Below are 115,343 nucleotides of genomic sequence, written 5' to 3'. Positions count from 1 at the left end.
GATAGTTGCAGTATACCTGGTACTGATGTTTGGCTTGTCGCTGTGGCACCGGCGATTTGCATCGGCCAATCTCGAAAACTTTTTTCTGGGCGGGCGAAAGATCCCCGGCTGGTTGAACGGGATATCTTATACCGCAGCCCTGGTTAGCCCTGATGCAGCAACAGGTTATGGTGGTTTGGCTTTGGTAACAGGATCCTTTATATCCTGGTGGTATTTAAGCCGGTTTGGTTTGGCCTTGTTCATTGGAGGTGTGCTGTTTGCGGTTTTCTGGCGACGCCTAAACTTGTTTACCTCTCTGGAGTTTTATGGATTAAGATTTCCAGCCCGCGCGGCGTCAGCTATGCGGATATGGATAGCAATACGTACATCATTAATAGCAATGCCTGCCTGGACAGGGATCACATTATTGGCGGCATTTAAGATCATGGGGCCGGCATTTGGGTTAACTAAAGTAGAGACATTATACTTGGTAGTTCCGGTTTCATTTCTCTTTGTTTTCTTTTCTGGCTATAAGGGTGTGGTAATCTCCAATCTGATCCAGATGAGCATTTTCTTTATCGGAACCATTACGCTGGCCGGCCTCACGCTGGCACATTTTGGCGGACCTGTAGCTATGACGACGGCTATTGCCCATATGTTTGGTTCAACCCACCCCGAAATGTTACAGATGATACCGCCTGTTAAGCATGATGTGTTTCCGCTGGCGGCTGCCATGGCCTGGATGTTTGGTCAAAGTATAGGCTACGGCGGCGATGCCGCGCCTATGGGAGGGGCAATGGAAGGGCAGCGAATACTCTCAACCCGAACACCGGCAGAAGCACTAACCATGTACGTAGTAGCGGCTATCACCATGTTTATTTTATTGCTGCTGGTTACACTGCCCAGTATCTCGGCCGCTGTGATCTGGCCGGAACTGCGCAATCCGGGTGCCGACCGTGAACTGGTTTATGGCCGGTTAATGAAAGAAATGCTGCCACATGGAGCCATGGGCCTGTTGGTAGCGGCTATGATGGCCGCCACGATGTCGGTAGTAGGCGATAATCTGAATTTTGGCAGTCAGGTGCTGGTAAGCGACATTTACCGTAAATGGTTTGTACGCTCGGCCAGCGAAAAACACTATATGCTGATGGGGAAAGTAGGAATGGCTATCATTATATCACTGGCTATTGCCGTGGTATTTAATGTGAGTATTATAACCGATGTAGCCATATTTATGCTGCAGCTCAGCGCTGCCGAGCTACCCGCCAATTGGGCACAATGGTGGTGGTGGCGGTTCAATGGACCGGCACGGGTAGCGGCATCATTTGGTGGGGCGATCATCTTTTGCGTTGTGGTGCTGGGGCCTAAACTGCTGTTATGGCTGGGAATTAATCAGGCACAAAAGCTGGTGTTATCCTGGTATTGGTCAACCCTGCTGGTGATGGCGTTAACTACCGTTTTGTGGGTAACCGTAGCCCTGTTTACCAAACCAGATCCGGATAAATTATTGGATGATTTTTACCAACGAGTGCATCCTTTAGGTTTTTGGAAACCATTCCGTGTAAAACACGGCTCAAAACCGCTGACCAATATTGTTAAACCCATATATCGCGGCTTGGGTATCGCGGTTATTGGCTTTGCAGCTACATCATTACTCATACAAGGACTAACAGAGGCATGGTTTGGGAATTACTACAGAAGCCTGGCAGAGCTGATAGTATCTGCCGTGTTATTCATCATATTTAAACAGACAGCCAAAGCGTATCTGGCTTATTTAACCATTCGTACGGCAGAAAATACCGAAATACAAAAAACTGTCATGACCATAATTGAATAAAATCTTTAAAAAATTAATAATCAATAGGCTATAAATTTATGAGAGCAAAAAAAGAGTTCAGATCAAAAGATGAACATGTGCTATATCTTGGCGACTGGGTATTCCACGTTGGCCCTACATTTATCGAAACCCCCTTTGGAACAGAAACAAAAGACGCCGACCTGCATTTCTACGGTGAACGCCTTACCGAAGCCCTGGAGCATCACGTTGATGTTACCCCTTTGGCCAATTGGGAACTATATCGCCTGGAACCCGGTAAGCTGGAGGAATATCTGGAGCAATCCGTTTCCCTAATCATTAGCGATGTTGAGGCCAAATGTTTCCATCTGTATCCAAGTTTTTTTGACCGTGCCAGGCGTGAAAACAAAGTAGTGACTTTTCCGGATAGGTTGACTGTGATCAAAGAGTGGATCGGTGATGGTGGCGGCATGATGATGCTGGGCGGCTGGTTATCATTCAGTGGTGTGCAGGCCAAATCGGGCTGGGGCAGGAGTACTTTGAAAGATGCTTTACCGGTTGATTGTTTGCTGATCGAGGATCTGGTGGAGTCATCAGCGGGGTTTACAGCCGAGGTTCTGGTACCCGATCATCCGGCAGTAAAAGGCTTGGCATGGGACAAATTTCCACCCATATTTGGTTATAACGAAGTAAACGAAAAACCTGAGGGACAAGTACTGGTAAGGGTAAAAGAAACCGGCCATCCGCTGGTAGTGGTGGGCGAATATGGCAAAGGCCGGGTATTAACCTATATGTCTGATCCGGCCCCGCACTGGGGGATCAATTTTGAACTGTGGGCTGATTACGACAAGTTCTGGCAGCAATCCTTAAACTGGGTTAAAAAGAAAAATAAATGACCTTATCTCCATTACTTGTCGGAACTTCGGTTACTGATATAACCCCGCCGCTTGAGGTTGGGTTGTTAACCTCCTCAGTGAACGGCACTTATGAACCATTCGAGTCTGTAAGATTGCCATTAAAGGCCCGGGTGCTAGTATTTCGTTCCGGGGCGGAATTGCTTGCTCTTATATCCGCAGATCTGCTTGCTTTAAATGATACCGCAGTTGAGGGATGGGATAATTTTAAGCAGGGTATGACAGATATTATCGATCCCGGTAAGATAATTTTCACTTATACCCATACGCACAATGCGCCCGAATCGGTAGCCTTGTCAAACTTATATCAAACAGAGATCTACCAGTTTTGGCTGGCAAAGGTTCAGTTCAGGATCAGGGAAGCCATAAAGAGCGCCTTGGTAGCCATGCAGCCATGTACACTGTCTGTTTTTTATGATGAGCTGAATGATTTTTCCATGCAACGCCGTATTAAAACGGCCGGAGGGATCGTGATGTCTGATAGCCTCCAACCCATAGCCCCGGAATTGCTTGATTTGCTTCCCGTTGATCGCCGGGTTAAAACTATTCGGTTTTATAACGAAAAAAAAGAAAGCGTAGCAACTGTGGTTCAAGCTATATGCCATCCGGTACATGAAATGTGTATGAAACATATTTCGGCCGAATTTCCTGGCGAAATGTGTAGAGAAATGGAACGTTCGACCCAAAACGGTATGCCTATGTTTTTAAATGGAGCGGCGGGTGATATTAATCCTCCATCGGTTTCTATGGGGCCAGGTTATGCCCGGGAACATGGTATCGCCCTGGCCAAAGTAGCCCAAAATGATCAAAAACTGTTGAGAATAGATAGTTCCCTTTTCGCATTTACCAATAGTAAGCTACAGCTTCCCATCAGGCCGGGTTGTGGGATAACTAATGGACGGGATGCCCTGGCCCGTTTTAGTGCTATCAGGATAGGAGAGTTAGCCATAGTTTTTTTGCCAGGTGAACCCTTTGTGGAAACGGCTCAGGATATTGAGGATGGATCCCCTTTTACCTACACCATAATCGTGGCCTATGCCGAAAACAATATCGGCTATATTCCTACGGCAGAAGCGTTTCAACTGGGTGGTTATGAGGCAGGTCCGGGTAAATGGTCATACATGGAAGCAGGAACCGACAAGGTGGTCAGTAAGGAGGCTTTACGTTTATTAAATGAATTGTATAACAAATAAATATCGGCAATAGCTGATTGAAATTGTAATGATAAAAAGCATGAAAATAAATACAACCATAAAAAGCATTATTTGGATAGGCATCCTGCTCAATGCTGCTGTTATCCAGTGTTTTGCAAAAGGTAAGGATCTGTATTTCTATTGCAACGAAAAAAATGATCTCTTTCAATTGCTGAAGCGCGAAGGCTTCAACGTAAAGAAGTACAATACACCACAAGCTGCTGTAAATGCAGCTACCCGTGAATCAGGAGTATTTATTATTGCCGATGCCTATCCCAAAACAGACCCCGTTAACCTGATCAATCAGCAGCTGATTGATCAGGCCCAAAAAAAAGAACTTAAATTATATGTGGAATATCCCTCTGCGTTTCCTGGTTTAACTATACCTGCACAACCTGTTGAAACTCATTTGGAACGTGCCGTTGTAACTGAAGATGTTTTTGGTGAAAATTTAAAACCAATGGCGTTGTTTGCTGTACAAAACAGCTATATTTTACCCGTTGAAATAAACAACCCCCTCATTGTTTTAGCCAAAGTAGTAGGTTTTGATAAAGCCGAATACGGATTAAAAGATACCAAAACTTATCCATTGCTTTTTGAGCGAAATGGTGTGTTGGTAAGTATGACAGGCCTCAGCAATTTTGAAACAGGCCGCTACGGCCCACAGAAAGCTGTAAAAACAGTTTGGAGATACATACTTGCCCATACAATTGGTAAGCAGAATGTTAACCTGGACAAATGGCTGGAAGATGTAAAACCCATGTTTGATCGTGAAGACCGGTTACCTGCAGACGCTCGTTTAACCTCTATAAAAAAAGGCGCACAGTGGTTTAATAATGGCCGTTTTTTTATCGACCAAAGCTGGAAGGCGGATTGGTTGAAACATGATGGGACCAATAATACAGTACCTATTGGTCCACCGGTGAATCAAAGCAAACTAAGTGGTGATGGAAGCCTGGGCATTATCGAGGGGCATACATCTACTATTTACTATGATGGCAGCCAGCAATACCGTTACTGGATGCGCGCTGATGTACAGGGTGAGGTAAGTATGGCTATGGCTGCCGCAGGTAATTTGCTGAACAATAACGAATATCAAACCAAATCTGCCAATCTGGTAAACTATCTGTTCAAAACCTCCAACCTGCGTGGAGGAAATAAGAATGATCCAAACAGTCCGGCTTTTGGTCTCTTAGGCTGGTCGACTCCCAATGCCACAACTTTTTATGGCGATGATAATTCCCGGGCCATCCTGGGCGCTATAGCTGCGGCATCATATCTGCATACCGATAAATGGGATAAAGAATTGACCGAGGCTATTATAGGAAATTTCAGAACGACGGGTAAACAAGGTTTCAGGGGAGAGCGGCTTGAAGAAGCGGACATTATTAAAAACGGTTGGCAATACTATTACAATCGCGATCTGGTGCATGAGTCGCCTCATTTTGAATCATGGATGTGGGCTTGTTATTTATGGTTGTATAGTAAAACAAAATATGAACCATTACTGGCTCGCACTAAAGAAGCCATTAAAATTACCATGGATGGTTATCCTGATAAATGGAAATGGGGCAGTAGTATGCAAACCCAGCGTGCCCGTATGATACTGCCGCTGGCATGGCTGGTACGTATAGAAGACACCCCCGAACACCGCCAATGGCTGGATAAAATGGTGAACGAGATACTGAAATACCAGGACGACAGCGGTGCCATACAGGAAGAATTGGGAAAAGGTAAAGGCATGTTCAAAGCCCTGAATAGTAATGCAGATTATGGAACAGATGAAGGCTCCCTTATATTTCGTAATGGCGAGAAGGCATCCTGTATGTTGTATACCTGCAACTTCGCCTTGTTTAGTTTAAACGAAGCAGCCCAGGCCACTGGTAATAAAAAATATAAAGATGCGGTTGATAAACTGTCGGATTTTTTAACCCGCATACAGGTACATAGTACCAAACATCACGATCTGGATGGTGCCTGGATGCGCGCCTTTGACTATGGCAGATGGGATTACTGGGCTTCCAACTCTGACGCAGGCTGGGGCGCCTGGTGTACATTAACTGGCTGGATCCAAAGCTGGATAGTAACCTCGCAAATACAGATTGAACAAAAAAACAGCTTTTGGGACGTAACAAAGAATTCTATCATTAAAGCCCAGGCAGATCCGGTCATTAAGCACATGTTAAAGCAATAATATCATCGTGAAAAAAAACATTTTTACTATTTTTCTCTCCATCGCATTCATTAATACTGCTGTGAATGCTCAAATTCTCAATAACGATCTGTCGGCATTGTCTCAAATACAGCAGGGTGTAACCTCAAAACGAATTAGTAGCTATGATCGCAGTGGTGGCGGTGATGATTTTATCCGGATAGCAAAGGATGAAAAAAAGACCATATTTGAAGTTAAGGGCGCTGGTATTATTAATCATATCTGGATCACCATGGCGCCCGACCCTGGCACCCTGAGCCGTAATGATGTGATCATTAAAATGTATTGGGATGGTAAGGAATATCCATCGGTATGGTCGCCCATCGGCCCGTTTTTTGGACAGGGCTGGCAGGAGTCCTACAATTACAGTGCTTTGCCGCTTTCTGCAAGCCCGGTTGAAGGGCGGGGGATGGTATGCTATTTTACCATGCCCTTTAATAATGGCGCACGGATCGAGATAGATAATCAGTCTGGGCGCAACATTGATCATTTTTACTACAGTATTGATTATGCTGCGATGGATAAACTACCTGCCAATACCGGGCGTTTTCATAGCTGGTATAATAAGCAGTTAACAGGTGCCTCCAAAACTGAAGGGGAGAATGAATGGGGTATTCTGGGTAAGCCCGGCAATAATCTCCGTGGTGAGGATAATTATGTGATTGCCGATATTAAAGGTAAGGGGCACTTTGTTGGGGTAAACTATTATGTTAATTCACCCACGCCGATGTGGTATGGCGAGGGTGACGAAATGATATTTATCGATGACCCGAAGCTACCCGCGTTAAATGGTACGGGAACTGAAGATTATTTCAATACCGCCTGGTGCCCAAAGGATATTTTCTCACATCCATATTATGGCTATCCCCGGGTAAATAATGATATAGGGTGGTTGGGACGTACCCATCTGTATCGGTTTCATATTACCGATCCACTGTATTTTAATAAGTCGTTTAAGTTCACTATTGAACATGGGCATAATAATGTACTCACGTTAGATCTGGCGAGTGTAGCCTATTGGTATCAAACTGAAGCTACTGCTGTGCCAGCCATTCCGGATGCTGCGGCCCGAAAGCCAATGCCGCTCATCAATATAGGTGACATACATCGCTGGCGTAATGAATGGCGCAAGAGTAAAGGTAATGATCCACTTTTATGGGGCAATTAAACTTATAGGTATGGAATCATTAAAATACGTTGTCGTTGCATTGCTTTTGGCCTGTGTCTCGCGGTTGCACGCTCAGGAAATGACAGATTTGACACAGATCAGACATGATGTGAGATCAAAACGTGTAAGTAGTTACGACCAGAGCGGTGATAATCACGACAATCTGCAAAATATTAAGCCCGGCGAAAAGCGGACGATATTTAATGTACAGGGTACGGGTGTCATCAATCACATCTGGATCACAATGGCACCTGAACCCCGGTTTTTGAGCCGCAACGATATTATCATCCGCATGTATTGGGACGGGAACGATTACCCTTCTGTTGAATCACCCATCGGCCCATTCTTTGGGCAGGGTTGGCAGGAATCATATCTGTTCACTTCGACGCCGTTACTGGCAACACCGATGAACGGGAATGGCCTGGTAAGTTATTTCGCGATGCCTTTTGCTAAGGGGGCGCGGATCGAGATCGAAAACCAATCGGGACAAGATATTAAGGCGTTTTATTTTTATGTGGATTACGTGGAAATGAAAAAGCTGCCTGCCAATACCGGCCGGTTCCATGCCTGGTATAACAAACAGCTTACGGGTCCGGCAGATAGTGTGGAAGACGAACACTGGATGTTTGGCCCCAACAAGCCCAACAAAACCGGAAAGGATAATTACATAATTGCCGATATTAAGGGCAAAGGGCATTTTGTTGGTGTCAATTATTACGTGCATTCGCCCACGCCTTACTGGTATGGCGAAGGAGATGATATGATTTTTATTGATGGTGATGATAAACCAACTTTAAATGGAACAGGCACCGAAGATTACTTTAATACCTCCTGGGGGGCGCCTAAAACGCCTTACAGCACACCGTATTTTGGTTACGCTAAAGTCAATAACGATATCGGCTTCCTGGGCAAGACACATATTTACCGCTTTAACATTGCCGACCCGATTTATTTTGACCGGTCGTTAAAATTCACTATTGAACACGGCAGCTCAAATGTGATGACACTTGATTTGGCCAGTGTGGCTTATTGGTATCAGGACAAAGCTGAGCGAATACCTTCCATACCCGGTGCTGCCGCACGTAAACCCATGCCTATGATCAGTCCTGTTGATATACACCGCTGGCGCAACGAATGGCGCAAAAGTAAAGGCAATGATCCAAAGCTGTGGGGTTATTAAACAGCGATCATTTTTATTCACCATACAACCTATCGATGAAAAAACAAATTAAAAGCAGGATCATACAAACCGTTAAGAATAATAGCTTACTGAAGCTGGCATTATTGGCCATATCGCTCATCATTATTTTATCCTGCACCAAAAAAAATGTTTCAAACACAACGCTCCCGTCTGGGGCGGCGGCTAAGGTAAGCACATTTAAAAATCCTTTAGTTAGTAGCGGTGCCGATCCCTGGGTAATTAAAAGCGGTAGCGTATTTTACTACATGAGCACCCAGGTATCCAATATTTCCATTACCAAAACAGCTGCAATTTCCGAATTGAGTAATGCCAGTTCAACAGTAGTATGGACCCCTCCTTCAACCGGGCCCAACTCCCGGAACATATGGGCGCCGGAACTTCATTACCTGCAGGGAAAATGGTATTTGTATTATACAGCAGGGGCATCGTCAGATCTGGGTACGCAACGTTGTTTTGTGCTCGAAAATTCATCCCCGGAACCCTTAAATGGCACATGGGCCGATAAAGGCAGACTTTTTGATCCTAATGGCGATTTTTTCGCTATTGATGGTACAGTGCTGGAATATAAAAGCAAGCTATACTTTATCTGGAGCGGGCAAATCTCTAAACAGGATATCACCCAGCGTATTTACATTGCCGAAATGGCCAATCCCTGGACACTGAAAACCGCTAAAGTACAGATCTGCATGCCCGAATACGATTGGGAGAAAAAGGGATCGGCGGTCAATGAAGGTCCTGAGGTATTACAAAACACGGCAGGGCGGGTATTCCTTGTCTACTCTGGCAGCAGTTGTAATACCGATGATTATGGACTGGGTATGCTTAGCCTCAAAGCAGATGGCGACCCTTTAAATCCGGCTGACTGGGTTAAAAGCCCGGTCCCTGTATTTAGTAAAAATATCGACAATAATGTATTTGGTCCTGGTCATAATGGCTTCTTTAAATCAAAGGATAACAAAGAAGATTGGATCATTTACCACGCCAATGCACAAAGTGGCCTGGGCTGTGGTGGATCAAGGAGCCCGAGGATACAAAAATTTACCTGGAACGCTGATGGTACTCCAGATTTTGGCATACCTGTAAGCACATTGCAAAACTTAAAAAAACCTTCGGGAGAATAATAACAAAATAATATATAACATAACCATGGCAGAGGTTTTAAAAAGTGGAAGAAACGCGTTGGAAATTAAAGACGCGGATACCAGGGTGAAAGAGACCGTAGAAAAAATAATCAGTGATATTGAAAATCGTGGTGATAGTGCTGTGCTGCAATACTCGGAAATGTTTGACCATTGGTCGCCCACATCGTTTAAACTCAGCGAGCAGCATATCAAAGAAATTGTCGATAATACCCCTCAACAGGTCATAGACGATATCAGGTTTGCCCAAAAGCAGATCAGGTTTTTTGCCGAGCAACAGCGGGCCTCTATTTCGGATATTGAGATCGAAACGTTACCGGGAGTATTTCTGGGGCATAAAAATATACCCGTTAACAGTGTAGGTTGCTATATCCCTGGAGGAAGGTATCCTATGGTGGCATCGGCCCATATGAGTGTATTAACAGCAAAAGTAGCTGGCGTAAAACGAGTGATTGCCTGCACACCGCCGATTAATGGCAAAATCCCCCAGGCAACGGTATGTGCGATGTACATGGCCGGCGCAGACGAGATCTATATTATTGGAGGTGTGCAGGCACTGGTAACCATGGCAATTGGTACCGATACTATAGAGCCTGTGGATATGATAGTTGGACCCGGTAATGCTTATGTGGCCGAGGCAAAACGTCAGTTATACGGGCGAGTGGGTATTGATCTGTTTGCAGGACCAACAGAAGTGTTGATCATTGCTGACGATACTGCCGATGCAGAGATGGTAGCTTGTGACCTTTTAGGTCAGGCTGAACATGGGCCAACTTCACCTGCAGCATTGATCACTACCTCTGCGAGCCTGGCAAGGGAAACGGTAATTGAAATTGAACGCCAACTGGCAAAATTACCAACAGCGGATATTGCTCGTGTGGCCTGGGAGAATAATGGCCTTATTATTTTGGTGGCTGATGAAGACGAGGCCATTCTGGAGGCCGATAAGTTGGCTTACGAGCACGTGGAAGTACTCACCAGGGATCCTCGGTTTTTCCTGGACAAGCTGACTAACTATGGTGCACTGTTCCTGGGCCCCGAAACAAATGTGGCCTATGGCGATAAAGTTATAGGAACCAATCATACCTTGCCCACCATGAAAGCGGCTAAATATACAGGTGGGCTTTGGGTAGGTAAATTCCTGAAGAACTGTACCTATCAACGCTGTACCGAAGAAGCAAGTGCCATGATTGGTGAGTACGCTATGCGCTTATGTGAATTGGAGGGTTTTGCAGCGCATAAGGAGCAAGCCGCATTACGGGTAAGGCGCTATGGCCACTTATTGAATGAAGTAAAATAAAACGAATGAATAAGGTGATCATCAGGTATTGGATCCGTGTGCTTTGTTTACTGTTGAGCACATCGATAGCACAAGCTCAGTCACGGTACAAAAAAGCAGGTGATATAGCGTACAGACCTATTCCAGTAGGTGATGATGCTTATCTCCGCTGGGATCTGTTACCAATGCAGCGCATTGGTGTAAGGGCTTATATGCGAAGTACCTATGATCGGGGTGGGGGCGGTTATGATGCTTCCCACTTCTTATTTATGAATAAAGAAGACGAAAATGTTACCCTGGATGTGAAGGGCAAGGGGATATTGTATTTTTTCAGGGCTAACCACTGGCACGGTAGTCCATGGCATTTTACTATAGATGGTACGGACAATATAGTAAAGGAAACGGCCACAGCTGCTCCCTTAAATGCCGATAAGGTATTTAAACAAACTGAGTTTATACCGGTCAGGGCTTTTCCTGAACCATTGGCATATACCTGGGCCACTACCAAAGGTGCCGATCTGATCTGGACACCGATACCTTTCCGTGATTCCTTGCGGATAGCTTATGCACGCACCATTTATGGTACAGGTTATTATATCTATCATTTATACGCTGATGACACCCGGCTTTCTCGATCCATCAGTTCATGGAACATGGCCAAAGCGCCAAGTCTGGATGTAATAAAGCTGCTTAATAGCGCGGGTACTGATATCGCCCCTCAAAACATTAAGGTTTTGAGGGGTAATATCAAGCTTAACCGCGATAGCATCGTAGTGGCAGATATCCGGACAACTAATTCAACCATCAGGGCGTTGAAATTTAGTTTACCGCTTGATAAAGCTATTGAGCTGGAACGTGTCAGACTGAAAGTAACCTGGGATGATGCCAAATATCCGTCGATAGATGCACCCCTTTGTTTGTTTTTTGGCGCAGGTACTTTTTATAACCGGGAGAATAAGGCCGATTTTGTAAAAGGACTGCCTATCAATATTCATTTTGATTATATCAACAAAAAGGTTGAACTGGCCTGTTATTACCCAATGCCCTTTTTCAGATCAGCAAAATTGGAATTGACTGCAATGTCATCACAGGAAACGAAGCTGGATTATGAAATAAGATACGAACCTGCTAAGATTACACAGAACCGAAGTAGTTATTTTCATGCAACTTATAAAGACCTCCCAAAGCCTGAGCTGGGCCTGGATATGACCTGGCTGGATACGCGCGGCATAGAAGGGCACCGGGATTGGTCGGGCAGCTTTATGGGGACATCTTTTATATTTTCGCATAACGCCAATCTGAGTACTTTGGAGGGTGACCCACGTTTCTTTTTTGACGATAGTCAAACTCCGCAGGCTTACGGCACGGGTACCGAAGAATGGGCAGGGGGTGGCGACTATTGGGGGGGTGAAAATATGACGCTTCCGCTGGCAGGGCATCCCTGCGGATCAACAGAAAAGAAGACCGCAGTTAATGAAAAAGATCTGATCCAGTCGGCATATCGTTTTCTTGTGGCCGATATGATGCCTTTCGGTAACCGCGCCGTTATCCGTTTTGAACATAATGAAAATGTATCGCAGGAACATTATGAAGCTGTTACCTATTGGTATGGCCTGCCGACGCCATCGCTCGTTAAAACCGATTCTTTAAATATCGGGCAGATCAAAAGTGAACAGCAGCACGCTTATTATTCGCCGGATGCATCGGCGGTGCAGACAATAAACTCCCGTTATGAATGGGGGCCAGACCATTACCCGACTGGCGCATGGGGGTATGATCTGAATAAAAAAACGGGCTATAAAGAGTTTATGGGTAAAGAGATCTACCCGTCGCACCAGGAAGATGGCCGTTACACCCGCGGTGCATCGGAGTTTACCGTAACGCTTGCCCGCCATAATTTAGGTGCCTTACTGCGGCGTACACTGGATTATAGCTTCCCAAATCAAACCGCCGAGGTTTATGTAGCCCGGGTTATTAAAGGGCAGAATGAAGGAAAAGTAAATTGGCAAAAGGCGGGCACATGGTATCTTGCCGGGGCCAACACCTGTGTTGTTTCTCGCCCGCCGGGTGAGTTAAGCAAACGGGTTTATAACATACAAACATCCAACCGCCGTTTCAGGGATGATGAATTCCTGATACCTGCCAGGTTAACCAGAGGACTTTCGGCTATAAAAGTTAAATTAAAATTCATACCCAACGGTCAGCAATTATATCCTGGTAAGCCTTTTCCTGAACCAAGTGCCTGGAGTGAATTGGCCTATCAGGTTTACAGTTATGTTAGTCCTGATTACCATATTGGCAATTAATGTATACCATGAAAAATAGTAATAACAAAAAGGGATTTATAAAAACGGCGTGTATGGTCGTGATGATTTGCGCGGGTGCTTTTGTTCGTGCAGATATTCGTTTACCGGCTGTTTTGAGCAATAACATGGTTTTGCAGCAGCAGAGCCGCATAAAGCTCTGGGGCTGGGGCGAACCTTACGAAAAAATCACGGTTACCACTTCATGGGACAATAAAACTTACCCGGAAACCAAACCTAATGGTAACGCTAACTGGGCGCTTGATATCAATACCCCAGTTGCAGGTGGGCCTTATACCATTGCTATCAAGGCACGTAACACCATCGTTTTAAGTAATATAATGATAGGAGAGGTTTGGGTATGTTCGGGACAAAGCAATATGGAAATGAGCGGTAACTGGGGTTTACAGGATATTAAAGAGGCCTATAAAATAGCAGGCAATACCAACATCCGCTTTTTTCACATTCCCAAGGCTACAGCCAGGGTGCCACAAGATGACTGTCATGCGCAATGGGCTGTTTGTGATAGTAATTCCCTGAGATCATTCAGTGCCGTAGCTTACTTTTTTGGGCGCAATTTAAATAGCAAGCTGAATGTGCCCATTGGCTTGGTAGAAGCCGCCTGGTCGGGCTCGTCGGCTGAAGTGTGGACGCCTGATAGCGTAATAAATAATGATAACGTATTAAAACAGGCTGCCACCAAAATAGTGGCCAATGATCAATGCCCTAATGTTGCCGGTTATGCGTATAATGCAATGATAGCTCCCGTAAAAGACTTCAACGTAGCAGGCGTAATCTGGTATCAGGGCGAAAATAATACCATCAATGCGGGTACTTATCAGCATTTGTTTACCGCTATGATCGATGCCTGGCGGCGGGCGTTCAGTAAAAATATTCCCTTTTATTTTGTACAGGTAGCGCCTTTTAAATATCAATTGAGCAATGTGGGCGCATTGATGCGGGAATCCCAAACCGAAAGCATGAAACATCCAAATACCGGGATGGTGGTTATAACCGATCTGGTGGCGGATGTGAATAATGTACACCCCGTTAATAAGCACGATGTTGGTCTTAGGCTGGCCAATTGGGCTCTTGCCGAAACCTATCACCAGCCAAATATCCACTATAAAAGCCCGATATTTAAAAGTATAAATATCCATAAAGACAAGGCTATTATAAGTTTTGATGACACAGGGCGCGGTTTAACAATAAAAGGCGACTCCCTTACCGAAATAGCTATTGCCGGACGTGACCGGGTATTTTATCCTGCAAAGGCATTAGTGAAAAAAAATACATTGATAGTTTGGAACACCATGGTACTACAACCGTTAGCTGTACGCTATGGATTTAGCAATACGGCTATTGGTAACCTTTTTAGTAAAGATGGCCTGCCCGTTGGCCCCTTCCGTACAGATAACTGGCCGATAGATATAAAATGATCATATAAACCTAACTTCTATGATAATGAAAGAAAATAATAACAGGCGTAAGTTCCTTAAGAACCTGGGTGTGGGTGCACTGGGCGTGGCAGCTATTCCGGCTGATCTGTTTGCTGATACTAAACCCACAACGCCTAATCTGCAACCGCAGTTGTGCCATGATATGATCCCCGCTGCACGTGTATACAATGAAACATATACGGATGCTTATTTAAATCGTGTTGCCTTTCCCTTGGGCGGTATGGGGGCAGGTATGTTTTGTATCGAGGGAACCGGTGCCATATCACATATGTCGGTACGCAATAACCCCGAGATCTTTAATGAGCCCTGTATGTTCGCGGCCATCTCGATAAAGGGAATGGAGAAGGGTGCAAGGGTGCTGGAAGGCCCGGTGCCTGCCTGGAAAAAATTCGGACAGCATGATTCTGGTTTAGGTGGGGGAGGAGAAACATGGGGCCTGCCACGTTTTAAAGATGTACAGTTTACCGCCCGCTTTCCTTTTGCCGCCATAAAACTGGAAGACAGTTCAATGCCATTGAAAGTAAATATTAATGCCTGGAGCCCATTTATACCAACTGACGCGGATAACTCCAGTTTACCGGTAGCCGCTTTGGAATACGAGTTTGAAAATGTCAGCAGCAAGACTATTGAGGTGGTTTTCTCATATAACAGCCGTAATTTTATGCAGCAAAGAGATGCCAGGAATTCGGTTAAACCTATTACGAATGGCTTTATATTATCGCAGGATGGAACAGAGAAAGCTCCCGAAAAAGCCGGCGACTTTGCCATATTTACGGATAATGAAAGTACGATGGTTGACCATTGCTGGTTTCGTGGTGATTGGTGGGATGCTTTTACCATGGCCTGGAATACCGTACAGACAGCTGATTTACGTAAAAATGAGCCTGTAGAGTCCGGCGCACCTGGCGCCTCATTATACGTGCCTTTAAAGTTATCCGCAGGAGAGAAGAAAACCCTTAAGCTTCTGATGACCTGGTATGTGCCGGATACGAACCTGCGCATAGGCGATGAGCCCCGCAATAATAATGACCAGCCATGCGAAAAATCAGGCAGCGAACCCGGTAATAAATTCCATAAACCCTGGTATAGCGGCAGATTTAAAAATATACGGGAAGCAGCCGCATACTGGCAGCAGAATTATACTGAGCTTTATGAAAAATCAACCATTTTTAAAAACGCCTTTTATGATTCGTCGCTTCCTCCCGAGGCACTGGAAGCTGTTGCAGCTAATTTAACCATTCTCAAGTCGCCTACAGTTTTACGACAAACCGATGGCCGTATGTGGAACTGGGAAGGCTGCGGTGATAGCTGGGGGAGTTGCCATGGTTCATGCACACACGTATGGAATTACGCGCAGGCGGTTTCACATCTTTTCCCATCACTGGAAAGAACGCTGCGAGAAACAGAGTTCGAGGTAAGTCAGAATTGTGATGGTCACCAGCAATTCCGCACGTCGATACCGATACGTCCGGTGGCGCACAATTTTCACGCGGCATCTGATGGGCAATTAGGCGGTATTATGAAAGTTTATCGTGAATGGAGGATTAGCGGCGATAATGCCTGGCTCAAACGCCTTTATCCTAAGGTAAAAATGAGCATGGATTATTGTATCAAAACCTGGGATCCACGTGGTCGTGGTGTATTGGAAGAACCTCATCATAATACCTACGATATCGAATTTTGGGGCGCTGATCCTATGTGTACTACTTTTTACCTGGGTGCATTAACAGCTACTACCGCGATGGGCAAATTTTTAAAGGAGCCTACTCAACATTATGAAGACCTGTTTGCTAAAGGAAAAGCAGTACTGGAAGGTACTTTATATAATGGCGAATATTTTGTACAAAAGATACAGTGGACAGGTCTTAACGTGCAAGATCCTACTACTGTAAAAAATCTGTCGAAAGAAGCAACCGCGTTATTACAAAAGGAGGGGCCAAAATATCAGTATGGCACGGGTTGCTTGTCAGACGGGATACTGGGTGTCTGGATAGCTGAGATGTGTGGATTGGATATCGCATTGGATAAAATAAAGATTAAGCAGCACCTGGCCTCTGTACATAGATATAACCTGAAAACAGATCTGTCTGAACACGCCAACCCACAAAGACCTACTTACGCTATCGGGAAAGAAGGAGGGTTGTTGTTATGCTCCTGGCCAAAGGGTGGTAAACTGTCTATTCCGTTTGTATATAGTGATGAAGTATGGACCGGTATTGAATACCAGGCGGCATCACATCTTATCCTGACTGGGCAAATAAACGAAGGATTGGAGGTGGTGCGTACCTGTCGTGATCGTTACGATGGCCGGGTTCGGAATCCATTTAATGAGTATGAGTGTGGACACTGGTACGCACGTGCCATGGCCAGCTATGGCCTTTTACAGGCCTTGACAGGAGCGCGCTTTGATGCCGTTGACCAGGTGTTGTATATCGACCCAAAAGTTGGAGATTTTAAAAGTTTCATATCGGCAAATACCGGTTTTGGAGTAATCAGTCTTCAGAATGGACAGCCATTTTTAAATGTGCTATACGGAAAAATACCGGTAAAAAGTTTTAGTATATCAGGGCAGCGTACTATATCTGCTAAAGGAAAAGTAAAACAATTAACTTAATAAATTAAGATGAAAAACAAAGTTCATTTACTCATTTCGGGCTTATTTGTTTTCTATTGCCTTTTTAGTATTACGCCAATTTACGCCATAAATAAAACAGATTCCCTTGACCGGCATATGAGCGTTTGGTTAGAAAGTTCTTTAAATAAAGTATTTCCGCAATCTCCTGTATTGCAAAGAAATAGTATGAGCTTACTTGCCGCCCGAAATAGTAAGATATCCTTTCAGGTAGCATTTCATAACCAGATGAAAGATCAAACCCAGATCAACTGTTTGGTAGATGGTGGAGATATTCAAACACAGGTACGATATGTAGGGCTGGTACCTTTTCCGAATTTCAACACGGATGTAAGCAAGGAAGAAATAGATGGTATTGGTTATTTGCCGGGGATGCTGCCCGAACCTCTTTACCCGGTTTCTAAAGCTGACGCTACACCTTACGCCAGTCGCTCTTTTTGGATAACCTTAACCGTACCAGCAGCTATATCGCCCGGCGAACATGAGTGCAAAGTAAAATTATCCTGGACAGAAGGAAAGGTGCAGAAGCAACAGCAACTTTTTGTAAAAGTTAACGTGGCCAATTTGGTGATAAAACCTCGTCATGATTTTCATGTAACCCACTGGTGGAGAGGCGAGGCCACCGCTTTGTATTATAAAACAGAATTGTACAATGAACGTTGGTGGAAACTTACCCGCGCGCTAATGAAAAATTTGATTGAACATGGTAATGATGTGGCATTTATTCAAAACTTTTTTGAGTTAAGAGCCGTATTCAAAAAGCCTTGCCAAATGCTGATTGTTAATGAACAGAGTCCGGGTAAATATATTTTTGACTGGACAAATGTGAAACGGTTTGTTGATATGTGCCGTGAATTGGGGTACATGAAGTTTGAGTGGGCACACCTTTGGTTGTATTGGGGGGTAGCAGATGCAATGCACGTATATACTAAAAAAGAAGATGGTACTTACAGATTGTTATGGGATGAGCATTTAAAGGCGATGGACCCCATATATATTAATTTTCTGAAGCAATATCTTCCGGAATTTCATCGCTTCTTAAAGAAGGAAAAGTTGTTGGAAAACTCTTATTTCCATTTATCCGATGAGCCGTGGTCTGAGCATATAGAGAACTATAAAAAAGCGAGAAATCTCCTGCATGAATTAGCTCCCTGGATGAAAGTTATGGATGCTTTGAGCGATATAAGGTATGGTCGTGATAAGCTGACGGATATCCCGGTTCCCATTATTAGTTCGGCAGAAGATTATTTAAAAGAAGGCATACCACACTGGGTTTATTATTGTACCGGCCCACGTGGGCCGTGGCTCAACCGGTTTTACGATACACCTTTGGCTAAGATACGCATGTCGGGCTTCCTGTTCTATAAATTAAAAGCACAAGGTTTTCTGCATTGGGGATACAATTTTTGGTACAAGCTGGATACTGAACAATCTATTGATCCATTTAATGAGGGCGCTGCAACGGCTTATCCTGGCATAGCTCAGGGCGATCCATTTGTGGTTTACCCTGGCCCCGATGGGCCGTATGATTCTATCAGGTGGGAGGTTTTCGCAGAGGCTTTACAGGATTATGCCATATTGCAATCGGCAGGGATAAGTGCAAACAGTGAATTACTTCACGATATTAAAAATTATCGCGATTTTCCAAAACAGGAAACATGGATAAGCAGTACGATGGCTAAGTTGTTAAAATAGTTGGAGGAGTATGGTAAGCACTGAGTTTGTATTAACGGATAATAAATAACCTGAACAGAAAATTGAACCCCGAAAAAGCGTTATTGCTTGGTGATTTGAATAAAAATAGATCCGATTTAAAATTAGTATAAAGTCTTACAGGGGAAATTTTAGCTCTTTTTTGTGGTGGCCTAACAGTCTGGCTATCATTTTCTTATGGGTATAAAAAAAGGAAACATCCATAATAGAATGTTTCCTTCAGTGACCTGGGAGAGGATCGAACTCTCGACCCACTGATTAAGAGTCAGTTGCTCTACCGGCTGAGCTACCAAGTCGTTTTTTATTGGGGTTGCAAATAAACGAAATTTTATTGAAGTGCGAAAGAGTTTTCTTTAAAGTCAGAAAAGACCGGAAGTCGGTGAGTCTGAAAGTTTTTTTACTTCCATCTTTCCGACTCACCGACTTCCGGTCTTTTCTGACTTCCGTTCTTCTTAAACTAAAGCGTACAGATCAGTCCGTTGTTTTTCTACAACATCGCTGTTGATATATTCATCGTAGGTCATCAGTTTGTCGATGTAACCGCCCGGAGTTAATTCAAATATGCGGTTGGCTACGGTTTCTACCAGTTCATGATCTCGTGAGGTGAATAGGATGGTGCCACGGAAGTCTTTCATGCCATTATTAAGCGCTGTGATCGATTCCAGATCCAAGTGGTTGGTTGGTTCATCAAACATCAGCAAATTGGCTTGTTGCAGCATCATACGGCTAAACATGCAGCGCATTTTTTCGCCACCAGAAAGTACATTGCTTTTTTTCAATACCTCTTCGCCCGAAAACAGCATCCGGCCCAAAAAGCCACGGATAAACTGATCATCCTTTTCGCCAGGTGAATATTCACGCAACCAGTCGATCAGGTTTTCGTCTTTACCTTTAAAATATTCGGCGTTATCAATCGGAATATCAGCCGGGTTAATGGTAACACCCCATTTAAAGGTACCTTTAAAGTCAGTATCACGGCCTGTTAAAATATTGTACAGAGCAGTGGTGGCCAAGCTGTTTTGCGACAGTATGGCTATCTTATCACCTTTATTTACCGTAAGGCTGATATTGTTGAATAGAAGGTCGCCGTTAAGGGTTTTGCTTAAATTCTCTATCTGTAATATCTGGTCACCGGCTTCACGACCCAGGTTGTTGAATATAATTCCCGGGTATTTACGGTTTGATGGCTGAATCTCGTCAAGGTTGATCTTGTCCAGCGCCTTTTTACGACTGGTAGCTTGTTTTGATTTAGATGCGTTAGCGCTAAAGCGGCGAATAAATTCCTGCAACTCTTTAACCCGGTCTTCGGCTTTTTTATTCTGATCGGCACGTTGTTTTAATGCCAGCTGGCTCGACTCGTACCAGAACGTATAGTTACCGGTATAGATGGTCATTTTGGAGAAGTCGATATCCACTACGTGGGTACAAACCGTATCCAAGAAGTGCCTGTCGTGCGATACTACCAAAACGATGGCTTCATATGATGCCAGGAAATCTTCCAGCCAGCTTACAGTATGGATGTCCAAATCGTTAGTAGGCTCATCCAGTAATAAAATATCGGGTTTGCCAAAAAGGGCCTGTGCTAATAATACGCGTACTTTCTGGGTGTTATCCAGGTCTTTTACCAGGTTATAATGAAATTCTTCTTTGATGCCCAGGTTGCTCAACAGGGTAGCGGCATTGCTTTCGGCATTCCAGCCATCCATTTCGGCAAAAAGGTTTTCCAGTTCGCCGGCGCGCTCGCCATCGGCATCGGTAAAATCCTCTTTCAGGTAAATGGCATCCTTTTCTTTCATTACGGCATACATTTCTTTGTAGCCCATCATTACGGTTTCGATAACCGAAAACTCATCAAATGCATAGTGGTTTTGGCTTAAAACCGCCATACGCTCGCCAGGAGTAAAACTCACAGAGCCGCTGGTAGGGTCGATATCGCCCGAAAGAATTTTTAAAAATGTTGATTTACCGGCACCATTGGCACCTATAATGCCATAACAATTGCCTTGCGAAAATTTAAGGTTAACGTCTTCAAATAAAGTCCGTTTTCCGTAACGTAATGATAGATTGGATACCGTGATCATGCTGCACCTGTAATTTGGCGCAAAAATACGGTAAATAGTTCATTTTTTTGGTATTTGGGTAGATATTAAAATGAGGCACATTGTGGATTTATGTACAATCCTCGTCACAATTAATTGACATTGTCGTGTACATATTTGCCCGTTTTGTGCGTAAATTTAAAACAGGGTAAGCGTTTTGGTGTTATTTAACTATAAATTAATCAGAATTAAAAAATGGAACAGCCTTTGACTCAACAGATTTATACATTATTAAATATTACCGGTCATGGCAGCATTAATCATCACATTGGTTGTTATCAATATTATAATAGCCATTAACAACACACAAAAAAGAAAGGTATATTGATAGGCAGATGGCGCGCTTAACTTAATATTTCGGTTAAGCTATTTGTTTCATGATCCGCTAATTTCTGCAGCGGGCCAGAGGCAAGCATTTTCATCATCATATTCAGATCTGCATCAATAGTAAAAAGAATATTGGTATGGTCGTTATCAAAAGATAACGACCATTTTAATTTCAGATCAAATGGCGGTTTAGCCGTTGGTACAATGATAATTTCCTGATCAGGTATACGGCTTTCGATTTTTAAAGAAAGTTTGGCCATATTCTGAATGCTGAAATGAGCTTCATCAGTGGTCGATACCCATTCCTGTATATTTTCCGGCATCAGTTTCTGGTGATTGTTAAAATCGGCTAAAAACGCGTAGACCTCGCTAATAGGTTTATTAATGCTGGTATTGCTGGTGAATGTGCTCATTTTTTTACGTTGTACGTGATACGTTGTAAGTTTTATGTTAGGAAACGATCAAGTCAAAAATCCTGATTATCCTTTAATCGTGCCAATCATGGTTCCAACAAAAATCAACGCAATTATCGGAATCAAAAAAATCGACGGTCTTAGCTAGATGCTATCTGCCCCCAGGCGGCCGGATTTTCGCGCCATTGTTTTAAAACGGCCACGTCTTTATCGGCAATGTATTGATGCTCTTCGGCGTATTTTATCAAAGCGTTATAGTTTGATAAGGTAACGAACGGACAGCTTGCTTGTTTAAAATTCTCGGTAGCTACATCAAACCCATAGCTGAATATGGCTGCAAGACCTGCAACTTCAAAACCAGCGGCGCGTAAGGCTTCAACGGCTTGTAAGCTGCTTTTACCGGTTGATATCAGGTCTTCAATAACTACCACACGTTTGCCGGTAGTGGTGGTGGCATCCCCCTCAATCAGGCTGCCGGTTCCGTGATCTTTTGGTTTTGAGCGCACGTAAATAAATGGCAGGCCCAGCTCCTGCGCTACCAGGGCGCCTTGCGGTATACCGGCCGTTGCTACACCGGCTATACAACCTACACTGCCAAATTTTTCCTGGATAGCAATGGTTAGCTGCTGACGGATATAAGTACGGATAGACGGATGAGAAAGTGTTACGCGGTTATCGCAATAAATTGGCGATTTCCACCCCGACGCCCATGTAAAAGGATTGTTAGGTTGTAATTTAATTGCTTTAATTTGCAGCAGGAATTCAGCAACTTGCTGCTCGATCTCATTATTATTAAACATGGCTCAAAAATACAGAATTTATATCAACGAAAAGGTTATCCTGTTAACTGAATCAGAACCACCCCACGTAGAAAGTTATGAACGGCTTGATGCTGAGACATTTGATCTGCGAATAATTTATACCTGGATACTGGCAAATCCTAAAAAGTTGTTCTATGTGCCCTGCGGAAATGCCAAACTTTTTTTAAAATCGGTTATCAAAAACATCACGCTTATTGAGGCTGCCGGCGGCCTGGTGATGAACACAGCAGGCGATTACCTGTTTATTTACCGTAACGATAAATGGGACCTGCCCAAAGGTAAAATTGAGAAGGATGAGAAGGTAAAAGAAGCCGCCGTGCGCGAAGTAGAGGAGGAGTGTGGCATAAAAGTGAGCAAGCTGAACGAGAAAATATGCAAAACCTACCATGTTTATATTAGCAGGGGTGAGGTAGTGCTCAAAAAAACGCACTGGTTTGCCATGGACAGCAAGGGCAAGGATAAGCTAAAACCCCAAAAGGAAGAAGGCATTACCGATGTGCGCTGGTTTAAAAAAGAGCATATCGAACCTATTGTGGAAAATACTTTTCCGTCAATTATGGATGTATTACATAAAGAAAAGCTGGTCACAAATAAGCTAATGCCTCTGCGGGGATAAACTGTGCCACATCGCCATGATGACGCATAATTTCGCGCACAATGGTTGAGCTGATGGACGAATAGCCTGGCTTGCTTACAATAAAAATGCTTTCAATATCGGGCACCAGGGCATGGTTCATCTGGGCTATGGCTTTTTCGTATTCAAAATCAGATACCGTACGTATCCCTCTGATCATGTAAGTGGCGCCGATGCTTTTGCAAAAATTTACCGTTAATCCTTCGTAAGCTACAATATGTATCCGCTCATCGTGTTTAAAAACCGCTCTGAGCATCTGCTCGCGGGTTTCTATACTAAGCAAACCCTGTTTACTGCTGTTAGCGCCTATGCCAATATAAACCTTGTCGAATAAATTAACCGACCGTTTTACAATATCAACGTGGGCTTTGGTAACCGGATCAAAAGAACCAGGGAAAAGAGCGATCTTCATTTTAGGCTGATGTTAATGCTTTGCTCAAAAGTAGGTTTTTTAGAGCCAGGAAGCAAGAGTCAAGAATCAAGAGTTGGGCGGATAAATGGGATAAAAAATTAAACCCATTGTCATCCTGAACATAGTGAAGGATATATTCTACGAACTGCAAATTCAATAACAGATGCTTCGTGCCTTAGCATGACAAATGGTTCTTTGGCTCATTATCCTATAAAAAACTGTTGACTAACAATTTTTCCGTTTTCAACTTTATAAACGCAGATCTCTTCAAGCATTTTAGTATCCTGGGCCTTAATGGTGAAATGCATAGAAAGAACCACACTGAAGTAGCTGCCGGCAAAAGTTGCTTCAGATACTTTAATATCATGGATATCTACAATAGCTAAAAATTGTTTCTCGCGCTCAAGCAGATTATGAAGACCAGTTATAGGCTCATTGTTATTATTGGGATCAATGCTTACGGCGTCATCAGCGTATAATTCGGTATAAGCTTCAACAAATTTAAGCTCATTACATAATGAAGCTAAACGATTGGCTATTTCTGGTAAAGTGTTCATGTTTTTGAGGTTATTGTTTGATAGTAACTAATGGTAATACTAAGCCAATTTTTACAACAACTCCTATTTAAAAGCAAAGGATGATACAGAAATGATATAACCATGCGCTATGATGGAAATGCGTCACCCTGAACTTGTTTCAGGACCTCACAGGACAGGTTAACTGCCCGGTTGTACACCTTGCTGGTGGGATGCCGAAATAAATTCGGCATAACTTCATGTATTAAAAAGAGTTATGCCGAAAGCAAGACTTACGAAGTTTTTAAAACTTCGTAAGTCTTCAAATAGTATTTACAATCCTCTCCCTGCCCCAACAATATCTTCCAACTGAAAATAAACTTTCAAACCACGTTCTTTCGCTATCCTCACATCTTCATCGGCTCCTTTGGATGCGCCTGGGATCCTTAAAACGGCATCACATTTGGTAAGCAGGCGCTGAGCCACAGGGTATAGTATCTCTTCATAGGCGGCATCACCCGGGTGTGTTGAGCCGGCTTGCTCCAACAGGGGAAGGGCAAACCATTCGCCAATTACGGGGATATGCCCGGCCCGGAATATCGGCAGCGCCATTTCTTCCAGTTTTTTTAAGTTTTGCGCCATCAGGTTTGGATCGTCATTGGTACCCGAGCGGTACGGGCCTGCTATTAAAATTACTAAAGGTGTAGTGGTCATGATATTAACTGATTAAGTTGTGCATATTGTAAAAGCATAATGGTTTTGCCATCTTTTATTTCGCCGGTTTGTACCATTTGCAGGGCCGTAACAAAGGGTAGTTCCAGCACCTCAATGTTTTCGTGCTCTTCTTCCAGTCCGCCACCGTCGCTTATCTTCATGTCATTTGTATATTCTGCTACAAAAAAATACAGGATCTCCGTTACCGAGCCCGGCGACATGTAAGCTTCGAATACTTTTTTTACATTGCTGATATGGTAACCGGTTTCTTCTTCGGTTTCCCGCCTGATGCAATCTTCGGCATTGCTTTGATCCAGCAGGCCAGCGCAGCACTCAATCAACATCCCGTTATCGTTGCCATTGATGTACGTAGCCACACGGAATTGTTTGGTGAGGATCACCGTTTTGGTATCCCGGTTGTATAAAAGTATGGTAGCGCCATTGCCCCGGTCATATGCCTCGCGGCTAAATTTTAGTATGGTGCCATCTTTTTTTGTAGCTTCAAAAATTATTTTCCGGAGGATGTACCAGTTGTCTGATAGTACCTCTGTTTTTAGAATTTTAATATCAGTCATGTATAATTTGATTAAAAATGATCAATTTTGATTATATTTGATCAAATGTAGAATTATTTAAATGAACTTTCAAAAAAGAAAGCAAAAAATATTGGAGCAATTGGACCGTACTGGCGAGGTTGACATTAAAGAACTGGCTACCGAATTGGATATTTCGGAGATCACAGCCCGGCGCGATTTGAACCAATTGGCCAATGATGGCCTTCTTTATCGCACCCACGGCGGCGCCATGAAAGTTGATCCTTTAGCTAAGCCGAAAGATTTTGCCAATAAAGCTGCGCAAAACGCCGATGTAAAGGATGATATCTGCCGTAAGGCGGCTGAGCATATTAACGATGGGGACATTATTTTTATGGATTGCGGCAGCACGGTTTTCAGACTGTGCCAGTTTATCAAACATAAAAAGATCAAAGTGATCACCAATTCGCTGCCGGTTATTTATGAGCTGCAAAACTGTTCGGTATCTATCAACATCATCGGTGGCGAGTTTAATAACGAGCGCCAGGCAACACATGGCAAAATAGCCAATGAGCACATTGCCAGGTATCATGCCGGTAAGGCTTTTTTGGGGGTGGATGGTATATCTGCTCGTGGTTTGTTTGCCAACAGCGAGCTGGAGGCCGAAATTACATCGATGTATATCAGCCAAAGCGCCTACACTTATGTATTATTTGATGATAGCAAAGTAGGCAAGGAGACCTACCTCAAATTTGCCGATATCAACCAGGTTGAAGCGGTTATCACCAATGCTGATGACGGAAAGCTTGCAGGATTTAAAGATACCGCGCTGACTATTTTGCAGGTGGGGTAGAACAGTGAATATCCAATTTATTCAGGATAATATGCTGGATTGGAACTGTCTGTCAGAAAAATTTCGTATCTTTATAACATAAGCAGCCCGGGTCTCTTTCTACAGAGACCCGGGCTCTTTTATTAAGGGATAAAACGGGGCAAAAATTAATTATTTTTCCTATAGTTATTTGATAGCCAATAAATTAATACTTTTTAAAATTTTAAAATCGCCCCAAAATCGGATTGAAATTTGTTAAAAAGTGTTAAAATCGATGATTTCGAATAAATTTTGAGCCCTTTTTGCCCGTTTTCGAACCGAAATTTGTTAAAATTAAAGGTTTAAAAAGTTTTTGGAAGGCTTATTCCGCATGCCTGAAAAAAGAAAACGACGAATGCCCATATTTTCGCTGCTCTACAAAACTTGGATGATTGTTGAGATTTTGCATAGATTGATGTTCTACGATCAGCAGCCCATCGGGTGCCAGGAGGTTGCGCTCAAAAACTATCTTGGAAATTTCCGGGATCTTGTTGAGGTCGTAAGGAGGATCGGCAAAAATGAGGTCGTATTGCTCGGTTTCCATTAGGAGGTACTTAAAAACATCCTCCTTGTAGGTCTTTATCTGTTCCTGCCTGTGCTGGCGGGATATATCTTTCAAATAGTTTACGCAATGAATGCTACGGTCGACAGAGATCACCTGCGCGGCGCCCCTGGAAGCGAATTCCATAGATATGTTACCTGTGCCGCTAAACAAGTCAAGTACCTTAATATCCTCAAATTCAATCTGATTTTGGAGGATATTGAATAAGGCCTCCTTAGCCAGATCAGTTGTAGGGCGTACCGGAAGATTTTTGGGTGGGTTGAGCCGTAACCCCTTTAAACTGCCCCCGATGATGCGCATAAAGATAAAGCAGCGAGTGACAATATTTGGTGAGCGGAGATTTCGGCGGGGATTTGCACTATCTGTAACCGGTTAAGCTGCACCTGTCCAAAAAATTCAGCTAAGTGTTCGATCCTTTTATCGTCTGTGTCGATATCGCCGTTTAAATAGATATGAACATCGGCTGGTTGCAAACCCAATTCGTTTACTACAAGCGCTATAAAGTAAGTTAGCTCGTCGTTATTTTGGAACGCGAACCGGTTATAAAAACGTAAAACATTCCCCTTAAAGGCCACAATTTCAACTTGTGATTCATTTAAGTTGAGATACAGATCATGATCGGCTGGGTTATTTTGAGCAATGGCCATTATCCACCCTTTTGACGAAAAAACACTGTTACGCAGGCCAAATTCTTCGGCTGCGTTAATAATTGTGCTGTCGGTTTTGTAAATAATGGTGTTGTGGCTATCCAAAGCTTGAGCGGATACTTTTTCGCCTGGTTGGACGTCCAAAAAGCGGGCAAAATCGGTAACATGATCCTGGCTGAAAAGGCTTTGCGGTATCAGGGTAAAACCATTAGCCGGCAAACCTACAACTACCTGTTTGTACTTGGCTGATAGGAGGTCGAGTAACTCCTGCGGGTTGGTCAACTCGTCCAGAGGGTGCATATCGGCGCACGCAACCAGTTTATCCTGATCAGTAATCGCGTACGAAAATGTGGCTTTATCAATCTGTATCAATAAATTATAACGTTCGGCCTCATCAAGACTAAAGTTATCATCATGGTAGTTGTAATTGTATTCGCTCATGCCAGTTTAACAAAAGTAATATTTTTCGGCAGATACTTTAGATACCGCAATTAAAAAAGCATTGTTTGATTAAAAGCCCCGTCCGCCCAAAAATAACGTTAAAAGGATATAAATGAGCACTGGCCATAAAACAGACCTGGGGTAATAATCATCGTCGGGAAAATATTTCTTAAAGAAATATCTTGTCAAAACAATACCAGCTAAAATATTGAAAAATAGGGTTATACAAAATAATTGAAAAATAGGCATTATCTGGCTAAACGATGTTACCGGGGTGCCGCCTGATGCAAACTTTCGAAATGCTTCCAGATCGGGTTTAATATTAAGTGCCTTAACAATAAACAACAAAAGAACATTGCCCAGCAATAAAAATAGGATTACCTGGCTTATTACCCACTTATAGCCCGCTACCCATAAATTGATGATGAGCAATATACCTGCATATAATGGGCTGAATACAGCAAACCAGAATATGGCTCGCCTGGAATATATTTCAACATAGTCTCCTCCGGTTTCTTCTATTTTATCTTCATCAAATTCCATGGTCAAATTTATAAAAATGCTGATAAGTAATTAACTTATCGTCATTTTTGCAAAGTGACTGAATTTGATCATATACGTAAGGCCTTTCCGCATCAACCTACCGGGCAGCAACTGGAGTTGTTTAACCGCTTACATGAATTTTTGCTGAGCAATGATGGGGATGAGTGTTTTATACTCAAAGGGTACGCCGGTACGGGAAAAACCACGGTATTGGGCGCTTTAGTAAAGGCTTTAAGGGAGTATAAATATAAAGCCGTTTTGCTGGCACCTACCGGTCGCGCGGCTAAGGTAATCACCAACTATTCGGGGCGTAAAGCATTTACCATACACAAGCGGATCTATCGCAAAAAATCGGCTTTGACTTTGGATGATGGCTTTGCCATTGCAGATAACCTGGCCAGCGACACGCTCTTTATTGTAGACGAGGCTTCGATGATATCTGACGAGCCGGGCGGCCTAAACCGTACATCGTTGCTGTACGACCTTTTACGATACGTTTACAACGATAAAAATTGTAAACTGGTATTGGTGGGTGATACCGCCCAATTGCCCCCTGTAGGCTCTGAAAACAGCCCTGCGCTTGATGGAGGTTTGATGAAGGATAAGTTTGGACTAACCGTGTTTGGCTATGAACTGACTGATGTGCTTAGGCAGGGAAAAGACTCAGGGATACTGTACAATGCTACCCGCATACGTGATATTATCCGGGCAAAGGAAATAAGTGCCCCAAAAGTAGTCACCAAAGGATATAAAGATGTATTCCGGATGACGGGGGAGCGTTTGCCCGAGGGGTTGGAATATGCCTACCGCAAATATGGATATGATCGTACGCTGATCATCTGTCGCTCTAATAAAAACGCCAACCTGTACAATGGGCAGATCAGGAACCGGATATTGTACCGGGAAGAGGAACTTACTGGCGGCGACCAGATCATGGTGGTGAAAAATAACTACTTCTGGCTGCAGGAACAGGACGAAAGCAGCACAAACTTTATAGCCAATGGCGATATTGCCCGGATCAGGAAAGTGCGCAGGATAGAGGATATGTATGGTTTCAGGTTTGCTGATGTGCAAATTGAGTTTATTGATTATGCGGAAGATCCGGTGCTGGATTGTAAAATATTGCTGGATACGCTGTATGCCGATTCCCCGGCCCTATCCCAGGCCGATCAAAAACGGTTTTACGAAGAGGTGATGAAGGATTATGAGCAAATGGTCAACAAAAGGGCTATGCACAATGAATTGAAGCAAAATCCCTATTATAATGCCTTGCAGATCAAATTTGCTTACGCCATTACTTGTCACAAGGCCCAGGGTGGGCAATGGGACGCGGTATTTGTTGATCAGGGTTATGTGACCGACGAAATGATCAACATGGATTTTCTGCGCTGGTTTTATACCGCCGTAACCCGCGCCACCACCGAGCTTTTCCTGGTTAATTTCGACGGTAGGTTTTATGCTGCTCCGGCCGAGGAATAGGCAAAAGTGGGTTTACATGGTTTACACTTTTTTATGGTTTACATATATTTAAATAGTTGGTTATCAATTATTTAAATTAAAAAATACTGTTATATTGTTGAATTTATGTTAACCCACTTTAAGCCATAAATTACTCGTATTGGATGGCACCTATTTTACCTTTATACCGAAAATATTGCTACCTTTAAAGCATAATTACTTTTACCACATATCAAACAAGGATTGCCAAAAATCCGGCCTGTTAAGCAGGTTATCAAGAGCACTGAACTATTAGTGCCAGTGTTTCCGCGAACTAAATTTTACATCATTTTTTTATCAATAGTAATGAAAATTACCAATCTGCAGGCAATGGCTGTATCGTGCATTTTACTGTGCTCCGGCTTGCCCGCCAAAGCAAATACCATTATGGATACTACAAATAATAAACAAAAAGTACTGTCATTTTATAAACTAATTGTTGGTCAGCGACGGGTCGAACTGATCCCTGAATTTGTGCAGGAAGATTATATTCAGCATAATACAACCGTAAAACAGGGTAGGGTAGGTATTACCGAAATGATCAATTATCTAAAAACGTTACCATTACCACCGGCCGGTGCCAAATCACCTATCATCAGGGCTATACAGGAAGGCGACCTGGTAGTGACCCATCTGGATATCGAATTTATGGGTAAGCGTATGGCTGTTATCGATCTGTTTAAACTAAAGAATGGTATGCTGGCCGAACACTGGGATGCGATACAAACGATGCCGGATCAAACCGGTATGGCTATAACCGCTACCAATGGAAGCAATGAAATTGACCAAAGTGCCTCTGCTACAGAAAGTAAAGCCGTTATTGATCAATTTTATCAGGCTGTAATTCAAAAAGTATCCGTAACTGATTTGATAAAGCCAGACTATGTGGAGCATGATCCAGCAGTAATTTATAGCGGTAAAGGCCTGGGTGCTTATTTGACCGCCGATAGTGATCGGCAAATTAAAATACACCGCATTATTGGCGAAGGTGATTTTGTTGTTGTTCAATCAGAGTTCAAACGAGCTGGAAAAGCTTTCGTATTTTATGAAATATTCAGGGTTGAGCATAGTAAAATAGCCGAACACTGGGTGGTAGAGCAGACAATCCCGGATGGGGTGGAGCCGGATGCTATGTTTTGATACATCAACAAATACGTCATGCCGAACTTGTTTCGGTATCCCACAAGTAAAGCATAATCATGCTGGTTAACCTGTCCTGAGGGATCCTGAAACAAGTTCAGGATGACAAACAAGCACAACGTAAGACTTATGAAGTTTTTAAAACTTTGTAAGCCCTACGTTGTGCAAATCAAGTACGGCAAAAACAAAAGAGGCTCCAATTTGGAGCCTCTTTTAAATATATTCATGGTAATTGTTATACAGAAAAGCTTTCGCCGCAACCGCAGGTACGACTGGCATTGGGATTATTGAATGCAAAGCCTTTACCATTTAAGCCATCAGAAAAATCAAGCTCTGTACCGGCCAGATAAAGGAACGATTTCATGTCGAGCGCGAAACGCAAGCCACGATCTTCAAAAAATTGATCACCCTTTTTTTCTTCGTTATCAAAATCAAGATTATAAGATAAACCAGAACATCCACCACCCTGAACAGATACACGCAGAAAATAAGAGGCATCAAGCCCCGCATCCTGCATCAGGTGGTCTATTTTACTTTTTGCTTTATCAGTTACAGTTACCATTGTTATTCTTTTTAGTATCAAGTAATTAGTATCATGTATCAAGACAAATGTCTCGCAAATACCTTACCATTTTTTATTTCAAGTAGCTAGTCAATACCCAAAATCGTGATACTTGATACTAACTACCTGACACTTATTAATGATGTACTTTTTCGCTTTCAATTGGCGCTAAGCCATTTTTTACGCGGAAATCATTAATAGCCGCCTTGATAGCGTCCTCTGCTAAAACTGAGCAGTGAATTTTTACCGGTGGTAAAGCTAATTCTTCAACGATGTCCATGTTGTCTATTTTCATTGCGTCGTCGATGCTTTTTCCTTTTAACCACTCTGTAGCTAAAGATGAAGAAGCGATAGCCGAACCGCATCCGAAAGTTTTAAATTTTGCATCGGTGATAACATTGTTATCATCAACCTGTATCTGCAAACGCATTACGTCGCCGCACTCAGGGGCACCTACTAAACCGGTACCTACTTTGTGGCTGCTTTTATCCAAAGTGCCCACATTGCGGGGGTTAGTATAGTGATCGATTACTTTATCTGAATATGCCATTTTCTTTTAATTATTGAATTAGTGAGTTAGTGAATAATCTGAACTCGTAATATTTTGTTTTTTTAAAGCATCTGCACATTTGAAACGGCGAAGTCTTCAACGCAGTTAATCTGCACATCTGCATATTTTATTAGTGTTCTGCCCACTCAATAGAGTTAAGGTCGATGCCTTCTTTAAACATTTCCCAAAGTGGTGATAGTTCACGCAGGTGGGTAACCGCTTTTTTGGTTACTTCAACCGCATAATCAACTTCTTCTTCGGTAGTGAACCTGCCTAAACCAAAACGGATAGACGAGTGTGCCAGATCATCTGATAAGCCTAAGCTTTTCAGTACATATGATGGTTCCAATGAAGCTGATGTACAGGCTGATCCTGAAGATACAGCCAAATCTTTCATGGCCATCATCAAACCTTCACCTTCTACATATTTGAATGATATGTTAGCTACGTGTGGCAAGCGGTGATCCACGTTACCATTTACATAGCTTTCTTCCAATACAGTTAATGCACTTTGCAGTTTATCACGTAAAGCTGAAAGGCGTTTTGCTTCGCTTTCCATTTCCTGGCCGCAAAGCTCGCAAGCTTTACCTAAACCAACAATACCGGGAACGTTTAAAGTTCCTGAGCGCATGCCACGTTCGTGACCGCCGCCGTCCATTTGAGCTGTAACTTTAACACGTGGACCTTTACGACGAACGTATAAAGCACCAACGCCTTTAGGACCATATATTTTGTGTGCCGATAAAGCCAGCAGGTCAATACCATCAGCATTAACATCAACAGGTATTTTACCAACAGCCTGGGTAGCATCCGTCATAAACAATGCGCCATGTTTGTGTGCAATGGCTGCAATTTCCTTAACTGGCTGCACTACACCAATCTCGTTATTGCCATACATGATAGATACCAGGATGGTTTCTGGTGTCATGTTTTTTTCCAGCTCAGCCAGATCGATCAACCCGTCTTCTTTTACCTGAAGATAAGTAACCTTTCCTCCCAATTTTTCTACGTGTTTGCAGGCATCAAGCACAGCTTTATGCTCGGTAACGGCAGTAATAATGTGGTTACCTTTATCTTTATACATTTCAAATACACCTTTAATGGCAAGGTTATCTGATTCAGTAGCGCCCGATGTAAAAATGATCTCCTTGTCAGATGCGCCGATTAATTTGGCTACCTGCTCACGTGCATAATCAACAGCTTCTTCAGCCACCCATCCAAAAGCATGGTTACGGCTTGCAGCATTACCGAATTTCTCGTTAAAATAAGGTAACATCGCTTCCAGGACCCGTGGATCCATCGGAGTTGTTGCATTATTATCTAAATAAATTGGGATATTCATATCTTAAGTATATTAACAAGAACAAAGATACGCAAGATTTTATTTAAATTCATTCAAAACAATTGGTAAAATATCAATCCTGACCTTTAATTTACAATATTTGGACATGAACAGGGTAAGGTGTGTAAGTATTGCTATAAATGATATGGCAACTGGCGATAATATATATGAAAAGTTATTAAAAAAGACGGATTTGTATAGTTAAGGGATGACCCAAAGTCAGGAGCTCATAATCAATAAGTGGTTTTTTTTATACTTTAAAAGAGTAAATAAATATTGATAGGGCTGTGGTCTGAAGTAAATTAAAATAAAGCTGAGATGTGTTTTGTGCTCAATAACAAGTAGTTCCCGGGTGCTATTGGTTGATTTTGACATCAAATAAAACTTTTAGCTTTTTGACTTTTTAATTTTGAATTTTTAATTATATTTGCGCCTCTTTTAAAAAGTACAGAAGGTATAAGTTTATATATAATGAAAAAAGATCTGCATCCATCAAACTATAGATTAGTTGTATTCAAAGACATGTCAAACGACTATTCTTTCATAACTAAATCTTGCATCGATACCCGTGAATCAGTAAAATGGGAAGACGGTAACGAGTATCCATTAGTGAAATTAGAAATTTCGCATACATCTCACCCTTTCTACACCGGTAAAATGAAACTGGTTGATACTGCAGGACGTATCGATAAATTCCGCTCACGTTACAACAAAAAATAATTTTTTGTTGAATTAAATATTTACAAGTCGCCCGATACATCGGGCGACTTTTTTTATTTTTGTGCCATGTCTATTATTCTTTTTGACGATAACGCACGCCAAACGCTATTACCCCTGACACATACCCGGCCTGTTGCTGATTTGCGGTTGGGGATATTAACTATAGCCGAAAAGTGGGCAAGACATTTAAATACAATATCTTCTTTTCATACTGCCGATTACTTACAGGCTAAATATCCTGCCAGGATCGGTACTGATAATTTATTTATAAACGGAGCCGTTTGCCCGGATGAAAACCTGCTGGAGGCTATCGATAAACTGCAAACCGGGCAGGCGCTTAAATATAACGACTTACTGCTGGCTGTAAGGCTAAATCAAACCGACGCGGGCAATTTTGATCCGGAAGCCGGGTTTGGTAGCGTAATTAGTTATACAAGCCTTTTTGTGGCTATCCGTTATCCGGAGGATATTTTCAGGAAGAATGATATTGAATTGCGTAAGGATTTTCAATTGCTTACCAAAGGACGTACGAGTGCGGTTGTAAGCAGCACAAACGTAATTATCGGTAATGATTTTTTTGCCGAAGAAGGCGCGGTTGCCGAATGTTCTACATTTAATACCACCAACGGGCCAATATATTTATCCGGCAATACCGAAGTTTGGGAAGGTACCCACATTCGCGGCCCTTTTGCCATTTGCGAACATTCGCAGGTGAAAATGGGGACAAAGATATATGGCGCTACAACGGTTGGGCCATATTCACGAGTTGGCGGCGAAATCAATAACGCGGTGATCTGGGGATATTCATCTAAGGGGCATGAAGGCTACTTGGGTAACTCTGTACTGGGTGAATGGTGCAATATTGGAGCCGATTCCAATAACTCCAACCTCAAAAATAATTATGCAGAGGTAAAACTGTGGGATTATACGACGCAGCGTTTCCGTAAAACAGGACTGCAATTCTGCGGTTTGATCATGGCCGATCATGCCAAATGCGGTATCAATACCATGTTCAATACCGGTAGCGTAGTAGGGGTAGGGGCTAATGTTTTTGGTGCAGGCTTTCCGCGTAATTTTGTACCTGATTTTTCATGGGGGGGCGCAGCCGGTTTTGAAGTTTACGTGCTCCATAAAATGCTCGAAACCGCGCAAAAAGTTTTTGAACGCCGTGAACACCGGACGTTTGATGAAACCGAACAGGATATATTGAAGAAAATATTTGAATTAACTGAAGAATACAGACGGTTTTAGTATTATTTATTTTGTCTGAATCAGAATTTTCAGAATTTAAGGATTAACAAGATTTTGGCTTATCAATTTTGAAAATTCTTAAATTCTGATTCAGACAACCTAATCAACCCAACCAACTGCATAAACTCACTAAACATAATCAACTAAAAACGACATCATGAGAAAAAAAATTGTTGCCGGTAACTGGAAAATGAACCTTGACTATAATGAAGGTTTGGGTGTATTTTCTGAGATCATCAATATGGTAAAAGATGAAGTGACCGGTACACAGGAAGCGGTTATTTGCAGTCCGTTCATACATCTGCATAGCCTGGTACAACTGGCAAAAGGATATACCAAAGTTTCATTAGGGGCACAGAACGCCCACCAGGCGGAATCCGGAGCATATACCGGCGAAACATCTGCTAAGATGATCAAATCTACAGGTGCCGCTTATGTGATCCTGGGCCACTCAGAACGCCGCCAGTATTTTGGCGAGACTAATGAATTGCTTGCCAAAAAAACAGATACTGTACTGGCAAATGATCTTCGTCCGATATTTTGCATTGGCGAAACCCTGCAAGAACGCGAAGCTAACCAGCATTTTGATATCATCAAAAGCCAGCTGGTTGAAGGTGTGTTTCACCTGGATGCCGCTCACTTTTCCAAATTAGTTATTGCGTATGAACCAGTTTGGGCTATTGGCACAGGTGTAACCGCGTCATCAGAACAAGCACAGGAAATTCACGCGTTTATCCGTAACGAGATTGTTGCCAAATACAGCCAGGAAGTAGCCGATAACACCACTATTTTATATGGAGGCAGCTGCAACCCTAAAAACGCCCCCGAGTTGTTTGCCCAGCCAGATATTGATGGTGGGTTAATTGGCGGCGCTTCCCTTAAATCGCGCGATTTTGTGGATATTGTAAAAGTATTCAATTAAATTAGATAAGAGATGTGAGATATGGGATATGAGGCAAATAACACCAAGCTTTTTTATGCTTGAAACAGAATAGGCTTTAAGGTGTTTAATGGAGCATCCAATAATATCAAATCTAATATCTCACATCTCAAATCTGCATGAGGAAGCTGTTAAAAGTTATTTTACCCATCTTAATTGATTTCGGCATTTATTGGGCCGTGGTTGAGTATAATATGCCCAGTCACCCCATGAAGCTGATTGAGATAGGTGATGGTAATTTATACAGTTTAATGGCTTACTTTCACCTTTTCTGGCCCCTGTTACTTGCGGTTGGCATTTTAACTCAGTACCTCATCGTAGTGCCCTTATGGGATAACTACGCTGTAAAAAGCTTCAAAGCGCGTTTAATTATCGGGGTTTGTATTGCGGTAGTTTGTATAGCCTTTGCGGGCTCTATCAGCTACATTATATGGGATCAGGCCGAAGGGACTAAGCCTTTCTATAGCTTTTGGTGGTATTTATCAGAAATTCAGCTTTTTTACTGGGTAATTACCTTTGTCATTCTGTTTTTGATGGACAGGCGCAAGTTTGCCAAAACACCAATGCCAGAAGCGGTTGAAACCCCGGTGTAAAGAAATACTCACCCCTGATTTTACTAATCATTAATAATGAACTATTACGAATTACTTTTTACCACCATCACTACCGAAGATTATCAGCAGGACCTGCTGATCAATGCTCTGGGCGAGATTGGTTTTGATACTTTTGAAGAACTGGAATTTGGCTTTAAGGCTTATATACCGACCGATGATTTTGATGAACAGCAATTGAAAGAGCAATTGTTGCCGTACCAGGATATGTTCACCTTTAGTTATGAGATAACCCTTATCCCGCAAAAAAACTGGAACGAAGTATGGGAAAGTAATTTTGAACCGATAGAGATAGGGGATAAAATATACGTGCGCGCTACTTTTCACCCGGCTAAGCCTGAGTTTCCTTATGAGATCGTGATCGATCCGAAGATGGCTTTTGGTACAGGGCACCATCAAACCACATCTATGATGCTGGAATTGATCCTGGAAAATGATTTCGCTGGTAAAAAAGTACTGGATATGGGTTGTGGTACAGGTATCCTGGCCATTATGGCCGCTAAACTGAACGCTGCCGAAATTGCCGCGATAGATTATGATTCGGTATGCTATGACAGTACTATCGAAAATTCTGCCCTTAATCATATAACCAATATCACTCCGTTGTGTGGCTCAAAAGAAGTGATCCCGAATGAGCAATATGATATTATCCTGGCCAATATTAACCGTAATATCCTGCTCGATCAAATGGAACGTTACGCCGAGGTGTTAAAGCAAGGAGGAGAAATTTATTTCAGTGGTTTCTATGAGTCGCCAGACCTGGAGATCATTACCGATGAGGCGCGGAAACATGGCTTAAAATACATCAGCCACAAAAAAACGAATGACTGGGTAGCTGCCAAGTTTGTAAAGTAGCAAACTCTTTTAATATGTCATCCTGAACGCAGTGAAGGATCTATCGACGCTTATGTATGTCAGCTAATAGATGCTTCGCTGCGCTCAGCATGACAAGTAAAGAAGGACTATTAGTAACCCAGAGTAAACCTCCGTTTGATAAACTGGTTATTTTCCAGTTCATCAATAACTGCTACAGCGAGGTCCTCAATAAGAATATTGTTTTCTCCTTTTTCATTAAATACCGGTTGATCGGTACCTAAACGGAATTTCCTGGTGGGTTCGCCGTGCGCATCAGGGTGCATATTAATCGCCGGACTTAAAAATGTCCAATCCAGATCTTCTTCTTTGCGAAGGATGTTTAAATAATCACGTGCTGCAGAGGCGCCTGGTTTGTAAGCTGCAGGAAAGTTAGGAGAATCAACCAGTTGAAGACCAGGGGCTATTTCCAGGCTTCCTGCGCCTCCAATAACCAACAGGCGCTTAACACCTGATTGCTTTACCGCTTGCTGGATAGCTTCAGAACCTGCGATAAAATCATCATAGATGTTAGGGTTTGTCCAACCAGAGTTGTAAGCGCTAATTACAGCGTCATGACCTTTAAGTACATCAGCCAGGCTATCAACATTAAATACGTCAACAGCTTTTATGGTTAATTTACTGTTGGTGATATTTAGTTTTTTGGGGTCGCGGGCAATAGCGCTTACCTCGTGTCCGCGTAATAAGGCTTCTTTTAAAATGGTTTGGCCTACATTGCCTGTGGCGCCTATCAATGCTAATTTCATAATGGATTTGTTTTTATATGTAATTTAATTTGTTACAGTTTTGTTTAAAAAAAATTATTTAAATTTTTGGCTAAAATCTGCCAGGGTAATTTTAGTTAATTTACCAACGATGGCCGTATCTACTTCGGCAGCCAAATCATCCAGGTGTTGATTGATTTGGCGGCCAACAGCACAGGCGGGATTTGGGAGATTTTTTGCCTGTCCCAGCGCCGGGTGGCTTTTTACTGCCTTGTATACATCGGCCAATACAATTTTGGCCGAAGCTTTTGCCAGGCTATATCCGCCGGTTTTCCCTTCTTTACTGTTGATCAATCCGTAGTTGCGCAGGTTTCGTATTTCTTTACGCACCAATACCGGGTTTATGTTGATGCTGCCGGCAATATACTCAGACGATAACAGATCATCGCCCGCCTGGTCAAGAAGGGTGAGGATATGGATTGCTATCTGAAATTGCCCGTTCATCTGTAATTAAAAAAGTTACAGTACAAAAGTAGGATTTATAATTTTATAACAATGAGGATTTTGATTATATTAACATTAAATTACTTTTTGCTGATAAATAATAACTTAATTAAGAATTAATGTGCTGATTTAATGATTGTTAAGAATACACTTCTGTGCAGCAAAAAAACCTTAAACGAAGATTGTTTAAAAAAGTTTCACTTTTAAATAAAAAAAAATGCAAATTAGTTGATAATTAGCGTAATAATAAATACTATTGTAAAGTAATTAACTTTCGCGAAACCTAACTATTACTATTATTAAACTTACATGAAAACACTTGGGAAAAAAATCAGACTGTTACGTCATCAAAAAGGGTGGAGCCAGGAAGATGTTGCAAAACGATTAGATATCTCTATTCCGGCCTTTTCAAAGATTGAAACCGGAATAACAGACATCAATTTATCGAGACTTGAACAAATTGCAACTTTGTTCGAAATGTCTGTTGTTCAGTTGCTTACCTTTAATGATGCTGAGCATGATCAGAAATTTGTTAATGAACTTGAAACCGTTAATAAACGTTTGATGGATCGGGAAACAGAGGTTATCGATCTGCAAAAGAAAGTGATCGAATTATTCGAAGAATTAAGGCACTCAAAAGCTACAGCATAATTTTTAACGCCCGGTGTAATGCCGGGCTAGTTAAAAAATATAACGCATTGTTAAATGCTTTTTGCCAAATGTGGCCCCTACAGCACTGTGGATAGCTATCATTTTCTCGTTAAAATCTCCAACCCACGATAGTTCCAGCTCATCATATTGCTTTAAAGGCAAAACGTATTCCTTTAACTTGATAAATATAGCCGATTCCAAACCATGCTTCTGGAATTTTTGTTTGGTGCCCATTACAATGGCACGCATACGGGATACACCCTTCCAGCGGTAATACAAAAATTTAAGTTTGCCGATCAGGTTTAACTTTCCGTTAAGTGGTTTAAGCATCTGATTGGCATCGGGTAAAATGATGATAAATGAGGCTGGTTCATCGTCGATATAGGCAAACCAGATGAGTTTTTCATCCATCAGGGGTTTCATCTTCTCAAAGCTTTCGGCGATGGTGGCATGCGTTATGGGGACGAAATTTTCAAAATCGCGCCAGGCGTCATTGTATATCTCTATAAAATCGGCGGCAAATTTTTCCATTTCCTTTACCCGGAAATGCCGGAAATCATACCCCGGTTTTTTGATCACCCAATTAGCAATTTTAGTGAACCGCTCTGAAAAAGGCTTATGCACATCCAGGTGATTGGTGATCTGTTCGTAAAGGGTTTTAAAACCATAAGCTTCAAAAAAGGCCTTATAGTAGGGAGGATTGTAATTCATCCCGTAGGAGGGATGGGTAAAGCCCTCTACCAGTAATCCCCAGAAATTATCGTTCTCGCCAAAATTGATAGGGCCGTCCATAGCTTGCATGCCGTTATCCTGCAGCCATTTTTTAGCAGTATCGAACAATAGAAAAGCAGCATCCTGGTTATCAATACATTCAAAAAAGCCCATCCCACCGGTTGGCTGTTCGTAATGATAAGCCTTTTTATTATTGATGAATGCAGCCACACGGCCAATTAATTGGTTGTTATCATCGGTAAGTATCCAGCGGGTGCATTTTCCATCCTGGTGAAAGTTGTTTTTTGCCGGATCAAATACAGCTTCAATATCATTATCAAGCGGACAAACCCACGTTTTATCATCTTTATAAATAATACGGGCTACGTTTAAGAATGCTTTTTTAGTGACTGTTTTTTTTACTTCTGTAATGGTCATAGGGATGTTGCTGACGGCCAAATATAAAAAAAAGCATCCAGGGCATGCCACTGAATGCTTTTGTAAATGGGTGTATCTTAAAAATTAAAAGTCGTCGTCGTCGTCATCGTCAAAAGACTCGTATCCTCCTCTGCCCAGGTCATCATCTAAAGGTAGATCATAATCATCCTCATCCTCATCAATCACTTTTTTCTTTTTTGGAGTAAGCGATAGATCATCATCGTCATCATTTTCGTCTTCTGAGTTGTCGATCTTTTTAGTGCTCGGTTTTTTTGGCGTTCCCATTGTAACGGATTTTTTTAGTAAAACTTTATCAATATAATTTAAATCGGCCTTAGGTTGTTTTTATTCTGGCGGCTAATTCAGTAGTAAAAATAATTAAAATCATTTTTATTAAAAATATCTTTTAAAATTATTCTGTTTGTTCGCCTATGGCCACGGTGTTGGTTGTAAAATCCTTAATCTGAGGTAATTCATCTATGCTATTTATACCAAAGTAGTCCATAAACATGCCGCTGGTGCCATATAAAATGGGTTTTCCTACGCCTTCCGACTTCCCAATTATAGCGATCAGGTCTTTTTCCAGCAATTTTTGTATCGAATAATCACAATTTACACCGCGTATCTGCTCCACATCGGTTTTGGTTACCGGCTGCTTGTAGGCAATAATAGCCAGTGTTTCTAAAGCAGCCTGACTTAACCTTTTTTTGGAACGCTGCAGCTGTAATAAGTTAATAACCGGGTGGTATTGTTTTTTGGTGAGAAATTGGTACCCATTGTTGATTTTTACCAACTCAATGGCCAGGCTGTCATCACTATACTTGTTTTTGATAGCTGTTAAGCTTTCATTCACCTCGTCGGCAGTGAAATCACGCTCAAAGGCCGCCTGGAGACAGTACATGATCTCCTCCATACGAATACCTTGCTCCGACGCGAAAATTAATGCCTCTATATGATGCTCCATGTTGGTGAGTGGTGAGTGGCGAATGGTGAATGGTGAATGGTTAGGTAACTCCTATTTTCCACTCACCACTCCCTATTCACCACTCACTTTAATAGTTAATAACCTGTTCTTCAATTTCGGCGGGAATGTCGCGCCAATCATATTTCTGGGTACGTAGTTGTGGCTCAAAGCCAGCTTCTTTGATAGAATCCTGGATGCCTTTGGCGGTAAACCTGTGGGGAGCCCCCGCTGCTGATACCACATTTTCTTCGATCATGATAGAGCCAAAATCATTGGCACCGGCATGTAAACATATCTGTGCCACCTGTTTACCTACGGTGAGCCATGAGGCCTGTATGTTTTTGATATTAGGCAGCATAATACGGCTTAGCGCTATCATGCGGATATATTCATCACCGGTTACATTATTGGTGATGCCACGAACTTTGCGTAACAATGTGCCGTCATCCTGGAAAGGCCAGGGGATAAAGGCCACAAATCCATATGCACCTTCGGGTTTTTCTGACTGTACCTCGCGAATCCAAACCAAGTGTTCAAAGCGTTCTTCGATAGTTTCGATATGGCCAAACATCATGGTAGCTGATGTTGGCAGATTAAGCTGATGAGCTGCCCGCATCACGTCCAGCCATTCTTTGCCACCACATTTACCTTTGGATATCAGGCGGCGAACACGGTCGTTCAGGATCTCGGCGCCGGCGCCAGGTAATGAATCAAGTCCGGCCTCTTTCATGGCCCTCAGCACATCTATATGAGCCATACCTTCTAGTTTGGCTACGTGCGCTATCTCCGGCGGACCTAATGAGTGTAGTTTTAGCTTAGGATACAGCTGTTTCAACTCCCTGAACAGATCAGTATAAAACTGAAGACCCAGATCGGGGTGGTGACCTCCTTGCAGCAGCAACTGATCGCCACCATAGCGGAAAGTTTCCTCAATTTTCTTTTTATAGGTCTCGATATCAGTGATGTAGCTATCCTCATGGCCAGGTCTGCGGAAAAAGTTGCAGAACTTGCAATTGGCGATACAAACATTGGTCGTGTTCACATTGCGGTCTATCTGCCAGGTAACCTTGCCATGCGGAACCTGCTTTTTACGCAGTTCGTTGGCGGTATACATCAAATCGGCAGTAGAGGCATTATTATATAGATAAACCCCTTCGTCCTGGGTTAAAAAATCAAACCGCAAAGCGCGTTGCAACAGATCGGCTGTGTTCATTTAACAAAGATAAAGTTTTAGACGATGAATAGTTTCATGTGGATAGTAAGATTGACAAATTAATGAGTTTGCTGTTTTTGAAATTTATTTTTAGGATTCCATGCATCTTAAAAATATTTCCTCCGGAGAAACCTTTTTAAACCTCAAATTTTAACACTTTTCGCTTCAAAACCGAGATAAAAACGGCTCAAAATTTATTAAAAACATCGATTTTAACACTTTTTAACAAATTTGAACACTGTTTTGACGCACTTTTAAAACTTTAAAAAGTATTAATTTATTGATTGTCAAATAACTAAATACCACGCGATCGGTTTTTGTGCTCTTTTTATTTTTAACTAAACAGCCCGGTTCTCGTTAATGGAGAACCGGGCTGGTATTTTATACAATATACAAAAAAATTATCAGATAATTATAACGGGCCCTTAGCTTATATAAGTTAAAGGCCGGGGCTTTGCAGTAGCGAATGCCTGATTATGATTTAAGGGCTTTTTTAATTTAAGCATTTTGATAACTCATTTATACATACTTCACGTAATTTAGTATTTGGTTATGATAAAGTTGTGAATAATGGAAGAGTTTATAAATTGTTTATCAAAATACAGTACACTTAGTGGGCAGCATATTGAATTGATAACCAGCAAGGCTAAATTATTAAACTTAAAAAAGGGCGATTGCTTTTTAGAAGTTGGCCGGGTAGCTAAACAATTTGGGTTTGTAATGGAAGGAGTTTTACGGGTTTGTTGGTATAACGAAATTGGCGAGGATATTACAAGAGCATTTATACCGGAATATCATTTTGCGCTAAACGTTTCAAGTTTTAATAACGAAACACCATCTGAAGTTTGTTTTGAGGCTATTGCTAATTGCAAATTGCTGGTTTTTTCCAAAAAAGACATGGCCGGGCTGGCGAATGCAATTCCTGGCTGGAATGAGATTCTTTTAAAAATTACCGCTACGGCATTAACCAATAAATCAAAAGTAAGCCAAAATATGCTTACGCAGGATGCGACAACGCGATACCTGGAATTTCTGAAAATTTATCCAGGCCTGGCAAACCGGACACCCTTATCGGCTCTTGCTTCTTACCTGGGGATTAAGCAATCTTCTTTAAGTCGCATTAGAAGAAAGATCATTTAATTTTTGCCATATGGCAAAAAAAATGCGCTAAGGTAGTCGCAATTTTGGTGTTTCTAATATTAATGAAATGTTAACAAACTCCACAATGGCTACGGAAAAAAACCGGGCCAATATCAACAACTGGAAAACCAGGCCGTTTAACCGCTGGTCTTTTCATCACGTTAAAAAGTTTATTCCCTCAATAGCCATCGCGAATGATATTCAGCATCAAAATTTGCTGGAAAACGCTCCGGTATCTATCAAGGGATTTATACTTAAACAACTGTTAAAGGCTACGGCAACTGATGCTGTAGTTATTCTTCATAAAGGTAAAATTGTATATGAAGCATACGCCAACGGCAATGATGAACATAACCCGCATATCCTGATGTCTGCTACTAAAGCGGTGGTTGGGCTTGTTGCTGGTATTCTTGAACATCAAGGAGCAATAGATCTGAGCGCTCCCGTTTCCGCCTATATTCCGCAAATTATTGGAACAATCTATCAGCAGGTAACCTTGCGCCAGCTATTGGATATGCGTGCCGGGATAGTATTGGATGAAGATCAGCAAAAGCAGTATGATATAGCGACAAATTGGGAACCGGTACCCGAAGGAAATGAGCCTTTGGGTTTGCACGATTTTTTTACCCGGTTGAAGTCATCCGGAAAATTAACGGATCAAAATTTTAGTTACGTATCCGCCAATACCGATCTGTTAGGATGGGCCCTTGAATGCGCCACAGGGCGCTCATTTAATACACTATTGAGCGATCTGATCTGGAAGCCAATGGGGGCCGAAAATGAGGCTTACATAACGGTTGATAAATACGGGGCACCAAGATGTACGGGTGGACTTTGCGTAACTGCCCGTGATTTTGCCCGTGTAGGCCAACTCATTATAAACGAGGGGATGCATAATTCGACGGAAATTATACCCCCATCATTAATAAATGATATCACAAGCAATGGTGACGGTGATGCCTGGGCCAATGGCCAATGGGGTAAAGCTTTTGCACCTATCAGCAAAAACATGAGCTATCGTAACGGTTGGTATATGATTAATGATGAACCCCAAATAATGTTTGCTATGGGTATTTATGGCCAGAATCTTTTTATTGACCGGGCTAATGATATGGTAATTGCCAAGTTCTCGTCATGGAAAGAACCAACAGATTATGTAGCATTGCCGTTAACGCATCAACTGGTTAAAACTGTCAGAAGCTCTTTAAGGGTTTAATTTTCGCCCCTGCGTTTATTTGCAGGTCAGGGTACTGAAAGATCAAAATTCCATAAAAAGTTGTCATTTCGACAAACAGGGATGGACGAAGGGGGAGAAGTGAGGAGAAATCTTCTACATGATGCAAGGCTTAAATTGCAAATCATATAAGATCTCTCCTCGTACCTCGTTCGAGATGACAGTTGGGGTTTGTTATTTACTTTTTACTGCTCAAAACTCACCACTCCCTACTCACCATTCACTACTTTACTTTCAGTGTATTATTACTTCTATTCAAGTCGGGCAGCGCATTGTCCGGATCAAGGGTTACGCTTTCGGCGTCCTGAGTGCCGGGCAGGGTAAGGGTGATCTGTTTGTTTTGCAGCCAGGTTTCAACCGGTAGGTAAGTGCGTTTTTTGCTGCCGTCTTTATATTTTACTTCGATGGTGAAGGGCATAGGCAGTTTTTGTTTGTTTACTACGGTAATGTTTACGCCTTTCTCATTTTTGCTGTCAACCTGTTTGGCATCTATGAGGGCCAGGTCGAGCGTCCAGTTATTGTAGAACCACCCTTTCCAAAACCAGCTCAGATCTTCGCCCGCGCCGTTTTCCATCGAACGGAAAAAATCATCGGGCTGTGGATGTTTATAGGCCCATTGATGGATGTAATTGCGGAAAGCATAATCGAATTTATCTTTCCCCAGGATTTGCTCGCGCAGTAAAACCAGGCCGAAAGCCGGTTTAAAATAGGTAAGGGGGTGACGGTACTTTTCGGCGATGGCATCGGGAGCGGTCATGATGCTGGGTGAGCCGGGAGCGGTGATGAAAGGAATGATCTCATCGGCCGGGTTGCCGCCTTTTTCGGCATATTCGCTGTCGCGTTTGGGCGCAAACTCGCCTTTGTTAAACGCGTCGGAAGCGTACACATCAATAAAAGTGTTCAGCCCTTCGTCCATCCAGGCAAAACGGCGCTCGTCTGATCCTACGATCATCGGGAACCAGTTATGACCAATCTCGTGCGCGGTTACCCAGTACAGTACAGCGCCTTTATCGGTAATGCCATCAAACACAATACCCGGGTATTCCATGCCACCGGCTATACCAGCCTCGTTTACGGCAACGGGGTATGGGTACACAAACCATTTTTCAGAAAAATATTCGATCGATTTTTTGAGATATTCTGTTGCACGACCCCAGGCATCATTGCCATAGCTTTCGGCGGGGTAAACGCTCATGGCCAGTGATTTTTTGCCTTCGGGCAGGTTTACTCTTGCGGCATCCCAAATAAATGCTTTGGATGCGCCAAAGGCCACATCGCGGGTGTTGAGCATCTTAAAGTGCCAGGTAAGCGTGCCTTTTTGCACCGGGCGGCTCGCCGGATCGTTCACCTCGGCCAGATCGCGAATCATGATGGTTTTGTCGCTGTTGCGGGCGGTTTCCAGTCGTGCTATTTGTTTGGCGGTCAACACCTCTTTGGGGTTCTGTAGTTCGCCAGATCCGGCCACGATCATGTCCCAGGGTACGTTTACGCTGTAGTCGATATCGCCATAATCGAGGTAAAACTCGCCGCTACCCAAAAATGGCAGCGTGTCCCAGCCGCGGCTATCATCATATACACACATGCGCGGGAACCATTGGGCTATTTCAAAGATCTTACCGTTTTTGGTATCGGTATAATCGGTACGGGCGCCAAAAGCGCCGGGTATGGTGTAATGATATTTGATTTTGAGGCGGATACTGCCTTTAGCCGCTACGGCTTTAGTCAGACGGATCTGCATGCGCGTATCGGTAACCACATATTTTACTTCTTTGGTAACACCTGCTTCTTCTACCGCCACCGATTCGATCTGGTAGCCATCGGTGTGATCGGCCAGTTGGGGTGCAAAACCGGTTACGAAGTTAGAGCGTGCATCTTTTTTATAGGTGTTCTGATCCATCTGCAACCACAGGAAAGGTAAAGCATCCGGACTGTTATTGATATAGTCGATAGTTTCGGTACCGCCAATAGTTTTGGCCGCGGTATCCAGTTTAACATTTAAGGTATAATTGGCCCGGTTTTGCCAGTATCGTGGCCCGGGATTGCCATTGGCCGAATGAAAATCATTACCCTTATCGGTATAAAATTGCGGCGAAAAAGCTTCGGCCGCATTATAGTTGGAAGTAGTATCGTTAGGGTTGATCTTTCGTTGCTGGGCCTGCACGTTCAAAGCGAAAATAGCAAGCAAGCCAAGGCTGGTAAATTTTAATTTCATAAGGGAATTTGAGGCCACAATATACAAAGGATGAGGGTAAAAATGGGAGAGAGTTTTAAAAAGATGCAGAAGACTCACCCGATCTGCGCTACGCTGGATCACCCTCTCTACGGCTTCGCCACAAAGAGGGTTGAAAAAGGGAAAGTTAAGAAACTATGTAAGAATAAAAAATGACTTAACCCTCTTTGCACCGCAGGTGTAGAGAGGGTCGGCAAGCGGAGCGATGCCGGGGTGAGTCTTTTCAGGGCGATAAGATCGCTTTTATAGTGTTTAAAACGTCATTGATATTGTTTAGTATCACTTTATTTTCGAATCTTAAAATGCGTAACCCTAAGGCTGCCATCACTTCGTCTCTGTTTTTATCGTAATCTTTTTAAATAGGTGAACCGGGCCGTCGGCTTCGATAACTAATTTGGCTTCTGCGTAATAAAAGTCAGGAATATAATATAAGTTTCTGCCTAAAATTGATTGTATCAAGATAGGGTGCTGGCGCAAAAACTTCATTTCGTACAAGCTTCTATTTCTGAGATGCTGCCATAATATTTTCTCTGCTTTAGTTTCATGTCGTCTTAGTTCACGGCAAAGGGTAATTATAGATGTCATATTTAAATTTAAAATCTAATTTTCACCCGTAGCCTCAACCCCATAGCGTATTGCCGCTGCAAGTATATCGGGGTTTATATCTTTTAGCGCTTTAAACCTGATGCAATAGCCGGTCACGCTGGCTTTGCCCAGTTCTTTCCCATAGGTTTGGGCCAGGTATGTTTTGTCTTTTATCCCAAGCACATAAACAGAGATGCCGGTTTTGTTGGCGCTTAAACCGATTTGAAAAAAATCCCTGGCTTTCCCGTCAGCATATTTTATGGTGTAATGCCCGTAGCCTATATTGGGATTGCTAACCGTTTTATTTTCGCTGTTTTTACCATCCTCGAACCATAATTTACAGCCTGGTAAAGTTTGCAGTATAAGCTGGTGTAACGCTTGCATATCATTGCGCTTTGGTTGGGGCTGGCCGGTGATATACGTTTTGATCTGTTCTTGTATGTCCATATGAAACATTGAATTATGGGATGCTTACTCAAATTTCGCCAATTTGGATATATAATAATTCATTTTTTTGCCCTTTTTCAATGCCTGTTTATGGAATGCGATGATTAATCGCATCATGGTATAAAAGATAAATACCATGACACCAATTCAAAATATCAGCATTCCCGAAGCCTGCCACGAATCATGGCAGCAAATGACCCCGGTTGACCAGGGCAGACACTGCCAGCAATGCTGCAAAACGGTTACCGATTTTACCGTGATGAGCAACGATGAGATCATTGCTTACCTGGCAACAAGTCATGATGTTTGCGGCAGGTTTGGGCAGGAACAACTGAGCAGCCTCAATAACAGACTGGATATCAAAAATCTGCAACCGAACATCTGGCGAAGGTGGGTAATGGTTATTGGATTGCTGAGCCAAACCGTGTTTTATAAGGCTACGGCACAAACCAAATCTCCTCCGGTAGTTACCCAGCAAACTAAACCGGTAACCTCTAATGAAATATTAGGTAAAATAGCCGCACCGGATACCAGTAAGCATGTAAAAGTGAGCGGACAAGTTACGGATGAGAATCACCAGCCTTTGCCTGGTGTAACAGTGGGGGTTAAGGGATCTAATGCAGGTGTAGTAACCGGCGCCGATGGTAAATTTGTTTTGTTTGGCGCCAAACCAGAGGATGTGCTTGGTTTTTCTTTTATAGGTTTTGATAGTCAGGAAATAAAGATCAATTCATCGGCAGATCAATTCCATAACATTATTATGAAAGAAAGCGCCAACAGACTTACGGGTGAGGTTGTGATTGTGAGGCGTTTATCATTTGTTCAGCGAACCTGGAATAAAATTAAACGCATTTTTTAATTAATCCAGCATCCCGGCCAAAATGCCCTCTTTTAATGAGTTAGTACATAGCATTACCTTTTGGATGCCAAGTTTGTGTATAATGAAGCGGGTAATAAGCGATGCCACCACGATCATATCTACCCTAACGGGGATAATATCTGTATTACCTGCCCTTTGCAGATGGGTTGATTGTACTATTTTATTGGTTTCGATCAGGAGCTCTTCGTAGTCAAAGCTATAAGTTTTGGTGGTTTTAAGATCGAAGGAGTGACCTTTTTCTGTTTCGATAAGCGCGGCAAAAGATTCAAACACGCCAGATGAACCGATGAGTGTATCCAGCTCATGACCCTCAACCGCAGCAAACAGATCGGTGAGGTTATCCTGCAGATACACATCCAGCGCCTCGATAGAGGCTGGTGGAATAGGGTCGGTTCGATGAAAAAGATCCATTAAGCGGGCCGCGCCAATTTCAAAGCTTTGTTTCCAGATAATATGATCGGCATTGCCCAGGATAAATTCAACACTGCCCCCGCCAATATCCATAATGAGGGAGTTTTTGGCCGATAAACAACCGCTGATTTTTACCCCTTCATAAATAAAAGCGGCTTCCTGGTCGCCGTTAATGATTTCGATGCTGATACCAGTTTGGGTTTTTACCTCGTTGATAAAATCCGTTCCGTTTGATGCGCTGCGCAGCGCCGACGTTGCCATGGCTCTTACCTGGTGCACCGCATTAGCACTGATCTGCTCCTGAAAATGCTGCATGGTTTTTATACCGCGTGCAAAGGCCTCAGGTAAAATATAGCCTTTGTTAATGCCGCCTTCGCCCAGCTTTACTGGCTCCTGGTCATGTGCAATTTCCTGATAATTATCTATCGTACCCTCCACAATAAGCAGGTGGAAAGTATTGGTACCCAAATCCATTACAGCAACGCGTTTACTCATGCGGCTAAGATAATGCTCTTAAAGGTAAAAGGACAAAAGCAAAGATAAAAATGAAAGCTCTTTTTGACTACCTTTCATCTTTCACCTTCCTTACTCTTTATAAAAGAACCATTTACCCAGCTCTTTAAAGCTTACTTTTTTACCGTACATCAGGATACCAACCCGGTATATGCGCGCTGCAACATAGGTGGTAAACAAGAAACCTATCACCATTAATGACATAGAAATGGCCAATTGCCATCCCGGCGGGTCAAAAGGCAAACGTACCATCATAGCCACAGGAGCGGTAAACGGTATTATGGAAAGCCAAACTGCCAGCGCACTGTCTGGTGCTCTGAATAACACCGATACCGATAAAATATAGGTGAACAGGAGCGGCATGGTAATGGGAAACATGAATTGCTGGGTTTCTGTTTCGCTATCCACAGCCGAGCCCACCGCGGCAAACAAAGCGCTGTACAACAGGTAACCGGTTAAAAAGTAGAACAAAAAGCAACCCAGTATATACCCAAACTGTATATTTTGAAGCGCCGCCAAAGCGCCAGTCATAGGGCTTTGCGGCGAATTGAAAGCGTGACCGGCTATTTTTGATGATATGATGGATAAAATTATCCATGCCCCAAATTGTGTTAAACCTACCAGTCCCACACCAATAATCTTACCCAGCATTAACTGAAATGGTTTAACCGATGAAATAACCACCTCAATAATGCGGCTTGTTTTTTCTTCAATAACACCACGCATTACCTGGCCGCCATAAATAAAAAGCGAAAGGTATATCAGTATAGCACAGGCTACACTAACGGCAATATTGGCGCCAACGTTGGCGTCCTTGTCGCCTTTGTCGGTAATTTCAACGGCGTTAACAGCGATGTCGGATTTTTTGATAGAATGAATAGCTGCGGTGTCAATATGATGCTGGATCATCCTGTTGTTGAAATCAATATCATTCAATTGCTTCTGGATCTCATCTGTAAGCTGGATAGGTGATTTCTTTTTGGCAAAAATTTGAATGTTACCTTTTTGAGGGTAGCCTTCCGGGATATACAGGGTAGAAATATTCTCATCCTTTTTCGATAGCGCTTTAGCCTCATTGATATCGTGATGAGTGATGGTGAATTTTATATTGGGTACATCGTGCAGCTTTTTTGCAAAAGTACCTGTATTGTCAACCACGTTCACTACCTGCAGGTTGGTCAGTTGATCGCTGTTTTTAGCTATCATGGCAATAGCGCCACCCATCACCAGGATAAGTAGTGGCACCACAAATATCATGATGATGAATGATTTCTTTCGTACGCGGGTCAAATATTCCCGTTGTATAATGAGCAAAACTTTATTCATGGTTAAGACATTAGGTTTACTTTTTCAATAAAAATATCATTCATGCTGGGTATCACTTCCTGCAGCATGGTTACCCGGGTTTGGGGGATAAGGTATTGCAGCACATCATTGGAGCTGCGGCCATCCTGGAGTTTGATCCTGATGGTATGCCGGTCATCGTCGCTGATGGTTTCGCCGATCTGGTCAAAAGGTTGTCCGTTTTCAAAGGTTAATAATTGGCCCGAATATTCCACCAGGTAAACATCATTGCGGTAGGAGTTGCGGATGTGTTTAACCTTGCCATCCAGTATTTTGTGCGATTTATGGATAAGGGCTATCGAATCGCAAAGCTCCTCTACCGATTCCATACGATGGGTGGAGAACAAGATAGTAGCCCCCTTTTTATTCAACTCCAGGATCTCATCTTTGATCACCTCGGCATTCACCGGATCGAAACCGCTGAATGGTTCATCCAGGATGATCAGGTCGGGTTCATGCAGTACGGTAGCCACAAACTGGGCTTTTTGCTGCATGCCTTTGGATAGCTCTTCTATTTTCTTTTTCCACCAACTCTCCATATCCAGTTTTTTAAACCAGGCCTTGAGTCGCTTGTTGGCTTCGTCACGGCTCAATCCTTTCAACCGGGCCAGGTAGATCATCTGCTCGCCGATCTCCATTTTTTTGTAAAGACCGCGTTCTTCGGGCAGATAACCGATACGTTCGATATGGGATGGATTGAGTTTTTGGCCATTAAACCAAACTTCGCCGGAATCCGGAGCGGTAATCTGGTTTACAATGCGGATAAGGGAAGTTTTACCCGCGCCATTCGGCCCTAAGAGGCCAAATATTTGTCCGCTTTCCACTTCCAGACTTACATCATCCAAAGCCCGGTGACCAGCGTATTGTTTAACAATGTTGCGTATACTTAACATGTAATTGGTTTATGATGTTAAAAGTACGCTTTAGATACGGGGGATTTTAAAATGTTACAGGAATGTCATTTTAACTGATCTAAGCTAAATCTTAATGTTTCAATAGCCTCCTTTTGCCGGGAGATGATCACATACATATAGCCATTGTAGATGATGGTATGCGGATAGCCATATTGGCCGCCTTTCCATAAGCCTTCCTTTTTCAGGTGGTATAGTTCATCGGCAATAATGTAATTTTTGTCAAATGCTTCGCCGTTTTTGGATAATGATAGTATCAGCGGATTACGGTCATAGTGATGCAGCGTATCCGGGATGCCTACGTAGTAAAAACGCTTATCGGGCAGGCGACCGAAATGGAATTTGCTGTCGTTATCAGAAAATGCGGTTTCCACCGGGCGCGACCAGCTTTGGCCATTATCCTTGCTTTCCGTAAGCCATAAGCGGCCTTTCCAGCCTTTGCCAGTAACACGCAGCAGCATGTGCAGTATATGATCGTCGGTTTCAAAAAATGAGCCCTCACACAAAGGGGGTAAGCCCAGTTTGGCGGCGGGGGCATAAAAAGCGGCAGAGTTATCCTGGGTGTATAGCGAGTCGGGGTAAAAGCTGCTTAGTTTCCAACCCGAAATACCTTTAGGGTCATCGGTATACGGAAACATAAAATTACCGCTGATGATGAGCCTGCCGCCATTGGTAGCCTCGGGGCCGTGGTTAGGGATTAGCGGTACATGCATATCTATCGGGCTGCTCCAATGGATGCCATCGGTACTGGTTTTGGCCCATAGGCGGGTATTTTGCCGGTGTTTGGTGTATTCGCCATAGTAGGCCACCAGGATGCCTTTGTATTGATATAAACCGGCAGCGGTAAGCACGTTAAATGTGTCTTTAAATTTTGGGGGCGATGCCAGTACTTCAGGTTTCGACCAATGCGCAAAGTCTGTGGATGTAGCATAAACCACCCGCTGACCCGGTGAATCTTCATCGATGAGCCCATTGCTCCATATCGCTATAAACCGATCCTTGAAATGAATAATCGAAGGGTGGTGGTTATACAGCCATTCCTTATCAGGCGAGTAGATCATACTCCGCTCAATTTTTAAGCGGGGTACACCGGCCTCGGTTTGATAGTTATTGCGGATGGCAGGAGTTTGAGCAAGTAGGTTGTCGCAGCAGCAGTATAACAAGGCTCCGACAAGAATGGGTTTTAACGATTTACGCATGGCTCAATAATAAATAATACCACCAAGCTATCAAAACAAAAAAGCCCGAAGTATAAACTCCTGGCTTTTAAATCTTTTGGCTTTCGCCTTTATCTTTTCACCTCTAAAGGTTATTCAAAATATTCCTTCATCCGTTCAAAAAAGCTTTTTTCGTTTTTGCCCGGGTTGGGTTTAAAGTTGGGTGAGTTCTGTAATTTCTCCAGCAACTCGCGCTCTTCGCGGCTCAAGGCTTTTGGTGTCCAAATGTTAATGTGCACCAGCTGGTCACCTCGGTGGTAAGAGTTCACTTCCGGAACGCCTTTGCCTTTTAGGCGCAGGATCTTGCCACCCTGAGTGCCTGCATCAATTTTGATCTTGGCTTTGCCATCAATGGTGGGCACTTCAACTGTGGTACCTAAAGCGGCATCCACAAAGTTTACGTGTAGGTCATATATCACATTGTTACCATCGCGTTTCAGCGTTTCGTGTGGAATTTCTTCGATCAGTATAATCAGGTCGCCCGGTACACCGCCGCGTGGGGCAGCATTACCTTTGCCACTCATGCTCAGCTGCATGCCTTCGCTTACACCGGCAGGCACATTGATAGTGATCAGTTCTTCGCCGCGAACCACGCCATCACCATGACAAACCGTACATTTTGACAGTATGGTTGAGCCTTCGCCGTTACAGGTAGGGCAGGTGCTGGTAGTTTGCATCTGACCCAGTATGGTATTAGTTACCCTTCGCACCGCGCCAGAGCCACCGCATGTTTTACAGGTTTGGAAGGACGATTTATCTTTAGCACCAGAACCATCACAGGTTTTACAAACTATCTGTTTGTTTACTTTGATCTTCTTTTCGGCGCCATTGGCTATTTCTTCAAGCGTTAAACGTACTTTGATACGCAGGTTGCTGCCGCGTGCCACGCGCCTGCCACCCCCTCCACTTTGACGGCCGCCGCCAAAAAATCCTTCAAACGGGCTGCCACCGCCAAAAATATCACCAAACTGGCTAAATATGTCGTCCATATTCATGCTGCCGCCATAACCGCCGCCACCATTTGGTGAGGATGCATTGGCCGCATGACCGAACTGATCATAACGCTGGCGCTTTTCAGAACTGCTCAGCACTTCATAAGCTTCGGCAGCTTCCTTGAATTTTTCTTCCGCCTCTTTATCGCCCTGGTTTTTATCCGGGTGATATTTAATAGCCATTTTACGATATGCCTTTTTTATCTCGTCGGCATCGGCACCTTTGGCGACTCCCAGGATATCGTAATAATCTCTCTTAGCCATATATTCAATGTTGAATTATTGAGTTAGTGAATTAGTGATTGATTTAGAATAACCAATAATTCAATTCCTTTTATTTAAATAATATTAACGCGCGAACAATTGAACCGGAAGGTGAAAGAATTCACTAATTCAATAATTCACTAATTAATTATGCTCCTACAATTACTTTGGCGAAACGTATTACTCTGTCTTTCAGATAATAACCTTTTTCCATTTCGTCTATCACTTTGCCTTTCTGGTCGTCGGTAGGGGCTGGTATATTGGTAATGGCCTCATGCAGATCGGCATCAAAAGGCTCGCCAATTGATGTCATTTCCTTCAGTCCTTTTTGACCCAGTATATTTTTTAGTTTGTTCTGTATCAGCGTAACGCCTTCTTTAACCGGGGCAACGTCAACCGCGTTTTCCATGGAGCGTTGCGCGCGCTCAAAATCGTCAAGTACAGGCAATAAAGCCACTAACAATTCTTTACCTTCTGTTTCACGGGCTTCCGCGCGCTCTTTGATGGTACGCCTTCTGAAGTTATCAAATTCGGCATATAAGCGCAGGTATTTGTCGTTTGCCTGGGCCAATTCTTCTTTCAATTTGTCTTCGGCAGACAAAACTTCTGCTGTTGTTGCTTCAGTAGTTTCGGTTGGAGCTTGTTCTTGCCCGTTCTCGTTTAAATTTTCCTGTTCTGCCGTATTCATATTTTCTGGGGTGTCCGTATTTTCTTTCTTCTTTTTCTTCAACATATCGTTAAATTTCATAGCTGATAGTGCCAATCAAGTATCCTGCCATTAGCATAAAGCCGACAAGCTGTCAGTGGTGTATTTTAATATCAGGAAGGAGTGACACGTTTTACGCAAGGGTGACAGGTTGACCGTTGATTTTGTCTGAATCAGAATTTACAGAATTTTAAAATTAACAGAATGAATGCTTATTCTGAAAATCCTTTAATTCTGTAAATTCTGATTCAGACAATCAGCGGTTATATCTCCGCGTCTTCCAATACTTTGCCGTTTTCGCATTTGATAATGCGTGATGGGAAAGCGCGGATGATGTGATAATCGTGGGTAGCAACCAATACCGCGGTGCCCGATTGGCTAATCTGTTTTAATAGTAGCACAATTTCTTCGGATGTTTCGGGGTCAAGGTTACCGGTTGGCTCATCGGCCAGGATAATTTCGGGATCATTTAACAGGGCGCGGGCAATTACCACGCGTTGCTGTTCGCCACCTGATAGCTCATGCGGCATTTTTTTGAGTTTGGAACGCAGGCCAACTTTTTCCAGCACATCCAGGGTACGGTCAGCAATCAGTTTTTTGTCTGTCCAGCCGGTGGCGCGCATTACAAATAACAGGTTTTGTTCGATAGAACGATCAGTAAGCAATTGGAAATCCTGGAAAACAATGCCCAGCTTACGGCGCAGATAAGGTACTTCGCGACTGGCCAGTTTGCTCAGTTCGTAGCCACAGGCATGACCGGTGCCGGCTTTGGGGATCAGATCGCCGTAAATTACTTTAAGCAAACTGCTCTTGCCCGATCCGGTTTGGCCAATGAGCCATACAAAATCGCCTTTATCAATATGCAGGTTAACGTTTGACAGTACCAGGTGCGATTGCTGAAAAATATCAACATTGTTTAGCTTAATAATAGAATTTCCGATCATCTTGTTTTATAGCTCTAATTTTAAGATCTGCCCGAAAGGCAGGTCTTTGATTATGTTCATAATATATTCGGCCTTGTCGGCCAGTCCCACCTTATCCAGCGATTTATCAGGCCTGTCAACCCTGAAATAGGCCAGCAGCGTAAATTTATCATCGCGCAGCTGCACATAATCGGGTATTTTGGCAACGCCTTTTACTTTTATAATATACATGTTAGTTCATGGTTCATGGTTCATGGTTCATGGTTTTTCAAAGCTAAAAAGATCAGCTATGATCTATGAACTATCAACTATATGCTTTTCCCCAAAGGTATTGTTATTTTAAAGATTTGCCAAGAAATCCATTGTATCAATCCCATCGGCATAATCCCATAATGCGGGTTGCTGGCTCTGGCCAAAACCTACCACCTGGTTTTGTATTTCAATAGGTGCTTTGGTGACGATGCATTGCAGGTTTTCGCTTTGATCAGCCAATAATTGCTGCGCCGCCTGCAGATCGGTATAATGGCTGTAATATACCACAGCCAGGGGCGATGCTATGCGTTCATCTTCCTTGGCCATTAAAAAACCATTGTCAAAATGCTTATCACTGTTTACCAGGTAAATGGATTTGTTGTAATCGTAATTGTTGCTGTATTTGTGGTGATGGATAATGGTTTTAAACTCTTCTATCGATTCAAAAAAGAAATTAAAACTGTAGCCTTCTGGCACCAGCAGTTTGGATACGTTACGACAGCCCAGGCCATAGTAATCAAAAATATCATGACCGAGGTTAAACAGATCTTGGGCTGTTTCGTTGCCGGTAAGCAGGGCAATACTGTTACGGTTTTTGCGAATGATATTAGGCACTTTGCCAAAATAATAGTCAAAATAGCGTGAGCTGTTATTACTGCCGGTAGCTATAATGGCATCAAAGTCGGTAAGGCGCTCTATAAAGCTGAACTGTGCTGCAAAATTGCTGTCGATATCAACCAGGAGTTGCAATACATGTTTGATGAGATGGGCATCCTGCGATGATGTTTTGATGAGCGCGTGGTTGCCTGTGGCCAGTACGCAAAGCACATCGTGAAAACCTACCAACGGGATATTACCGGCCAGGATTAGTCCTACTTTTTTGGGTTGGGCGTCCCTGGAAAGGTCGTATCTGGACAGCCAGGTTGTTAAATCGGCCTCGTTGAGCATTTGGCCAATGGAGGTAACGGCGCGTAAAACACTTTCGGGTGTAAACCAGGCGTTGTGGTATTGTTCGTCGTTAACAATGGCCATTAACTGCTCATTAGGTTCGGCTAATTGCTTTCCTAAGACTGAAAATGAATTTATTGCGGTTTTTATATTAATTTTTGACATATATATGGTAAGGTTGTAAACCCCGAAACCCTTTTTTTGTTATATTTGCACGCTTGTTAATTTCAGGCAAAGTTAATTGAGAATATTAGATATTTAGAAATATGGCGATTAAAATCACCGACGAATGCATAAACTGCGGAGCCTGCGAGCCGGAGTGCCCAAATAATGCCATTTATGATGCTGGCGCGGCATGGCGCTTTAGCGATGGTACGGGGTTAAAAGGGGTTATTGATTTTGGCGATGGTAACACATTAAATGCCGAAGAATCACAAGCTGCCCTTTCTGATGATATTTATTACATTGTACCCGATAAATGTACCGAGTGTGTTGGTTTTCATGACGAACCACAATGTGCTGCAGTATGCCCTGTAGATTGTTGTGTAGATGATGAAGATATCCGCGAAAGCAAAGAAGAATTGTTAGCTAAAAAAGACTGGCTGCACATCAATGAATAGTATTCAGATGTGAGATCTGAAACATGAGATATAAAAAAGGGGATCAGTACTGATCCCTTTTTTTGTGCTTTATGAATTGTTAAGCGAGCAGTGAGGGCACGGATCGAGGAGAGGATACTCCGTAGGAGTAAAAGCTTTGTAGAAAATGAAAAAAGAATTTAGCATGCCGTAGGTATGCAACCTGAGTGCAGTACCTACGGCACTGACGCGGAAGCTGATTTTTTTTCTACAAAGCTTTAACCCCGATGGGTTTTAGCGATTCGAGAGGGCACTGATCGCGGGAAAGAGGTTCTCAAGTCTCATATCTATCGCAAATCCTTCTCCATGTGGATATTGGCCCGGGCGTAGGGGGTATCAGCTACTTTAAATTCCGTAAAGCCGTATTTTCTGTACAGGCTAATGGCTGGGGCAAGCAGGGTGTTTGAACCCAGCCAGAGGCGTGTACCACCCAATTCTTTTGTTTTAGCTATAGCCGCGTCCATCAGGGCATTGCCAATTTTACGGCCCTGGTATTTTGGGCTTACCGCCATTTTTGCCAGTTCGTATTCGGCCTCGCCTGTTTTGATGACCGCGCAGGTGCCAACAACATCGTCGTCGATATGCGCGAAAAGTATTTCGCCACCAGGGGCAATGATGTATTCTTCGGGATGATTTAATTGCTCCAAGTCATGCTCTTCTACGGTAAAATAGGTATTGATCCATTCTATATTCAGGTTTTTGAAATAACGGGCATTTTGAGGATCGTAGGTAGTTACTGTTACCGGATTGTTTCCCTGTGGATTAAACATTTCCTGAAAACGTTGGTAGTATGGTTTTTCGTTGAGTTGTGCTTCAGTTTCCATAATAGCGCTTAATAAATTGTTTTGTTGACTATTAAATAATGATTTGTTGAGGGTGAGGATCTTGGCCCATACCCGTTCAAATTTTGGCAGGGAGTCTTTCCCTTTTTCCGACAGGCGCAGCATGCGTTTACGACTGTCGCTTGCTGATTTAACCGATTCAATAAAGCCCAATGCTTCCAACTCCTTAGCCAGATGAATGACGCCCGGATGGGTACAGCCCAGCTCTTCGGCAATTTCGGTTACCGCAGCTTCACCCTGTTTGCTGATCAGGTAGTAAAGGGTAAAATATTTGGGTTCGAAATTCAGTTGCTCGTCTTTATATATCTGAACAACATCCTTTGCAAAGTATTCATATAACCGTTTGAGCCTTGCTCCAACGGCCAATTCTTCCAGATCATCAATTAAACTCATAGTAATTACGTAAGTACTTACAAATATATAAATTATTTTTATTGTTATATTTGTTTTTCACTATTATCAATGGAATACGGTATTTGTAATCTGGCGGTTATCCCGCTGCGAGCCGAGGCCAGTGACCGCAGCGAACAAGTGTCGCAGGTATTGTTTGGCGAGGCATTTGAGATCATAGAATGGAGCGAACGCTGGGTAAAGATCATCACCGAAAGTGATGGTTATGAAGGTTGGATAGGTCGCCTGCAATTTGCTATGCTCGGTCATATCGCTTACAAAAGCTTTAAACATGTAAAACCACCGCTTACCTACAGGGCGGTAACACAAGCCTGGAAAGTTGCCGATAACAGTGTTGTTTATCTGCCGGCGGGCAGCTCGCTGGCCTTTTTGGAGGGTACTACCTGTCGCATAGGTAATGAGCGTTTTGAGATCATTGGTGAAATAGGAGAGCGGGAAGACATAGCCACCACGGCCAAATCATTTTTAAACTCGCCATATCTGTGGGGTGGACGTACCCATTTTGGTATTGATTGCTCGGGTTTTACACAGGTGGTATTTAACCTGAATAATATCAAGATCAAGCGCGATGCCAGTCAGCAGGTGCAGGAGGGTACGCTGGTTGAAAGCATAGAGCAGGCCCGTTTAGGCGATCTGGTCTTTTTTAATAACGAAGCCGGTAAAGTAACCCACGTAGGTATTATGCTGAATAATGAACACATCATCCACGCTTCAGGAAAAGTTAAGATTGATACGATAGACGAGGATGGTATCTACTCGCAGGAGCAGAAACGCCATACGCATAAGCTGCATAGTATTAAGAGGTTTATGTAATACTCAAAGAAAAGTGGGGATAGTGCGATTCCTTCCTTGGGGAAGGGGAGGTAGGGGTTTAGTAAACATGACGTGTTTGAATCGCTTGTATAAACCCCTCCCTGCTACAACACAATTCCAACGCACCCCTCCCGTGGGGAGGGAATTTGTTAATTCAAGAATCCTCAATCAAACTTAATATCCCATACCAGCACACTCTTATCATCACTTACAGACAGGAGCTGATCGCCGTTCCAGGCCAGTTTGTTGATGGAAAGTACATGCCCCGGATGTCCTTTTTCGCGGCTGATGATCTTGTATAGCTTAAAATCGTCGGCTCCCCAGATCTTGATGCCTTTGTCCATACTTGCTGTGGCAAAATATGGCTTTGTGGGATGAAACAGGATATGGTTTATGGCAAACAAATGCGCGGGAATGTTTTTGATAGATTGATAATTTACACTGTCCCAGATCTTGATCTGCGCGTCGCGGCCGCCAGATGCCAGGTAAGTACCATCCGGACTATAAGCCAGTGTAAAAACCGACATGGTATGGCCATGCAATGATTTAAGCAAGGTATAATCATGCAGGTCGTAAATTTTAATAGAATTATCCCTGCATCCAAAAGCCACCTGTTTTTCATCGGGCGATATGGCTATGCAGCGTACCGTATCGGCAGATACTTTGATGCTGTGCACCATCTGTAAACTGGCCAGGTTCCAAATTGAAACCGTACCATCTTCGGAGGCTATCAGCAGCTCATTCTTTTTACTCACCGATTTGATATCGAAGACGGGCTTAAGATGATGGGCAAGTGATTTCAGGAGCTTTTGCTGTATAAAATCAAACACCATTACTTCGCCGCTACGTAAACCTGTCAATAATATAGGATAGCCAACAGGGCCGTGTATAGCGTAAATAGAAGCCCTCACCGGGAACATCACTTTAATGAACGAGAAAGTTTCCAGGTTCCACTCTACCAGGCCCTTGTCGTTGCCACCGGTAAATAAAATACCCGGCTTTTGCGAAAGCTCCAGCGTAAAAATGGGGTTGCCATGCCCGGTCAGTTCTGCTATTTTTTCTGCGGTCATTTTGGAGTGTTTAAAATTGGTGATCCATATATTATGATAAGGATCATCAATTCACAAAATTATAATTTTTGAGTTACTTCGAAGCCTCATCATAAGCCGCCCTGGCAATCCGGGATATGATAGATTCACGGGTGGTTTGATCAACAGGAGAATCTGATACAAAAACGGCTATGGCCAGCTGTTTGCCATTAGTCAGGGTAATGATGCCTATATCGTTAGTAGCGGCGGTAATACCTTGTTTGTTGGTGCCAGACTTTCCGGTTTTATGATAAACCACTGTACCTGCAGGCAGCAGACCTTTGATCTGATTTGGCCCGGTTGAGGTTTCGCGCATGATCTTCCACAGGTAAGCGTGGCTTGCGGGCGAAAGAAAGTTGGGTTTAAAGGCCAGATCAAGCAAATGGGTAAGACCGTTAACCTCGGCCCAGTTGGTGTATTGTACATCCCATGACTGCGCCATCTGGTACTCGTTGGCCTTAAACGCGATGTTGGGTACGCCGATGCTGTGGATGTAGGTATTTACTTTATCTATCCCTCCAAGCGTTTTTAACAATATATCACAAGCCACATTATCACTTAAGGATACCATGTAGCTTAATAATTCCCTGATGGTAATATCAAAATTGCCAGCCAGATGTTTATCTCTCAGCGGACTGTAAGTATCATAATAATCACTTTTATCAACGTGGATCAGTTGATCTAATTTAAAGCGACCTTTGTCAATTTCATGCAAAACGGTAATGGCTATCGAAAACTTCATCACACTTTGCATGGGCAGATGCGCATGGCCGTTATAGGATAAAGTATCGCGGGTATCCAGGTTTAATATCGAAACCGCAACGGTACCTTTGCCTTCTTTAGCTATTTCGGTGACCCTGCTCCTTAAACTGTTGGTTTGGGCATTAGTTGCAACACTAAGGCCGCAAATACAAAAAAGCGACAAATAAAAATTCCTAAATATTTTCATCCTCATCGCTACTTATGCCTGCTCTCTAAATTTTTGGCTATTGTTTTCAAATCGAGGCCTTTTTCGCGCAGGAGTACCAATAAGTGAAACACCAGATCAGACGATTCATTGATCAGGTCTGTTTCTGTTTCTGCAAGAGCGGCTATAACAGTTTCTACACCTTCTTCGCCTACTTTCTGAGCTATTTTGTTGAGTCCCTTGTTGCGCAGTTTATTCACGTATGAACCTTCAACCGGGTTTTCATACCTATCGGCAATGATGTTCTCCAGTTCGAGAATAAAGTTCTGATTAAATTCGGTTTTAAAGCAGCTGCGCGAGCCGGTATGGCAGGTTGGGCCATCGGCTTTTACTTTGATCAACAGCGTATCACTATCGCAATCAATACTGATGTTTTTTACATGCAGAAAGTTGCTGCTGGTTTCGCCTTTTGTCCACAAGCGTTGTTTGGAGCGGGAAAAGAAGGTTACTATGTTTTCCTGTACGGTTTTATCATAGGCTTCCTGGTTCATATAGCCCAGCATGAGCACTTCAAGCGTTTGCTCATCCTGTATGATCACCGGAACCAGTCCGTCGGTTTTGTTGAAATCTATATTCATTTTTTATCAGTTGTGAGGTGTTAGCGTGTAGGTGCGAAGAGCCGGAGTGAATGAGCCAATTTGTATATCATAAAATTCTATTCTCGCTCTTTGTGCGGCACACCGGCACTTTCATCATATCCTTACCTCAATATTATTACTTTTTAACACGGCTTTCAAATCGGGTATTAGTATCTCTCCATAATGGAATACGGATGCCGCCAGTGCCGCGTCGACATTGGTTTTTTCGAAAACATCGACAAAATGCTGTACCGCGCCTGCACCGCCCGATGCTATTACCGGTATGTGCACCGCATCGTTCACGGTTTTGAGCAGCCCATTGTCGAAACCATTTTTGGTGCCGTCATGATCCATAGAGGTGAGCAATATTTCACCAGCGCCGCGGCTTTCGGCCTCTTTTATCCATTCCAGCGTTTGGCGTTCTGTTGGCAGGCGACCGCCATTCAAATGCACTATGTTTTTATCGTCTATGCGGCGCGTATCCACAGCTATCACCACAAACTGTACGCCGAATGCTTTGGCCAGTTCGTCAATTAAAGCGGGGTTGCGCACCGCGGCCGAGTTGATGGATATTTTATCGGCACCAGCGTTTAAAAGCGCGTCGGCATCAGCAATTTCGTTGATGCCACCACCTATGGTAAAGGGTATATTGATTTGCCGAGCCACTGCTTTCACCAGCTCCACCATGGTTTTACGGCGCTCCACCGTAGCGGTAATATCCAGGAAAACCAACTCGTCGGCACCCTGGCGCGAATAGTTCCAGGCCAGTTCAACGGGGTCGCCGGCATCGCGCAGATCGACAAAGTTTACTCCTTTTACCGTGCGACCGTCTTTTACATCAAGACAGGGGATGATTCTTTTACTAAGCATGAATTTTATTAGAGCGTCATTGCGAGGAACGAAGCAATTTTAATTCTTTTTGTCATCCTGAGGAACGAAGGATCTAATCGGCGATAGATTCTTCGCTCCGCTCAGAATGACAAACCTTTTAAGTGCTTCGTTCCTCGCAATGACGTTTTTATTTAAATGGAGATTAACGCGTCCAGGTTCCAGTGCTTAACATCTTCGATGGTGATATGCCCTTCGTAGATGGCTTTGCCTACCACGCATGATTCAACTTTTAGGCGACTCAGTTGCTCGATATCCTTCATGGAACTTACACCGCCCGAAGCGATCAGCTTGATAAAAGGCGAATGATCAAGCAGTTTTTCATACAGCTCGATACCTGCACCGCCCAGTTTGCCATCCTTATTGATGTCGGTACATAAAAAGCGGAAGAAACCGAGGGCAAGGCATTTATCAACGTAATCCATCAGTTTTATGGGCGAGCTTTCCATCCAGCCGGAGTATTTAATTACTTCGTCCAATACGTCGATAGCGATAACTACCTGGTCTGAGCATTTTTCTTTACCGCAGATCTCGGAACCCAGCTCGGGTAAAAAGCTTGGATTGGTTAAGGCTTGAGTACCTACAATAACGCGGTGAACGCCGGCATCTATCAGCTCTTTCACTTTATCAATGCTGCGGATACCGCCGCCGTATTGCACCTTCATGTCGGTTTTACGGATCACATCAAACAGGTATTGCTGGTTGCTGAAATCGTTTTTGGCGCCGTTGAGGTCAATGATGTGGATGAAATTGGTACCGTTGCTTTGGTAGCGCTCAATCATTTCTTCCAACGTAACATCGTATTCAGTCACCTGGCCATAGTCGCCTTCACGCAAACGCACTACCTTTTTGTTCAATATGTCGATAGCAGGGATAATGTACATGTTTTTTATAGTTTAGAGAAGTTAGTTAATAATGTTTCGCCGTACACGCCTGATTTTTCGGGGTGAAACTGTACGCCGTAAAAATTATCATGCCAAATTGATGCCGAAAATTCGGTACTGTAATTGGCAGATAGTAATGTGTATGCCTTATCATACTCAATAAAGTATGAATGTACAAAGTAAAAATGTGAACCCGACGGTATATTTTTAAATAATGGATTGTCTTTTTCGGGATACACCTGGTTCCAGCCCGTGTGTGGTACCTTATATTCGGCACTATCCTGAAACCGCAAAGTTTTGATCGGGAAGATATTTAATAAGTTGGAGTCGCCTTCTTCGGAGTAGGAAGTAAGCAGCTGCATACCCACGCAAATACCCAACGTTGGCTTTTTAAGCGCCTTTATAGCGGGCACAAGGCCCGTTTTTTCCAGCTTATCCATAGCCGCGCCGGCGTGGCCTACCCCCGGAATGATATAACGGTCGAACTTATCAAAATCCGCCTGGCTGTTGATAAAGCCATAGGGGATGCCCAGCCGCTCCAAAGCCGCTGTAAGGGAAAATATATTGCCCGCTCCGTATAGAATGATGCCTGTCATTTTTTTAGTTAGAGTCAAGATATAAGATTCAAGAATCAGGACAGAAAAACATCTTGTCTCTTGATTCTAAGAATCTTGCCTCTCTTATAGTACCCCTTTAGTACTTGGTAAAACCATCTTATCTACATCACGTTTTACGGCCATTTTTATTGCCTTGGCAAATACTTTAAATATGGCCTCAATTTTATGATGCTCATTTTGCCCTTCGGCTTTGATGTTGAGGTTGCATTTGGCCGCGTCTGAGAACGACTTGAAAAAATGATAAAACATTTCTGTTGGTACATCGCCCACTTTTTCGCGGTTAAATTCCGCTTCCCAAACTATCCAGTTACGGCCGCCAAAATCAATGGCCGCTTGTGCCAAACAGTCATCCATCGGCAGGCAAAAACCGTATCGTTCAATGCCTTTTTTGTTACCTAAAGCTTCCGCAAAAACCTCGCCTAAGGCTATGCCGGTATCTTCAATGGTGTGATGCTCGTCGATATGCAGATCGCCTTTGGCAATTACTTCCAGGTCGATGCTGCCGTGGCGTGCAATCTGATCTAACATATGATCAAAAAAATGCAGGCCGGTTGATACTTTGGCCTCGCCGGTACCATCCAGGTTTATTTTGATGTAGATATCTGTTTCTTTAGTGGCACGGCGATGCTCAACCACGCGCTGACCCAGTTTCAGGAATTCGTAGATCTGTTGCCAATCGGTAGTTTCCAGCACAATGGTCTCGCCGATATGATCGGCCTCGGTAAATTCAGCGCCTCCTAATCCCGAATTATTGTTAAGCCAGATGGCTTTGGCTTCCAGGTTACGGGCCAGCAACACATCATTTTTACGATCGCCGATGGTAAATGAACCTGGCAGATCATACTTTTCGGTATCAAAATATTGGGTAAGCAGGGCAGTGCCTGGTTTTCGTGTCGGCGCTTTCTCGGCCGGGAAGGTGCGGTCGATCACGACGTTATCAAACTTTACACCCTCGGCCTCAAATGTTTTTAATATGAAATTATGCACCGGCCAAAAAGTGTCTTCTGGGTACGATGCTGTACCCAAACCATCCTGGTTGGTTACCATTACCAATTCAAAATCAAGCTCTTTGGCAATTTTGGGCAGATAAGTTAACGCGCCGGGGTAAAATTCCAGCTTTTCAAAAGAATCTATCTGCTCATCGGCAGGTTCTTTGATCAACGTGCCGTCGCGGTCAACAAATAATATTTTCCGTTTCATTTAAAGTTTTGTAGGGTTTGGAGTAGGGTAGTATTTTCATCGGGCGTGCCAACGGTAATGCGCAGACAGCCTTCGCAAAGCTCCACTTTGGAACGGTTGCGTATAATGATGCCTTTGCCGACAAGATAGTCGTAAATACGGTTGGCATCGGTTGTTTTCACAAGGATAAAGTTAGCATCCGATGGGTAAATATCCAGCACAAAATCAAAATTCTTGAGTTCAAGCACCAATCTGTCGCGCTGTGTCAATGTTTCCTTGATCCAGCTGTTGATCTGGTCGATATTGGCGAGTGCTTCCAGAGCCAATTGTTGTGATGCTTCGTTCACATTGTATGGCGGTTTCACCTTGTTCATCACCTCAATGATCTCCTCGCTGGCAAAGGCCATACCTACACGTAAACCGGCCAGTCCCCAGGCTTTTGACAGGGTTTGTAAAACCACCAGGTTGGCGTATTCAGTAAGTTCCTGTATAAATGTTTTTTGGCGACTGAAATTGATATAAGCCTCATCCACAATCACCAGGCCGTTAAAGTTGGCCAGCAGGGTTTCCACATCTGCCCGGTTAATGGAGTTACCTGTAGGGTTGTTGGGCGAGCAAATGAAGATCAGTTTGGTACGCTCGTCAATAGCTTCGGCAATACCTTCCAGGTTAAGCTGGTAATCTTCGGTAAGCAGCACCTTGCGGGCTTCCACATCATTGATATTGGCCGATACCTGGTACATACCATAAGTAGGCGGCACGATGATCACATTATCAATACCCGGATTGCAGAAACTGCGGAAAAGGATGTCGATGGCTTCGTCGCTGCCGTTGCCTATAAAAATATTGCGGGGTGGTACACCTTTAATTTCGGTGATACGCCGTTTTAACTGATACTGTAATGGATCGGGGTAGCGGTTAAACTGCTGGTTCAACGGCGACCCGAACGCGTTTTCATTAGCATCCAGGAAAACACTGGCCTCGCCCTGATACTCATCACGCGCGGAAGAGTAGGGGGTTAGGTTTTTGATGTTTTCGCGGAGTATATTGTTGATATTGTACATTATTCTTTCAAATTTTTCCTGTCATTCTGAGCGTAGCGAAGAATCTAATCGTCGAACAGATCCTTCGTTCCTCAGGATGACAAATTTTTAATTATTATTCCTTATTGATACCGCATTCCTATGCGCGTGCAGGCCTTCCAACTCGGCCAAAATTTCAACTGATGGGCCAATATTTTGGATGCCCTCACGGGTGATATGCTGAAAGGTGATCTTTTTGACAAACGAATCAACCGATACGCCAGAATATGCCCTGGCATAGCTACTGGTTGGCAGCGTATGATTAGTTCCTGAGGCATAGTCGCCGGCGCTTTCCGGGGTTAAATTACCCAGGAACACCGAGCCCGCATTGATGATGAAACCGGTGATCTCTTTCCATCTTTCGGTAGCCAGTATCAAATGCTCCGGCGCGTACTGGTTGCTGAAATTCATAGCTTGCTCTAAATTAGAAGCAACCACGATGTACGAGTTATCAATAGCCAGTTTAGCGATCTCGGCACGGGGTAAAGTAGGTAACTGTTTCTCCACTTCGGCCAGAGTTTCCTGAGCTATTTTGGCAGAGGTACATACCAATACCGACTGACTATCAATACCATGTTCGGCCTGCGCCAAAAGATCGGCGGCGATGTAGGCCGGGGTAGCGCTTTCATCAGCAATCACCAATACTTCTGATGGGCCTGCTGGCATATCAATAGCCGTTGTGGTGGTGGATTGGATGATGGTTTTAGCCTTGGTAACAAACTGATTTCCAGGGCCAAAAATCTTATCAACTTTAGTAATACTTTCAGTTCCGTAAGCCATGGCCGCGATAGCCTGTGAACCACCTGCAAGGTATATTTTATCGATGCCCAACAGCAAGGCCACGTACGCTATAAAAGCATTCACCTTACCGTTTTTTTGCGGTGGTGAACACACCACAATTTCATGACAACCCGCTATGCGTGCGGGGATGCCCAGCATTAAAAAAGTGCTTGGTAAAACAGCCGTTCCACCGGGGATGTACAGACCCACTTTTTCAATCGGCCTTAACTCGCGCCAGCAGGTAACTCCGGGCATGGTTTCTACCTTATCCTCGGCTTTTAACTGGGCTTTGTGAAATTTATGAATATTGTTGTAAGCCGTTTGCAGCGCGGCTTTTTGCTCGGCAGATACCGACTCGGCCAGTTCTTCCAGGTCTGTTTTATCCAGGTACAGGTTGCTTAATTCAACCTTGTCGAATTTTCTGGCATATTCATACAGGGCACTATCGCCATGTTGTTGTACGTTATCAATAACCTCCTCAACAATGGTGCGGATCTCATTAGCCGGGTCAACATTACGCTGAACCAGTTTTTGGATGTCGGTGCTGTTTAAATCTGAATAGTTGTATGTCTTCATTTCAGTTTGCAGTTTTGAGTTGGCAGTTTGCTTTATTTACAGTTTTAAAATGCTAACTGCAAACCGCCAACTGCACACTAACTAAAGTATTATCTTCTCAATCGGCATAACCACAATGCCTTGCGCGCCGGCTTGTTTAAGCTGACTTATCCTATCCCAGAAATCACGCTCAGGGATAACGGTGTGTACTGCCACCCAATCAGGTTCGGCCAGGCTTACCACCGACGGACTTTTTACGCCCGGCAATAAAGCAGTAACCGCATCAAGGTTATCTCTATGAACGTTAAGTACAACGTACTTAGTTTCTTTAGCACGTAAAACCGATTGAATGCGTTGGATAAGCTCCTGCACCAGGTGATTATCTTCGATGGTTTTACAACCGATAAGCACTGCCTCTGACGACATTACATCGGCAAATGGTTTCAGTCCGTTGCTTTTTAATGTACCGCCTGTGGAAACCAGGTCGCAGATAGCATCACTCAGACCAAGGCCTGGAGAGATCTCTACAGAACCGGATATGGTACGGATATCTGACTGAATACCTTGCTGCTGCAGGAACTTACCTAGAATAACAGGATAGGTAGTAGCAATGGCTTTTCCGTTCAGATCGCTCAGGTTTTGAATATCGTTGTTGTTGGGTACGGCTATTTTGAGCGAGCATTTACCAAAGCCCAGACGTTGCAGGTAGCTCACCTCAACCTCGGTTTCCTGGATCACGTTTTCGCCAACAATACCCAGATCGGCAATACCATCCTGAACGTATTCTGGAATATCATCATCGCGCAGAAAAAGGATCTCTAAAGGGAAATTGGAAACGGGGGAGATAAGCGAGCTTTTGTAATTTTCGAAATTTAAGCCGCAATTTTTTAGTAATTCAACAGATTTTTCGTTGAGACGACCAGATTTCTGGATCGCTATTTTAAGTGTTTTCAAAAGATTGAATTTAAGAAACTATGATAAAAAAGAGTATAAACGGAGATTGTTATTTCGCGTAGAAACATACATATTAGCTGATCACCACATGGTGGTGATGCAGATGAAGATGATGTAGTGCGATGCCGTTCATTTTTATATAGTAAAACTATGGATTAGCTGTCGCAAATATATACAGATGTTTTTTAAATCAAAATGTTTGAATCAGAATTTGCCAAATTTTAGAATTATCAAAATAATCGGCCCCAAACTTTAACTATTTTGCAATTCTGTAAATTTTATATGGCTGATCGTTTTAAATTTTGATCTTTTTATTGCTCATCGCACTCATAAATACCGCCTTCTTCGCCAAAATCTTTGATCAGTTTGAGCGATTTTACTTTTTGGATATCCTTCAGATTGATTAGTTCGGGGTTTTCGAGTACGTTGAACCAAATAAGATAGAAGTGTTTCTTTTTATAGAAACTGGCAATGTCTTTTTTGAAGAACCGGTGCGGCACCAGGTACGATGATATGCCCGAGAAGAAATAAACCGCCTCATGCGCATCGGTATAAATGGTAACCTTTGGCTTAAACATGCTTTTATCAATATGCTTTAAATAAGCTGCAAAAGGCGATTCCAGCCAATCATCAGAAGTATAGCCGGGTACACCGTAATCATCGGCTATTTGTTCGCTGTAGCGTTGCTTATCTATAAAAAACTCTTTGGTTACAAAGCCCAGCATCAACACTATAAATACAGCAGCTACAATACGGCGGGTAGTTATGCTGCTGATCTTCTTGAGGATCAGCGGGCCCCAACTGGTATAACCCCAAAGCGCCGGAATAAAAATAGGGGCCAGCAAGCGGTGATTGATACGCTCATAACGCGAAAAGGTGGAGGAAATAATAATGAACAAACCATACACCAAAGCAAAGGTAATAGCCAGATTTTCAAAGCTATCCAGCCTGCGTCGATAGTAATTGTACGCCAGTGCTGCTATAAAACCCAATAGCATGATGGTAGCAATAGGCGTAGCCAGGTAATACTGATTGGGGGTAAATCCCATCCAATCGCACATTACGGTACCAAAATAGTACAGGTTTTTACCAAAGGAGGTAATGGATGGCTCGCGTGGCCCGGTGGTGGTGCCCGACATGAACGCGTTAAACAGCAGGTTACTTACCAGCAGCGATATACAAACAAAGCCGTATATAATGATATGTATGATCTTCTTTTTAAGCGGCAGTACCCTATCGAGCAGTAACAATAAGCCTCCGGTGCCCACAATGGTAACGGCGGCATACCGGGTAATACAGCCTATAGCAGCAATAATGGCAGCCACCAGCAATGGTTTAAGCGTATGTTTTAAAAGATATTGTCTGAAAGCGACCAGGAATAGCAGAGTTTCGAGAATAAATAAAGTCTCCGACCATAAGTAGGAGTACACCTGCAGCAAGGCCGGACTAAGAACAATGGCCACCAGCATCAGCCATTTATAAACACGTGATGTGGGCACAAAGCGGTGCATGATCCACCCGCTAAAGTATATTAAGGTGGCAAACATCAATCCATTCAATACCGATCCGTAAATAACCGGATCAATACGGGTGATGAACTTGATAGTGCCCAGGAAAATAGGGTAGAACACCGGGAAGTCGACTATAGGTAGGTGATTGAACGTTTGCAGTGTGCCGTTGGTGTTCAGGCTTCGGGCAGCGCTCACGTACATGATCGAATCGGGCGAAATGCCGATACCGCTATAACTACAAAATATACGTACAGCAAAAAATCCAAGCAGCGCGGCTATAAAAGTGTCGTAGTTTTTTAAATAGCGGTTTAGTTGCATGTGATGTTTTACTGGTTAATAGGGATAAAAGTTGTATGAAGGGAAAATGTTTTAGGTTATACAGATTTTTTGACAACCATCGCTCTTTCTTTATGTCATTGCGAGCGTAGCGTAGCAATCTCCTCGCATTTATGCATGCGAGGAGATTATTAATGCTGTGTTTGTTTTCTTTATTGTATTAATGAGCTCCCTCTGGTCGGTTGTCTTCGTCGTTCCTCCTCGCAATGACATACATTGATTAATTATTTAAGCAATTTGATGCAGCACTGTACTAATCGGCTGGTCGCTGTCTATTAATATACCTTTAACACCGGCGGCCGTCCCGGCTTCCACGTCACGCTCACGGTCGCCAATGAAATAGGATTGGGCCGGGTCGATATCATATTTGGCAATGCCTTGTAATAATAAACCCGGTTTGGGTTTGCGGCAATCGCAATCGCCGGTAAACAGGGGGTGATGAGGGCAGTAAAAAAAGTCGGTTATCTCTACACCGTGCTCACGGTAGGTTTGTTTCAGCAGGCTGTGCATTTTGCCCAGCTCTTCTTCGGTATACCAGCCTTTGGCCAGGCCGCCCTGGTTGGTAGCTACAAGCAACAGATAACCGCGATCCTGCAGGGTTTTCAAGGCTTCAAAATTGTCCAGTATATGAAAATCTTCCAGGCGGCGCACATAATCACCCATCTCCTGATTAAGTACCCCATCACGATCTAAAAAAACGGCTTTATTTTTTGCTGGCATCAGTTTTAAATTTTGTGCGAAGTTAACAATTCTAAAATTTAGGTTAAATGATACCTTAATGTAAATAGTACACTAGTTTAAATTGAGTGTTATTCTATAGAATACGTCGATAAATCACACAAAATTAAATTCTGTTATAACAATAATTACCGTTGCTATAACTGAATATTGCTTTGTTTGTGCAACTTTATATCGATTCTAAATAAGAAAATTTCGTATTTCATTTTCTTAATCATAATATTCTGTATTTTTTGTTATCGATTTGTTAAATAAACATTACTTCGGTAATGGATTTTTTAGATATTTTAAAAAATAACCGATAATTTTATAATTTATGTGGGATTTAGTAATTTCGTGATTACACCCTTTTTATAAAACTGGTTTAAATTTTACGATGAATCAAACTGAGAGCCACCAGGGCCTTTACCGGCCAGAATTTGAACACGACTCCTGCGGAACAGGATTTATAACCAATATTAATGGTCATAAATCTTACCAGATCATTGACGATGCGCTAACTATGTTGGAGAACATGGAACACCGCGGCGCTTGCGGATGCGATCCTGAAACCGGCGACGGCGCAGGTATACTGATACAATTACCACATGAATTTTTGATGGAAGAATGCTCAAACCTGGAGATCAGCCTGCCTGAACCCGGTGAGTATGGTGTGGGGATGATATTTTTTCCGAAGGACTCGGCACAAAAGAAAGCCTGCCGTAATGTGATCACCAATGCTATTGAAAAGCTGGGCCTGATCAAATTAGGTTATCGTAAGCTTACTGTCGATTCGATGGCCGTTGGTGAAACCGCCCGTCAGGCTGAACCGGATGTAGAGCAGATTTTTATTGCACGCCCAGGCAGTATTACCAATGCCGACGATTTTGAACGTAAACTATTTATATTAAGAAGGTATATTAACAAAACCATCGTCGAAACTATTCCCGGCGCTGGTGAGCATTTTTATTTTACATCGTTATCATGTAAAACCATTGTTTACAAAGGACAGGTTACTACCTATCAACTGCGTAAATATTATTCAGATCTGAACGATCCGCGTATCGCGTCTGGCTTTGCCATGATCCACTCGCGTTTCTCCACCAATACATTCCCGTCATGGAAACTGGCGCAGCCTTTCCGCCTGATTGCCCATAACGGCGAGATCAATACCCTTACCGGTAACTTAAACTGGTTCTACTCTGGCTTAAAATCATACGCTTCGACCTATTTCAGCGCCGAAGAGATGGAGATGATCATGCCGGTGATTGACAATAACCAGTCTGACTCTGCCTGTTTGGATAATATCATCGAGATCTTACTGCACTCCGGCCGTTCATTACCACATGTAATGATGATGCTGATCCCCGAGGCATGGGATGGTAACGAGCAGATGGATCCGGTTAAAAAAGCATTCTATGAATATCATGCTACTTTAATGGAGCCATGGGATGGCCCTGCTGCTATTAGCTTTACCGATGGTAAACTGGTTGGCGCTGTGCTTGATCGTAACGGTCTGCGTCCGCTGCGTTATGTAATCACCAATGATGGCCGCGTAATCGCCGCTTCCGAAGCCGGTACTTTAGCTATTGACGAAAGCACGGTATTACGCAAAGGCCGTTTACAGCCCGGCAAAATGCTGCTGATTGATACCGAACAGGCCCGCATTATTACCGACGAAGAAATTAAACAACAAATTGCCACGCAACAGCCTTATGGCCGTTGGTTGGAAAACTATAAAATAAACCTGAGCGAACTGGCCGAGCCGCGTTTGGCATTTGCCAGCCTTTCTGAGTCGGCGGTATTCCGTTACCAGCAGGTATTTGGCTACAGCCGCGAAGATATCGACACCATTATTAAACCAATGGCGGTTGATGGTAAAGAGCCCGTAGGTTCCATGGGTACCGATGTGCCGTTGGCTATCCTGTCAGACAAACCACAGCACCTGTCGAGCTACTTCAAACAGTTTTTTGCCCAGGTGACCAACCCGCCGATAGATCCTATCCGGGAGCGTTTAGTGATGAGTTTAGCTACCTTTATTGGTAACAACGGTAATTTGCTTGATGAAGATAAAATGCACTGCCATTGCGTAGTGTTAAAACACCCGATACTAAAAAATCACCAGTTAGAAAAACTGCGCAGTATTGATACCGGTTTGTTCCATGCTAAAACCCTGCAAACTTATTTTAATGCCGATGGCATGCCGGGCTCGCTGGAAAAAGGTATAGCCAGGCTTTGCCGTTATGCCGAGGACGCGGTTGATGACGGTTTTGAGGTATTGATCCTATCGGATCGTGCTGTTGATTCTGAGCACGCGCCTATACCATCGTTACTGGCGGTATCTGCGGTTCACCATCATTTGGTTAAAAAAGGCCGCCGTGGCGCGGTAGGTTTGGTTGTGGAAACCGGTGATGCCTGGGAAGTACATCACTTTGCCTGCTTGCTGGCTTTTGGCGCAACGGCTATCAACCCATACCTGGCCCTGTCAACCATTGAAACTATTAAAAATAATGGCAGCCTGGAAACCAGTCTGGATATCAAATACCTGCAAAAAAATTATGTAAAATCTGTAAATGATGGCTTGCTGAAGATCTTCTCTAAAATGGGGATCTCCACTTTGCAATCATATCACGGATCGCAGGTGTTTGAAATATTAGGCTTAAACACATCGGTTGTGGATCGTTATTTCTGCGGAGCCGTAAGTCGCATAGGCGGTTTAGGGCTTGATGAAATAGCCCGCGAGGCCCTGTGCAAACACCGTATTGGCTTTAGCGCAAAAGCGGCCGATAATTTATTGCCGGAGGGCGGCATCTATCAGTGGAAACGCCGTGGTGAAGCCCACTTGTTTAACCCAACTACCGTACACTTATTACAGCATGCTACCCGTACAAATGATTACGAGGTATATAAAAAATATGCTAAAGAGATCAATGAGCAAACCGAAAAGCATTTCACCATCCGTGGCCTGCTTGATTTTGCCCATCACCGTGAGGCTATCAGCATAGATGAGGTTGAACCGGCAGAAAATATCATGAAACGCTTTGCAACGGGCGCCATGTCATTCGGCTCTATCTCGCATGAGGCGCACAGCACCATGGCCATCGCCATGAATCGTATAGGCGGTAAAAGTAATACCGGCGAAGGTGGCGAGGATGAAATGCGCTACGAAAAATTGCCAAACGGCGATTCTATGCGTTCGGCTATTAAACAGATCGCTTCGGCACGTTTTGGAGTAACTTCCAACTATCTGACCAATGCCGATGAGCTACAGATAAAAATGGCGCAAGGCGCAAAACCGGGCGAAGGTGGACAATTACCTGGTCATAAAGTTGATGACTGGATCGCTAAAACCCGTCACTCTACACCAGGTGTTGGTTTGATCTCTCCGCCGCCGCACCACGATATTTATTCAATCGAGGATCTGGCCCAATTGATATTCGATTTAAAGAATGCTAACCGTGCCGCACGTATCAACGTAAAACTGGTTTCAAAAGCCGGCGTGGGTACCATTGCGGCGGGTGTTGCTAAGGCCCACGCCGATGTGATCCTGATTGCCGGATATGACGGTGGTACAGGCGCATCGCCAATAAGCTCTGTAAAACACGCAGGTTTACCATGGGAGCTTGGTTTAACCGAGGCTCACCAAACACTGGTACGCAACAAACTGCGCAGCCGTGTGGTATTGCAAACAGATGGTCAGTTAAAAACCGGTCGTGACCTGGCTATTGCGGCCCTGATGGGTGCCGAAGAATGGGGTGTGGCTACTGCTGCCCTTGTTGCCGGTGGCTGTATCATGATGCGTAAATGCCACCTGAACACTTGCCCGGTGGGTGTAGCTACACAAGATCCCGAACTGCGTAAACTATTCTCTGGCAAACCTGAGCATGTGGTTAACCTGTTCAAGTTTATGGCCGAAGAACTGCGCGAGATCATGGCTGAACTGGGCTTCCGTACTATTCATGAAATGGTAGGCCGTGTCCAGTTCCTGAAAGTAAAAGACCACCTGGACAACTGGAAAGCTAAAAAGATCGATCTATCTGGCATCCTGCATCCGGTAACCAATACCAAAGGCATGACGCTGTACAATAGCGAAAGCCAGGATCATGGCATGGCCGATATCCTGGACTGGAAACTGGTAGAAAGCGCTAAAGCTGCCCTGGAAGATAAAACCCCGGTATTTGCATCCTTCGATGTGATCAACGTTAACCGTACCATTGGTACTTTGTTATCCAATGAGGTATCTAAAAAATACGGATCGGCTGGGTTACCTGATAATACCATCAACTATAAATTCAAAGGCTCGGCAGGTCAAAGTTTCGGCGCGTTTGCCACCAAAGGTTTATCCTTTGAGCTGGAAGGCGAAGCAAATGATTATGTAGGTAAAGGTTTATCGGGAGCACAGTTGGCTATCTACCCGGCAGGCAACGCCACTTTTGTGCCGAAGGATAATATCATTATCGGTAATGTGGCCCTGTATGGCGCTACATCCGGCGAGGTATTTATCGGTGGTATGGCAGGCGAGCGTTTCGCGGTACGTAACTCTGGTGCTACTACTGTAGTGGAAGGCATTGGCGATCACGGTTGCGAATACATGACCGGTGGCCGCGCGTTGATCCTGGGACAAACAGGCAGAAACTTCGCAGCAGGTATGAGCGGCGGTTTAGCCTGGGTATACAATCCCGAAGGTACTTTTGCCGAAAACTGCAACACTGAGATGGTGGATCTTGACCCGTTATCATTACAGGACGAGGAGCAGATACAGGCATTGTTACGCAAGCACATCAGCTTAACCGGCAGTAAACTGGCACAGCAGATCCTGAAGGATTGGGCGCTGGCATCTACACAATTTGTGAAGGTGTATCCGAAAGAGTATAAAAAAGTTATCGAGAAATTACAATATCAAACAATAGGCTAAATTTCAATGGGAAAACCAACAGGATTTCAGGAGTTTAACAGGGAGTTACCAACCAAGACCCCGGCTGCTGAACGCGTAAAGAACTATAAAGAGTTTGTTAATTTATATACCGACGAAAAGCTGAACCAACAATCGGCCAGGTGTATGAATTGCGGTATTCCGTTTTGCCATTCGGGGTGCCCGCTGGGTAATATTATTCCGGAGTTTAACGATGCGGTGTATCGCAAAAACTGGGAAGAGGCTTACCATATTTTATCGTCAACCAATAACTTCCCTGAATTTACAGGCCGTATATGCCCTGCTCCGTGTGAGTCGGCATGTGTACTGGGTATCAACAAACCCGCTGTAGCTATTGAGGAAATTGAGAAACATATTATCGAGATCGCTTACCAGAAAAACCTGGTAAAACAAACTGCACCACTGGTTAAAACCGGTAAAAAGGTAGCTGTGGTAGGCTCAGGTCCGGCAGGACTGGCCGCGGCAGCGCAGCTGACCAAAGCAGGGCACGCCGTTACTGTTTACGAGCGCGATGATAAACCGGGAGGCCTGTTACGTTACGGCATCCCCGATTTTAAGCTGGAAAAATGGGTAGTAGAGCGCCGTATCGAAGTGATGGAGAAAGATGGCGTTGTATTTAAATGCAACAGCGAGGTTGGTGTTAACGTAGCCGCTGATGAACTGGTACGCAGCCATGATGCTGTAGTACTGGCAGGCGGTTCAACTATACCACGTAACCTCAACATCCCCGGTCGTGAGTTAAAAGGCATCCACTTCGCGATGGACTTTTTGAAACAACAAAATAAACGGGTAAGCGACATCCCGGTTCAGGGTGAAGATATCCTGGTTACCGGTAAAGATGTGGTAGTCATTGGCGGTGGCGACACCGGCTCTGACTGCGTGGGTACATCAAACCGCCAGGGTGCCAGCTCTATTAAACAGTTTGAGGTGATGTTTCAGCCGCCTGAGCAGCGCACCAAGCATATGCCATGGCCAACTTACCCCATGGTGATGAAAACCACCAGCTCGCACGAAGAAGGCGCCGAGCGTTTCTGGGGTGTAAACACGCTGGAATTTTTAGGCGATGCTGAAGGTAACCTAAGGGCCCTTAAAGTAGTTGATGTAGAGTGGGAGCAGGATTTCCTGGGTCGCCCGGTAAAATTCAATGTAGTTGAAGGTTCTGAGCGCGAAATACCTTGTCAGCGTGTATTCCTGGCGATGGGCTTTTTACATCCGCAGCATGTTGGTGTGATACAGCAATTAGGCGTGGAGCTTGATGAGCGTAAAAATGTAAAAGCGAAAGAAGGTGTGTACCGTACCAATATAAGCAAAGTATTTACCGCCGGCGATATGCGCCGCGGACAATCACTGGTGGTATGGGCTATATCCGAGGGCCGCGAAACAGCCCGCAAGGTTGATGAGTTTTTGATGGGACACTCCGTGCTCGAAAGCAAAGACGCCGTTAACCAGTTTGACCAAGTATTTTAATTAGCATGTTCTAATTTGAATTATAAATCCAAATCCAAAAGCCGGGCTCTTGAAAAAGACCCGGCTTTTTTGGTTGTTTGAAAAAGGTTGTCATTTCGAACGATAGTGAGAAATCTTTTGCGCGCGATAAATACACTGTAAAAGATTTCTCCTCGTACCTCGTTCGAAATGACAATCGTTTTTGTTTTACAAAGCAGGCTGCATACCGGTAGCTATACCTACACGATTCCAGGCGCTAATGTTGATGATGGCCATGATTACCTGGGCCAGGTATTTTTCGCCTAAGATGCGTTCTGCTTCTTCGTAGGTTTTGTCGGATACATGGTTTTGTATCAGGGTAACTTCTTCGGTTAAAGCCAGTATAGCGCGCTCTTCTTCGGTGAAGAAAGGAGTTTCGCGCCAGGCGTTCAGGGCGTAGATGCGTTGTTCGGTTTCACCGGCTTTGCGGGCATCTTTGGTATGCATGTCTATACAATAAGCACAGCCGTTTATTTGTGAAGCACGTATTTTGATCAGCTCTTTATGCGTTTTGGTTAAGCTGCTGTGTTCAATGTAATTGCTTAAAACAGCTAATGCTTTGTATGCTTCAGGATCTACTTTTCCGATTAAGATTCTTGTTTTCATTTTCTTTTGTTTTTTGTGATACCCAAAGATCAGGACAAAACAAGCCTCAAAAAATGAATCAAGATTAAGAAATACGGAGGCTGACTAAACTTTTTTTGCCCGTATTTTACTCATAAACTGCGGCGTAAAGCCCAGATAGGAGGCCAGCATGTATTGCGGTATACGCTGTATAAAATCGGGAAACAGACTGTTGAAATGGCGGTAGCGTTCCTCATCGCTCATGCTGTAAATGTATTCAATACGCTTTTGCGAGGCGATAAAAGCGCGCTGCTGCACTATCCGGAAATAACGTTCCAGGCTGGGGACCTTTTCAAAAAGCTCTTCCAGTTTAGGCTTACTGATGCTGATGACTTCGGAATTTTCAACCGCTTGTATAAAATAACTGGATGGTTTACCGCTTTCGAGGCTGCCATGATCGCTCATCCACCAGTTTTCGATTGCAAACTGGGTTATTTGTTCGTTGAGTTTTTTGTTGATGAAATACAGGCGTAGGCAACCTTTGCTTACGAAGTATAGATCTCGGCAAATATGATCTGGTTCCAGTAAAAAAGTTTTCTTTTTAACCTGCTTTACCGTTACCACTGAATTAATCAACTCCACATCGATGCCATGGAGCTCTACGAATTTTTTGATATGGTTGGTCAGGTTGTTTAGCATAACGTTCATTCGAAGATAGTGATAAGGAGCCAAAATGTCATTTCGATACGAGGAACGAGTGAGAAATCTTATACGTTATTCATCTAAGCTATATAAGATTTCTCTCTACGTTCGAAATGACAATTTTTGTGAGTTACCAAAACTTACGCCTTCTCTACATATTCCTTCAGCATACGGCCAACAATCTCGGTCCAGCCGGCGGTAAAGCTTTCTCTGGCGAAATCCTTGAGCGGTGGGAAGGTTTCCAGGCCGGTATGGGTAAGTACAACCCGGGTCTTATCACCTTCAGGGAATAACTCCCAGGTAACTACCGAATCTCCTTCGTAATCCTGATATCTCCATGTATGCGATAGCTTTTTGCCCTCAATCACTTCAATTACGCGGCAAAGGTGCACGTATGTTTTTTCTTCGCTTCCGCCGGTGAAAGTAAATTCAAAGCCAACTTCGGGTTTAAAATCAGGTATGTCAAAATACCATTCCTTCATTTTGTTGTTGTCGGTAATGGCTTGCCAAACGCGCTCAACAGAGGCGTTGTAAACTCGGTCGATAACAAATGGTTGTGCACTCATAGGTTTTATTTTAAGTTTATAATTATGTTTTAGCTTCAGCTTTATGCATTCCGCTTTTAAGCTCCTTCTTTATCCAGGAAACCGCCCAGTGCATCCAGTTTTTGCATCCAGAACTGACGGTATTGCTCGGCCCAATCGGTCACTTCCTGCAGCTGACGCAGATCGGCCTGACAAAACCGTTCGCGGCCCTGCTGTTTAATCACCAGCAATCCGCATTCGGTTAATATTTTAATATGTTTTGATACCGCCGGTCTGCTGATATCAAAATTATCGGCCAGGGCATTTAAATTCATATTGTTGTGGGCAATCAAATTGATGATCTCGCGTCGGGTCGGGTCGGCAATTGCTTTAAAAACGTCTCTTTGAATCATAGTTAATAGTTATTTGAAACCTTTAGGTTACAAATATAAATGAAACCTTTTGGTTACGCAAATTAAAAAATTAAAAATCGGTATAAGTAACAATTGGGATGGATTGCGAGATATATAGATGCTTTGCTAAACCAGGAGCATTAATTTTTGTTAAACCTTATGTAAAATACAGGTAAGTAGCAAATGAAGCAGATAACAGGAATATTAATAGGATTGATCACTCTGATTTTGGTACAGAGTTGTACAGATAATAAGCGTCCCAGCAATTACAATAACAAATCATTGGTTGATGATAAGGGACTAAGCTTTCTGAATAGCAGTACAGAGGCCGGGCTTACCATGATCAAAATTTCGGGCTTACCTGTATCCAACTCTAAAAACCAATTGGTTATCCAGTTTGCTCAAAAGGTTACCGTGGATAATATGAAACTTGTTGATGAGCTGCGAAAATTAAAGTCCGATAACTTTGTAACCTCTGCCGATTCGGTGAGTGATGTGCATCAGTAAATGATAAGTCAGCTGGCGAAAACGCACGGAGTTCAATTTGATAAGGCCTGTTTACAGGAAATAATTAATGAACAGCAGCAACTTATTGGTTTATTTGAAGATGCCACGCGTAACAGCAATGCCAATGTAGTGGATTTTGCTAAGATCAAATTGCCAATTTTACGGGCGAGATTGGAGTCGGAAAAGACCTTGGCTACGGTATTAAAATAATTTCAGTTGCTGTTGTACCGGTGGTTTGGAGCGGCCCATTACTGTACGACCGCCATACTTCCAGGAATCTTCGCGTTCGCGGGCTATCACTTGTTCAAAATTGGCATTGGGCGTAAAATCCTTTTCGGCATTCTCGGCTATTTTCGATAAGCGTTTGATGGCTTCATTCTTTTCCGATTGACCCAGTTTGGCCTTATAGATGGCGTTTTGCAGTGTGCCGATGGTTTCGTCGTAAACTTTGGTAGGCACGGGAAAGGGATGACCATCCTTACCACCATGCGCGAACGAGAACCGGGCCGGATCTTTAAACCGCGAGGGCGTGCCATGTATTACCTCACTCACCAGCGCCAATGATTGTAATGTTCGCGGCCCTAATCCCTGCAATAATAACAGCTCTTCAAAATCGGCAGGTTGTTTTTCATGGGCCAGCCACAGTACGGCACCAAGGCGTTTCAGGTCGACATCCTTAGCGGTTACATGATGATGGCCGGGCATTACCAGTTTATTGATTTCGCGCAGCATGGTTTCAGGTTTTTCGGTGGCTATCTGCATCACGCCATTGCGCGCGGCATCAGCTTGTTGAGCGGTCATATTGAGGATAAGGCCGTGGTTTTGTCCATAGATGAACGTATGCGGATCGTTCACAAAGGAGCTCAGTTGTTCCGAATGCCAGTGATATCGGCGTGCTGTACCGCTGGCATCGCTCATGCCTTGCTGCACCACGGCCCATTTACCGGTATCGCTCAGGATAAAATTGTGCAGGTATAGTTGAAAGCCATCCTGTATGGCGGTATTATCAACCTTGGCGCTCAGCTTGCTGCATTTCACCAGGTAGTTACCATCCAGACCAGTGCTTTCGCTGATCTTCATCAGCTCGGCTGGGGTTTGTTTGGAGTATTTGCCCTTGCCGCCGCAAATATAAATGCCCAGCTCACGGCTATGCGGGTTAATAGCCCTTTTAAGCGCGCCCATCACCGAGGTAGTAATGCCCGATGAATGCCAGTCCATACCCATCGCCGCGCCCAGGCTTTGAAACCAGAAAGGATCACTTAGGCGACGTAATACCTCGTCCTTGCCATAATCCAGTACAATGTTTTCTACTACGGCCAGACCCAGCTTGGCCATGCGCTCGGCAAGCCACTGCGGCACATAACCATAATGTAAAGGCATATCTGCACTCCCTGATCGTTTCATGCTAACAAAGTTAGCAAAAAAGACCGTTGATTTTTTTGATTACGCTGATGGTGTTGATTTTTTCTGAAGCTTTTACTAGAAGAGGTCTTTGTCCATGCGTCATTGCGAGGAGGAACGACGTGGCAATCCCCGATATGCAGAGCCGCTCTGTAAGTCGGGGATTGCCACGCTACGCTCGCAATGACGTAGTGGGTAAACAAAAAGAGACACATGTTATGTGTCTCTACAAATAATATCATTAAATGATTATTTAATCAACGCCATCAGCGTAATCAAAAAAATCAGCGGTTTAGTCAGCTTCTGTTTCCTGCAAATACATTTCGTCAATATCTGCGGCGTATTTCTTTTCGATCACTTTGCGCTTGGCTTTCATGGTTGGGGTTATCTCGCCATCGTCCATGCTGAAGGGGTTACGTTTTACTTTGAATGCTTTGATGCGCTCAAACTTGGCGAGTTCGTTGCTTAGCTTGCGCAGATCCTGGCCAATCCAATCAACCAGTTCCTTATCTTCAATAAACACATCCCGCTGTTCAAAAAACGCGTCCTTGAGGCCAAAAGTTTCCTGCATGGTTTCGCGCGATGGTACAATGATGGCAGTGATATATTCGCGTTTATCGCCCACTAAAAATATCTGTTCAATTTTAGGGCTTTTCAGATAGGTGTTCTCAACCGGGGTAGGGTAAATATTTTTGCCATAGGCATTCACAAGCATGTTCTTCAAACGATCGGTTATCTGCAGGTTGCCACGATAAAACCTGCCGATATCACCGGTATGGAACCAGCCATCCTTATCAATCACGGTGGCGGTTTCCTCGGGTTTGTTCCAGTAGCCTTTCATTACACAATGCCCGCGCACAATGATCTCGCCTTCTTCCGATTGCAGGTCTTCCTTAAAGTTTTCGTGAGTTTGTATGGTATAAATATGCTGCGTTTCTACATTTTGAATAGCCACCTCAATACCCGGAATAATACGGCCTACGGTGCCATATATTACGCGGTGATATTCGGTAACGGCCATAACCGGCGATGTTTCTGTTAAGCCAAAACCTTCCAGTATCACAATACCCAGGTCGCCAAAAAACTCGCCAATATTGCGCGGCAATGCGCCGCCGCCTGATACCATAAATTTCAACCGACCGCCGGTTTTTTCCTTGATCTTGCTGAATACCAGCTTTTCTGCAATTTTATGCTGATTTTTTAAAACGATACCTGGCTTTTTGCCGGCTTCCTGAACCAGGCGGTATTTTTTACCTATCTCCAGTGCCCAAAGGAATATCTTTGATTTTACGCCTCCGGCGGATGTCCCGTTTTTAATGGCCTTATCATGTATGCGTTCCAACAGTCGGGGCACGCAACATAGTACGGTTGGTTTAACCTCGGCCATATTTTTGGCCAATAGTTCCAGGCTTTGCGCAAAGGCTATGGTGCAACCTTTCGACAGACAAATATGATAAGTAGCCGTCCGCTCAAACACGTGTGATAGTGGCAGGAACGACAGGAACAGGTCTGTTTTTTCGATATACGGGATCTGGATCAAACTGTTGATCACGTTTTGGGTAAGGTTATGATGCGTCAGCATAACCCCCTTAGGGATACCCGTAGTTCCCGAAGTATAGATCAAACAGGAAATATCGGTAGTTAAAATGGCTTCGCGTGCTGCTGCTATAGCGTGTTTGTATTGCTCAACCAACGCCAGGCCTTCCTGTATCACCTGGTCAAAGCCAACAACGCCGGCATTCAGGCTTACTTTATCGCTGTGTTTTTCAAAATCCTCAAAAGCCGGTATAATGCGGATCAGCGACTCGCAGTTATTAGCCACTCTTAAAACTTTGCGCAACAGGAAAGGGTTGCCCACCAAAATGGTTTTTGCACCCGAATCATTCAGGATATACTCAATCTCGCTTTCGCTAAGTGTAGGGTAGATGGAGGTATTTACGGCACCTATTTGTTGCAGAGCCTGATCATAATAAACATAATCCGGCCCGTTCTCAATAATGAGCGACAGCCGGTCGCCTTTTTGTACACCCATATGCAGGAACCAGGCGGATATAGCGTCAATCTTTTCTAATGCCTGTCTGTAGGTGATTTCAACCCAGGTATCTTTTACCTTATGCATTAAAAAAGTATGACTATCCGGATGTACATTGGCTACAACGTTGCGTATAAAGCCGGGAACAGTTGACGATGTAATTAACTGGCTCATTAAATTAAAAAGGATTTACAGACATCAAACTTATGTTTTTTAAACCTAAAACTCAAATGAAATGCTGCATATCCCCTCTTTTGGGGAGAGGGGAAATACTTAATACGTCATTGCGCAGCGTGGACAACCGACCAATGGGAGCTCATTAATGCCTCAAAAAAACAATTAGAAACATTAATAATCTCCTCGCGTTCTCATGGATAGGAATAGCTACGCGATTGCCACATCGTTCCTTCTCGCAATGACATATGTTATTTTACCAAACCTGTATCACCTGCCCGGTTAAAGCGCCAAATACGCTTTTGTAATACGCGTTGGATACTTTATCCATAGTTACGGGGATATGGCCCGGGAAATAAGGGAAATAGCCTGGAGCGTCTTCCACCACACCAGCACTGATGGCGTTGATGCGTACGTTATTTTCCAATTCAATGGCGGCAGATTTGACAAAAGAATTGATGGCCCCGTTCACTGCGCTTAGGTTGGCGCCAAGCACAATAGGATCATCGGCCAGTATACCTGAGGTTAACGTGAACGATCCTTTGGGATTGATATGATGCTGACCGATAAGCACCAGGTTTACCTGTCCCAGTAATTTGTTTTGCAAACCGATGTCAAAATCTTTGGCAGTCATGGTTTTAAGCGGACCGAAATGCGCGCTGCCGGTAACACTCACCAAGGCGTCGAAACTGCCTGTTTGTTTGTAAAAGGCTTCGATAGATTCGCTGCTGGTGATATCCACCTGTATATCGCCGCTTTTGGAGCCCGCGGTAATGATCTCATTTTCGCCGCGAAGGGCTTCTGTTACTTTTTTGCCTATAGTGCCGCTGGCACCTACAATAATTATTTTCATACAGGATGATGTGTTTGTTTTTAAGAATTAGCGGTTTGGGTTTAAATATAAAATACTGCAGTTTAAGGATAAAGTTTGAAAGAAAAATGATAGGTGTGTCAAAAAAATAAACTGATAAAAAATAACGTCATTGCGTAGCGTGGTAATCCCCAATTAGCAGGTGCGCTCTGTAAGTAGGGGATTGCCACGTCGTTACTCCTCGCAATGACGCGCGGATGGAGGTGTATTGTAGGAGAAAAAGGGGTGGCCTCTGGCTAAGCGTGGGCCGGGTGAGAGAGATGTGACTTAACCTTATAAAAAGTTTTTACTCGGCAGGCACAGGTAGAGGTTCTCCCGTTTTTAGGGGCACACCAAGATTTGGCAAACCATCTTTATTCCAGGTAAATTTTTGCGCCCGCGGCGAGCGGTCGTGCCCGCAGCCCTGACCGGGTTTGGAGTTGGCATGGTATAAGATCCAGTCCTCTTTACCATTTGGCGATTTGAAAAAAGAATTGTGTCCCGGTGCGTAAACCCCATTCTCTGGCGATTGTTTAAAAACAGGCTCCGGCGATTTTTTCCAGGAGTCGGCATCAAGCAAATTACTGTTGGCACTCGTACTGAGCATGCCCAGGGCGTAGTAGTCTGTCCAACAACCGCTTGCTGAGTATATCAGGAACAGTTTGTTGCCATGTTTGAGTATTTCGGGACCCTCGTTTACGTTTACATGGGCTGGATTTTTATCATCGTGCAGGTCACCATATTTTTCCCAGGGATACTGGGGACTTGATATTTTGACCCTTTGACTGCTTACGGTACAAGGATCTTTCATTTTGGCTATATAAATGTTCTGCTGACCGTTGGTATCGCCTTCCCATCCGGCCCAGATCAGGTAAAGCTGCCCCTTGTTCTCAAACACAGAACCATCGATGGCCCATTTGTTGGTACTGTCGCCAATTTGGCCTTTAAATGTCCATTCGCCCTGTAGCGGGTCGGAAGAGGCATTTTCCAATACATACAGGCGGTGATGGTTGTTGTCGCCATCGTCAGCAGCAAAATACATGTACCATTTGCCCTGTAAAAAATGGAGCTCGGGAGCCCATAGTTCTTTAGAATGTGTTGTGCCTGTGGGCGGTGTCCAGATCACTTTTTTCTCGGCTTTGTTCAAATCCGGCATACGTTTAGTTTTCCAGATCACCAGGTTGTCCCCGGTTGAATTGGTATAGTAATAATAACCATTGTGGTAAATAACCCACGGATCGGCACCGGATGGTAGCAGCGGATTAGTAAAAGTATTTTGGGCCATACAGGCCGATATACTAAGTATGAAAAGACAAAAAGTAAAGGATAACTTTTTCATATATAATAAGATGCAATGTTTAATTAACCGACTTGGTTTTAAGATTTTTTTTGTTTTGCTGATATTCGGTAGGGGTGGTGCCAAATTGTTTCAGGAAGTTACGCCCCAGGTGCGATTGCGAACTGTAACCCACCATGGCAGCTACTTCGTATATCTTGTAATCGCCGTCTTCCAGTAGTTTGGCCGCGGCTTTTAACCGGGTAATGTTGATGAGCTCATTGATGGTTAAGTTTGATATGGCTTTTACTTTACGATATAGGGTAGGTTTGCTCATGTTCATTAAACCTGCAATTTGCTCTACATCAAGTTCGGGGTTTTGGATGTTTTTGATGATGGCCGCGTTAAGCCTGTCCAGGAAGCTTTCGTCTGGTTTGGAGTAAGCCATAGTATTGATACCAGCCAGCGGTGAGCTTGCAAAATGTTCCCGTATCTTATTGCGATTAATGAGCAAATTAGCCACCTGCACCTGCAAATGTTCGGGCGAAAAAGGCTTTTCGATATAGGCATCGGCACCTACTTCGAGTCCTTCTATCTTGCTTTGCAGGGTGTTTTTGGCTGTGAGCAGGATGATGGGGATATGGCTATGGTCAAAGTTGGTTTTTATTCTCTTGCATAGCTCAAAGCCATCCATCACTGGCATCATCACATCACTAATGATAAGCTGAATGCTCTCAATTTCGATCATATCCAGCGCTTCCTGACCGTTCAGTGCTTTGATTACCGAATATTTCTCGCTCAGGTCGTCCGAAATAAAATCAAGTATTTCGGGGTTATCATCGACTAAAAGTATAATTGGTTTCATAAAATCAAGATCCTCCTCTCTGGTTTTATCAGTTAGTTCATAATCATCGGGTATATTGTACAGGTCAAACTCCTCGTCCTGGTGTACGGGCAGGGTGAGCAAAAATGTGTTCAGATCATCTACTGGTTTGCTGAGCACCAATACGCCTTTATGCAGCTCGGCAAGTGAGCGCGAAAGAGAGAGGCCGATACCGGTACCGATCTGCTTTTCAGACTCCTTAAGACGGAAGAATGGCTCAAATATTTTCTCGCGCATCTCATATGGAACTATGTGGCCGTTATTACTGATCTCGAGCGAAAAAGTGCTTTCATCGGGTTGCAGGTCAAATAACTCTATTTCGACCACTGAACGACCGTACTTGATAGCGTTATTAATGAGGTTGCTTATTATTTTGGTAAAGGCCTCGATGTCAACATAAGCATATAGATTTTTTACCGGATGTTTAAATTCATACTGAATACTCTTTTGTTCGGCCATTGGTTTAAACCGCAAAAAAGTATCGGCAAGCAACTCGGTGATATCAGCTTTAACAAAACTAAGACTGAAGCCGTTGGTCTCGGTTTTCCGGAAATCCAACAGTTGATTGGTCAATTCCAGCAAACGATCGGTGTTTTTTTCCATGATCTGTAGGTTGTTCTGTATCTCCGGAACGCTGCCAGCTTTTTTAATTACCTTTTCCATTGGCCCTTTAATGAGGGTAAGCGGAGTACGTATTTCATGCGCAACATTCGTGAAAAATTCAATTTTGGCATTGTATATCTGTTTTTCTTTATCGTTCTCCAATATTTCGATAAGCCGTTTATTCTTGTCGCGGGTTTTAATGTGATACTGTCTCAATATGTAATACATGGCCAACAGTATCAATAACATATAAATCATATAAGCCCAGATACTTTCCCAAAATGGTGGAGTTATGGTGATATCGAGTCTGGTTTCTTTGGCCAGCCATTGCCCGCTGTTATTGGCCGCTTTAATAATAAAGGTGTAACGCCCGGGCTGTAATTGCGTAAAGTATACTTTGCGGTTGGTTTTCAGGAGGGTCCAGCCTTTATCAAGTCCCTTCATCATATACTTATATTGGTTCATCTCTGGCGAAGGGTAGCTCAAAGCCGCGAAATCAATACTGAATGATGATTGGTTATGGTTAAGATTGAGTTGTTTGGTGCAGATGATTGACCGGTGAAGTAAAGAATCGCTGCCGTTAACAGAGATTTCCTGGTTGTGTATCTGTATCCCGGTGATATATACAGGCGCTACAAAATCGTTCTTTTTAAACTGCGATGGATTAAAGCTAACCATACCTTTTACACAGCCAAAATACATGGTGCCATCGGTATCTTTAAAAGCCGAGTTGTAGTTAAACTGATCGCTTAATAAACCGCTGGCTTTGGTATATATTTTGATGCCTTTAGTAGGAATATTTAAACATACTAGTCCACGGGTAGTGCTTATCCATAAATTTTTATGGTCATCTTCCAATATCCGGAACGCATAATTGCTGGGGAAGCCGTTGCTGAGATCGTAAAATTTAAAGGTTTTTTGTGTAAGGTTATAGTTCCATAAGCCCAAGCCTTCCGTTGCGAACCAGAGTTGATGATCGCTGTCTTCAAAAATACCGTTGACGGTGCTGTTGTTCAGCGCATTGGTTACGCCTTGTGCATCTTTTAGTTTGTAACCTGAATTTTTGTCCGGATCATAAAAGTAAACGCCATCATGTACGGTGCCTATCCATATTTTTCCGCTATGATCTTCGGTAATACTGTAAATAAAATCATGAGTTGGTACCCCGCTGATCTGCGTAAAGTCCTTGGTAAGGGTATTATACCTGTAAAGGCCTTGGGTTGTACCAACCAGGATAAGTCCTGAGCGTGTTTTACAGAAGGTAATAACGAAATTACTTTTGAGCATGTTTGCTGCATTGCCTGCCAGGTAATACCTGATCACCTTACCGCTGGGGATATCCAGAATATTTAATCCTCGTTCCAGCGTACCAATAAAAAGCTCGTTATCATTAGCTATTAAGCCATGTATATTGGTATTTGATATGGTGTTTTTACCACCGGGATAATAATGTGTCCAGGTATGTTTATCCGGGCTTAGCTTGTTTAAGCCGTTGTCTTCGGTACCCATCCACAGGTTGCCATATTGATCTTTTGTTATTTCGCGTACTACATTGCCCTGCAGGCCTGTTTCGTCAGATCCGGGATAGAACTTGTTGAATGTGGAGTATTGTTTAGGATAATAATTTACTCCGCCAAAGTATGTTCCGGCCCAGAGCCCACCCTCAGCGTCTTTATAAACCGTATAAACGGCATTGTCTGATATGGAGTAGGGATCGTTAAACTGTTTTTTCAGATTGATAAAGGTATTTTTTAGGTCGTCATAAATAAATATCCCCGATTCTGTGGCTATCCAGAATTCATGATCATTATACTTTATAAAATCACGTACATATATTTCGGTTTTATTAGCGTTGTAGGTTAACAAGTCGCGGTACGTGCCATTTGTACAATCAAATTGTTTAATGCCCTGATTGGTAGTGCCGATAAATATTTTGTTGCCCGACCCATATATTTTCTCGATAAATTTTGAAGCAACGGGCGGCGAGTTTTTGAATACACTATAACTACTGAAAGAGCGTGTGACAGTATCCAATTTTTCCAGGCTGCCTGCTGTGGATGACACCCAAACATCACCAGATTCATTAACAGCAACAGAAGTAGCGTCAAAATGTTGAAATAGCTTGTAATCAATTATTTTACCTGTGTTTTTATCATACTTCATCAACGCCGACCGGGAAACAAACCAACAGTTATAAAACCTGTCTTTTGCTATGTATCTGATAGCGTTGTTGTTTGATGTGAGATGCATAAAACTTTCTGTTTGAGGATTGTATTTATCGAGGCCATGATCTGTACCTACCCAGAAACTGCCATCCTTATCCAGGCAAAGGGTATGCACCATATTGCCCGAAATGCTTTTTTTATCCTTAACATCATGCCTGAATGTTTTGAAAGTATAGCCGTCAAAGCGGTTGAGCCCGTCCTTGGTTCCAATCCACAGAAAGCCGCGTTTGTCCTGCGTAATGCAGTAAACGGTGTTGTTTGATAACCCCTGTTCTACCTGGTAATGCCTGAAATAATATGATTGTGCACAGCAGATATTAAACGAAAGGAGTAATAATAAAGAAGCTAAAAATACAGGTTTCAAAATCGTTCAGTAAGCAAATATAACCATTCTCGGCAAGCGTTTTCGTCCCGGTAGAAAATGATACGTTTTGACTAATAATTGATATGATTTGGTTAATAGATGCGGGCTAAAATGCTTTTTCTTTACAGTATGATTTAAATATGTCAAACCTACATTTTAAATCAAAACACTTAACCAATTAAATAAATCATTTATGAGAAAATTTTTACTACTCAAACAAGTAGAGTACTTCCGCTTGCAATGGCCACCCAGTAAATGGGGCCTACAATTGGCATTAGTTGCTTTTTTCTTTATGTTTTACCTGCTTGTCCCATCTTCTGCATCGGCGCAGAATAAGTTCAAGGTGATAGGTACAGTAACAGATACCACGGGCGAAGTGCTTACGGGTGTTGCTATCCGCGTTCAGGGAACGCAAGTAGGGACAACTACCGATATCAAAGGAAAGTTTACCCTTAATGTTCCTGATGCTAACGGTACTTTAGTGCTGAGCTACATAGGCTTTGTATCAACAGAGGTGCCGATAAACGGTCGTTCTGTTATTAATGTAAAACTTAAAGCAAGTAACGCAGCCTTACAAGAAGTGGTAGTAACCGGTTACGGCACGCAGAAAAGAGCATCTATAACAGGCTCAATAGCCAGCGTTACCAGTAAAGACATTGAAAGGGTGCACGGCGGTTCAACCGTTAGTACTGGTTTAGCCGGTAAAATACCCGGCGTAACCTTTAAGCAGGCCGAAGGACGCCCCGGGGCCAGCGCCAGTGTTCAGATCCGTAATTTGGGTGCCCCCTTGTATGTAATTGACGGAATTCAACAGGATGAAGGTCAGTTTAATAACCTGGCGCCAAATGATGTGGAAAGTATTTCGGTGTTAAAGGATGCATCAGCTGCTATTTATGGTGTGCGCGCCGGTAATGGTGTTGTGGTTGTAACTACCAAAAGGGGTTCTGGCGAAGGCCGTATCAATGTCGACTCCTACCTGGGTTTTCAATCCTGGGACAGATTCCCCAACGTACTCACCAACTCTTATGACTATATGAAAGCCCTGGCCGCGGCACAGGTAATTACCAATGGCAGCACCTCCATCACCGATGCCGAGTTGGCAAAATACAAAGCAGGTACTGAGCCAGGATATCAGAGTTTTAACTGGAAACCGTTTGTATTAGCAAATTCGGGTGCACCACTAAACTCTTTTCATGCCGATTTTACCGGTGCTGGTGATAGAGTAACGTATTATGTGGCTGGTACCCACCTTACCCAAAATTCGCCCGCCGGTGCCGAATATCTTTTCAGGCGTACCAATATCCAGTCAAACGTAAAGGCAAGGGTAGCTGCCGGCCTTTCGGTAAGTATGAATATTAACGGCAGGATAGAAACACGTGAAAATCCAGGTGTTCCGGGTGGCGATGACTATGTACTGGCCAAACTGGGTATATTGGAAAATACGCCTTTGGATCGTCCTTATGCCAATGATAATCCTGCTTATTTAAGAGATAATGGTCCGCATACCGAGGCCAATTACGCGTTTTTAAATGATAAGCTTTCCGGTATCTGGCACCAGGACTGGCGCGTATTGCAAACCAACTTTGAGGCCGAGTATATCATTCCGGGCATCAAGGGCCTTACCGCAAAGTATGACTATTCTTATTACTATGCTGATGAGTTACTCAACAACCATGAGTACACTTACAATGCCTATACCTATAATCAACAAACCGGTAACTATGATATAACCCACGCCGTTACCAATCCATGGCGTGAGCGTGAGCAACGTAAAGAGCTCAATACTACCACTCAGCTGCAGTTAAGCTATAATAACACTTTTGGTAAAAGCACCATTGGTGCAACATTGGTTAACGAGCGTATCCACAAAGAGCACCTGAGGAACTGGCTGCACGCTAACCCTATCTCCAATAACCTGCCATTGATCTATTTCCCAACCATGGATCAGTACCAGGATAGTGATGATTCTGAGGCTCGTATAGGTTATGTGGCCCGTTTTAATTATAACTATGACAATCGCTATTATTTAGAAGCATTGGGCAGAAGAGATGCATCATACCTGTTTGACCCTGCTCATCGTGTAGGTTATTTCCCGGGCGTATCCGTTGGATGGAGAATCACCAACGAGGGTTTTATGAAAAAGCTGCTGGGTGATAATAGCGTGCTGAATGATTTGAAGTTCCGTGCATCATATGGTGTATTGGGTGACGACAGAAGCCCGTATGACGCAAGTGGAAATACGCCTATTGTAACTCCATATGCTTATTTACCAGGTTATAACTATGCAAATGGGGCTGCTGGTAATGTGGCCATATTGGATGGTAATCCGGTTTCCACCTCAATTAATAAAGGCGTGCCGATCACTAACGTATCCTGGATGAAAAGTAAAATATTTAACGTAGGTGCCGATTTTAGTCTCTTGAACAATAGGTTAACCGGTGCGGTAGAGTATTTTAAAAGATCACGTACCGGCATTGTTGGAACCGATTATAGTGTGGTTCTGCCGGTGGAGGTGGGCTTTGGTTTGCCAGGCATCAATGAAAACAGCGACTCACAGCGCGGAGCTGAGATCTCCCTGGCTTACAACAATAAAATTGGTGAAGTAAGCTACAACATCAGCGGAAACTTTTCTTACAGCCGTAAAAAAACAGGTATTTATGCTGATACTCCTTTTGGCAACTCGCTTGATGAGTATTTCCGTTCACAAAATAACCGTACGGCCAATATTTTTTGGGGATACCAGGTTATAGGACAATTTACATCGGCCGAACAGATCAATGGTTACAAAGTGAATGAGGACGGAAAAGGTAACAGCACCGTATTGCCGGGCGATTTAATCTATAAAGATCAGAATGGTGATGGTAAAATTGACGGTAACGATGCCCGCCCAATTGGTTATGGCTTAGGATCGCAGCCTAATACGAACTTTGGTTTCTCACTGGGACTTGGTTATAAAGGATTTGACTTTCACGCCGACTTTTCTGGTGGTTCTGGCTATTCCTGGAACCAGAACTGGGAATCAAGATGGGCCTTCCAGAATAATGGTAACTTAAACACCATTTTCCAGGATAGCTGGCACCTGAGCAACCCTAACGACGTGAACAGTGCCTGGGTGCCTGGTAAATATCCGGTAAACCGGAACAACGTAGGCTTTACTCATTATGATTATGGCGATGGTCAAAATGCGGTTAATTCAACTTTTTGGCTGCATAATGTAAAATACTTAAGAGCACGGACAATTGAAATAGGTTACTCTTTACCCAAAGACCTGTTAGCGAAGGTGAAAATTAAAAGGGCGAGATTTTATGCCAATGTGTACAACCTGTTTTCTATAGACAACCTGCGCCAATACGGAGTTGACCCGGAAGTTAATGACGATAATGGTTTGCAAACACCCCAAAGCAGGGTTTACAATTTTGGTGTTAACCTAACCTTTTAATACAAACATTAAGTAAAATATTCAATGAAAAAGATATTCACGATAGCTATGATCTCTGTACTGATAGGTGCTGAGTCATGCAAAAAAGATAGCGATTTTTTAAATGTGCCGCCAAAATCGGTGGTCACCACTGATGTGGTTTTTTCTGATCCGGCGCTGGTATTATCTGTATTGGGCGATCTGTATAACAGAGTGCTTGATTTTTCGAGCCTGGATGCCGGCTGGACAACTTTTGCCGATTTTGGAGAATCATTCCCCTCAGATAATGGTTTTTACAACATTGTTCAAAACAGGAGCTGGGGTTACGGCACATGGGGTACCTGGGACTACGGATATGTTCGCGATTTGAACTTGTTTATTGAAAACGTAACCGCTTCAACCAAACTACTAGCTGCTGATAAAAGCAGATTTTTGGCCGAAGGCCGTTTTTTACGTGCCAGTTATTATTTTGAAATGGTTAAGCGAATGGGTGGTGTGCCTTTGATTACACAATCGCTTTCTTATGATAACAGTGGTAATGTAAGTTCTTTACAATTTCCAAGAGCAAAGGAGTCAGATATTTATGATTTTGTGATCAGCGAAGCCGAAGCCATCAAAGGTTTGTTGCCATCTGATCCGACCGAAAAATCAAGAGCAACCAAGGCTGCTGCACTGGCTATGGAAGCAAGAGCTGCATTATATGCAGGTTCTATAGCAAAATATGGCGCTTCAACACCGCAGGTTTCGCTTTCAGGCGGTGAGGTAGGTATTCCATCAGGCATGGCTACAGGCTATTATACCAAAGCTCTGGCAGCAGCTAAAGAGATCATCAACGGTTCGGCCGGATCATACAAACTTTACCAGGTATTGCCCAATCTTTCAGATAATTTTGCAGCTATATTTCTGGATAAAAGTAGCGTAAACCAGGAATCAATATGGGTTGAGGATTTTAAAGCATTGGCCGGTAAGGTACATTCATTTACCACCAATGATCAGCCTTATTCTGTATCAGACGAGGCTTCAGACGCTGGTCGTTTAGATCCTTCCTTGAACTTGGTACAATCATTTGAAAAGCTGGATAACACCTTTGCTCCGATAGCCACTAAAGACGGTTCCGGAAACCCGATCTATTATGCAGATCAGCAGGATCCGTTTGCAGGCAGGGATGCCCGATTGGCAGGTACCGTAATGCTGCCACATTATTTCTGGAAAACTGCTTATATCGATATTTGGGGTGGATATTTGCTGTCTAATGGCAATATCATCAGCAGCGATGATGCTACACACTATGCCGCATTGCCTGGTACAACAACACCAATACAGGTAGTTGGTAAAGATGGTCCTACACCTACCGGTGAACCACTTCGTACCCAAACCGGATTTTATGTCCGCAAATATCTTGATCCGGCAACAGGTTCGGGCCGTAGAGGTCGTCAAAGTGATGTTAACTTTATCCGGTACCGCTATGCCGAGGTGTTATTAAATGCCGCTGAAGCTGCTGCCGAACTGGGTGATTTCGCCACAGCATCAACCTATATGAACCAGGTACGCTCAAGGGCGGGTTTAACAACGCCTATCGTTTTAAACGCTTCTAATTATTTTGATAGGGTAGTGCATGAGCGCCGTGCCGAACTTTCATTTGAGGGCCATGTGCTTTTTGATATGAAACGCTGGAGAATAGCCACCAAAGTTTGGGACGGAAATCCACAAAGTTTGGCAGATCTGACCAGTAATATTGGCTCTGCAACCAAGAGAAATACGCAGCCATGGGGCCTGTATCCGTACAAATATTACAGCCCAGGTAGCCCGAACGATGGTAAATGGGTATTCAGGGAAGTATTGCCATCGCCGGTAACGGGTGTACTTACTTTCAAATTGGGTAATTATTATTCGCAGATCAGTGATGCTATCATTTCTGCTAATCCAAAGATCAAGAGACAGCCAAATCAATAAGCATATTATTATAATTCAAAGATCATGAAAATTAAATTTCATCACATAGCTATGTTTATCCTCATGCTTTCGGCGGCAGGCTGTAAGCTGGATAATGTTAAACCTCCTTCAATTAAGCTTACCGGGCAGTTAATGTACAAAGGCTCGCCTATTGGGGTTGAGTACAACCAGGTTCCTTTTCAGCTTTATCAAACAGGGTATAAAGGCAATACACCCATTACCGGTACATTTGACCAGGATGGTGCCTACTCCGTATTAACCTTTAGTGGTAATTATAAATTTACCATTCAGCCGGGGCAGGGTCCTTTTCAATGGAAAGAGCTCCCGTCAGGTGGAAGGGATACGATCAATATTGCGCTCACTGGTGATCAGACTGTAAATATCGAAGTAACGCCTTACTACATGGTCAGGAATGCAAAAATAGTAGCGGCTAATGGTAAAATAAACGCCAACTTCAGTATCGAAAAAATAATTACCGATGCCACGGCTAAAAACATACAAACGGTGAGTTTATTTGTAAATAAAACACAGTTTGTATCACCAAGTGATAATGCTGCAAAAGTTGATTTGGATGGTGGTGCTATCACCGATCTGTCAAACTTGTCGTTAAGCGTAAATATACCTTCATTTCCGGTAACACAGAATTATGTTTATGCCCGCGTAGGCATCAGGATAGCTGGGGTAGAGGATATGATATTTTCGCCGGTAGTTAAAGTATCTTATTAATTACAATATAAAGGGGCCATACATTGTGGTGGCCCCCTTATATTTATAAAATAAATCTTAGTTCTATATACCATACATCTGCTTATCCCTGATGAAAAAACTGAATTTTTGCGCATCTTTTTTAATTTTAACCTCCCTCTCGGCCGGAGCACAACAAAACGATTGGCACCTCATCAAAGACAGGATCACCACGCCCTGGGCCGAAAAGGTTGACCCAAAAGCACCATTACCGGAGTATCCGCGACCTCAATTGGTACGCCCCAACTGGCAAAATCTGAATGGCCTGTGGGACTATGCCATAGTACCCAAAGCAACTACAGGGCCGGCTAAATATGAAGGCAAAATACTGGTTCCTTTTGCTGTGGAATCGGCATTATCAGGTGTAGGCAAAACGGTAGGCAAGGATAGCATGTTATGGTATAAAACAAACATTACCCTCGATAAAACCATCAGAGGGAAAGATGTTTTACTGCATTTTGGCGCTGTCGATTGGCGTACCGAAGTATTTGTAAACGGTAAAAGCGCCGGTGTGCACGAAGGAGGTTTCGATCCTTTTACCTTCAATATAACCCCTTATTTAAAAGGCGGTTCAACGCAAGAAATTAAAGTAAGTGTTTGGGATCCTACGGATGATGGTCCGCAGCCGCGTGGCAAACAAGTTAAAAAACCCGAAGGTATCTGGTACACCCCGGTTACTGGTATCTGGCAAACCGTTTGGCTGGAAGGTGTAGCCAAAACGCATATCGACGCTACCAAACAAACACCCAATATTGATGAGCACACCCTTTCGGTTTCGGCCCAAGTTTCCAACAGTCAGCCTGGCGACAAATTAAAGATCAGTGCCTGGGATGGCCAGACACAGGTTGATGAAAAGATAGTAGATGCCGGTGCAACCGCAGTATTGGATATTAAAAATGAAAAATTATGGTCGACTACCGATCCTTTTCTATACGATCTGCGCGTAGCCGTTATCCGTAACAATAAACCGGTTGATGAAGTAAAAAGCTATTTCGGCATGCGCAAAATATCATTAGGCCCCGATGCCAATGGCGTACAGCGTATGTTGTTAAACAACAAATTTGTATTTGAATACGGTCCGCTTGATCAGGGTTGGTGGCCAGATGGTTTATATACCCCGCCAACTTACGAGGCTATGAGCTTTGATATTGATAAGCTAAAAGCCATGGGTTTTAACATGATCCGTAAACATATTAAAGTAGAGCCTGCCCGTTATTATGCCTATTGCGATAAAACCGGCATGCTGCTTTGGCAGGATATGCCGAGCGGTGATTTGGGTAACCATTGGGAAAACCGCCCGGGTGTTTATGACAGGGCAACCGATCAGCAGCGCACGCCGGAGTCTGAAGGCTATTACCGCAAAGAATGGAATGCTATTATCAATGCCTTATACAACTACCCATGCATCGTAGTGTGGACGCCGTTTAATGAAGCCTGGGGGCAGTTTAAAACAGTAGAGATCACCGAGTGGACAATGAAAAAAGACCCATCGCGCCTGGTGAACAGCGCCAGCGGTGGCAATTTTTATGCTACCGGTAATATTGTCGATCTGCATAACTATCCTCATCCGGCTATGCCTCGTGCCGAGATCTTCGGTAAAACGCAGGCCGTAGTATTGGGTGAGTTTGGCGGCTTGGGTTGGCCGGTAGAAGGTCATACCTGGCAAGCCAATAAAAATTGGGGTTACCAGAATTTTAAAAATGGCGATGATCTGTTTAAAAAATACGCCACGTTTACCGATAGATTACAGGAGCTGATCAAATTAGGCTTATCAGCTGCGGTATATACTCAAACCACCGATGTGGAGGGGGAAGTAAACGGCTTTATGACCTATGACCGCAAAGTGATCAAAATGCCGGTGGAGTCGCTGCAAAAAGTAAATAGCAAGTTGTACGATCCATCTTTAGTAAAATAAATAACCGCTGATTATGCGCTTTAAAAACAAAATAAACGCTGTTAAAAAAGGATTTTATTTCACCACTGCGCTTGTATGCTCGGGTATAGTAGCAACGGCCCAAACAGGTGTGAAAGCGACTGCAGTAGCCAAAGTTGATAATGGACAAGTCAATGCTTTTTACATCAATAACCGCGCACCGCTGCAAAAGCAATATTTTACCAAATTACCCGTTGGGAGCATCAAAGCAGGAGGCTGGCTAAAGAAAGCGCTGGAGCTGCAGCGAGACGGCCTCACTGGCAATCTGGGCGAGATCAGTATCTGGCTATCCAAAACCAATAATGCCTGGCTCAATAAAGAGGGTAAAGGTGAGTATGGTTGGGAGGAACTTCCGTACTGGTTAAAAGGCTATGCCGATATCGGTTATATGCTGAACGATAAAAAGATGATTGCCGAGGCCAAATTCTGGATAGACGCGGTACTGAACAATCAACGGGATAACGGCGATTTCGGTCCGGCGAGGACAAACAAGGGCAACCGTGATTTGTGGACAAACATGCCGATGCTCTGGTGCCTGCAATCATACTATGAATACAGCAAGGATCCGCGGGTTATCCCGTTCATGACCAAATATTTCAAATATGAGCTGTCGATTCCGGATGATCATTTTTTAGAAGATTATTGGGAAAATAGCCGCGGCGGTGATAATATGCTTAGCGTATACTGGTTGTATAACCGTACCGGCGATAAATTCCTGCTCGACCTGGCTACCAAGCTCGACAGGAACACTGCCAATTGGCGGCAGACTAACACCCTGCCCAACTGGCACAATGTAAACGTGGCTCAGTGTTTCCGTGAACCGGCTACCTATTATCTGCAAAGCCATGACCCTAAGGATCTGAATGCCACCTATAACGACTTTAAACTCATCCGCACCATCTACGGACAGGTACCCGGCGGTATGTTTGGCGCCGATGAAAACGCCCGTAAAGGCTATGACGATCCGCGCCAGGCGATAGAGACCTGCGGTATGGTGGAGCAAATGACATCAGACCAAATGTTGCTGGGTTCAACCGGCGATACTTTCTGGGCGGAGAATTGCGAAGATGTAGCTTTTAATACTTTCTCTGCGGCTTTCATGCCCGACTACCGTTCGCTACGCTACTTAACTGCACCGAATATGGTGGTGAGTGATAGCAAAGACCACCACCCTGGCATATCTAACGAGGGGCCTTTTTTAATGATGAACCCCTTTAGTAGCCGCTGCTGCCAGCATAACCATGCGGCAGGCTGGGTTTATTACGCCGAAAACAGCTGGATGGCCACTCCGGATAACGGTCTTGCCGCACAGCTGTATACGCAAGGAGAGGTAAACGCTAAAGTAGGTAACGGTACACAAGTAAGCTTGACAGAAACCACCAGGTATCCATTTCAAGATCAGGTGGATTTTGCAGTTACTACGTCTAAACCAGTAAGTTTTCCATTGTACCTGCGCGTTCCTGAATGGAGCAAGGGCGCAAGCGTAAAAGTAAATGGCGTTGCCGTACCTGTAAACGCTGTTGCCGGGAATTATATAAAGATCAATAAAGCCTGGAAAAACGGCGATAAAATAACCCTGCATTTACCTATGCAACTCAAAGTTCGCGAGTGGGCGGCCAATAAGAACAGTGTGAGCATAAATTATGGGCCGCTTACTTATTCACTCAAAATTGACGAGCAGTATACCAAACAAGATGGCCGGAAATCAACCCAGGGCGATTCGCACTGGCAAGCCAGTGCCGATCCGCAGAAATGGCCCTCGTATGAAATTCATCCGGCATCAGCCTGGAACTACGGCTTGGTGATCGATGAACAGCACCCGGAAAAATCTATCGAGATCGTCCATCGTAGCTGGCCGAAGGACAATAATCCTTTTACCAATGCCAACGCGCCTATTGAACTGAAGGCAAAGGGACGTCAAATTTCGGGTTGGACGATAGACCAGTATGGATTGTGTGGCGTGTTGCCTCAAAGTCCGATAAAAACGGATAAGCCAGTATCTGAATTAACGCTGGTGCCTATGGGTGGCGCAAGGTTAAGGATTTCATCATTCCCGGTTGTAGAATAGTTGACAAAATGAAGTTAAAAGGCCTTCTGATATTAACAGTCCTGACTTTGTTATCGATTGATAGTAAGGCCCAGAATAACCCGGCTATAACTCATCAGCCGCCATCACCGCTTTACCGTGACCCGGTATATGACGGTGCTGCCGACCCAGTATTGGCTTATAACCATACCGAGAAGGAATGGACGATGCTGTATACCCAACGTAGGGCCAATGTGGAGTCGCCGGGTGTGGCCTTTTGTTATGGTACGGCCATCGGAGTAGCTACTTCTAAAGATCACGGTCATATCTGGGTTTATAAAGGCGCGTTAAATCTGGAGTTTGAACAAGGGCAAAATACCTTTTGGGCTCCGGATGTGGTTTATGAAAACGGCACCTATCATATGTTTGTGGTTTATATCCGGGGCGTTTACAGTCAATGGGGCGGCGATTCGCACCTGGTGCATTATACTAGCAAGAATTTGTGGGACTGGAAATATGTTGGACTATTGAATCTGCCCGATCATAACATTATCGACCCTACACTTATCAAATTACCCGATGGTAAATGGCACATGTGGTATAAAGATCAGAAGCTGGGCAGCATTACCATGACGGCCGAAAGCACCGATCTGATCAACTGGAAAGCTGACGATAAACCGGCCATTGGAGGTAAAGCACATGAGGGACCTAAAATTTTCCGATTCAAAAACTATTACTGGATGATCACCGACGAATGGCATGGTCAGCGGGTTTATCGTTCCAATGATGCGAAAACCTGGGAGCGACAGGGGCTCGTGCTGGATACACCGGGACATCGCCAGGAGGATACACCTACCGGCGCCCATGCCGATGTAGTGATATCCAATGATCATGCTTACATTATTTATTTTACCCATCCCGGCCGGAAAATGCACCAGGATGATGGAGGGTTCGATAAGGACGGAACATATTCCTATTCATCCAAACGAACTTCAATACATGCCGCAGAACTTGAATTTACCAATGGCACGCTTACCTGTGATAGGGATAAACCATTTAATTTTTGGCTCGACGATATCAAATAATGATCATGAAACAAACATTCGCCTGGTTGATTTTGCTGTTTATCCCGTTGGTGTCGATGGGGCAGATGGGCCTCGTGTGGGATCAGTCGACGCTAAAACAAGTGGCACCGCTATCTGGTAACAAGAGCGCCAACTATGCCCGTATGATACAGCTGCATAATGGTAACCTCCTGTGCGTGTATGAAAGCGATGGCGGCGTGGAGTGTACGCAAAGTCATGATCTGGGTAAAACCTGGCTTAAACCGGTGATTATAGCTTCCACAATTAGCGGTGTAAGTATGGCTGTGCCGGAGATATTGGAATTAAAAGATCATTCGTTGCTGGTGTCTTATAATCCGCGCCCTCATAAAATAAATGATAGTTGGGATACCACTAAACATTTTGCCATCCGCACCAAAAAAAGCTACGACGAGGGCAAAACCTGGCGCGATGAACGGTTGATATACCAGGCCAGCTATCAGTTCGAGGATGGCTGCTGGGAACCAGTGCAAATACAGCTGCCCAACGGCGAAATTCAATTGTACTTCTCTAATGAGGGGGTTTATACACATTCCAACGAACAAAATATATCTATTTTCCGGTCATCTGATAATGGCTTAACGTGGACTCAAAAACCAGAGATAGTTTCCTTTACGCCGGGTCACAGGGATGGTATGCCCGTGCCCATTATACTAAAAGGGACAAAAGAAATCTTGTTTTCTATTGAAGACAATGCAGATCGCCAGTTTAAGCCATCCATTATCCGTAATAGTTTTAGCCAAAACTGGCAAAAAACGGTAGGCGCTAACGATCCTGAACGTACTTATGCCTTAACACCCAGGCTACCCGATACCGTTTATGCCGGGGCGCCATATCTGCGTCAATTACCAGGCGGCCAAACGGTTTTATCCTACCAGAGCACTTTTGGCAGGAACGGCAACTGGGAGTTGGCCTGCATGCAGGTAGCTGTAGGCAATAGTGAGGGCAGGGATTTTTTGAATACAGCTACCCCATTTAACGTCCCACTAAATAAACGTGGATTATGGAATTCATTATGTGTACTTAACGATGGCAGCATTATCGCCCTTACCTCAACCGATGCTTATAATAATTATACAGCTATTTGGATGATCAAAGGACATTTAATCAATAAAAAAGCACTTATTAAATAATAACACATGCAAAACAAACTGAAATTACTGGTCATCGCATCGATCATCCTGCTCCATGTGGCGGCTTCGGCACAGCAAAAGGCTCCGGCACAGGTATGGTCGGCACAAAAGGCAAAAACATGGTACGCGAAACATCAATGGTTGGTGGGTAGCGATTTTATACCCAGCACAGCCATCAATCAGTTAGAAATGTGGCAGGCCGATACTTTTGATCCCAATACCATCGACAAAGAGTTGGGCTACGCGCAAGGTATAGGTATGAATGTAATGCGTGTGTTTTTACACCACCTGGCCTGGCAGCAGGATCCCGAGGGCTTTAAAAAACGCATGGATCAATACCTGGCTATTTCCAGCAAGCATGGTATTCAAACCATGTTTGTATTTTTTGATGATTGCTGGAATAAGGAACCCAAAATAGGGAAACAACCCGAGCCCAAACCGGGTATCCATAATTCAGGTTGGATGCAGGATCCTGGTCAGCCGGCTTCTGAGGATGCCGCCAATTTTCCCGCGCTCGAAAAATATGTAAAAGACGTGTTGAAACGTTTTGCAGCCGATAAACGCATATTACTATGGGATCTGTATAACGAACCCGGCAACTCTGGCAAAGGCGATAAATCCTTACCCTTATTAAAATCTGTTTTTAAATGGGCAAGAGCTATCAATCCAAGCCAGCCGGTAAGCGCGGGTGTATGGAGCTGGGGGTTGGAAACCCTGAACCAGTACCAGGTAGCCAATTCGGATGTGATCACCTATCATGATTATACTCCAGAGGCTGATCATTTAAAAACAGTGCAGTTTTTGAAAATGTATGGTCGCCCGTTGATCTGTACCGAGTATATGGCGCGTCCGCGCAATAGTTTGTTCAGCACGGTATTGCCCATGTTGAAGAAAGAAAATGTTGGGGCTATTAACTGGGGTTTTGTATCGGGCAAAACCAATACCATTTATGCCTGGGATACGCCGATACCGGATGGCAGTGAACCCAAACTATGGTTCCATGATATTTTTCGCAAGGATGGATCGCCTTACAAGCCGGAAGAAACCGAACTGATTAAAAACCTGACGGGGAGAGGGAAGTGATTTGTGGATGTGTAGATTACAGATGTGCAGATTATGATGAAAATAAAGCTTAAATACCTATTCCTTTTATTAACCGTAGTTTGCTTGTATACGAGGGGGTATGCACAGCAAACAACTGCAAGTAAAATTCATGTAGTATTGGATCGGGATTTTCCCGATCCAACGGTTATTCGCGTTGGGTATACCTATTATGCTTATGCTACCCAAGGGATGAGCAATGGCAAAATGATGAATATACAGGTAGCTTCCTCGGCCGATCATGAGCATTGGAAATATGAGGGTGATGCATTACCGCAGAAACCTAAATGGGCGTCAAACACACAAAGCTTTTGGGCGCCTGATGTGTTTTTTGATGCCCGGCTAAAAAAGTTTGTCATGATCTTTTCTGCTGATCCCGATGAACTGACCGGTAAATGCCTTGCTGTTGCCTATGCTGACAACCCGCTGGGCCCATTTACAGATAAGGGTGAACCGCTGCTGCGCGGATCGAGTTTTCATTGTATAGACCCCAAAGGTTTTGTCGACCCAAAAACGGGTAAGCACTTTTTGTACTGGGGCTCGGATTTTGAACCTTTACGTGTTCAGGAAATGACGGATGATTGGTCGGCTTTTAAACCGGGCACGAACGCCACCGCCATTGTATACCCGGGTAAGGACAAAACCTACAGTAACCTGGTTGAAGGTTCCTGGCTCGATTATGATAAGGGCACTTATTACCTGTATTACTCCGGCGATAATTGCTGCGGTGCCAAAGCCAATTATGCAGTTATGATTGCCAAAGCCGATAAACCAGAAGGCCCTTTTATCCGCCTGGGAGAAAGTAACGGATCTCTGAACAGTGTAATACTGGAAAAAGACGAAGTCTATACCGCGCCGGGCCACAACTCTATATTTCAGGACGAAAAAGGTAAAAGTTTTATAGCTTATCACGCTATTGAAATAGCCCATAAAGAAAAAGGCCGGGTCATGTGTATCAGTCCGGTTCAATATCGAAATGGCTGGCCTGTGGTGGGGAAATAATGGGGAAATGAAAAGAGACGCAAATATGCGTCTCTACAGAAAAGAAAATGTAGAGACGCATATTTGTGTCTCCAGAATGTGTCTTTATTCTGCTAAAAAGTGTAAACCACCTTGCCAGATAAAAACCTGCCGTTGAAACCAAATTGGGATACGGCGCGGCTATACACAAAGTGACCGTTTGACGTATTATCACGACCATTGGTGTAATTTTTGGTCGGATCGCCGCTTAGGTTGTGCTCATTATCGCGTGGGTCTATATAGTTTTTATCCGGGTAAACATCAAACAGGTTGTTGGCGCTTATGGTAACCCCCAATTGTTTGATCACTTTATAACTTATCGCCAGATCAGTCACCCATTTGCCGGAGTAGGTTTGATCCATCTGTAAAGGCAGGTTATTGGTCGGAATGGTCGGATCAACCGAATTGAGGTAGGTTACCTTGCCGAAATAAACCGATCTTAACGAAAAATCGAACTTTTTGATGTTATACAAAGCGCTCAGATTGATCTTACTGGCCGGTACCGACGATTCAAAACGCGAACGCTCCGTACGGTCGAACAGTTTGCCCTTTAAGGCCGCATTACCCTCTATAATGTCCGAACCTTGTATCGAACGTACTTTGGTCTGGTTAAAGTTAGCCGCTGCCGAAAGTGTTAAAGTGCTGGCCGAATTGATGCTGATCCTGTCGGCCAAAACAATATCCAAACCTTTGGTACGGGTGGAGATAGCATTGGTGAAAAACTGTACGCTGTTGATCTGGCCGTTAGGGTCAACTGTATTCAATATCTCGGCCACGGCGGGTGTAGCCCGGGTAAACTGGCTCGAGAACACGATACGGTCTCGGATATCTATCTGGTAAGCATCTATCGTAAATGTAAACCCAGATGTAATCTTACCGGCCAAGCCTAAGCTATACGATTTTGATTTTTCAGGTTTCAATGATCCCACGCCAAATTTCCGCACAATGGGATTGTCGTTATTCACGGTTAATACCTGGGTAGGGTTGCCACTCACAAACTGTGTACTCTCATTATTAAAATACCGCTGGGCTAATGACGGAGCCCTGAAACCTGTGGCGATGGCGCCACGGATGGACAATTGATCGATCACTTTTACTTTACCGGTGAATTTATAAGAGAAGTTTGAACCAAAGTCGCTATAGTGCTCATAACGGCCTGCGGCTTCTAACATTACACGCGGGCCAAATTCTGCCTCGTAGTCGGCATATAAACTTTGGTTATTTCTTGATTTGTCTATAGCATTGCTGGGTTTAAAGCCTGGAAATACCTGTGCGCCCGCAGCAGCCGGAGTAGTACCCACTAATCTGCCCGGGATGCCCTTTGAAGGCTGACCGAAGGAATAAGATAATTCCTCACCGGGTTTTATTTCATAATTGTCAATGCGGTACTCGGCACCGTAAGCCATATTTAATGAGGTAAGGAAACCGGTAAAATCGTACTTGCGCGAAACATCAAGGTTAACCGTGTTTTGCTTAAAGATCAGTTCACCCGCTTTGAATGAAGTAGGGCTGGTGCCTATCGGTAATGAGGCATTCAGGGTATGATCAATGGTGTAGCTCAGGTTGTTTTCGCCAAAGGTATTGCTCAGGTCATAGGTCCAGTTGCTGAGTTTTCCTTTAATTCCACCACTTGCCGAGATATCATTGATAGAAGTATTGATAAAGGGCAAAAAACCATCGGGATAAATAGTAGCGTCGATCTGGGTAAACTGGTTTGGTAGACGAATAAATCCTGCTGCCGACCCTGTTTTATGTGTGTAACCCGTTGCGAGGTAAACACTGGCCCAATCGGCTACACTATATTGGGCGTTGGCAAAGCTTCCGAAATTTTTGGAGTGGGAGTTCCCAACCATCATATTATCGCGGTTAAAGCCATCAGCTTTAGCTTTGGCGTCATCGGCGGCTTTAATGCCCGCAAAACGGGTTTCAAAATCGGCCTCAGACTCATTGGCTCCTTTAGTAGGCAATGCCGAATAGATCAAAGGGTGGGTGTCCAGGCCTCCGCGATTGGTTGCCCCACGATCGAGGTATTGGGCGGCTACGTTCACAAAACCTTTCCCGTTCAAGTCCCAGCCTTTGCTGCCGTCTATCTGGTAGGTTTTGCCATCGGTATAGGTATTTCCATTTGTTGATGTGGCCGACTGTCCGTAGCTGGACGATATCACCAATGGAGTAACTTTCTTCAATACAATATTGATCACCCCGGCAATAGCGTCCGATCCGTATTGGGCGGCCGCACCATCGCGCAAAACCTCTATGTGGTCAATAGCAGCGAGTGGGATAGAATTCATATCGGTACCAACGGTACCACGGCCAAAGGTGCCATTGATATTTACCAAAGCGGTGGTATGGCGCCGTTTGCCATTCACCAGTACCAATACCTGGTCGGGCCCCAGACCCCTTAACGATGCCGGGTCGATGTGGTCGGTACCATCAGCCACGGTTTGCCGGTTGGAGCTGAAGGAGGGGGCTATATAATTTAATACCTGGGTAATATCCGTTTGCGGAAAGCTGCGCATCTCTTTTGCCGAAATCACATCTACCGGTACCGGCGATTCGATATTGGTGCGCGGTTTGGTTGATCGTGAACCAACTACCGCCACCTCATTAAGCGCGTTGCTCAAAGGTTTGAGGCTAAAATCAAGTGTCTGGGTACCACTGGTAATGGTTACATTGGTGGTTTGGGTTTCGTACCCGATGAAGGAAACTTTAAGCTGATAACTGCCCTGTGATATTTTGAGGGAGTATTCACCTTTTTCGTTTGACGAAGTACCTTGCGAAGTGCCCACAACCGAAACACTTACACCCGGCATGGTTGCGCCGTTTGCCGCATCGGTTATTTTTCCTTTAATGCCCTGGCCAAATAATATATTAGTGCTGGCCAATAACACCAATAATAATGAAGTTTTAATGTACAGAATTTTCATAGTTAATAAGATTTGCGTTTAATATAGCGATTTGTATCAAAAAAATACATTATAGTTATGGTTAATTAATTATAAATCAATTTTATTGTTGCTGTTTGTAATAATTATTATTAAATAGTATAGGTATAGAAGATAGATAAGGCTGTACCAGATATGTTGTTTGCTGTGAGGGATTTATAACACATTTATACCCAAAATACCTCGTTCCTGTACTTTATTTTTTTGTTGCGGATAGATTTTGCTGCTTTGGGTAATAAATAAAAGCCAAATTGAAAAAAAAGCTATCTCTATCCCTTTATTGGAAATGCCAGCTCATCGGCTGGTCGGTGGCTGCGTTGTATTGGGGGTATACTGGTATCACCGGGACGCTCGCCGTTATTATAGCTCAAGCGATGACGTATGAACTAGCTTATAAAAAGGACGGAAATATTAAAAATTCACGAAAATGGCCATTTTTGACCTATTTCTGTCAATATTACATGTATAAATATTTCGGAAATAATTCCTTGCTGAATTTGCTGATAACCCCCTGATTAGTAGGTTGAATTATCTTAGTGTATTGAATACAACTATTTGATTATCAGCTATTATATATTTTGAATTGCGTCTTTGTAGTCTTAGTTTTGCCCCAAACCAATAACAAAATTAATGTGATATGGGACAAATCACTGATAAAAAAACAAGCTTACAAACGGAATTTCCTGAGCTGAACAAGGCCCAGGAAATTCACTATCAATTATCACCGGATGATTTGATAAAAGTCGCCCTGGAACGCAAAGAAGGCTATTTAACTGATCATGAAGTGTTAGCTATCGACACCGGTGAGTTTACCGGCCGCTCGCCAAAAGATCGTTTTATTGTAATGGACAGTGTGACAAAAGATACCGTTTGGTGGGGTGATATTAATATCTCGGTGGATGTGGAAGTGTTTGATAGTCTGTACACTAAGGTGATGGCTTACCTGTATAACAAACCTGTTTTTGTACGTGATGCTATGGTCTGTGCCGAAAAAGATAGTCGCCTTACCTTACGCGTGATTACCGAAACAGCCAGTCAGAATCTGTTTGCCTATAACCTGTTCCTGCGTCCGGATGGGGTTATTAATCCGGAATGGACGATCGTGTCGGCACCTGGCTTTAAGGCCGATCCGGCTGTGGATGGTACCCGTCAGCATAATTTTTCAATCATCAACTTTACCCGAAAAATTATCCTGATAGGAGGGACGGGTTACACCGGCGAGATCAAAAAAGCGGTATTTGCCGTGTTGAATTTCCTTTTACCTCGCCAAAACATTTTGCCCATGCATTGTGCCGCTAATAAAGGTGTGGATGGTGATACGGCCATCTTTTTTGGTTTATCGGGTACCGGGAAAACCACACTCTCTGCTGATCCTGACCGACAGCTGATTGGCGATGATGAGCATGGCTGGGGCGAAAATTCGGTATTTAACTTTGAAGGGGGCTGTTATGCTAAAATAGCCGGACTGACCGCCGAAAAAGAGCCGCAGATATATCATGCGATGCAGTCTGGCGCGCTTCTGGAAAATATTTGTTTTAAACCCTGGTCAAAAACGGTTGACTTTGATAACCTGTCCAAGACAGAGAATATCCGTCTTTCGTATCCGATGCATTTTATCAGCAACGCGATAGAACCGGCAATCGGTGATATCCCGAAGAATATATTTTTCCTTACGGCCGATGCTTTTGGCGTGCTGCCTCCAATTTCTAAATTGACTAAGGAGCAGGCCATGTATTATTTTCTTTCGGGCTATACGGCTAAAATTGCCGGAACAGAATATGGTATTAATGAGCCCGAGGCTACTTTCTCTGCTTGTTTTGGCAGGGCATTTCTGCCCTTACATCCCACTAAATACGCCGAAATGCTGGGCGAAAAACTGGATAAGTACCCACTGAATGTTTGGCTGGTGAATACCGGCTGGACAGGAGGATCATACGGTACAGGCGAACGTATTAAGCTGAGTTATACTCGCGCTATGATCAAGGCCGCACTCAAAGGTCAACTGAATGACGTAAGTTATCAAAAGCTACCCATTTTTGATCTAATGATACCGGAAAGCTGTCCCGGTGTGCCATCGCAGATACTGAACCCCGCAAATACCTGGGCCGACTCTTATGATTACGAGGAAACAGCTAGTCACCTGGCTGAACTTTTCCGTAAAAACTGCAGCCAGTATAAGGGCTTTTCTGATGGAATGCTTTGCTCTGTTGGTCCCAACATTACAGCTGTTGGATAATAAATAATTGTGTTTCGTTTTTCAAATAACAAAGACCCGGCAAATTTGCTGGGTCTTTTGGTTTAATGTTTCTCTTTAATATGGTTTGTCATCCTGAGCGCAGCGAAGGATCTATTCAGCGGCATTTCTATCGTATAATAGATTCTTCGCTGCGCTCAGAATGACAATTTTTTACTTACCCCGCCAAATCCATACTTATTTCCTCTTCCACGGCATCGGCCATAAACTCTTCGGCCTTGAGCACCATTTGCTCGGAGCCTATAAAAATAGGGGTACGCTGGTGCAGGGAAGTGACATCCAGTTCCATGATGCGGTTTTTACCATCTGTGGCCCTGCCACCAGCTTGTTCAATAACAAACGACATGGGGTTGCATTCGTAAACCAGTCGTAATTTACCACCCGGCGTGGCCGCGGTTACCGGGTAAATGAATATACCGCCCTTGATCATGCTGCGGTGCAGATCAGCTATCATAGAACCCACATAACGTGAACTGTAGGGGCGGTGAGTAGCTTCATCCTCTACCTGGCAATATTTGATGTATGATTTTACTCCTTGCGGGAAGTGCACATAGTAACCCTCGTTGATAGAGTAGATAATACCCGTTTTAGGTATTTTCATATCCGGGTGCGACAGGCAGAATTCGCCTATGGATGGATCCAGCGTAAAGCCGTTAACGCCCTTGCCTGTGGTATAAACCAGCATGGTTGAAGTACCGTAGATCACATAACCCGCGGCAACCTGGTTTACGCCTTTTTGTAAAACATCCGTCAGCGTTGCCCGGCCGCTGGTGCTTTGCCTGCGGTATATAGAAAAAATAGTACCTACTGATACGTTTACATCAATATTAGACGAACCATCCAATGGGTCAATAGCTACAATATATTTGGCATCCAGGGATACATCGGTATCCAGCATTACAATCTCTTCATTCTCTTCCGATGCTACAATGCAGCACTCCCCGCCACTTTTAAGGGCTGTTATAAATTGCTCATTGGCGTAAATATCCAATTTTTGCTGACTTTCGCCCTGTACGTTGGTACTGCCTGCTTCTCCCTGCATATCCATTAAACCTGCTTTGTTTACCTCGCGGTTAACAATTTTTGCCGCGATACCTATATCGCGCAGCAAACGCGAAAGCTCACCTTTAGCGTACGGAAAATCCGCTTGTTTTTCAATGATAAATTGCCCTAATGTTTTTGCTTGTGCCATAGGCTTAGTGTAATTTTTACGTATTAATTTGTTGTTGGTTTGCTGACAAGATAATCATAAAAAAGCCTAAAATGAAACAATTTGGCAATATTTATCGTCGATAACGATTGCGTAACTGGATTTGATAGTGTAAAAATGGCTACTAAAAGGTGTTAGCAAGGTGTATTATTCACCGGCATATGTCCAGGCACTTTCATAGGCATCCAGGCGTTCGGTATAGTCGATAAGATCGGCATAAAATGGCAGCCTGGTAAGGGTGGAACTGTCCCCTATAACCACCAGTTTCTTCCGGGCGCGGGTCAAGGCTACGTTCATCCGGCGGATATCTGAAAGGAAACCGATCTCGCCTTCGGAATTACTCCGCGTCATGCTGATATAAACCACATCGCGTTCCTGTCCCTGGAAACTATCCACCGTGTTTACCGAAATATAACTGCTGTAAGGAAGTAAATCAGGATGGGCAGCCAGCAACTCATTCAGCACCCTGATCTGTTCTTTATAAGGCGCGATAATAGCAATAGAAGGGAAATTGTCGGTGCTATTTAAATTGCTAACCAGCTTATTAAGGTGCTTTAATAAAAACACGGCCTCTTCGGGGTTGGCTACGCTGGTGCCCTGCTGCTGTTCATCAAAACCACAGCCCGCGGTATCTACAAAAGATACAGGCATATCTCCGGGGAAAAGCAAACGCTGCGCTACAGAAGTATGTGCTTTCAGTTTGCTCTGGTAAAACTCTGCTGATGAAAAGCCCATGATATCCTGATGCATACGGTATTGTTCTTCCAGTAATACTACAGCTTCTGGATGCAGGGATGCACATTTTTCGAGCAGGGTAGTGCTCAGTCCATTTTTGGCCGCCTCTGCCGATTTGATCGTCGGTGGTAGCTGGCAATGGTCACCCGTCAGTATTACTTTTTGCGCTTTTAGTATAGGGATCCAGCAGGCGGGTTCCAATGCCTGACCGGCTTCGTCAATCACTACGGTATCAAACCTTACATCGCGTATGGTATAGTGATTTGCGCCCACCAGTGTAGCGGTGATCACCTGGGCTTTACTCACCAAATCGTCAACTATGTGCTGCTCGGAGGCGGCCACATCCTTCATGATCTTATGCGCTTCATTAAACAAGGCCTTGCGTTGGTCGCGCTCTGCTTTGCCAAAGCTGCGTTTGTATTTGTGGGCCATGTCCTTGTAAGCACTGGCCTGTTTTTTGAGTTTTTTGATCTCTTTGTTATCGTCATGTTCGGCAATCTTGCTGTCGAGCGTTAAGGACAACAGTTTTTCGGATACCCGGGCCGGATTACCGATGCGCAATACATTTAGCCCCTCGTCTGTTAGTTTCTCGCTGAGCAGATCAACCGCGGTATTACTTGGAGCCACAACCAAAACCTGTTTTTTATTTTGCCCGATAAGCGCTTTAATAGCCTGTACCAGAGTAGTGGTTTTACCCGTGCCCGGCGGCCCGTGAATAACGGCCAGGTCTTGCGCCGAAACTATTTTATTAACCGCCTCTGTCTGCGACTCGTTTAAGCGTGGAGCGGAAACAGGGGCGGTAGTATTAAATACAGGAGCTTTCTCGCCCGTAAGGATCTGGATCAAGCGTCCTTCCTGTGGCTTTACGGCTATGGCCGAAGCCTGTTTAAGGGCATTCTGCATTTCGTCGTAACTATTGTTATCAAAAAGCAGATCGATGCCGAGTTTGCCGTCGCAGGTCCAATCTGGCAGTTCGTCGGTATATAGGGTGATTTTTAGGCGGTCGCCGCCCTGGTAGGTGATGGTGCCTTCCGCACGGTCGGTCTTTGGATCGTGATTGGAGAACAGGGCTGCAGGTACTCCAAAACGCAACTGGTGAGCCAGGTCCTTATGTGTAGTTCGTTCAACCTCTACATTGATATAATCGCCCCGGCCGGGCTCGGTTCCACGAATGGCTATAGGATACCAGCTAAGTCCTTGTGCCCGGCGGTCGGCAGCTGATGAGTTTTCGGTTAGTTTAAGATAAGCGTTACGGTCCTCCTCTTTTTCTTTATTCAGCAGATCAAGGAGCCTTTTGAAATAATCCATTGCCTGCAAAGGTAGGGATTTTGGGAGCAAGGATTTGGGGGACTTTGGGAGCAAAGAGCAAGGATTTTGCGAATAACGATTCTTGGAGTAAGAAACTATTTTCAAAAATTGTAAGGGACTGTTATGCAGAACGACTAACTCTATAGTATAAATCTAAAATAGGGGAGGAATATGGATGAATTGACAAAAATAGCGTACAACTGTCGCAAAGCCACTCGTTTAATTGAGAAGAAGCTGATTGACCACTTAACACTTCGCGAAAAGCTGGAATTGAAGATCCACCTGGCCGGCTGCTCGGTATGCAGGGTGTTTGAACAGCAAAGCTCCATGATCAATAAAATGGTGTGCGAGCTGTTCCATCCGGCAAAGATCAGCGAATTGAAGCTGGATGATGAGTACAAAAAGCAATTGCAAAAACGTATTGAAGAAAAACTGAACAAGCATTGAGATAAAAATTTACAAAATAAAAAATTTAAATAGTAGATATAAACTATAG

Annotated in this window: 98 protein-coding genes, 1 tRNA gene and 1 pseudogene (1 of these 100 cut by a window edge); 42 read left to right on the top strand and 58 right to left on the bottom strand. The window is 43.7% G+C overall.

Annotated elements, in window-relative coordinates:
• The 12 genes in view from ACTJKG_RS15010 to ACTJKG_RS14955 are tightly spaced (at most 40 nt apart) and all read left to right on the top strand, a layout consistent with a single transcriptional unit that may run on beyond the window.
• Window positions 1–1,816 carry the 3' portion of a sodium:solute symporter family transporter gene (locus ACTJKG_RS15010; RefSeq protein ID WP_440739688.1) on the top strand. Its footprint begins 26 nt before the window's first position, so only the last 1,816 of its 1,842 coding nucleotides appear in the window; the start codon falls outside the window, past its left edge; the stop codon is at window positions 1,814–1,816.
• A 38-nt stretch (window positions 1,817–1,854) separates the two neighbouring features.
• On the top strand, window positions 1,855–2,670 hold the full coding sequence (locus tag ACTJKG_RS15005; protein ID WP_172337325.1) for a glutamine amidotransferase: 816 nt from the start codon (window positions 1,855–1,857) through the stop codon (window positions 2,668–2,670).
• Window positions 2,667–3,881 (top strand): hypothetical protein, encoded by a 1,215-nt coding sequence (locus ACTJKG_RS15000; protein ID WP_172337324.1) that lies wholly within the window; start codon window positions 2,667–2,669, stop codon window positions 3,879–3,881. The genes ACTJKG_RS15005 and ACTJKG_RS15000 overlap by 4 nt, the downstream gene beginning before the upstream one ends.
• A 40-nt stretch (window positions 3,882–3,921) precedes the next feature.
• Window positions 3,922–6,075 (top strand): hypothetical protein, encoded by a 2,154-nt coding sequence (locus ACTJKG_RS14995; protein ID WP_216650669.1) that lies wholly within the window; start codon window positions 3,922–3,924, stop codon window positions 6,073–6,075.
• 7 nt (window positions 6,076–6,082) lie between these two features.
• Complete coding sequence (locus ACTJKG_RS14990) at window positions 6,083–7,261, top strand: glycoside hydrolase family 172 protein (RefSeq protein ID WP_440739687.1); 1,179 nt, start codon at window positions 6,083–6,085, stop codon at window positions 7,259–7,261.
• A gap of 10 nt (window positions 7,262–7,271) precedes the next feature.
• On the top strand, window positions 7,272–8,441 hold the full coding sequence (locus ACTJKG_RS14985; RefSeq protein ID WP_440739686.1) for a glycoside hydrolase family 172 protein: 1,170 nt from the start codon (window positions 7,272–7,274) through the stop codon (window positions 8,439–8,441).
• Between the two features lie 35 nt (window positions 8,442–8,476).
• On the top strand, window positions 8,477–9,583 hold the full coding sequence (locus ACTJKG_RS14980) for a glycoside hydrolase family 43 protein (RefSeq protein WP_172337321.1): 1,107 nt from the start codon (window positions 8,477–8,479) through the stop codon (window positions 9,581–9,583).
• A gap of 25 nt (window positions 9,584–9,608) precedes the next feature.
• Window positions 9,609–10,901, top strand: a complete 1,293-nt coding sequence (gene hisD / locus ACTJKG_RS14975) for a histidinol dehydrogenase (RefSeq protein ID WP_440739685.1) — start codon at window positions 9,609–9,611, stop codon at window positions 10,899–10,901.
• Between the two features lie 5 nt (window positions 10,902–10,906).
• Window positions 10,907–13,186 carry a DUF2961 domain-containing protein gene (locus ACTJKG_RS14970; protein ID WP_440739684.1) on the top strand — a complete coding sequence of 760 codons (2,280 nt, stop codon included), beginning with the start codon at window positions 10,907–10,909 and terminating at the stop codon, window positions 13,184–13,186.
• Between the two features lie 8 nt (window positions 13,187–13,194).
• Window positions 13,195–14,622 (top strand): sialate O-acetylesterase, encoded by a 1,428-nt coding sequence (locus tag ACTJKG_RS14965; RefSeq protein WP_440739683.1) that lies wholly within the window; start codon window positions 13,195–13,197, stop codon window positions 14,620–14,622.
• A 25-nt stretch (window positions 14,623–14,647) separates the two neighbouring features.
• Window positions 14,648–17,257 (top strand): GH116 family glycosyl hydrolase, encoded by a 2,610-nt coding sequence (locus tag ACTJKG_RS14960; RefSeq protein WP_440739682.1) that lies wholly within the window; start codon window positions 14,648–14,650, stop codon window positions 17,255–17,257.
• 9 nt (window positions 17,258–17,266) lie between these two features.
• A complete protein-coding gene (locus ACTJKG_RS14955) occupies window positions 17,267–18,970 on the top strand; it encodes a DUF4091 domain-containing protein (protein ID WP_440739681.1) in 1,704 nt (567 codons plus the stop codon).
• Between the two features lie 241 nt (window positions 18,971–19,211).
• On the opposite strand, the gene ACTJKG_RS14950 is transcribed toward ACTJKG_RS14955, so the two are convergent.
• The 4 genes from ACTJKG_RS14950 to pyrE form a co-directional block, all read right to left on the bottom strand.
• Window positions 19,212–19,284: transfer RNA gene (locus ACTJKG_RS14950), tRNA-Lys, on the bottom strand.
• Between the two features lie 156 nt (window positions 19,285–19,440).
• Complete coding sequence (locus ACTJKG_RS14945) at window positions 19,441–21,069, bottom strand: ABC-F family ATP-binding cassette domain-containing protein (RefSeq protein ID WP_440739680.1); 1,629 nt, start codon at window positions 21,067–21,069, stop codon at window positions 19,441–19,443.
• Between the two features lie 362 nt (window positions 21,070–21,431).
• Complete coding sequence (locus ACTJKG_RS14940) at window positions 21,432–21,827, bottom strand: SRPBCC family protein (RefSeq protein ID WP_440739679.1); 396 nt, start codon at window positions 21,825–21,827, stop codon at window positions 21,432–21,434.
• 140 nt (window positions 21,828–21,967) lie between these two features.
• Window positions 21,968–22,627: an orotate phosphoribosyltransferase gene (gene pyrE, locus ACTJKG_RS14935; protein WP_172337316.1), complete on the bottom strand. Its 660-nt coding sequence runs from the start codon at window positions 22,625–22,627 to the stop codon at window positions 21,968–21,970.
• Here pyrE and ACTJKG_RS14930 point away from each other — a divergent pair.
• Window positions 22,626–23,264 (top strand): NUDIX hydrolase, encoded by a 639-nt coding sequence (locus ACTJKG_RS14930; RefSeq protein ID WP_172337315.1) that lies wholly within the window; start codon window positions 22,626–22,628, stop codon window positions 23,262–23,264. The two genes, pyrE and ACTJKG_RS14930, sit on opposite strands and share 2 nt — an antisense overlap.
• Here the strand turns inward: ACTJKG_RS14930 and coaD are convergent.
• The 4 genes from coaD to nudK form a co-directional block, all read right to left on the bottom strand.
• Window positions 23,233–23,694 carry a pantetheine-phosphate adenylyltransferase gene (coaD, locus tag ACTJKG_RS14925; RefSeq protein WP_172337314.1) on the bottom strand — a complete coding sequence of 154 codons (462 nt, stop codon included), beginning with the start codon at window positions 23,692–23,694 and terminating at the stop codon, window positions 23,233–23,235. The genes ACTJKG_RS14930 and coaD overlap by 32 nt on opposite strands.
• 203 nt (window positions 23,695–23,897) lie before the next feature.
• On the bottom strand, window positions 23,898–24,251 hold the full coding sequence (locus ACTJKG_RS14920; protein ID WP_440739678.1) for a SnoaL-like domain-containing protein: 354 nt from the start codon (window positions 24,249–24,251) through the stop codon (window positions 23,898–23,900).
• Window positions 24,252–24,542: 291 nt separating this feature from the next.
• Entirely contained in the window at window positions 24,543–24,923 is a 381-nt protein-coding gene (locus tag ACTJKG_RS14915; protein WP_172337310.1) for a DUF4406 domain-containing protein, read from the bottom strand.
• Window positions 24,920–25,498 (bottom strand): GDP-mannose pyrophosphatase NudK, encoded by a 579-nt coding sequence (gene nudK, locus ACTJKG_RS14910; protein WP_440739677.1) that lies wholly within the window; start codon window positions 25,496–25,498, stop codon window positions 24,920–24,922. The genes ACTJKG_RS14915 and nudK overlap by 4 nt, the downstream gene beginning before the upstream one ends.
• A 61-nt stretch (window positions 25,499–25,559) precedes the next feature.
• On the opposite strand from nudK, the gene ACTJKG_RS14905 reads away from it, so the two are divergent.
• Window positions 25,560–26,309 (top strand): DeoR/GlpR family DNA-binding transcription regulator, encoded by a 750-nt coding sequence (locus ACTJKG_RS14905; protein ID WP_440739676.1) that lies wholly within the window; start codon window positions 25,560–25,562, stop codon window positions 26,307–26,309.
• A gap of 340 nt (window positions 26,310–26,649) precedes the next feature.
• Here the strand turns inward: ACTJKG_RS14905 and rsmD are convergent, their stop codons facing one another.
• The 3 genes from rsmD to ACTJKG_RS14890 form a co-directional block, all read right to left on the bottom strand.
• Window positions 26,650–27,189, bottom strand: a complete 540-nt coding sequence (rsmD, locus tag ACTJKG_RS14900) for a 16S rRNA (guanine(966)-N(2))-methyltransferase RsmD (protein WP_440739675.1) — start codon at window positions 27,187–27,189, stop codon at window positions 26,650–26,652.
• Window positions 27,165–27,977 carry a DUF3822 family protein gene (locus ACTJKG_RS14895; RefSeq protein ID WP_440739674.1) on the bottom strand — a complete coding sequence of 271 codons (813 nt, stop codon included), beginning with the start codon at window positions 27,975–27,977 and terminating at the stop codon, window positions 27,165–27,167. Before ACTJKG_RS14895 ends, rsmD begins: the two co-directional genes overlap by 25 nt.
• A 69-nt stretch (window positions 27,978–28,046) precedes the next feature.
• Window positions 28,047–28,520 (bottom strand): hypothetical protein, encoded by a 474-nt coding sequence (locus ACTJKG_RS14890; protein WP_172337305.1) that lies wholly within the window; start codon window positions 28,518–28,520, stop codon window positions 28,047–28,049.
• A 54-nt stretch (window positions 28,521–28,574) separates the two neighbouring features.
• On the opposite strand from ACTJKG_RS14890, the gene ACTJKG_RS14885 reads away from it, so the two are divergent.
• Window positions 28,575–29,999, top strand: a complete 1,425-nt coding sequence (locus tag ACTJKG_RS14885) for an ATP-dependent DNA helicase (RefSeq protein WP_440739673.1) — start codon at window positions 28,575–28,577, stop codon at window positions 29,997–29,999.
• 324 nt (window positions 30,000–30,323) lie between these two features.
• Window positions 30,324–31,157, top strand: coding sequence for a nuclear transport factor 2 family protein (locus tag ACTJKG_RS14880; RefSeq protein ID WP_440739672.1), 834 nt, complete (start codon window positions 30,324–30,326; stop codon window positions 31,155–31,157).
• 235 nt (window positions 31,158–31,392) lie between these two features.
• Here ACTJKG_RS14880 and ACTJKG_RS14875 read toward each other — a convergent pair whose 3' ends face one another.
• The 3 genes from ACTJKG_RS14875 to ACTJKG_RS14865 form a co-directional block, all read right to left on the bottom strand.
• Complete coding sequence (locus ACTJKG_RS14875; RefSeq protein ID WP_172338270.1) at window positions 31,393–31,719, bottom strand: HesB/IscA family protein; 327 nt, start codon at window positions 31,717–31,719, stop codon at window positions 31,393–31,395.
• A gap of 136 nt (window positions 31,720–31,855) precedes the next feature.
• Complete coding sequence (iscU, locus tag ACTJKG_RS14870; protein WP_076378185.1) at window positions 31,856–32,269, bottom strand: Fe-S cluster assembly scaffold IscU; 414 nt, start codon at window positions 32,267–32,269, stop codon at window positions 31,856–31,858.
• A gap of 130 nt (window positions 32,270–32,399) precedes the next feature.
• A complete protein-coding gene (locus ACTJKG_RS14865) occupies window positions 32,400–33,611 on the bottom strand; it encodes an IscS subfamily cysteine desulfurase (RefSeq protein ID WP_172338269.1) in 1,212 nt (403 codons plus the stop codon).
• A gap of 471 nt (window positions 33,612–34,082) precedes the next feature.
• On the opposite strand from ACTJKG_RS14865, the gene ACTJKG_RS14860 reads away from it, so the two are divergent.
• The 5 genes from ACTJKG_RS14860 to prmA all read left to right on the top strand — a co-directional run bounded on the left by ACTJKG_RS14860 (window position 34,083) and on the right by prmA (window position 37,988).
• The gene (locus tag ACTJKG_RS14860; RefSeq protein WP_166087813.1) at window positions 34,083–34,331 is read left to right on the top strand and encodes a type B 50S ribosomal protein L31; all 249 of its coding nucleotides are present in this window, start codon (window positions 34,083–34,085) and stop codon (window positions 34,329–34,331) included.
• A 66-nt stretch (window positions 34,332–34,397) separates the two neighbouring features.
• Window positions 34,398–35,582, top strand: a complete 1,185-nt coding sequence (locus tag ACTJKG_RS14855; protein ID WP_440739671.1) for a GlmU family protein — start codon at window positions 34,398–34,400, stop codon at window positions 35,580–35,582.
• A gap of 157 nt (window positions 35,583–35,739) precedes the next feature.
• Window positions 35,740–36,504, top strand: a complete 765-nt coding sequence (tpiA, locus tag ACTJKG_RS14850) for a triose-phosphate isomerase (RefSeq protein WP_440739670.1) — start codon at window positions 35,740–35,742, stop codon at window positions 36,502–36,504.
• Window positions 36,505–36,641: 137 nt separating this feature from the next.
• On the top strand, window positions 36,642–37,115 hold the full coding sequence (locus ACTJKG_RS14845; protein WP_172338266.1) for a hypothetical protein: 474 nt from the start codon (window positions 36,642–36,644) through the stop codon (window positions 37,113–37,115).
• A gap of 36 nt (window positions 37,116–37,151) precedes the next feature.
• Complete coding sequence (gene prmA / locus ACTJKG_RS14840; RefSeq protein ID WP_440739669.1) at window positions 37,152–37,988, top strand: 50S ribosomal protein L11 methyltransferase; 837 nt, start codon at window positions 37,152–37,154, stop codon at window positions 37,986–37,988.
• A gap of 110 nt (window positions 37,989–38,098) precedes the next feature.
• On the opposite strand, the gene ACTJKG_RS14835 is transcribed toward prmA, so the two are convergent.
• Both ACTJKG_RS14835 and ACTJKG_RS14830 read right to left on the bottom strand, forming a co-directional pair.
• Window positions 38,099–38,752 carry an NAD(P)-dependent oxidoreductase gene (locus ACTJKG_RS14835; RefSeq protein ID WP_440739668.1) on the bottom strand — a complete coding sequence of 218 codons (654 nt, stop codon included), beginning with the start codon at window positions 38,750–38,752 and terminating at the stop codon, window positions 38,099–38,101.
• A gap of 54 nt (window positions 38,753–38,806) precedes the next feature.
• Window positions 38,807–39,214: an Rrf2 family transcriptional regulator gene (locus tag ACTJKG_RS14830; protein WP_172338263.1), complete on the bottom strand. Its 408-nt coding sequence runs from the start codon at window positions 39,212–39,214 to the stop codon at window positions 38,807–38,809.
• Window positions 39,215–39,523: 309 nt separating this feature from the next.
• On the opposite strand from ACTJKG_RS14830, the gene ACTJKG_RS14825 reads away from it, so the two are divergent.
• Window positions 39,524–39,865: a helix-turn-helix domain-containing protein gene (locus tag ACTJKG_RS14825; protein WP_172338262.1), complete on the top strand. Its 342-nt coding sequence runs from the start codon at window positions 39,524–39,526 to the stop codon at window positions 39,863–39,865.
• A gap of 30 nt (window positions 39,866–39,895) precedes the next feature.
• Here the strand turns inward: ACTJKG_RS14825 and ACTJKG_RS14820 are convergent, their stop codons facing one another.
• The 4 genes from ACTJKG_RS14820 to mqnC form a co-directional block, all read right to left on the bottom strand.
• Window positions 39,896–41,014 (bottom strand): GNAT family N-acetyltransferase, encoded by a 1,119-nt coding sequence (locus ACTJKG_RS14820; protein ID WP_440739667.1) that lies wholly within the window; start codon window positions 41,012–41,014, stop codon window positions 39,896–39,898.
• Between the two features lie 84 nt (window positions 41,015–41,098).
• Window positions 41,099–41,299, bottom strand: a complete 201-nt coding sequence (locus ACTJKG_RS14815; protein ID WP_172338260.1) for a hypothetical protein — start codon at window positions 41,297–41,299, stop codon at window positions 41,099–41,101.
• Between the two features lie 127 nt (window positions 41,300–41,426).
• The gene (scpB, locus tag ACTJKG_RS14810) at window positions 41,427–41,978 is read right to left on the bottom strand and encodes an SMC-Scp complex subunit ScpB (protein WP_440739666.1); all 552 of its coding nucleotides are present in this window, start codon (window positions 41,976–41,978) and stop codon (window positions 41,427–41,429) included.
• Between the two features lie 88 nt (window positions 41,979–42,066).
• Complete coding sequence (gene mqnC, locus ACTJKG_RS14805; RefSeq protein WP_440739665.1) at window positions 42,067–43,191, bottom strand: cyclic dehypoxanthinyl futalosine synthase; 1,125 nt, start codon at window positions 43,189–43,191, stop codon at window positions 42,067–42,069.
• A 570-nt stretch (window positions 43,192–43,761) separates the two neighbouring features.
• Here mqnC and ACTJKG_RS14800 point away from each other — a divergent pair.
• Together ACTJKG_RS14800 and ACTJKG_RS14795 are read left to right on the top strand one after the other, a co-directional pair.
• Window positions 43,762–44,331 carry a Crp/Fnr family transcriptional regulator gene (locus ACTJKG_RS14800; protein ID WP_440739664.1) on the top strand — a complete coding sequence of 190 codons (570 nt, stop codon included), beginning with the start codon at window positions 43,762–43,764 and terminating at the stop codon, window positions 44,329–44,331.
• 85 nt (window positions 44,332–44,416) lie between these two features.
• A complete protein-coding gene (locus ACTJKG_RS14795; RefSeq protein ID WP_440739663.1) occupies window positions 44,417–45,547 on the top strand; it encodes a serine hydrolase domain-containing protein in 1,131 nt (376 codons plus the stop codon).
• Between the two features lie 241 nt (window positions 45,548–45,788).
• Here the strand turns inward: ACTJKG_RS14795 and ACTJKG_RS14790 are convergent, their stop codons facing one another.
• The 4 genes and pseudogenes from ACTJKG_RS14790 to ACTJKG_RS14775 all read right to left on the bottom strand — a co-directional run bounded on the left by ACTJKG_RS14790 (window position 45,789) and on the right by ACTJKG_RS14775 (window position 48,827).
• A complete protein-coding gene (locus ACTJKG_RS14790) occupies window positions 45,789–47,777 on the bottom strand; it encodes a M1 family metallopeptidase (protein WP_440739662.1) in 1,989 nt (662 codons plus the stop codon).
• A 241-nt stretch (window positions 47,778–48,018) separates the two neighbouring features.
• Window positions 48,019–48,135: pseudogene (locus ACTJKG_RS14785) on the bottom strand (DUF559 domain-containing protein); the annotation flags it as partial.
• Entirely contained in the window at window positions 48,120–48,380 is a 261-nt protein-coding gene (locus ACTJKG_RS14780) for a DUF559 domain-containing protein (protein WP_216650706.1), read from the bottom strand. The gene ACTJKG_RS14780 and the pseudogene ACTJKG_RS14785, both read right to left, overlap by 16 nt.
• A gap of 15 nt (window positions 48,381–48,395) precedes the next feature.
• Entirely contained in the window at window positions 48,396–48,827 is a 432-nt protein-coding gene (locus ACTJKG_RS14775; RefSeq protein ID WP_172338254.1) for a DUF1801 domain-containing protein, read from the bottom strand.
• 136 nt (window positions 48,828–48,963) lie between these two features.
• On the opposite strand from ACTJKG_RS14775, the gene ACTJKG_RS14770 reads away from it, so the two are divergent.
• Window positions 48,964–49,686 (top strand): carboxypeptidase-like regulatory domain-containing protein, encoded by a 723-nt coding sequence (locus ACTJKG_RS14770; RefSeq protein WP_172338253.1) that lies wholly within the window; start codon window positions 48,964–48,966, stop codon window positions 49,684–49,686.
• On the opposite strand, the gene ACTJKG_RS14765 is transcribed toward ACTJKG_RS14770, so the two are convergent.
• From ACTJKG_RS14765 to ACTJKG_RS14725, 9 genes are all read right to left on the bottom strand, one after another.
• Window positions 49,687–50,613 carry a Ppx/GppA phosphatase family protein gene (locus tag ACTJKG_RS14765; RefSeq protein ID WP_440739661.1) on the bottom strand — a complete coding sequence of 309 codons (927 nt, stop codon included), beginning with the start codon at window positions 50,611–50,613 and terminating at the stop codon, window positions 49,687–49,689. It abuts the gene before it with no gap.
• A 90-nt stretch (window positions 50,614–50,703) separates the two neighbouring features.
• Window positions 50,704–51,957 carry an ABC transporter permease gene (locus tag ACTJKG_RS14760; RefSeq protein WP_172338251.1) on the bottom strand — a complete coding sequence of 418 codons (1,254 nt, stop codon included), beginning with the start codon at window positions 51,955–51,957 and terminating at the stop codon, window positions 50,704–50,706.
• Between the two features lie 2 nt (window positions 51,958–51,959).
• Window positions 51,960–52,868 (bottom strand): ABC transporter ATP-binding protein, encoded by a 909-nt coding sequence (locus ACTJKG_RS14755; RefSeq protein ID WP_172338250.1) that lies wholly within the window; start codon window positions 52,866–52,868, stop codon window positions 51,960–51,962.
• A 65-nt stretch (window positions 52,869–52,933) separates the two neighbouring features.
• The gene (locus tag ACTJKG_RS14750) at window positions 52,934–54,085 is read right to left on the bottom strand and encodes an exo-alpha-sialidase (RefSeq protein ID WP_440739660.1); all 1,152 of its coding nucleotides are present in this window, start codon (window positions 54,083–54,085) and stop codon (window positions 52,934–52,936) included.
• A gap of 110 nt (window positions 54,086–54,195) precedes the next feature.
• Window positions 54,196–55,359, bottom strand: coding sequence for a molecular chaperone DnaJ (gene dnaJ, locus ACTJKG_RS14745; RefSeq protein WP_440739659.1), 1,164 nt, complete (start codon window positions 55,357–55,359; stop codon window positions 54,196–54,198).
• A 148-nt stretch (window positions 55,360–55,507) separates the two neighbouring features.
• Window positions 55,508–56,107 carry a nucleotide exchange factor GrpE gene (locus ACTJKG_RS14740; protein ID WP_253952337.1) on the bottom strand — a complete coding sequence of 200 codons (600 nt, stop codon included), beginning with the start codon at window positions 56,105–56,107 and terminating at the stop codon, window positions 55,508–55,510.
• A gap of 221 nt (window positions 56,108–56,328) precedes the next feature.
• Window positions 56,329–57,009, bottom strand: coding sequence for a cell division ATP-binding protein FtsE (locus ACTJKG_RS14735; protein WP_172338246.1), 681 nt, complete (start codon window positions 57,007–57,009; stop codon window positions 56,329–56,331).
• A 6-nt stretch (window positions 57,010–57,015) separates the two neighbouring features.
• Window positions 57,016–57,219, bottom strand: coding sequence for a fructose-6-phosphate aldolase (locus ACTJKG_RS14730; protein WP_076378137.1), 204 nt, complete (start codon window positions 57,217–57,219; stop codon window positions 57,016–57,018).
• Between the two features lie 108 nt (window positions 57,220–57,327).
• Window positions 57,328–58,353, bottom strand: a complete 1,026-nt coding sequence (locus ACTJKG_RS14725; RefSeq protein ID WP_440739658.1) for an acyl-CoA reductase — start codon at window positions 58,351–58,353, stop codon at window positions 57,328–57,330.
• 101 nt (window positions 58,354–58,454) lie between these two features.
• Here ACTJKG_RS14725 and ACTJKG_RS14720 point away from each other — a divergent pair, with 101 nt between their 5' ends.
• A complete protein-coding gene (locus tag ACTJKG_RS14720) occupies window positions 58,455–58,808 on the top strand; it encodes a 4Fe-4S dicluster domain-containing protein (RefSeq protein ID WP_076378133.1) in 354 nt (117 codons plus the stop codon).
• Between the two features lie 305 nt (window positions 58,809–59,113).
• Here the strand turns inward: ACTJKG_RS14720 and ACTJKG_RS14715 are convergent, their stop codons facing one another.
• A complete protein-coding gene (locus tag ACTJKG_RS14715) occupies window positions 59,114–60,061 on the bottom strand; it encodes a bifunctional helix-turn-helix transcriptional regulator/GNAT family N-acetyltransferase (RefSeq protein WP_440739657.1) in 948 nt (315 codons plus the stop codon).
• Between the two features lie 69 nt (window positions 60,062–60,130).
• Between ACTJKG_RS14715 and ACTJKG_RS14710 the strand changes: the two genes are divergently transcribed.
• Window positions 60,131–60,892: a C40 family peptidase gene (locus ACTJKG_RS14710; protein ID WP_440739656.1), complete on the top strand. Its 762-nt coding sequence runs from the start codon at window positions 60,131–60,133 to the stop codon at window positions 60,890–60,892.
• A 164-nt stretch (window positions 60,893–61,056) separates the two neighbouring features.
• Here the strand turns inward: ACTJKG_RS14710 and ACTJKG_RS14705 are convergent, their stop codons facing one another.
• The 12 genes from ACTJKG_RS14705 to ACTJKG_RS14650 all read right to left on the bottom strand — a co-directional run bounded on the left by ACTJKG_RS14705 (window position 61,057) and on the right by ACTJKG_RS14650 (window position 73,031).
• Window positions 61,057–61,962 (bottom strand): WD40 repeat domain-containing protein, encoded by a 906-nt coding sequence (locus tag ACTJKG_RS14705; RefSeq protein ID WP_440739655.1) that lies wholly within the window; start codon window positions 61,960–61,962, stop codon window positions 61,057–61,059.
• 73 nt (window positions 61,963–62,035) lie between these two features.
• Window positions 62,036–62,929: a class A beta-lactamase, subclass A2 gene (bla, locus tag ACTJKG_RS14700; protein WP_440739654.1), complete on the bottom strand. Its 894-nt coding sequence runs from the start codon at window positions 62,927–62,929 to the stop codon at window positions 62,036–62,038.
• An 8-nt stretch (window positions 62,930–62,937) separates the two neighbouring features.
• A complete protein-coding gene (gene hisIE / locus ACTJKG_RS14695) occupies window positions 62,938–63,525 on the bottom strand; it encodes a bifunctional phosphoribosyl-AMP cyclohydrolase/phosphoribosyl-ATP diphosphatase HisIE (RefSeq protein WP_166087754.1) in 588 nt (195 codons plus the stop codon).
• 114 nt (window positions 63,526–63,639) lie between these two features.
• Window positions 63,640–64,395, bottom strand: coding sequence for an imidazole glycerol phosphate synthase subunit HisF (gene hisF / locus ACTJKG_RS14690; protein ID WP_172338241.1), 756 nt, complete (start codon window positions 64,393–64,395; stop codon window positions 63,640–63,642).
• Between the two features lie 152 nt (window positions 64,396–64,547).
• Window positions 64,548–65,297, bottom strand: a complete 750-nt coding sequence (locus ACTJKG_RS14685) for a HisA/HisF-related TIM barrel protein (RefSeq protein WP_172338240.1) — start codon at window positions 65,295–65,297, stop codon at window positions 64,548–64,550.
• 5 nt (window positions 65,298–65,302) lie between these two features.
• On the bottom strand, window positions 65,303–65,893 hold the full coding sequence (hisH, locus tag ACTJKG_RS14680) for an imidazole glycerol phosphate synthase subunit HisH (protein WP_440739653.1): 591 nt from the start codon (window positions 65,891–65,893) through the stop codon (window positions 65,303–65,305).
• An 84-nt stretch (window positions 65,894–65,977) separates the two neighbouring features.
• On the bottom strand, window positions 65,978–67,114 hold the full coding sequence (hisB, locus tag ACTJKG_RS14675) for a bifunctional histidinol-phosphatase/imidazoleglycerol-phosphate dehydratase HisB (protein WP_172338238.1): 1,137 nt from the start codon (window positions 67,112–67,114) through the stop codon (window positions 65,978–65,980).
• A complete protein-coding gene (gene hisC, locus ACTJKG_RS14670; protein WP_172338237.1) occupies window positions 67,111–68,157 on the bottom strand; it encodes a histidinol-phosphate transaminase in 1,047 nt (348 codons plus the stop codon). The genes hisB and hisC overlap by 4 nt, the downstream gene beginning before the upstream one ends.
• Window positions 68,158–68,244: 87 nt before the next feature.
• Window positions 68,245–69,531, bottom strand: a complete 1,287-nt coding sequence (gene hisD / locus ACTJKG_RS14665; protein ID WP_440739652.1) for a histidinol dehydrogenase — start codon at window positions 69,529–69,531, stop codon at window positions 68,245–68,247.
• Between the two features lie 81 nt (window positions 69,532–69,612).
• A complete protein-coding gene (gene hisG, locus ACTJKG_RS14660) occupies window positions 69,613–70,464 on the bottom strand; it encodes an ATP phosphoribosyltransferase (RefSeq protein WP_172338235.1) in 852 nt (283 codons plus the stop codon).
• A gap of 311 nt (window positions 70,465–70,775) precedes the next feature.
• Window positions 70,776–72,293 carry a hypothetical protein gene (locus tag ACTJKG_RS14655; RefSeq protein WP_172338234.1) on the bottom strand — a complete coding sequence of 506 codons (1,518 nt, stop codon included), beginning with the start codon at window positions 72,291–72,293 and terminating at the stop codon, window positions 70,776–70,778.
• Window positions 72,294–72,539: 246 nt separating this feature from the next.
• A complete protein-coding gene (locus tag ACTJKG_RS14650) occupies window positions 72,540–73,031 on the bottom strand; it encodes a D-glycero-alpha-D-manno-heptose-1,7-bisphosphate 7-phosphatase (protein ID WP_172338233.1) in 492 nt (163 codons plus the stop codon).
• Window positions 73,032–73,425: 394 nt separating this feature from the next.
• Here ACTJKG_RS14650 and gltB point away from each other — a divergent pair, with 394 nt between their 5' ends.
• Window positions 73,426–77,943, top strand: coding sequence for a glutamate synthase large subunit (gene gltB, locus ACTJKG_RS14645; protein WP_172338232.1), 4,518 nt, complete (start codon window positions 73,426–73,428; stop codon window positions 77,941–77,943).
• 6 nt (window positions 77,944–77,949) lie between these two features.
• Window positions 77,950–79,428 carry a glutamate synthase subunit beta gene (locus ACTJKG_RS14640; protein WP_440739651.1) on the top strand — a complete coding sequence of 493 codons (1,479 nt, stop codon included), beginning with the start codon at window positions 77,950–77,952 and terminating at the stop codon, window positions 79,426–79,428.
• 186 nt (window positions 79,429–79,614) lie between these two features.
• On the opposite strand, the gene ACTJKG_RS14635 is transcribed toward ACTJKG_RS14640, so the two are convergent.
• From ACTJKG_RS14635 to ACTJKG_RS14620, 4 genes are all read right to left on the bottom strand, one after another.
• Complete coding sequence (locus tag ACTJKG_RS14635; protein WP_172338230.1) at window positions 79,615–80,052, bottom strand: carboxymuconolactone decarboxylase family protein; 438 nt, start codon at window positions 80,050–80,052, stop codon at window positions 79,615–79,617.
• Between the two features lie 84 nt (window positions 80,053–80,136).
• Entirely contained in the window at window positions 80,137–80,718 is a 582-nt protein-coding gene (locus ACTJKG_RS14630) for a Crp/Fnr family transcriptional regulator (protein WP_253952336.1), read from the bottom strand.
• Window positions 80,719–80,852: 134 nt separating this feature from the next.
• Window positions 80,853–81,278, bottom strand: coding sequence for an SRPBCC family protein (locus ACTJKG_RS14625; protein WP_172338229.1), 426 nt, complete (start codon window positions 81,276–81,278; stop codon window positions 80,853–80,855).
• A 56-nt stretch (window positions 81,279–81,334) separates the two neighbouring features.
• On the bottom strand, window positions 81,335–81,649 hold the full coding sequence (locus ACTJKG_RS14620) for an ArsR/SmtB family transcription factor (RefSeq protein WP_216650705.1): 315 nt from the start codon (window positions 81,647–81,649) through the stop codon (window positions 81,335–81,337).
• Window positions 81,650–81,832: 183 nt separating this feature from the next.
• On the opposite strand from ACTJKG_RS14620, the gene ACTJKG_RS14615 reads away from it, so the two are divergent.
• Entirely contained in the window at window positions 81,833–82,156 is a 324-nt protein-coding gene (locus tag ACTJKG_RS14615) for a hypothetical protein (protein WP_440739650.1), read from the top strand.
• Window positions 82,157–82,366, top strand: a complete 210-nt coding sequence (locus ACTJKG_RS14610; RefSeq protein WP_440739649.1) for a DUF4142 domain-containing protein — start codon at window positions 82,157–82,159, stop codon at window positions 82,364–82,366.
• On the opposite strand, the gene ACTJKG_RS14605 is transcribed toward ACTJKG_RS14610, so the two are convergent.
• The 5 genes from ACTJKG_RS14605 to ACTJKG_RS14585 form a co-directional block, all read right to left on the bottom strand.
• Window positions 82,358–83,560, bottom strand: coding sequence for a DUF763 domain-containing protein (locus ACTJKG_RS14605; protein WP_440739648.1), 1,203 nt, complete (start codon window positions 83,558–83,560; stop codon window positions 82,358–82,360). The genes ACTJKG_RS14610 and ACTJKG_RS14605 overlap by 9 nt on opposite strands.
• A 289-nt stretch (window positions 83,561–83,849) precedes the next feature.
• Window positions 83,850–85,763 carry an AMP-dependent synthetase/ligase gene (locus ACTJKG_RS14600; protein ID WP_440739647.1) on the bottom strand — a complete coding sequence of 638 codons (1,914 nt, stop codon included), beginning with the start codon at window positions 85,761–85,763 and terminating at the stop codon, window positions 83,850–83,852.
• A 256-nt stretch (window positions 85,764–86,019) separates the two neighbouring features.
• The gene (locus tag ACTJKG_RS14595; RefSeq protein WP_172333773.1) at window positions 86,020–86,616 is read right to left on the bottom strand and encodes a short chain dehydrogenase; all 597 of its coding nucleotides are present in this window, start codon (window positions 86,614–86,616) and stop codon (window positions 86,020–86,022) included.
• A 304-nt stretch (window positions 86,617–86,920) separates the two neighbouring features.
• Entirely contained in the window at window positions 86,921–87,952 is a 1,032-nt protein-coding gene (locus tag ACTJKG_RS14590; protein WP_172333772.1) for a glycoside hydrolase family 43 protein, read from the bottom strand.
• 19 nt (window positions 87,953–87,971) lie between these two features.
• Window positions 87,972–91,964 (bottom strand): hybrid sensor histidine kinase/response regulator transcription factor, encoded by a 3,993-nt coding sequence (locus ACTJKG_RS14585; RefSeq protein ID WP_440739646.1) that lies wholly within the window; start codon window positions 91,962–91,964, stop codon window positions 87,972–87,974.
• A gap of 193 nt (window positions 91,965–92,157) precedes the next feature.
• On the opposite strand from ACTJKG_RS14585, the gene ACTJKG_RS14580 reads away from it, so the two are divergent.
• The 9 genes from ACTJKG_RS14580 to ACTJKG_RS14540 all read left to right on the top strand — a co-directional run bounded on the left by ACTJKG_RS14580 (window position 92,158) and on the right by ACTJKG_RS14540 (window position 106,377).
• Window positions 92,158–95,403 carry a SusC/RagA family TonB-linked outer membrane protein gene (locus tag ACTJKG_RS14580; RefSeq protein ID WP_440739645.1) on the top strand — a complete coding sequence of 1,082 codons (3,246 nt, stop codon included), beginning with the start codon at window positions 92,158–92,160 and terminating at the stop codon, window positions 95,401–95,403.
• 24 nt (window positions 95,404–95,427) lie between these two features.
• Window positions 95,428–97,335, top strand: a complete 1,908-nt coding sequence (locus tag ACTJKG_RS14575) for a RagB/SusD family nutrient uptake outer membrane protein (protein WP_172333771.1) — start codon at window positions 95,428–95,430, stop codon at window positions 97,333–97,335.
• Between the two features lie 24 nt (window positions 97,336–97,359).
• Window positions 97,360–98,061, top strand: a complete 702-nt coding sequence (locus tag ACTJKG_RS14570; RefSeq protein WP_440739644.1) for a DUF3823 domain-containing protein — start codon at window positions 97,360–97,362, stop codon at window positions 98,059–98,061.
• Window positions 98,062–98,152: 91 nt separating this feature from the next.
• Window positions 98,153–99,994 carry a glycoside hydrolase family 2 protein gene (locus tag ACTJKG_RS14565; protein ID WP_440739643.1) on the top strand — a complete coding sequence of 614 codons (1,842 nt, stop codon included), beginning with the start codon at window positions 98,153–98,155 and terminating at the stop codon, window positions 99,992–99,994.
• 13 nt (window positions 99,995–100,007) lie between these two features.
• Complete coding sequence (locus ACTJKG_RS14560; protein ID WP_172333768.1) at window positions 100,008–102,080, top strand: beta-L-arabinofuranosidase domain-containing protein; 2,073 nt, start codon at window positions 100,008–100,010, stop codon at window positions 102,078–102,080.
• Window positions 102,081–102,127: 47 nt separating this feature from the next.
• Window positions 102,128–103,123: a family 43 glycosylhydrolase gene (locus ACTJKG_RS14555; protein WP_440739642.1), complete on the top strand. Its 996-nt coding sequence runs from the start codon at window positions 102,128–102,130 to the stop codon at window positions 103,121–103,123.
• Between the two features lie 5 nt (window positions 103,124–103,128).
• A complete protein-coding gene (locus tag ACTJKG_RS14550) occupies window positions 103,129–104,274 on the top strand; it encodes a sialidase family protein (RefSeq protein WP_172333766.1) in 1,146 nt (381 codons plus the stop codon).
• Between the two features lie 6 nt (window positions 104,275–104,280).
• Window positions 104,281–105,357, top strand: coding sequence for a cellulase family glycosylhydrolase (locus ACTJKG_RS14545; protein WP_440739641.1), 1,077 nt, complete (start codon window positions 104,281–104,283; stop codon window positions 105,355–105,357).
• Between the two features lie 33 nt (window positions 105,358–105,390).
• Window positions 105,391–106,377, top strand: coding sequence for a glycoside hydrolase family 43 protein (locus ACTJKG_RS14540; RefSeq protein ID WP_172333764.1), 987 nt, complete (start codon window positions 105,391–105,393; stop codon window positions 106,375–106,377).
• 92 nt (window positions 106,378–106,469) lie between these two features.
• On the opposite strand, the gene ACTJKG_RS14535 is transcribed toward ACTJKG_RS14540, so the two are convergent.
• Window positions 106,470–109,322 carry a TonB-dependent receptor gene (locus tag ACTJKG_RS14535; RefSeq protein WP_440739640.1) on the bottom strand — a complete coding sequence of 951 codons (2,853 nt, stop codon included), beginning with the start codon at window positions 109,320–109,322 and terminating at the stop codon, window positions 106,470–106,472.
• Between the two features lie 655 nt (window positions 109,323–109,977).
• On the opposite strand from ACTJKG_RS14535, the gene pckA reads away from it, so the two are divergent.
• The gene (gene pckA, locus ACTJKG_RS14530; RefSeq protein WP_440739639.1) at window positions 109,978–111,576 is read left to right on the top strand and encodes a phosphoenolpyruvate carboxykinase (ATP); all 1,599 of its coding nucleotides are present in this window, start codon (window positions 109,978–109,980) and stop codon (window positions 111,574–111,576) included.
• 175 nt (window positions 111,577–111,751) lie between these two features.
• Here the strand turns inward: pckA and fbp are convergent, their stop codons facing one another.
• The gene (gene fbp, locus ACTJKG_RS14525; RefSeq protein WP_440739638.1) at window positions 111,752–112,786 is read right to left on the bottom strand and encodes a class 1 fructose-bisphosphatase; all 1,035 of its coding nucleotides are present in this window, start codon (window positions 112,784–112,786) and stop codon (window positions 111,752–111,754) included.
• A 165-nt stretch (window positions 112,787–112,951) separates the two neighbouring features.
• Window positions 112,952–114,847, bottom strand: a complete 1,896-nt coding sequence (locus tag ACTJKG_RS14520; protein ID WP_440739637.1) for an AAA domain-containing protein — start codon at window positions 114,845–114,847, stop codon at window positions 112,952–112,954.
• Window positions 114,848–115,018: 171 nt separating this feature from the next.
• Between ACTJKG_RS14520 and ACTJKG_RS14515 the strand changes: the two genes are divergently transcribed.
• The gene (locus tag ACTJKG_RS14515; RefSeq protein WP_172333759.1) at window positions 115,019–115,294 is read left to right on the top strand and encodes a hypothetical protein; all 276 of its coding nucleotides are present in this window, start codon (window positions 115,019–115,021) and stop codon (window positions 115,292–115,294) included.
• Window positions 115,295–115,343: the final 49 nt, after the last annotated feature.

This window comes from Mucilaginibacter sp. 22184, assembly GCF_052045695.1.
Classification (GTDB): domain Bacteria; phylum Bacteroidota; class Bacteroidia; order Sphingobacteriales; family Sphingobacteriaceae; genus Mucilaginibacter.
The sequence above is the reverse complement of the archived record's forward strand: the minus strand, read 5'-3'. Positions and strand labels throughout refer to the sequence as shown.

What these genes read in the sequence shown, in the direction of transcription:
- ACTJKG_RS14830 (WP_172338263.1), bottom strand. Translation starts at nt 39,214, where the DNA reads ATGAACGGGCAATTTCAGATAGCAATCCATATCCTCACCCTTCTTGAC.
- ACTJKG_RS14715 (WP_440739657.1), bottom strand. Translation starts at nt 60,061, where the DNA reads ATGAGTTTAATTGATGATCTGGAAGAATTGGCCGTTGGAGCAAGGCTC.
- ACTJKG_RS14720 (WP_076378133.1), top strand. Translation starts at nt 58,455, where the DNA reads ATGGCGATTAAAATCACCGACGAATGCATAAACTGCGGAGCCTGCGAG.
- ACTJKG_RS14860 (WP_166087813.1), top strand. Translation starts at nt 34,083, where the DNA reads ATGAAAAAAGATCTGCATCCATCAAACTATAGATTAGTTGTATTCAAA.
- dnaJ (WP_440739659.1), bottom strand. Translation starts at nt 55,359, where the DNA reads ATGGCTAAGAGAGATTATTACGATATCCTGGGAGTCGCCAAAGGTGCC.
- pckA (WP_440739639.1), top strand. Translation starts at nt 109,978, where the DNA reads ATGGGACAAATCACTGATAAAAAAACAAGCTTACAAACGGAATTTCCT.
- ACTJKG_RS14730 (WP_076378137.1), bottom strand. Translation starts at nt 57,219, where the DNA reads ATGTATATTATAAAAGTAAAAGGCGTTGCCAAAATACCCGATTATGTG.
- ACTJKG_RS14565 (WP_440739643.1), top strand. Translation starts at nt 98,153, where the DNA reads ATGAAAAAACTGAATTTTTGCGCATCTTTTTTAATTTTAACCTCCCTC.
- mqnC (WP_440739665.1), bottom strand. Translation starts at nt 43,191, where the DNA reads ATGAACACAGCCGATCTGTTGCAACGCGCTTTGCGGTTTGATTTTTTA.
- ACTJKG_RS14970 (WP_440739684.1), top strand. Translation starts at nt 10,907, where the DNA reads ATGAATAAGGTGATCATCAGGTATTGGATCCGTGTGCTTTGTTTACTG.
- ACTJKG_RS14985 (WP_440739686.1), top strand. Translation starts at nt 7,272, where the DNA reads ATGGAATCATTAAAATACGTTGTCGTTGCATTGCTTTTGGCCTGTGTC.
- ACTJKG_RS14515 (WP_172333759.1), top strand. Translation starts at nt 115,019, where the DNA reads ATGGATGAATTGACAAAAATAGCGTACAACTGTCGCAAAGCCACTCGT.
- ACTJKG_RS14520 (WP_440739637.1), bottom strand. Translation starts at nt 114,847, where the DNA reads ATGGATTATTTCAAAAGGCTCCTTGATCTGCTGAATAAAGAAAAAGAG.
- ACTJKG_RS14615 (WP_440739650.1), top strand. Translation starts at nt 81,833, where the DNA reads ATGAAGCAGATAACAGGAATATTAATAGGATTGATCACTCTGATTTTG.
- hisH (WP_440739653.1), bottom strand. Translation starts at nt 65,893, where the DNA reads ATGACAGGCATCATTCTATACGGAGCGGGCAATATATTTTCCCTTACA.
- ACTJKG_RS14560 (WP_172333768.1), top strand. Translation starts at nt 100,008, where the DNA reads ATGCGCTTTAAAAACAAAATAAACGCTGTTAAAAAAGGATTTTATTTC.
- ACTJKG_RS15005 (WP_172337325.1), top strand. Translation starts at nt 1,855, where the DNA reads ATGAGAGCAAAAAAAGAGTTCAGATCAAAAGATGAACATGTGCTATAT.
- ACTJKG_RS14550 (WP_172333766.1), top strand. Translation starts at nt 103,129, where the DNA reads ATGAAACAAACATTCGCCTGGTTGATTTTGCTGTTTATCCCGTTGGTG.
- ACTJKG_RS14590 (WP_172333772.1), bottom strand. Translation starts at nt 87,952, where the DNA reads ATGAAAAAGTTATCCTTTACTTTTTGTCTTTTCATACTTAGTATATCG.
- prmA (WP_440739669.1), top strand. Translation starts at nt 37,152, where the DNA reads ATGAACTATTACGAATTACTTTTTACCACCATCACTACCGAAGATTAT.
- ACTJKG_RS14635 (WP_172338230.1), bottom strand. Translation starts at nt 80,052, where the DNA reads ATGAAAACAAGAATCTTAATCGGAAAAGTAGATCCTGAAGCATACAAA.
- tpiA (WP_440739670.1), top strand. Translation starts at nt 35,740, where the DNA reads ATGAGAAAAAAAATTGTTGCCGGTAACTGGAAAATGAACCTTGACTAT.
- ACTJKG_RS14685 (WP_172338240.1), bottom strand. Translation starts at nt 65,297, where the DNA reads ATGTACATTATCCCTGCTATCGACATATTGAACAAAAAGGTAGTGCGT.
- ACTJKG_RS14890 (WP_172337305.1), bottom strand. Translation starts at nt 28,520, where the DNA reads ATGGAATTTGATGAAGATAAAATAGAAGAAACCGGAGGAGACTATGTT.
- ACTJKG_RS14575 (WP_172333771.1), top strand. Translation starts at nt 95,428, where the DNA reads ATGAAAAAGATATTCACGATAGCTATGATCTCTGTACTGATAGGTGCT.
- ACTJKG_RS14570 (WP_440739644.1), top strand. Translation starts at nt 97,360, where the DNA reads ATGAAAATTAAATTTCATCACATAGCTATGTTTATCCTCATGCTTTCG.
- ACTJKG_RS14610 (WP_440739649.1), top strand. Translation starts at nt 82,157, where the DNA reads ATGATAAGTCAGCTGGCGAAAACGCACGGAGTTCAATTTGATAAGGCC.
- hisC (WP_172338237.1), bottom strand. Translation starts at nt 68,157, where the DNA reads ATGTACAATATCAACAATATACTCCGCGAAAACATCAAAAACCTAACC.
- ACTJKG_RS14960 (WP_440739682.1), top strand. Translation starts at nt 14,648, where the DNA reads ATGAAAGAAAATAATAACAGGCGTAAGTTCCTTAAGAACCTGGGTGTG.
- ACTJKG_RS14790 (WP_440739662.1), bottom strand. Translation starts at nt 47,777, where the DNA reads ATGAAATTAAAATTTACCAGCCTTGGCTTGCTTGCTATTTTCGCTTTG.
- ACTJKG_RS14740 (WP_253952337.1), bottom strand. Translation starts at nt 56,107, where the DNA reads ATGAAATTTAACGATATGTTGAAGAAAAAGAAGAAAGAAAATACGGAC.
- ACTJKG_RS14620 (WP_216650705.1), bottom strand. Translation starts at nt 81,649, where the DNA reads ATGATTCAAAGAGACGTTTTTAAAGCAATTGCCGACCCGACCCGACGC.
- ACTJKG_RS14800 (WP_440739664.1), top strand. Translation starts at nt 43,762, where the DNA reads ATGGAAGAGTTTATAAATTGTTTATCAAAATACAGTACACTTAGTGGG.
- ACTJKG_RS14535 (WP_440739640.1), bottom strand. Translation starts at nt 109,322, where the DNA reads ATGAAAATTCTGTACATTAAAACTTCATTATTATTGGTGTTATTGGCC.
- nudK (WP_440739677.1), bottom strand. Translation starts at nt 25,498, where the DNA reads ATGACTGATATTAAAATTCTAAAAACAGAGGTACTATCAGACAACTGG.
- ACTJKG_RS14755 (WP_172338250.1), bottom strand. Translation starts at nt 52,868, where the DNA reads ATGTTAAGTATACGCAACATTGTTAAACAATACGCTGGTCACCGGGCT.
- iscU (WP_076378185.1), bottom strand. Translation starts at nt 32,269, where the DNA reads ATGGCATATTCAGATAAAGTAATCGATCACTATACTAACCCCCGCAAT.
- ACTJKG_RS14905 (WP_440739676.1), top strand. Translation starts at nt 25,560, where the DNA reads ATGAACTTTCAAAAAAGAAAGCAAAAAATATTGGAGCAATTGGACCGT.
- ACTJKG_RS14655 (WP_172338234.1), bottom strand. Translation starts at nt 72,293, where the DNA reads ATGCAACTAAACCGCTATTTAAAAAACTACGACACTTTTATAGCCGCG.
- hisB (WP_172338238.1), bottom strand. Translation starts at nt 67,114, where the DNA reads ATGAAACGGAAAATATTATTTGTTGACCGCGACGGCACGTTGATCAAA.
- ACTJKG_RS14605 (WP_440739648.1), bottom strand. Translation starts at nt 83,560, where the DNA reads ATGAAACGATCAGGGAGTGCAGATATGCCTTTACATTATGGTTATGTG.
- bla (WP_440739654.1), bottom strand. Translation starts at nt 62,929, where the DNA reads ATGAAAATATTTAGGAATTTTTATTTGTCGCTTTTTTGTATTTGCGGC.
- ACTJKG_RS14955 (WP_440739681.1), top strand. Translation starts at nt 17,267, where the DNA reads ATGAAAAACAAAGTTCATTTACTCATTTCGGGCTTATTTGTTTTCTAT.
- ACTJKG_RS14600 (WP_440739647.1), bottom strand. Translation starts at nt 85,763, where the DNA reads ATGAGCCAGTTAATTACATCGTCAACTGTTCCCGGCTTTATACGCAAC.
- pyrE (WP_172337316.1), bottom strand. Translation starts at nt 22,627, where the DNA reads ATGTTTAATAATAATGAGATCGAGCAGCAAGTTGCTGAATTCCTGCTG.
- ACTJKG_RS14895 (WP_440739674.1), bottom strand. Translation starts at nt 27,977, where the DNA reads ATGAGCGAATACAATTACAACTACCATGATGATAACTTTAGTCTTGAT.
- ACTJKG_RS14880 (WP_440739672.1), top strand. Translation starts at nt 30,324, where the DNA reads ATGAAAATTACCAATCTGCAGGCAATGGCTGTATCGTGCATTTTACTG.
- ACTJKG_RS14650 (WP_172338233.1), bottom strand. Translation starts at nt 73,031, where the DNA reads ATGCCAGCAAAAAATAAAGCCGTTTTTTTAGATCGTGATGGGGTACTT.
- ACTJKG_RS14735 (WP_172338246.1), bottom strand. Translation starts at nt 57,009, where the DNA reads ATGATCGGAAATTCTATTATTAAGCTAAACAATGTTGATATTTTTCAG.
- ACTJKG_RS14945 (WP_440739680.1), bottom strand. Translation starts at nt 21,069, where the DNA reads ATGATCACGGTATCCAATCTATCATTACGTTACGGAAAACGGACTTTA.
- ACTJKG_RS14775 (WP_172338254.1), bottom strand. Translation starts at nt 48,827, where the DNA reads ATGGACATACAAGAACAGATCAAAACGTATATCACCGGCCAGCCCCAA.
- ACTJKG_RS14725 (WP_440739658.1), bottom strand. Translation starts at nt 58,353, where the DNA reads ATGTCAAAAATTAATATAAAAACCGCAATAAATTCATTTTCAGTCTTA.
- hisIE (WP_166087754.1), bottom strand. Translation starts at nt 63,525, where the DNA reads ATGAATATAGATTTCAACAAAACCGACGGACTGGTTCCGGTGATCATA.
- hisD (WP_440739685.1), top strand. Translation starts at nt 9,609, where the DNA reads ATGGCAGAGGTTTTAAAAAGTGGAAGAAACGCGTTGGAAATTAAAGAC.
- ACTJKG_RS14980 (WP_172337321.1), top strand. Translation starts at nt 8,477, where the DNA reads ATGAAAAAACAAATTAAAAGCAGGATCATACAAACCGTTAAGAATAAT.
- ACTJKG_RS14780 (WP_216650706.1), bottom strand. Translation starts at nt 48,380, where the DNA reads ATGACATCTATAATTACCCTTTGCCGTGAACTAAGACGACATGAAACT.
- coaD (WP_172337314.1), bottom strand. Translation starts at nt 23,694, where the DNA reads ATGAAGATCGCTCTTTTCCCTGGTTCTTTTGATCCGGTTACCAAAGCC.
- ACTJKG_RS14640 (WP_440739651.1), top strand. Translation starts at nt 77,950, where the DNA reads ATGGGAAAACCAACAGGATTTCAGGAGTTTAACAGGGAGTTACCAACC.
- ACTJKG_RS14765 (WP_440739661.1), bottom strand. Translation starts at nt 50,613, where the DNA reads ATGAGTAAACGCGTTGCTGTAATGGATTTGGGTACCAATACTTTCCAC.
- ACTJKG_RS14750 (WP_440739660.1), bottom strand. Translation starts at nt 54,085, where the DNA reads ATGCGTAAATCGTTAAAACCCATTCTTGTCGGAGCCTTGTTATACTGC.
- ACTJKG_RS14630 (WP_253952336.1), bottom strand. Translation starts at nt 80,718, where the DNA reads ATGAACGTTATGCTAAACAACCTGACCAACCATATCAAAAAATTCGTA.
- ACTJKG_RS14855 (WP_440739671.1), top strand. Translation starts at nt 34,398, where the DNA reads ATGTCTATTATTCTTTTTGACGATAACGCACGCCAAACGCTATTACCC.
- gltB (WP_172338232.1), top strand. Translation starts at nt 73,426, where the DNA reads ATGAATCAAACTGAGAGCCACCAGGGCCTTTACCGGCCAGAATTTGAA.
- ACTJKG_RS14915 (WP_172337310.1), bottom strand. Translation starts at nt 24,923, where the DNA reads ATGACCACTACACCTTTAGTAATTTTAATAGCAGGCCCGTACCGCTCG.
- ACTJKG_RS14580 (WP_440739645.1), top strand. Translation starts at nt 92,158, where the DNA reads ATGAGAAAATTTTTACTACTCAAACAAGTAGAGTACTTCCGCTTGCAA.
- ACTJKG_RS14920 (WP_440739678.1), bottom strand. Translation starts at nt 24,251, where the DNA reads ATGAACACTTTACCAGAAATAGCCAATCGTTTAGCTTCATTATGTAAT.
- ACTJKG_RS14820 (WP_440739667.1), bottom strand. Translation starts at nt 41,014, where the DNA reads ATGACCATTACAGAAGTAAAAAAAACAGTCACTAAAAAAGCATTCTTA.
- ACTJKG_RS14770 (WP_172338253.1), top strand. Translation starts at nt 48,964, where the DNA reads ATGACACCAATTCAAAATATCAGCATTCCCGAAGCCTGCCACGAATCA.
- ACTJKG_RS14845 (WP_172338266.1), top strand. Translation starts at nt 36,642, where the DNA reads ATGAGGAAGCTGTTAAAAGTTATTTTACCCATCTTAATTGATTTCGGC.
- ACTJKG_RS14760 (WP_172338251.1), bottom strand. Translation starts at nt 51,957, where the DNA reads ATGAATAAAGTTTTGCTCATTATACAACGGGAATATTTGACCCGCGTA.
- ACTJKG_RS14865 (WP_172338269.1), bottom strand. Translation starts at nt 33,611, where the DNA reads ATGAATATCCCAATTTATTTAGATAATAATGCAACAACTCCGATGGAT.
- hisF (WP_172338241.1), bottom strand. Translation starts at nt 64,395, where the DNA reads ATGCTTAGTAAAAGAATCATCCCCTGTCTTGATGTAAAAGACGGTCGC.
- scpB (WP_440739666.1), bottom strand. Translation starts at nt 41,978, where the DNA reads ATGGAGCATCATATAGAGGCATTAATTTTCGCGTCGGAGCAAGGTATT.
- hisD (WP_440739652.1), bottom strand. Translation starts at nt 69,531, where the DNA reads ATGAAGACATACAACTATTCAGATTTAAACAGCACCGACATCCAAAAA.
- ACTJKG_RS14930 (WP_172337315.1), top strand. Translation starts at nt 22,626, where the DNA reads ATGGCTCAAAAATACAGAATTTATATCAACGAAAAGGTTATCCTGTTA.
- ACTJKG_RS14710 (WP_440739656.1), top strand. Translation starts at nt 60,131, where the DNA reads ATGGAATACGGTATTTGTAATCTGGCGGTTATCCCGCTGCGAGCCGAG.
- ACTJKG_RS14815 (WP_172338260.1), bottom strand. Translation starts at nt 41,299, where the DNA reads ATGGGAACGCCAAAAAAACCGAGCACTAAAAAGATCGACAACTCAGAA.
- ACTJKG_RS15000 (WP_172337324.1), top strand. Translation starts at nt 2,667, where the DNA reads ATGACCTTATCTCCATTACTTGTCGGAACTTCGGTTACTGATATAACC.
- ACTJKG_RS14705 (WP_440739655.1), bottom strand. Translation starts at nt 61,962, where the DNA reads ATGACCGCAGAAAAAATAGCAGAACTGACCGGGCATGGCAACCCCATT.
- ACTJKG_RS14625 (WP_172338229.1), bottom strand. Translation starts at nt 81,278, where the DNA reads ATGAGTGCACAACCATTTGTTATCGACCGAGTTTACAACGCCTCTGTT.
- ACTJKG_RS14825 (WP_172338262.1), top strand. Translation starts at nt 39,524, where the DNA reads ATGAAAACACTTGGGAAAAAAATCAGACTGTTACGTCATCAAAAAGGG.
- ACTJKG_RS14995 (WP_216650669.1), top strand. Translation starts at nt 3,922, where the DNA reads ATGAAAATAAATACAACCATAAAAAGCATTATTTGGATAGGCATCCTG.
- ACTJKG_RS14835 (WP_440739668.1), bottom strand. Translation starts at nt 38,752, where the DNA reads ATGAAATTAGCATTGATAGGCGCCACAGGCAATGTAGGCCAAACCATT.
- ACTJKG_RS14595 (WP_172333773.1), bottom strand. Translation starts at nt 86,616, where the DNA reads ATGAAAATAATTATTGTAGGTGCCAGCGGCACTATAGGCAAAAAAGTA.
- ACTJKG_RS14795 (WP_440739663.1), top strand. Translation starts at nt 44,417, where the DNA reads ATGGCTACGGAAAAAAACCGGGCCAATATCAACAACTGGAAAACCAGG.
- ACTJKG_RS14940 (WP_440739679.1), bottom strand. Translation starts at nt 21,827, where the DNA reads ATGAGCACATTCACCAGCAATACCAGCATTAATAAACCTATTAGCGAG.
- ACTJKG_RS14540 (WP_172333764.1), top strand. Translation starts at nt 105,391, where the DNA reads ATGATGAAAATAAAGCTTAAATACCTATTCCTTTTATTAACCGTAGTT.
- rsmD (WP_440739675.1), bottom strand. Translation starts at nt 27,189, where the DNA reads ATGCGCATCATCGGGGGCAGTTTAAAGGGGTTACGGCTCAACCCACCC.
- ACTJKG_RS14965 (WP_440739683.1), top strand. Translation starts at nt 13,195, where the DNA reads ATGAAAAATAGTAATAACAAAAAGGGATTTATAAAAACGGCGTGTATG.
- fbp (WP_440739638.1), bottom strand. Translation starts at nt 112,786, where the DNA reads ATGGCACAAGCAAAAACATTAGGGCAATTTATCATTGAAAAACAAGCG.
- ACTJKG_RS14545 (WP_440739641.1), top strand. Translation starts at nt 104,281, where the DNA reads ATGCAAAACAAACTGAAATTACTGGTCATCGCATCGATCATCCTGCTC.
- ACTJKG_RS14875 (WP_172338270.1), bottom strand. Translation starts at nt 31,719, where the DNA reads ATGGTAACTGTAACTGATAAAGCAAAAAGTAAAATAGACCACCTGATG.